The organism is Erwinia sp. 2186, assembly GCF_057812255.1.
In genome coordinates this window covers 2,582,083-2,697,425 of the sequence record NZ_CM173824.1, presented here as the reverse complement: position 1 = coordinate 2,697,425, position 115,343 = coordinate 2,582,083, and the positions used below count along the sequence as shown (strand labels likewise).

102 protein-coding genes and 1 pseudogene (2 of these 103 only partly in view) are annotated in these 115,343 nt (G+C 56.9%); 60 read left to right on the top strand and 43 right to left on the bottom strand.

Going from position 1 to position 115,343, the window contains the following annotated elements:
• On the bottom strand, window positions 1-241 hold the start of the coding sequence (locus tag ACXKZG_RS12425; protein ID WP_134824043.1) for a glycine betaine ABC transporter substrate-binding protein. It extends 686 nt beyond the left edge of the window; 241 of the gene's 927 nt are visible here — the first part of the coding sequence; its start codon is at window positions 239-241; the stop codon falls past the left edge of the window.
• A 21-nt stretch (window positions 242-262) separates the two neighbouring features.
• Window positions 263-979 (bottom strand): osmoprotectant ABC transporter permease OsmY, encoded by a 717-nt coding sequence (gene osmY, locus ACXKZG_RS12420; RefSeq protein WP_013202011.1) that lies wholly within the window; start codon window positions 977-979, stop codon window positions 263-265.
• Window positions 980-1,314: 335 nt separating this feature from the next.
• Here osmY and ACXKZG_RS12415 point away from each other — a divergent pair, with 335 nt between their 5' ends.
• Window positions 1,315-2,769, top strand: a complete 1,455-nt coding sequence (locus tag ACXKZG_RS12415) for an MDR family MFS transporter (protein ID WP_488874937.1) — start codon at window positions 1,315-1,317, stop codon at window positions 2,767-2,769.
• 96 nt (window positions 2,770-2,865) lie between these two features.
• Here ACXKZG_RS12415 and ACXKZG_RS12410 read toward each other — a convergent pair whose 3' ends face one another.
• Entirely contained in the window at window positions 2,866-3,162 is a 297-nt protein-coding gene (locus ACXKZG_RS12410; RefSeq protein WP_013202013.1) for a DUF1161 domain-containing protein, read from the bottom strand.
• A gap of 50 nt (window positions 3,163-3,212) precedes the next feature.
• Complete coding sequence (locus ACXKZG_RS12405) at window positions 3,213-3,563, bottom strand: DUF1283 family protein (protein ID WP_013202014.1); 351 nt, start codon at window positions 3,561-3,563, stop codon at window positions 3,213-3,215.
• A gap of 129 nt (window positions 3,564-3,692) precedes the next feature.
• On the opposite strand from ACXKZG_RS12405, the gene ACXKZG_RS12400 reads away from it, so the two are divergent.
• On the top strand, window positions 3,693-4,025 hold the full coding sequence (locus tag ACXKZG_RS12400; protein WP_013202015.1) for a YnfA family protein: 333 nt from the start codon (window positions 3,693-3,695) through the stop codon (window positions 4,023-4,025).
• Window positions 4,026-4,086: 61 nt separating this feature from the next.
• Here ACXKZG_RS12400 and ACXKZG_RS12395 read toward each other — a convergent pair whose 3' ends face one another.
• From ACXKZG_RS12395 to rstA, 6 genes are all read right to left on the bottom strand, one after another.
• Window positions 4,087-4,902 carry a trypsin-like serine peptidase gene (locus tag ACXKZG_RS12395; RefSeq protein ID WP_053143422.1) on the bottom strand — a complete coding sequence of 272 codons (816 nt, stop codon included), beginning with the start codon at window positions 4,900-4,902 and terminating at the stop codon, window positions 4,087-4,089.
• Between the two features lie 114 nt (window positions 4,903-5,016).
• Complete coding sequence (gene ydgU / locus ACXKZG_RS12390; protein ID WP_471721134.1) at window positions 5,017-5,097, bottom strand: small membrane protein YdgU; 81 nt, start codon at window positions 5,095-5,097, stop codon at window positions 5,017-5,019.
• 91 nt (window positions 5,098-5,188) lie between these two features.
• Window positions 5,189-5,713: an acid resistance repetitive basic protein Asr gene (asr, locus tag ACXKZG_RS12385; protein WP_134824045.1), complete on the bottom strand. Its 525-nt coding sequence runs from the start codon at window positions 5,711-5,713 to the stop codon at window positions 5,189-5,191.
• A 161-nt stretch (window positions 5,714-5,874) separates the two neighbouring features.
• Complete coding sequence (locus ACXKZG_RS12380; protein ID WP_134824046.1) at window positions 5,875-7,365, bottom strand: carboxypeptidase M32; 1,491 nt, start codon at window positions 7,363-7,365, stop codon at window positions 5,875-5,877.
• Between the two features lie 29 nt (window positions 7,366-7,394).
• Window positions 7,395-8,696 (bottom strand): two-component system sensor histidine kinase RstB, encoded by a 1,302-nt coding sequence (rstB, locus tag ACXKZG_RS12375; protein ID WP_053143416.1) that lies wholly within the window; start codon window positions 8,694-8,696, stop codon window positions 7,395-7,397.
• Entirely contained in the window at window positions 8,693-9,418 is a 726-nt protein-coding gene (gene rstA / locus ACXKZG_RS12370) for a two-component system response regulator RstA (protein ID WP_134824047.1), read from the bottom strand. Before rstA ends, rstB begins: the two co-directional genes overlap by 4 nt.
• 174 nt (window positions 9,419-9,592) lie before the next feature.
• Between rstA and ACXKZG_RS12365 the strand changes: the two genes are divergently transcribed.
• On the top strand, window positions 9,593-10,006 hold the full coding sequence (locus ACXKZG_RS12365; protein ID WP_013202021.1) for a hypothetical protein: 414 nt from the start codon (window positions 9,593-9,595) through the stop codon (window positions 10,004-10,006).
• Here ACXKZG_RS12365 and ACXKZG_RS12360 read toward each other — a convergent pair.
• On the bottom strand, window positions 10,003-11,394 hold the full coding sequence (locus ACXKZG_RS12360) for an amino acid permease (protein WP_013202022.1): 1,392 nt from the start codon (window positions 11,392-11,394) through the stop codon (window positions 10,003-10,005). The two genes, ACXKZG_RS12365 and ACXKZG_RS12360, sit on opposite strands and share 4 nt — an antisense overlap.
• Before the next feature lie 228 nt (window positions 11,395-11,622).
• A complete protein-coding gene (gene ydgH / locus ACXKZG_RS12355; protein ID WP_013202023.1) occupies window positions 11,623-12,573 on the bottom strand; it encodes a DUF1471 family protein YdgH in 951 nt (316 codons plus the stop codon).
• Between the two features lie 518 nt (window positions 12,574-13,091).
• On the opposite strand from ydgH, the gene pntA reads away from it, so the two are divergent.
• Together pntA and pntB are read left to right on the top strand one after the other, a co-directional pair.
• The gene (pntA, locus tag ACXKZG_RS12350; RefSeq protein ID WP_134824048.1) at window positions 13,092-14,621 is read left to right on the top strand and encodes a Re/Si-specific NAD(P)(+) transhydrogenase subunit alpha; all 1,530 of its coding nucleotides are present in this window, start codon (window positions 13,092-13,094) and stop codon (window positions 14,619-14,621) included.
• Window positions 14,622-14,631: 10 nt separating this feature from the next.
• The gene (gene pntB, locus ACXKZG_RS12345) at window positions 14,632-16,020 is read left to right on the top strand and encodes a Re/Si-specific NAD(P)(+) transhydrogenase subunit beta (protein WP_013202025.1); all 1,389 of its coding nucleotides are present in this window, start codon (window positions 14,632-14,634) and stop codon (window positions 16,018-16,020) included.
• A gap of 78 nt (window positions 16,021-16,098) precedes the next feature.
• Here pntB and uspE read toward each other — a convergent pair whose 3' ends face one another.
• Window positions 16,099-17,049, bottom strand: a complete 951-nt coding sequence (gene uspE / locus ACXKZG_RS12340) for a universal stress protein UspE (RefSeq protein ID WP_013202026.1) — start codon at window positions 17,047-17,049, stop codon at window positions 16,099-16,101.
• Between the two features lie 625 nt (window positions 17,050-17,674).
• Between uspE and ACXKZG_RS12335 the strand changes: the two genes are divergently transcribed.
• Complete coding sequence (locus ACXKZG_RS12335; protein WP_488874936.1) at window positions 17,675-18,658, top strand: glycosyltransferase; 984 nt, start codon at window positions 17,675-17,677, stop codon at window positions 18,656-18,658.
• 65 nt (window positions 18,659-18,723) lie between these two features.
• Here ACXKZG_RS12335 and fnr read toward each other — a convergent pair whose 3' ends face one another.
• From fnr to dalD, 4 genes are all read right to left on the bottom strand, one after another.
• Window positions 18,724-19,479, bottom strand: coding sequence for a fumarate/nitrate reduction transcriptional regulator Fnr (gene fnr / locus ACXKZG_RS12330; RefSeq protein WP_013202029.1), 756 nt, complete (start codon window positions 19,477-19,479; stop codon window positions 18,724-18,726).
• Between the two features lie 148 nt (window positions 19,480-19,627).
• Window positions 19,628-20,920, bottom strand: coding sequence for an MFS transporter (locus tag ACXKZG_RS12325; RefSeq protein ID WP_488874935.1), 1,293 nt, complete (start codon window positions 20,918-20,920; stop codon window positions 19,628-19,630).
• Window positions 20,921-20,973: 53 nt separating this feature from the next.
• Window positions 20,974-22,443, bottom strand: a complete 1,470-nt coding sequence (xylB, locus tag ACXKZG_RS12320) for a xylulokinase (RefSeq protein WP_488874934.1) — start codon at window positions 22,441-22,443, stop codon at window positions 20,974-20,976.
• Window positions 22,444-22,453: 10 nt separating this feature from the next.
• A complete protein-coding gene (dalD, locus tag ACXKZG_RS12315) occupies window positions 22,454-23,848 on the bottom strand; it encodes a D-arabinitol 4-dehydrogenase (RefSeq protein WP_471721133.1) in 1,395 nt (464 codons plus the stop codon).
• A gap of 170 nt (window positions 23,849-24,018) precedes the next feature.
• Between dalD and ACXKZG_RS12310 the strand changes: the two genes are divergently transcribed.
• Both ACXKZG_RS12310 and smrA read left to right on the top strand, forming a co-directional pair.
• The gene (locus ACXKZG_RS12310; protein ID WP_488874933.1) at window positions 24,019-24,972 is read left to right on the top strand and encodes a sugar-binding transcriptional regulator; all 954 of its coding nucleotides are present in this window, start codon (window positions 24,019-24,021) and stop codon (window positions 24,970-24,972) included.
• Between the two features lie 88 nt (window positions 24,973-25,060).
• Entirely contained in the window at window positions 25,061-25,633 is a 573-nt protein-coding gene (smrA, locus tag ACXKZG_RS12305; RefSeq protein WP_488874932.1) for a DNA endonuclease SmrA, read from the top strand.
• 12 nt (window positions 25,634-25,645) lie between these two features.
• Here smrA and ACXKZG_RS12300 read toward each other — a convergent pair whose 3' ends face one another.
• Window positions 25,646-26,569, bottom strand: coding sequence for a LysR substrate-binding domain-containing protein (locus ACXKZG_RS12300; RefSeq protein WP_488876266.1), 924 nt, complete (start codon window positions 26,567-26,569; stop codon window positions 25,646-25,648).
• 297 nt (window positions 26,570-26,866) lie between these two features.
• Between ACXKZG_RS12300 and ACXKZG_RS12295 the strand changes: the two genes are divergently transcribed.
• Window positions 26,867-28,186, top strand: coding sequence for an MFS transporter (locus ACXKZG_RS12295; RefSeq protein ID WP_134824053.1), 1,320 nt, complete (start codon window positions 26,867-26,869; stop codon window positions 28,184-28,186).
• 97 nt (window positions 28,187-28,283) lie between these two features.
• Window positions 28,284-29,639 (top strand): 2-oxoadipate dioxygenase/decarboxylase HglS, encoded by a 1,356-nt coding sequence (hglS, locus tag ACXKZG_RS12290; protein ID WP_488874931.1) that lies wholly within the window; start codon window positions 28,284-28,286, stop codon window positions 29,637-29,639.
• A 33-nt stretch (window positions 29,640-29,672) separates the two neighbouring features.
• On the opposite strand, the gene ACXKZG_RS12285 is transcribed toward hglS, so the two are convergent.
• On the bottom strand, window positions 29,673-30,107 hold the full coding sequence (locus ACXKZG_RS12285; RefSeq protein ID WP_105759087.1) for a DoxX family protein: 435 nt from the start codon (window positions 30,105-30,107) through the stop codon (window positions 29,673-29,675).
• A 190-nt stretch (window positions 30,108-30,297) separates the two neighbouring features.
• Here ACXKZG_RS12285 and ACXKZG_RS12280 point away from each other — a divergent pair, with 190 nt between their 5' ends.
• Together ACXKZG_RS12280 and ACXKZG_RS12275 are read left to right on the top strand one after the other, a co-directional pair.
• Entirely contained in the window at window positions 30,298-31,830 is a 1,533-nt protein-coding gene (locus ACXKZG_RS12280) for a carboxylesterase/lipase family protein (protein ID WP_488876265.1), read from the top strand.
• 219 nt (window positions 31,831-32,049) lie between these two features.
• Window positions 32,050-33,717: a methyl-accepting chemotaxis protein gene (locus ACXKZG_RS12275; RefSeq protein ID WP_488874930.1), complete on the top strand. Its 1,668-nt coding sequence runs from the start codon at window positions 32,050-32,052 to the stop codon at window positions 33,715-33,717.
• Window positions 33,718-33,735: 18 nt separating this feature from the next.
• Here ACXKZG_RS12275 and ACXKZG_RS12270 read toward each other — a convergent pair whose 3' ends face one another.
• The gene (locus tag ACXKZG_RS12270) at window positions 33,736-34,584 is read right to left on the bottom strand and encodes a LysR substrate-binding domain-containing protein (protein ID WP_488874929.1); all 849 of its coding nucleotides are present in this window, start codon (window positions 34,582-34,584) and stop codon (window positions 33,736-33,738) included.
• A 118-nt stretch (window positions 34,585-34,702) separates the two neighbouring features.
• Between ACXKZG_RS12270 and ACXKZG_RS12265 the strand changes: the two genes are divergently transcribed.
• Together ACXKZG_RS12265 and ACXKZG_RS12260 are read left to right on the top strand one after the other, a co-directional pair.
• Window positions 34,703-35,872, top strand: a complete 1,170-nt coding sequence (locus ACXKZG_RS12265) for a pyridoxal phosphate-dependent aminotransferase (RefSeq protein WP_488874928.1) — start codon at window positions 34,703-34,705, stop codon at window positions 35,870-35,872.
• Window positions 35,873-35,894: 22 nt separating this feature from the next.
• Window positions 35,895-36,674: a transporter substrate-binding domain-containing protein gene (locus tag ACXKZG_RS12260; protein WP_013202043.1), complete on the top strand. Its 780-nt coding sequence runs from the start codon at window positions 35,895-35,897 to the stop codon at window positions 36,672-36,674.
• Between the two features lie 69 nt (window positions 36,675-36,743).
• Here ACXKZG_RS12260 and pepT read toward each other — a convergent pair whose 3' ends face one another.
• Window positions 36,744-37,976 (bottom strand): peptidase T, encoded by a 1,233-nt coding sequence (pepT, locus tag ACXKZG_RS12255; RefSeq protein WP_488874927.1) that lies wholly within the window; start codon window positions 37,974-37,976, stop codon window positions 36,744-36,746.
• Between the two features lie 194 nt (window positions 37,977-38,170).
• Here pepT and ACXKZG_RS12250 point away from each other — a divergent pair, with 194 nt between their 5' ends.
• Both ACXKZG_RS12250 and ACXKZG_RS12245 read left to right on the top strand, forming a co-directional pair.
• Window positions 38,171-38,599 (top strand): OsmC family protein, encoded by a 429-nt coding sequence (locus ACXKZG_RS12250; protein WP_013202045.1) that lies wholly within the window; start codon window positions 38,171-38,173, stop codon window positions 38,597-38,599.
• A gap of 281 nt (window positions 38,600-38,880) precedes the next feature.
• Window positions 38,881-40,473: an ABC transporter substrate-binding protein gene (locus tag ACXKZG_RS12245; RefSeq protein ID WP_013202046.1), complete on the top strand. Its 1,593-nt coding sequence runs from the start codon at window positions 38,881-38,883 to the stop codon at window positions 40,471-40,473.
• 32 nt (window positions 40,474-40,505) lie between these two features.
• Here ACXKZG_RS12245 and ACXKZG_RS12240 read toward each other — a convergent pair whose 3' ends face one another.
• Both ACXKZG_RS12240 and ACXKZG_RS12235 read right to left on the bottom strand, forming a co-directional pair.
• Window positions 40,506-41,339 (bottom strand): helix-turn-helix transcriptional regulator, encoded by an 834-nt coding sequence (locus ACXKZG_RS12240; protein ID WP_013202047.1) that lies wholly within the window; start codon window positions 41,337-41,339, stop codon window positions 40,506-40,508.
• Window positions 41,340-41,920: 581 nt separating this feature from the next.
• Complete coding sequence (locus ACXKZG_RS12235) at window positions 41,921-42,844, bottom strand: LysR family transcriptional regulator (RefSeq protein WP_346598711.1); 924 nt, start codon at window positions 42,842-42,844, stop codon at window positions 41,921-41,923.
• Window positions 42,845-43,003: 159 nt separating this feature from the next.
• On the opposite strand from ACXKZG_RS12235, the gene ACXKZG_RS12230 reads away from it, so the two are divergent.
• On the top strand, window positions 43,004-44,434 hold the full coding sequence (locus tag ACXKZG_RS12230) for a M20 family metallopeptidase (RefSeq protein ID WP_488874926.1): 1,431 nt from the start codon (window positions 43,004-43,006) through the stop codon (window positions 44,432-44,434).
• Entirely contained in the window at window positions 44,431-45,717 is a 1,287-nt protein-coding gene (locus ACXKZG_RS12225) for an MFS transporter (protein ID WP_151037540.1), read from the top strand. Before ACXKZG_RS12230 ends, ACXKZG_RS12225 begins: the two co-directional genes overlap by 4 nt.
• 64 nt (window positions 45,718-45,781) lie before the next feature.
• Here ACXKZG_RS12225 and ACXKZG_RS12220 read toward each other — a convergent pair whose 3' ends face one another.
• Entirely contained in the window at window positions 45,782-46,825 is a 1,044-nt protein-coding gene (locus ACXKZG_RS12220) for an acyltransferase family protein (RefSeq protein ID WP_488874925.1), read from the bottom strand.
• Between the two features lie 583 nt (window positions 46,826-47,408).
• A complete protein-coding gene (gene aldA / locus ACXKZG_RS12215; protein ID WP_488874924.1) occupies window positions 47,409-48,848 on the bottom strand; it encodes an aldehyde dehydrogenase in 1,440 nt (479 codons plus the stop codon).
• A gap of 369 nt (window positions 48,849-49,217) precedes the next feature.
• Here aldA and rhaT point away from each other — a divergent pair, with 369 nt between their 5' ends.
• A complete protein-coding gene (rhaT, locus tag ACXKZG_RS12210) occupies window positions 49,218-50,252 on the top strand; it encodes an L-rhamnose/proton symporter RhaT (RefSeq protein ID WP_013202053.1) in 1,035 nt (344 codons plus the stop codon).
• A 90-nt stretch (window positions 50,253-50,342) separates the two neighbouring features.
• Here the strand turns inward: rhaT and rhaR are convergent, their stop codons facing one another.
• Window positions 50,343-51,161 (bottom strand): HTH-type transcriptional activator RhaR, encoded by an 819-nt coding sequence (gene rhaR / locus ACXKZG_RS12205; protein ID WP_488876264.1) that lies wholly within the window; start codon window positions 51,159-51,161, stop codon window positions 50,343-50,345.
• A gap of 59 nt (window positions 51,162-51,220) precedes the next feature.
• Window positions 51,221-52,048, bottom strand: a complete 828-nt coding sequence (rhaS, locus tag ACXKZG_RS12200) for an HTH-type transcriptional activator RhaS (protein WP_013202055.1) — start codon at window positions 52,046-52,048, stop codon at window positions 51,221-51,223.
• Window positions 52,049-52,347: 299 nt separating this feature from the next.
• On the opposite strand from rhaS, the gene rhaB reads away from it, so the two are divergent.
• From rhaB to rhaM, 4 genes are read left to right on the top strand one after another with little or no spacing between them, the layout of a single operon-like run.
• On the top strand, window positions 52,348-53,820 hold the full coding sequence (rhaB, locus tag ACXKZG_RS12195; RefSeq protein ID WP_134824063.1) for a rhamnulokinase: 1,473 nt from the start codon (window positions 52,348-52,350) through the stop codon (window positions 53,818-53,820).
• The gene (locus tag ACXKZG_RS12190) at window positions 53,817-55,073 is read left to right on the top strand and encodes an L-rhamnose isomerase (protein WP_488874923.1); all 1,257 of its coding nucleotides are present in this window, start codon (window positions 53,817-53,819) and stop codon (window positions 55,071-55,073) included. The genes rhaB and ACXKZG_RS12190 overlap by 4 nt, the downstream gene beginning before the upstream one ends.
• A gap of 9 nt (window positions 55,074-55,082) precedes the next feature.
• Entirely contained in the window at window positions 55,083-55,925 is an 843-nt protein-coding gene (gene rhaD / locus ACXKZG_RS12185; RefSeq protein WP_013202058.1) for a rhamnulose-1-phosphate aldolase, read from the top strand.
• Window positions 55,915-56,229, top strand: a complete 315-nt coding sequence (gene rhaM / locus ACXKZG_RS12180; protein WP_488874922.1) for an L-rhamnose mutarotase — start codon at window positions 55,915-55,917, stop codon at window positions 56,227-56,229. The genes rhaD and rhaM overlap by 11 nt, the downstream gene beginning before the upstream one ends.
• A 49-nt stretch (window positions 56,230-56,278) precedes the next feature.
• Here the strand turns inward: rhaM and ACXKZG_RS12175 are convergent, their stop codons facing one another.
• Window positions 56,279-57,466 (bottom strand): sugar transporter, encoded by a 1,188-nt coding sequence (locus ACXKZG_RS12175; RefSeq protein ID WP_013202060.1) that lies wholly within the window; start codon window positions 57,464-57,466, stop codon window positions 56,279-56,281.
• Between the two features lie 285 nt (window positions 57,467-57,751).
• Window positions 57,752-59,171, bottom strand: a pseudogene (locus ACXKZG_RS12170) (MFS transporter).
• Between the two features lie 117 nt (window positions 59,172-59,288).
• Between ACXKZG_RS12170 and ACXKZG_RS12165 the strand changes: the two are divergent.
• The 3 genes from ACXKZG_RS12165 (at window position 59,289) to ACXKZG_RS12155 (ending at window position 61,865) form a co-directional block, all read left to right on the top strand.
• On the top strand, window positions 59,289-60,146 hold the full coding sequence (locus ACXKZG_RS12165; RefSeq protein WP_013202062.1) for a helix-turn-helix transcriptional regulator: 858 nt from the start codon (window positions 59,289-59,291) through the stop codon (window positions 60,144-60,146).
• 151 nt (window positions 60,147-60,297) lie between these two features.
• Window positions 60,298-61,170, top strand: a complete 873-nt coding sequence (locus tag ACXKZG_RS12160) for an NAD(P)-dependent oxidoreductase (RefSeq protein WP_013202063.1) — start codon at window positions 60,298-60,300, stop codon at window positions 61,168-61,170.
• A gap of 212 nt (window positions 61,171-61,382) precedes the next feature.
• Complete coding sequence (locus tag ACXKZG_RS12155) at window positions 61,383-61,865, top strand: RrF2 family transcriptional regulator (protein ID WP_013202064.1); 483 nt, start codon at window positions 61,383-61,385, stop codon at window positions 61,863-61,865.
• A gap of 55 nt (window positions 61,866-61,920) precedes the next feature.
• Here ACXKZG_RS12155 and ACXKZG_RS12150 read toward each other — a convergent pair whose 3' ends face one another.
• Entirely contained in the window at window positions 61,921-62,844 is a 924-nt protein-coding gene (locus ACXKZG_RS12150; protein WP_013202065.1) for an AraC family transcriptional regulator, read from the bottom strand.
• Between the two features lie 100 nt (window positions 62,845-62,944).
• Here ACXKZG_RS12150 and ACXKZG_RS12145 point away from each other — a divergent pair, with 100 nt between their 5' ends.
• Entirely contained in the window at window positions 62,945-63,685 is a 741-nt protein-coding gene (locus ACXKZG_RS12145) for an SDR family oxidoreductase (RefSeq protein WP_488874921.1), read from the top strand.
• Window positions 63,686-63,795: 110 nt separating this feature from the next.
• Here the strand turns inward: ACXKZG_RS12145 and ACXKZG_RS12140 are convergent, their stop codons facing one another.
• Together ACXKZG_RS12140 and ACXKZG_RS12135 are read right to left on the bottom strand one after the other, a co-directional pair.
• Complete coding sequence (locus ACXKZG_RS12140; protein ID WP_105759066.1) at window positions 63,796-66,957, bottom strand: efflux RND transporter permease subunit; 3,162 nt, start codon at window positions 66,955-66,957, stop codon at window positions 63,796-63,798.
• Window positions 66,958-66,977: 20 nt separating this feature from the next.
• A complete protein-coding gene (locus ACXKZG_RS12135; protein WP_488874920.1) occupies window positions 66,978-68,141 on the bottom strand; it encodes an efflux RND transporter periplasmic adaptor subunit in 1,164 nt (387 codons plus the stop codon).
• 373 nt (window positions 68,142-68,514) lie between these two features.
• Between ACXKZG_RS12135 and ACXKZG_RS12130 the strand changes: the two genes are divergently transcribed.
• The 6 genes from ACXKZG_RS12130 to ACXKZG_RS12105 all read left to right on the top strand — a co-directional run bounded on the left by ACXKZG_RS12130 (window position 68,515) and on the right by ACXKZG_RS12105 (window position 72,954).
• Window positions 68,515-68,856 (top strand): helix-turn-helix domain-containing protein, encoded by a 342-nt coding sequence (locus tag ACXKZG_RS12130; RefSeq protein ID WP_013202069.1) that lies wholly within the window; start codon window positions 68,515-68,517, stop codon window positions 68,854-68,856.
• Between the two features lie 167 nt (window positions 68,857-69,023).
• The gene (locus ACXKZG_RS12125) at window positions 69,024-70,037 is read left to right on the top strand and encodes an AI-2E family transporter (protein ID WP_013202070.1); all 1,014 of its coding nucleotides are present in this window, start codon (window positions 69,024-69,026) and stop codon (window positions 70,035-70,037) included.
• Window positions 70,038-70,159: 122 nt separating this feature from the next.
• Entirely contained in the window at window positions 70,160-71,113 is a 954-nt protein-coding gene (locus ACXKZG_RS12120) for an AEC family transporter (RefSeq protein ID WP_338568619.1), read from the top strand.
• A gap of 142 nt (window positions 71,114-71,255) precedes the next feature.
• Window positions 71,256-72,176 (top strand): sugar ABC transporter substrate-binding protein, encoded by a 921-nt coding sequence (locus ACXKZG_RS12115; RefSeq protein ID WP_053143335.1) that lies wholly within the window; start codon window positions 71,256-71,258, stop codon window positions 72,174-72,176.
• A gap of 33 nt (window positions 72,177-72,209) precedes the next feature.
• The gene (locus tag ACXKZG_RS12110; protein ID WP_488874919.1) at window positions 72,210-72,683 is read left to right on the top strand and encodes a ribonuclease domain-containing protein; all 474 of its coding nucleotides are present in this window, start codon (window positions 72,210-72,212) and stop codon (window positions 72,681-72,683) included.
• Between the two features lies 1 nt (window position 72,684).
• Window positions 72,685-72,954, top strand: a complete 270-nt coding sequence (locus ACXKZG_RS12105; RefSeq protein ID WP_134824070.1) for a barstar family protein — start codon at window positions 72,685-72,687, stop codon at window positions 72,952-72,954.
• A 2-nt stretch (window positions 72,955-72,956) separates the two neighbouring features.
• Here the strand turns inward: ACXKZG_RS12105 and ACXKZG_RS12100 are convergent, their stop codons facing one another.
• Genes ACXKZG_RS12100 through ACXKZG_RS12065 form a run of 8 tightly spaced genes read right to left on the bottom strand, consistent with a single transcriptional unit; the run spans window position 72,957 to window position 82,149 of the window.
• Window positions 72,957-73,805, bottom strand: coding sequence for a VOC family protein (locus ACXKZG_RS12100; RefSeq protein ID WP_013202075.1), 849 nt, complete (start codon window positions 73,803-73,805; stop codon window positions 72,957-72,959).
• Between the two features lie 19 nt (window positions 73,806-73,824).
• Window positions 73,825-74,964, bottom strand: a complete 1,140-nt coding sequence (locus ACXKZG_RS12095) for an amidohydrolase (RefSeq protein ID WP_488874918.1) — start codon at window positions 74,962-74,964, stop codon at window positions 73,825-73,827.
• Between the two features lie 8 nt (window positions 74,965-74,972).
• Window positions 74,973-76,073, bottom strand: coding sequence for an alkylhydroperoxidase domain protein (locus ACXKZG_RS12090; RefSeq protein WP_488876263.1), 1,101 nt, complete (start codon window positions 76,071-76,073; stop codon window positions 74,973-74,975).
• Between the two features lie 12 nt (window positions 76,074-76,085).
• Window positions 76,086-77,087, bottom strand: coding sequence for a putative FMN-dependent luciferase-like monooxygenase (locus ACXKZG_RS12085; protein ID WP_013202078.1), 1,002 nt, complete (start codon window positions 77,085-77,087; stop codon window positions 76,086-76,088).
• Entirely contained in the window at window positions 77,084-78,709 is a 1,626-nt protein-coding gene (locus ACXKZG_RS12080; RefSeq protein ID WP_488874917.1) for a dipeptide ABC transporter ATP-binding protein, read from the bottom strand. Before ACXKZG_RS12080 ends, ACXKZG_RS12085 begins: the two co-directional genes overlap by 4 nt.
• Window positions 78,706-79,557: an ABC transporter permease gene (locus tag ACXKZG_RS12075; protein ID WP_471720246.1), complete on the bottom strand. Its 852-nt coding sequence runs from the start codon at window positions 79,555-79,557 to the stop codon at window positions 78,706-78,708. Before ACXKZG_RS12075 ends, ACXKZG_RS12080 begins: the two co-directional genes overlap by 4 nt.
• Window positions 79,554-80,498, bottom strand: a complete 945-nt coding sequence (locus ACXKZG_RS12070; RefSeq protein ID WP_013202081.1) for an ABC transporter permease — start codon at window positions 80,496-80,498, stop codon at window positions 79,554-79,556. The genes ACXKZG_RS12075 and ACXKZG_RS12070 overlap by 4 nt, the downstream gene beginning before the upstream one ends.
• Window positions 80,499-80,508: 10 nt before the next feature.
• Window positions 80,509-82,149, bottom strand: a complete 1,641-nt coding sequence (locus tag ACXKZG_RS12065) for a TIGR04028 family ABC transporter substrate-binding protein (RefSeq protein WP_488874916.1) — start codon at window positions 82,147-82,149, stop codon at window positions 80,509-80,511.
• Between the two features lie 827 nt (window positions 82,150-82,976).
• On the opposite strand from ACXKZG_RS12065, the gene ACXKZG_RS12060 reads away from it, so the two are divergent.
• From ACXKZG_RS12060 to ACXKZG_RS12045, 4 genes are all read left to right on the top strand, one after another.
• Window positions 82,977-84,002: a methionine ABC transporter ATP-binding protein gene (locus ACXKZG_RS12060; RefSeq protein ID WP_053143315.1), complete on the top strand. Its 1,026-nt coding sequence runs from the start codon at window positions 82,977-82,979 to the stop codon at window positions 84,000-84,002.
• Entirely contained in the window at window positions 83,995-84,663 is a 669-nt protein-coding gene (locus tag ACXKZG_RS12055; protein ID WP_013202086.1) for a methionine ABC transporter permease, read from the top strand. Before ACXKZG_RS12060 ends, ACXKZG_RS12055 begins: the two co-directional genes overlap by 8 nt.
• Window positions 84,664-84,680: 17 nt before the next feature.
• Complete coding sequence (locus tag ACXKZG_RS12050) at window positions 84,681-85,493, top strand: MetQ/NlpA family ABC transporter substrate-binding protein (RefSeq protein WP_013202087.1); 813 nt, start codon at window positions 84,681-84,683, stop codon at window positions 85,491-85,493.
• Between the two features lie 179 nt (window positions 85,494-85,672).
• Window positions 85,673-86,716 carry a PLP-dependent cysteine synthase family protein gene (locus ACXKZG_RS12045; protein ID WP_488876262.1) on the top strand — a complete coding sequence of 348 codons (1,044 nt, stop codon included), beginning with the start codon at window positions 85,673-85,675 and terminating at the stop codon, window positions 86,714-86,716.
• 63 nt (window positions 86,717-86,779) lie between these two features.
• Here ACXKZG_RS12045 and ACXKZG_RS12040 read toward each other — a convergent pair whose 3' ends face one another.
• Together ACXKZG_RS12040 and ACXKZG_RS12035 are read right to left on the bottom strand one after the other, a co-directional pair.
• Complete coding sequence (locus ACXKZG_RS12040) at window positions 86,780-87,727, bottom strand: sulfonate ABC transporter substrate-binding protein (protein WP_488874915.1); 948 nt, start codon at window positions 87,725-87,727, stop codon at window positions 86,780-86,782.
• A 94-nt stretch (window positions 87,728-87,821) separates the two neighbouring features.
• Window positions 87,822-89,708 (bottom strand): sigma-54-dependent Fis family transcriptional regulator, encoded by a 1,887-nt coding sequence (locus ACXKZG_RS12035; protein ID WP_488874914.1) that lies wholly within the window; start codon window positions 89,706-89,708, stop codon window positions 87,822-87,824.
• A gap of 274 nt (window positions 89,709-89,982) precedes the next feature.
• On the opposite strand from ACXKZG_RS12035, the gene ssuD reads away from it, so the two are divergent.
• From ssuD to ACXKZG_RS11960, 15 genes are all read left to right on the top strand, one after another.
• Window positions 89,983-91,149 carry an FMNH2-dependent alkanesulfonate monooxygenase gene (gene ssuD, locus ACXKZG_RS12030; protein WP_488874913.1) on the top strand — a complete coding sequence of 389 codons (1,167 nt, stop codon included), beginning with the start codon at window positions 89,983-89,985 and terminating at the stop codon, window positions 91,147-91,149.
• Between the two features lie 3 nt (window positions 91,150-91,152).
• Window positions 91,153-92,562: an FAD/NAD(P)-binding protein gene (locus ACXKZG_RS12025; RefSeq protein WP_471720242.1), complete on the top strand. Its 1,410-nt coding sequence runs from the start codon at window positions 91,153-91,155 to the stop codon at window positions 92,560-92,562.
• An 86-nt stretch (window positions 92,563-92,648) separates the two neighbouring features.
• The gene (locus tag ACXKZG_RS12020) at window positions 92,649-94,061 is read left to right on the top strand and encodes an LLM class flavin-dependent oxidoreductase (RefSeq protein ID WP_013202093.1); all 1,413 of its coding nucleotides are present in this window, start codon (window positions 92,649-92,651) and stop codon (window positions 94,059-94,061) included.
• On the top strand, window positions 94,054-95,070 hold the full coding sequence (locus ACXKZG_RS12015; RefSeq protein ID WP_013202094.1) for a methionine ABC transporter ATP-binding protein: 1,017 nt from the start codon (window positions 94,054-94,056) through the stop codon (window positions 95,068-95,070). The genes ACXKZG_RS12020 and ACXKZG_RS12015 overlap by 8 nt, the downstream gene beginning before the upstream one ends.
• On the top strand, window positions 95,067-95,762 hold the full coding sequence (locus ACXKZG_RS12010) for a methionine ABC transporter permease (RefSeq protein WP_013202095.1): 696 nt from the start codon (window positions 95,067-95,069) through the stop codon (window positions 95,760-95,762). Before ACXKZG_RS12015 ends, ACXKZG_RS12010 begins: the two co-directional genes overlap by 4 nt.
• Before the next feature lie 2 nt (window positions 95,763-95,764).
• Complete coding sequence (locus ACXKZG_RS12005; protein WP_346567820.1) at window positions 95,765-96,640, top strand: MetQ/NlpA family ABC transporter substrate-binding protein; 876 nt, start codon at window positions 95,765-95,767, stop codon at window positions 96,638-96,640.
• A gap of 187 nt (window positions 96,641-96,827) precedes the next feature.
• Entirely contained in the window at window positions 96,828-98,291 is a 1,464-nt protein-coding gene (locus ACXKZG_RS12000; protein ID WP_488874912.1) for an MFS transporter, read from the top strand.
• Entirely contained in the window at window positions 98,284-99,495 is a 1,212-nt protein-coding gene (locus ACXKZG_RS11995) for an acyl-CoA dehydrogenase family protein (RefSeq protein WP_346567818.1), read from the top strand. Before ACXKZG_RS12000 ends, ACXKZG_RS11995 begins: the two co-directional genes overlap by 8 nt.
• A gap of 43 nt (window positions 99,496-99,538) precedes the next feature.
• Complete coding sequence (locus ACXKZG_RS11990) at window positions 99,539-100,873, top strand: LLM class flavin-dependent oxidoreductase (RefSeq protein WP_488876261.1); 1,335 nt, start codon at window positions 99,539-99,541, stop codon at window positions 100,871-100,873.
• Between the two features lie 186 nt (window positions 100,874-101,059).
• Window positions 101,060-101,998 carry a sugar ABC transporter substrate-binding protein gene (locus ACXKZG_RS11985; protein WP_488874911.1) on the top strand — a complete coding sequence of 313 codons (939 nt, stop codon included), beginning with the start codon at window positions 101,060-101,062 and terminating at the stop codon, window positions 101,996-101,998.
• On the top strand, window positions 101,988-103,514 hold the full coding sequence (locus ACXKZG_RS11980; RefSeq protein WP_488874910.1) for a sugar ABC transporter ATP-binding protein: 1,527 nt from the start codon (window positions 101,988-101,990) through the stop codon (window positions 103,512-103,514). The genes ACXKZG_RS11985 and ACXKZG_RS11980 overlap by 11 nt, the downstream gene beginning before the upstream one ends.
• Window positions 103,511-104,542, top strand: a complete 1,032-nt coding sequence (locus ACXKZG_RS11975) for an ABC transporter permease (protein WP_488874909.1) — start codon at window positions 103,511-103,513, stop codon at window positions 104,540-104,542. The genes ACXKZG_RS11980 and ACXKZG_RS11975 overlap by 4 nt, the downstream gene beginning before the upstream one ends.
• Window positions 104,535-105,518, top strand: a complete 984-nt coding sequence (locus tag ACXKZG_RS11970) for an ABC transporter permease (protein WP_488874908.1) — start codon at window positions 104,535-104,537, stop codon at window positions 105,516-105,518. The genes ACXKZG_RS11975 and ACXKZG_RS11970 overlap by 8 nt, the downstream gene beginning before the upstream one ends.
• A gap of 13 nt (window positions 105,519-105,531) precedes the next feature.
• Entirely contained in the window at window positions 105,532-106,929 is a 1,398-nt protein-coding gene (locus ACXKZG_RS11965; protein WP_488876260.1) for an LLM class flavin-dependent oxidoreductase, read from the top strand.
• A gap of 72 nt (window positions 106,930-107,001) precedes the next feature.
• On the top strand, window positions 107,002-107,388 hold the full coding sequence (locus ACXKZG_RS11960) for a YgiW/YdeI family stress tolerance OB fold protein (protein WP_488874907.1): 387 nt from the start codon (window positions 107,002-107,004) through the stop codon (window positions 107,386-107,388).
• Between the two features lie 162 nt (window positions 107,389-107,550).
• Here ACXKZG_RS11960 and ACXKZG_RS11955 read toward each other — a convergent pair whose 3' ends face one another.
• Window positions 107,551-107,754 (bottom strand): hypothetical protein, encoded by a 204-nt coding sequence (locus tag ACXKZG_RS11955; protein ID WP_488874906.1) that lies wholly within the window; start codon window positions 107,752-107,754, stop codon window positions 107,551-107,553.
• On the opposite strand from ACXKZG_RS11955, the gene ACXKZG_RS11950 reads away from it, so the two are divergent.
• The 8 genes from ACXKZG_RS11950 to ACXKZG_RS11915 all read left to right on the top strand — a co-directional run.
• Window positions 107,748-108,752 (top strand): MsnO8 family LLM class oxidoreductase, encoded by a 1,005-nt coding sequence (locus ACXKZG_RS11950; RefSeq protein WP_013202106.1) that lies wholly within the window; start codon window positions 107,748-107,750, stop codon window positions 108,750-108,752. The genes ACXKZG_RS11955 and ACXKZG_RS11950 overlap by 7 nt on opposite strands.
• 21 nt (window positions 108,753-108,773) lie before the next feature.
• Entirely contained in the window at window positions 108,774-109,934 is a 1,161-nt protein-coding gene (locus ACXKZG_RS11945; RefSeq protein ID WP_346567807.1) for an amidohydrolase, read from the top strand.
• Window positions 109,935-110,011: 77 nt separating this feature from the next.
• The gene (locus ACXKZG_RS11940; RefSeq protein WP_013202108.1) at window positions 110,012-111,322 is read left to right on the top strand and encodes an LLM class flavin-dependent oxidoreductase; all 1,311 of its coding nucleotides are present in this window, start codon (window positions 110,012-110,014) and stop codon (window positions 111,320-111,322) included.
• Between the two features lie 14 nt (window positions 111,323-111,336).
• Window positions 111,337-112,278, top strand: a complete 942-nt coding sequence (locus tag ACXKZG_RS11935) for an ABC transporter substrate-binding protein (protein WP_013202109.1) — start codon at window positions 111,337-111,339, stop codon at window positions 112,276-112,278.
• A gap of 10 nt (window positions 112,279-112,288) precedes the next feature.
• Window positions 112,289-112,801 carry a GNAT family N-acetyltransferase gene (locus ACXKZG_RS11930; RefSeq protein ID WP_105759032.1) on the top strand — a complete coding sequence of 171 codons (513 nt, stop codon included), beginning with the start codon at window positions 112,289-112,291 and terminating at the stop codon, window positions 112,799-112,801.
• A 9-nt stretch (window positions 112,802-112,810) separates the two neighbouring features.
• Window positions 112,811-113,731, top strand: coding sequence for an amino acid ABC transporter permease (locus tag ACXKZG_RS11925; protein WP_241199513.1), 921 nt, complete (start codon window positions 112,811-112,813; stop codon window positions 113,729-113,731).
• Complete coding sequence (locus ACXKZG_RS11920; RefSeq protein ID WP_013202112.1) at window positions 113,715-114,509, top strand: amino acid ABC transporter ATP-binding protein; 795 nt, start codon at window positions 113,715-113,717, stop codon at window positions 114,507-114,509. The genes ACXKZG_RS11925 and ACXKZG_RS11920 overlap by 17 nt, the downstream gene beginning before the upstream one ends.
• Window positions 114,510-114,518: 9 nt before the next feature.
• Window positions 114,519-115,343 carry the 5' portion of an ABC transporter substrate-binding protein gene (locus ACXKZG_RS11915; RefSeq protein ID WP_488874905.1) on the top strand. Its footprint extends 111 nt past the window's final position, so the window shows 825 of its 936 coding nt (coding positions 1-825); its start codon is at window positions 114,519-114,521; its stop codon lies beyond the right edge, outside the window.

Below are 115,343 nucleotides of genomic sequence, written 5' to 3'. Positions count from 1 at the left end.
GCTTATTGATCATCGCATTGCGGCCGATGGTGGTGGCGATATTGGTTTTCGCTTCAATCTGGAAACCTTTCTTGCGCAGATACTGGGTGGTCAACGCGGAAAGGATATGCTGCTCGGTGAAGCTTTTCGTCGCCATCACAATCGGTTCAGCGGCGGCCACGGTGGCACTCATGGCCAGCGTGGCGCTCAGCGCCAGTGCGGTATGACGAACCCAGCGGGTTAACGAAGAGGCCTTAGCCATGTATTGCTCCTTATTATTCTTCTAAACGGCCGTATGCGGGCTGACCAGACGGCCAAGGCCTGCCAGCAACATATCGAGGATCAGCGCAAACAGCGCGGTCGCAGCGGCACCCAGGATCAGCGTCGGGAAGTCGTTAAGGTAGATGCCGGGGAAGATCAGCTCGCCATAGCTACTGGCACCAATCAGAAACGCCAGCGGCGCGGTTCCGACGTTAATTGCGGTAGCCACACGGATGCCGGACAGCATCACCGGCCAGGCATTGGGCAATTCTACCTTACGCAGGCGCTGACCTTTGGTCATGCCAATGCCGTTGGCCGCTTCAATCAGCGAGGCCGGCACCGAACACAGGCCCGAATAGGTATTTCGCACAATGGGCAGCAAAGACGCGAGGAACAGGGCGATAATCGCCGGACGATCGCCAATGCCAATCACCACCATCGCCAGCGCCAGAACGGCGAGGGGCGGTAAAGTGTTACCCACATTGAAGATCTGCATGACATACTCGGCCCACTTTCGGGCGGCGGGGCGGCTGAGGATAATCCCACTGGGGATGCCGACCAGCAAGGCGAACAGCATTGACCAGAACACCAGCATCATATGCTGCTGGCCAAGGTACACCAGGTCTACCTGGCGGGCTTTGATGCTTTCAACGCCCAGGCCGTATACCAGCAAGCCAATGACTACGGCAAGAAACAGAACGGCCAGTGCAGCACGCCGGAGAAGCGTTTGGTTTTGCATGAATTCCTTTCTCCCTGATATTCCGGAATGAAGCGTGCCCCGGAAACGGTTATAAATGTGACGTTAAACGCTTTTATTGGATAAAGGGTTTGAAAGCGCCTTAAAACCTATAGCAGGCTAGTCACGGCTGTGCCAAGTTTTAGGCCGAAAATCAGTAGGATAGTTTTCGACCATACTGATGCAGAAGCCTTACCAGCACTGGCTTGAGTTCAATGAAAATATTTTATCGTCAAATTGGTGACACCGTAACAAATAGCCGTTTATAAGAAAGCACGTTTCGGAAACTCTGTCCTTAAAACCAGGCCAGAATAGAAGGAGTTTATCAAGGGAACCCTATGTCTGAATCAGCACAACACCAGGTCACGCATCGCCACTGGATACTGGTCGCCGCCATGCTGGCGATGTTTATGGCGGCCATTGAAGTGACTATTGTTGCTACCGCCATGCCAACGATCATTGCCGAACTCGGCGGCTTTTCGCTGTTTGGTTGGGTTTTTTCTATCTACCTGCTGACTCAGGCAGTGAGCGTGCCAATCTACGGACGTCTGGCGGACCTCTGGGGCCGGAAACGGGTGTTCTTTATTGGCACTTCACTGTTTTTGATCGGCTCAATACTCTGTGGATTTGCCAGCAATATGGCGTGGCTGATCCTGTTCCGCGCATTTCAGGGGCTGGGCGCAGGGGCGATTATGCCGCTGACCTCAACCATCATCGCCGATGTTTACCCGCCTAAAGAGCGGGCCAGCATTCAAGGGTGGCTTTCCAGCGTATGGGGAATTGCGGCCATTACCGGACCGCTGACCGGCGCGTGGATCGTTCAGCACTTTAACTGGGCGCTGATATTTTGGGTAAACGTGCCGATTGGCATTATCTCGATGCTGATGCTGGCCAAATGGTTTCCTGAATCCAGCAAAGAACAGACGCAAAAGCTCAATCTGGCCGGCAGCGGCTGGTTAATGCTCACCGTGACAGCGCTGTTAACGGCGTTGTTACAGGCCGAGAGCCTCGGTTACTGGTCGGTGGCGCTGTTGGTCATCGCTCTGTTGTCGGGCTATGCGTTAGTCAGGCAAGAGCGGGGCGCTGATGAGCCGTTGTTCCCGATGGCTATCTGGCGCAGCCGCACGCTGGTCGCCGGCAATGCCGGAAATCTGGTGATTGGCGCGGCGATGATGGGGATCAGTGCCTTTCTGCCCACCTGGATTCAGGGGGTAAACGGCGGCACGCCGCTGCAGGCTGGCAGTGCGTTAGCGATGATGTCGATCGGCTGGCCGCTCGCCAGCACCCTCAGTGGCAGATTGATGCAGCGAACCTCATACCGGTTTACCGCGCAGTTGGGTTCGGTGTTGTTAATCGTAGGCACGGCGATGCTACTGACGCTACACAGCAACAGTTCGGTCTTTCACGCCGGGATATCAGCTTTTGTGATCGGCACCGGCATGGGGATGACCAGCACCACCTTCCTGATTGCGGTACAAAACACTGCGGAGTTTCATATTCGCGGCATCTGCACCGCATCGATTATGTTTAGCCGCATGTTGGGTTCAGCGCTGGGCACGGCGGTATTGGGCGCGGTACTTAACTATAACCTGCTGATCCGCCTGCCGGATTACAACGATCCGGTACAACAAATCATGTCGCATTCACAGCGTGAAGCGTTGCATCATGGCACGCTGCACCAGATGGTGAGTGAGATTGCCTTGTCGTTGCATTGGGTTTTTGCGGTGTCGGTGGGCATTGCGATGGCGAGTCTGGTGATCGCGCGATTTATCCCGGCGACAAAACCGCATTAGGTGGCACGGGCATGGCAGAATTGTTGAAGAGTTGAAGAGTTGAAGAGTTGAAGAGTTAAAGAGTTAAAGGGGGCGAAGCGTTTCGCCCCCAACGCGTCAGGAAGCGGGTGCATCCTGTGAAGTGCCGGTGCTGGCTGGCACCGCGTCATTATCGGCGCCGTTGCGCTTATAGACAATTTTCTGCGTATCGTTTTCACAGTGACCGACAACCTGGCCGCCGGCCTGGTCTGCCTGATCGTTTGGCACGATATCCAGCGAGAAATCGCCCGCCGCTACGCCATTATTGATAATCTTCTGATTAATATCCGCTTTTACCGTTTCACAGGAAGCCTGTGCGGCCAGAGGTGCAACAACCATCAGTGCGGCTAACATCCACTTAGTGTGTTTCATCATGTCATCCCTATTTTTGCGTGTGCTATCAATACTGTGCTAACTATAGCAGCTCAGGGCGCAATGATCTGACGACCAGAGCGGCGATCCAGGCAGCGCTGAGTATTCGGCTCCCAGTAGGCATTCACGTTCAGACTTTGATCGCAGGCATCACGGGTATCAGCAGCCCGATCGTACTTGTCGAAATTCTTCTCAACGCGCGAGTTTACTTTGTTACGTAAACGATGAGTTTCATCCCATTGCTCTTTTTCCTGACGAGCCTGCTCATTGCTCAGGGCATTATTGCCATCCTGAATAATCAACCTGTCAGTTTGCGCCTGTGCGCTGTGCTGGATGCTGAACAAAGTGCCAAAAAGCACCAGCGGCAGAGCAGCCTTGCTCAGATGTTTTTGCCATTGTTTCATCGTCATTTCCTTGGTTTTGCTGTTGATCCCAACGCCTGTCGGCAAGCGTATGCTTAAGATAGTATATCATCAGGCTGAAAAGGCTCACCAGTCAGCCGCGTCTTCGTTTAGGTTTCAGAGAGTGAATGAATGCTGTTTTTTAAGACAACCTTGCTGTTTTTTCTCACCGCGCTGGCAGAAATTATAGGCTGTTTCCTGCCGTACCTGTGGCTTAAAAAGGGCGGTTCTGTGTTGCTGCTGCTGCCGGCAGCGGCCAGTCTTGCCGCCTTTGTCTGGCTGTTAACTCTGCATCCTGCGGCGAGCGGACGCGTTTATGCCGCTTACGGCGGCGTCTATGTGGTGACCGCGTTACTGTGGTTGCGTTTTGTCGATGGTGTAAAGCTGAGCCAGTACGACTGGCTGGGTGCCATCATCGCCTTTAGCGGCATGCTGATCATTGTTGCAGGATGGGGAAGGAGTTAACGGGGTAAGGGCAAGCGGGGTAGATTCAGGAGCGAATCAGAACCTCACTTGCCCGTCTGACTTATTCCTGAGCTAATGCTTCCAGGTTATCGCGGAAAGCGGTCACGGCAATCGCCCGGTTATCGGCCTGATAACGGTCTTTCGCCGCGGGTGCTGAGCTTTGCACCGCAATCAATTGCCACGCATCATTCACCTTCAGTAATAGCGGGGAACCGCTGTCGCCAGGCAAGGTATCACACTGGTGTGAAAGCACGCCTTTTTGCGCCCAGCCGGTCACCAGACAATCGCTATGAGAATACAACGTTTCCAGATGATCCAGCGGATAGCCTGCCTGGGTCACTTTGCGATCCTGGGTTTTTAACGCATCGGTTAAATCGCTGCGGCTGCCGTCAAATAACGGGATTGGCGTAATACCGGAAGGCGGATTGCGCAAAATAATCAGACCGTAATCATAAGGGGCCGCAGAAGAAGGGACAATCCAGCCGTCACCGTCTGCTTTTAATTTATGGCCGAGTTCGGGATCGACACGGGTTTCGATATCGTGAATATCATAACGCCAGCGACCTTTGGTATTGGAAATAAAGCGCAGAGCAATGGCTTTATCGACTTTACCCGGCGGGGCCAGCAGGCAATGGCCGGCGGTCAGAACCAGGTGCGCAGAGATCAGGGTAGCGCTACAGAGATTGCCGCTTGCCGTTTCCAGTTGGCCGATGGCTTCCCAAGGTTGGCTGGCGGTATCAGCGACAGGTTTGCGATCGTCTTTCCCAAAGAACAGGGTTTTGACGTCAGCGGCACTTGGGCTTTCATCGTCATCATCTGCGTGGGCATAAAACGAAAAGGCTAAACATCCGATTAAAAAAACAGCTGTCAGTCGCATGTCTCTCTCTGAGTGGAGAATTAGTGGGGGGAGTTAACCACGGCGTGATAATAACTATAGTCGTATAGTCAAAAAAAAGGGAGTTTAATTTGGAATATCAGCACGCTACGAAAGTTACAGGTAAAAACTGGCGGCGATAACACCACAAAGGATCATAAAGCCCAGGATAATTTCGAATAAATAGCGACGCACCATCATCCGATACTCCAGGAAAGAAACACCCGGAATAATCCGGGTGTTTGATTGAAAGGCTGTTGAGGGGGGAGTCTGGCTCCCGCTTCATGAATTACGCTTTAGGAGCAGCGGCTTTCTTAGCAACTTTCTTGTGGTGTACTTTTTTCGCTGCCTGAGCTTTCTGAGCTACTGGCTTAGCGGCTTTCTTGTGGTGCACTTTTTTAGCAGCCTGCGCTTTCTGAGCGACTGGCTTAGCGGCTTTCTTGTGGTGCACTTTTTTAGCAGCCTGCGCTTTCTGAGCAACTGGCTTAGTGGCTTTCTTGTGATGTACTTTTTTCGCTGCCTGCGCTTTCTGAGCTACTGGCTTAGCGGCTTTCTTGTGGTGCACTTTCTTAGCAGCCTGCGCTTTCTGAGCTACTGGCTTCTTAGCGGTTTTCTTGTGGTGCACTTTCTTGGCAGCCTGCGCTTTCTGCACAGTTGCTTTGTGTTTTTTGTGATGCTTAGCGGTAGTCGCTTTAGCCGGAGCAGCAGTCGTTGCAGCAGAAGTGGTTGCTGGAGCGGCGGTGGTTTCAGCAGCGAAAGCAACTGAAGACATACCCATTGCAGCGGCTACAACCAGAGCAAATAATTTTTTCATTGAAAAACCCTCAAAAGTTTAGTTCATGTGTCAGCCCACTGCGGGGCCGGTGAAGTAACTATATGAGAAGGGGGAAAGGCTTTCAGTGAGTGATTGGTATCGGCGTGTAACGGATTGTACGAAGTGAGGAAGGCAGGCGTGTAGCCTGCCTTGCAGGGGGATCAGAAGCCGTTTAAATAACGATTTTCCAGATGTTGACGGAAGTATTGCGGGTTAAGATCTTCCCCGGTGGCGTTCTCAATCAGCTGTTTGGTACTGAAACGGCTGCCGTGCTGCCAGATATTTTGCTGTAACCAGTCAAATACCGGCTGCAGGTTGCCTTCGCGCAGCAGTTCATTAACGTCAGGCAGCGCTTTCTTCACGCCCTGGAACAGCTGAGCGGCGTACATGGCACCCAGGGTATAGGTTGGGAAATAACCAAAGGCACCATCGGTCCAGTGAATATCCTGCATACAGCCGTCACGGTAGTTGCCGGTGGTATCCAGACCCAGCAGTGACTGCATTTTTTCCTGCCAGAGATCCGGGATATCGTCGACATCAATCTCGCCTTCGATTAACGCACGTTCAATCTCATAACGCAGAATGATGTGTGCCGGGTAGCTGACTTCATCGGCATCAACGCGGATCAGGCCTGGCTTCACCCGCTGATTCAGCGCGATAAAATTGCCTTCTTCCAGCTCCGGACGATCGCCAATCAGCAGCTTAACCTGGGGCAGCAGCAGGCTGAGGAAATCCGCGCTGCGTCCGAGCTGTTTTTCAAAGAACAGGCTTTGCGATTCGTGGATCGCGGTGGAGCGGGCATGAGCAACCGGCTGGCCTGCCCACTGCTTTGGCAGGTTCTGCTCGTAGCGCGCATGACCGGTTTCGTGGATCACGCCCATCATCGCGCTGATAAATTCGTTCTCGTTATAGCGGGTGGTGATGCGCACGTCATCAGGAACGCCGCCGCAGAACGGATGCGCGCTGACATCCAGTCGGCCCGCATTGAAATCAAAGCCCAGCTGCTTCATCACCGCCAGACCCAGCTGTTTCTGCGATTCGACCGCAAACGGGCCAACCGGCACATCCACCACTTCCTGAGCCTGCTTATCAACAATGCGCTGCAGTAACGATGGCAGCCACTCTTTGATCTCGCCAAAGGTCTTATCCAGTTTGGCACTGGTCATGCCCGGCTCGTAAATATCCAGCAGCGCATCGTAGCGCGAACAACCGTTAGCCTGGGCGCGGATTTCGGCTTCCTCGCGGCTCAGCTTCACCACTTCCTTCAGGTTCTCTGCAAACCTTTGCCAGTCGTTAGCCGGACGCTGCTGACGCCAGGCGTGCTCACAACGGGAACCGGCAATCGATTTGGCTTCCACCAGCGAGGCGGGAAGCAGGGCAGCCTGCTGCCATGCGCGGCGCATCTCGAACAGGTTGGCGCGCTCAACATCATTCAGTGAAGCCTGTTCAGCTTCATCCAGCCAGTGGCCAACCTCTTTTGCGGTCAGGATTTCGTGCTGCAGCACGCTCAGTTCCGCCAGGGCAGCACCGCGCGCGCTGCTGCCACCTGGCGGCATCATGGTCATCATATCCCAGCCAGCAATGGCGGAGAGGTGGCCGAATCGCGACAGGCGCGTGAAGGTCCGGGTTAAATTAGCGTAGGCAGATGACATGGCGCTCCCTTGAATGATTTATGGCGCTGTCAGGCAGCGCGAGGTGACGATAAGGGTAAATTAACTGGCCAGCAAAAGCGAACGCTGGCGCCGCCGAGCGGGCTGGCATCGATCAGCACATAGCCGTCAAATGCCTGGGCAATGGAGTGGACAATCGCCAGGCCCAGGCCACAGCCGCCAGTCGCGCGGTCACGGCTGGGATCGAGACGCACGAAGGGCTCGAACACGCGCTCGCGCTCTTCCAGCGGAATGCCCGGACCATCGTCTTCGACCTGCAGGCAGGCAGTATCACCGTCAAACCACAGGCCGACCCGCAGCCGCTGGTCAGCATAACGCAGCGCGTTGTTGACCAGGTTGTCCAGCACCCGCTCCATCAGGCGAGTATCCGCCACGCCCAGGTTTTGACGCTGCGGCATATCCAGTTCGATAGTGAAGTCAGGCTGAACCGAGCGGATATCATCCAGCCGTTCCCGCAGCCATTCGGCTAAATCCAGTGACTGCAAATTCAGATCAACCTTAGGGCGATCCAGCCGGGCGTAGGTCAGCAGTTCTTCAATCAGCGCTTCAAGCTGACCAATGTCCCGGTTCAGCGCCGCCGCTTCGGCATCGGTGAGGTTATCGCTCATTTCCAGCCGGTAACGCAGGCGAACCAGCGGGGTGCGTAATTCATGGGCAATGCCGTCAATCAGCTGTTTTTTACTGGCCACCAGCGTATTGATGTTGTCGGCCATCTGATTAAACGCCACCCCGAGGCGCAGCAGGCTGGAGGCGCTGTCGAAATGGATGCGCTCGTTCAGATGGCCCTGGCCAAAGCGCTGGGCGGCCGTTTCCAGCCTGAGCATGTCTTTCCAGTGCGGTCGCATCCAGATAAACACCGGCAGCGCCAGCGAGATGCCAATAAAGGCTAATAGCGCGATATCCAGAATGCGCATCTCATGCAGGAAGAACAGATAGGGAATAGGCCCAACCGCCAGCACATAGTGACTGCGGGGAATATGCTGCAGGAAGGTGTACTGATCGTCCAGCGCCACAATCTCACCCGCGCGCAAGCGGCGCAGGGTAGGAGGATCCAGCTGATAGCTGCTCATCGGTTCTATATGCAGCTTGAAAGATAAATTCAGCTCCAGATTATCGATGGTTTTATTCCAGTCGCGTGGCGGAATTTCACGCAGTTCGCTGCGCATCAGATAGAGCGAGCTTTTCATCAGGTCGTCCATCGACTGACGACCGGCCCGCTCGGCGGTGAATTTATACACCAGGCCGACCAGCATCGCCATGACCAGAAAGCAGACGAACAGCAGCAGGTAAAACTGAATAAACAGCTTCTTCATTTAGCGTCCCAAGCGTGTGGCGCAAAAAGGTAGCCCTTATTACGAATGGTCTTGATGCGATAGGGTTCGGTGGCGCTGTCCAGCAACTTTTTACGCAGGCGGGAGATCGCCACGTCAATGCTGCGATCCATGCCATCATAGCTGACGCCACGCAGCGTTTTCAGCAGGGCATCGCGGTTAAGGATCGACCCGGCATGCGTCGCCAGCTCCCACAGCAGATCAAAGTCCGCAGTTGAAAGGGCGACCACGTCATTATTCAGCGAAACCTGGCGGTTGACCGGATCGATAGCCAGCGTGCCGAAGCGCAATGCATTCTGACCGGCAACTTTGGGCGCGATATCATCACTCTGGCTGCTGCCAGCCTGACGCAAATGCAGGCGTAACCGCGCAAGCAATACCGCGGGTGGGGTGGTTTTCAGAATGTAATCATTGGCCCCCATCTCGAGAGAGAGAATGTGATTCATGTCGCTGTCGAGAGACGTCAGCAGCACGATCGGCCCCGACCAGTCCTGGCCAGCACGCAGGTCCCGACACAAGGTCATGCCGTCTTTGCCAGGCAGCATAATATCCAGCATCACCAGGTCTGGCATGGCTGCCGCGATGGTCGCTTCGGCCCGATCGCCACGGCTTTCAACAATCACTTCAATATCATGGCGACTCAGGTACGCGGCGATCAGTTCGCCAACATCCTGGTCATCTTCGACAAACACGATTTTGTTCATAGGGCTGTTTTTCTGAAATGGAAAGGCAAGATTACCCTTTGTTAAACTTAACTACTATTACCCGCTGCTAAATAACGTCAGATGTATAGTATAAGCACCCTATACTATGCCATTATATCCGCCGGGTTGCCGTGGCGGCTCAGGGGAATAATCTTGAGAGAAAGGAGAACGAGAGTGTCTGATAATAAGCTGGCATCTGCCGGGTGCAGTGATTATATCTGCCTCAATTATATCGATTTTCTCGCCGCATCCTGCAAAAAGCGTTGGAGCTTTATGGATGCGATCTATGGGGTTATCCCGATTTTCGGTGTGGTGACCCGAAACTCCCGCGACCTGCCTGAAATCCCTTCTGAAAGACTCAAAGCGCTGGCGTTACAAATCATTTCGACCCAGGTCAGCGATGAGATAAACATCGCCCGATTGATTACCCTCGCTGAACAACAACACATTGAGCAGTTTGATATTCTTCTGCCTTATCCGCTTTCGGATCGTCAGCTTGACCTCGTCCATCAGGAGTACGTCAAGCCGCTGACCCTGCAGCAGAAAGATGACCGCTTAACGGTCAACCTTCCGGCCTTTTCGCACTAGCGAACCAGCATCCACATCGCAGGTGCCGACGCCACCACCAGCAATGCCATCGCCCCTTTTTCCAGCACGTTAAGCTGCGCTGTGCCGCGTCCACCCCGGCGGGCAAACAGGAACAGCAGCACGCCTGGCGCATACAGCACTACCGAAAGCAGCAGATGCAGTGGGCCTGAGGCATACAGCAGCCAGAGGCCATACGCACTGGCGCCGCTGGCGATAGCCATGATGCCCGGTCGGTTTAGCTGACGCGCCACCTTAAACAGATACGCACCCACCAGGAAATACGGCACCAGGATCATTTCTGAGGCAATGGTCAGCAGCGTGTTGTAATCCGACCCCGTCAGCCAGATCAACACCAGGCACACCTGCACACTGATATTGGTTAGCCACAGCGACGCGGAAGGCGCGCCGCGACGGTTCTGCTTTGCCAGCGATCGCGGGAAGGCGCCATGCTCTGCGGCCATCAGCGGCACTTCGGCGGCCATAATCGTCCAGCTGAGATACGCACCGCACACCGACACAATTAAGCCCACGGCGATGATCACATCTCCCCAGGATCCGACCAGACGGGTCATTAATCCGGCCATCGATGGATTGCGCATGCCAGCCAGTTCCGCTCTTGGCACCAGGCCTAAAGAGAGCAGGGTGACCAGCAGATAAACAATCAGTGCCGCCATTACCGCCAGTAAGGTCGCGCGGCCCACATCCTTCTTATTACGCGCGCGGGCAGACACCACCACCGCGCCTTCCACGCCGATAAACACCCACAGGGTTATCAGCATGGTGTCTTTCACCTGCTGCCAGACCGGCGTGTGCAGCGCCAGGCCGGTAAAGTCAAAATGGAAGCGGTCATAGTTAAATGCCACGGCGGCAAGCACCACAAACAGCCCTAACGGCACCAGCTTACCCAACGTGGCCACCAGATTGATGCTGGCGGCGGTTTGCACGCCACGGAGCACCAGCCAGTGCACCATCCACAGCAGCACGGAAGCGCCGAGTACCGCCTGCCAGGTGTTACCATCACCGAACACCACGTGTCCCGGCGAATCGGTAAAGAAGCTGAGCGCGGAAAAGACAATCACCAGATAGGAAACGTTGGCGATCACCGCACAAAGCCAGTAGCCCCAGGCGGAACAAAACCCGACCAGCTCACCAAAACCTGCACGGGCATAGGTAAAAATGCCGCCATCCAGTTCGGGCTTCAGGCGCGTCAGTAACAGCAACGCCAGTGACAGCAAAATAATGCCCGCGCCGGTGATGGCCCAGCCGATCAACAGCGCTGCCGGGCTGGCAACTGCCGCCATATTTTGCGGCAGGCTGAATACGCCCGCGCCAAGCATCGAGCTGAGAACCAACGCGGTCAGCGCGGTAAGACCTAATTTTTTGTCCAAAAAAGCATCCCGATAGCAGAATAAAACACCAGTTCAGTGATAATCCGTCGCGTTTAATGCGTGTAAACAGCATGGGCCGTGAAGGGATCAACTGAAGAAGGCGGGGATTCTACGGAGTGAGGGCAGGAGATGCAATGCGAACAGGCTGGTTTGTGACTGGTTATGCACAATCAGGGTAGGAAGTATGCAAAAGAGAGAAGACGGCCCGGGAGCCGTCTTCTGACGAGATTACTTGAACAGGTCAGCAGAGACCGTCAGGTTACCGCCGCTCTGGTTAGACCATTGACGCGTGATGTGATAGTACTTCGCGCCTTTCTTAATCGCCGCCTGACCAACAGCATCAGAAATTTCGGTTGGGGTACCGAAGTGGCCGGTAAAGGTCACGCTGTCGAACGGCTGCATCTGTGCCGCAGTGATAGCGCTCACTTCCTGCACGCTCTTGCCGTCCGGTGTTTTGACCGTGTAGCGTTGACCGGTAGAGGATTGCGTTTCGAAGAAACGTCCCACATCCGCGCTTGGCGTTTGCGAGGACGCAACACCTGGGATTTGTACCTTCGCCGCTTCCGCACCACCCGCCGCCAGCGCCGCTTTACCGGCTTGAGAATCAGCAGGGATCAGGTCTGGAGACTGAACTTTACGCTCTGGCGCATTGGCTTTGTAGACATAGGCGGTGATGTACTGGTTGCCGCCGCTGTTGGCATCAATCTGACGAACAATAAAGAAGGACGCAGCGCCTTTCTCTTTTGCCGCTTTAGTGATGGCATCGTTGACGTCAGGCTGACTGCGGTAGAAACCACTGATCGAAACCGTATCGTAAGGTTCTAATTTATAGGCTTCAGCTTTATTCAGTTCACGAACGCCGTTGATCACGCGGTCGTTGGAAGGTGCCGCTGCAGGCGCATCATTGTGATACACGTCTGCCACAACACGCCAGTTCCCGCCATTGCCGTTGGTATCATTAATACTTTGAATGTAATAAGAAGCGGCGCCCAACTCATCGGCACGTTTTGACACGGCAGCGCTGGCGTCGTTAATCGCATTAAAACGGCCAGAAATCGCAATACGATCAAAGGGTTTCAGCGCGGCCGCTTTTTCTGGTGACAGTTCCTGTGCCGCAAAAGCGGATAATGATGTGAGTGACAACAGGGCTGACGCCAGAATGGTGTTCTTCAGCTTCATAAAAATAATCCTTCGCCTTACGCAAAAAATGAGTACGAAAACGTGCTGGACTCTTGATGTGTAACAGATTAGCAGCCGATTATTGCATGTAATAATGCCTGCTGTCTCAGCCATTTTGAGCGATTGGTTGTCTGCGCTGAGCACACCCACGGTGAGGATATTAAATAATTGTTAAATTGCGCGCTTAGCCGTCCGCTTACCACCTAAGCTGGTTATTGATATCACTTATATCGTTAATTCATTGTTAAATAATATGTTTTTCCCACGCTGGCAGGCCCGTCAGGATGTTTTTTGCTAGCAGATTATGCGTGTTTGTCGAGTAAATACAGTATCAAAGTGATGCCTTTGCCGCTTTCCTCTGAATTTTTATATGAAAAGTCGCGAAGTGTCGTGCCGTGGCTGGATCGCAGCACATATTTTCAGTAGGTTATAAACAGTTTGAAACAGATCCTGCACCGGTCGTTTGGGCCGTTGCAGCAGGACCAACCATCATTTCACCTCTGATGAAAGGGATTATTATGCTAATTGGAATAACCAAAGAGCGGTTGCCCAACGAAGCGCGAGTCGCTGCAACACCGAAAACGGTAGAGCAGCTTTTAGCACTCGGCTTCACCGTGGCGATTGAGCACGATGCCGGGAAGCTGGCCAGTTTTGATGATGCTGCCTATGCGGCCGCCGGCGCCACCCTGGTCGACACCGCTACCGTCTGGCAGTCAGACATTATTCTTAAGGTCAATGCACCGGATGATGCCGAGATTGCCTTGACCCGCGAGGGCAGCACGCTGGTGAGCTTTATCTGGCCAGCCCAGAATCCTGAACTGTTGGAGAAACTGGCAGCGCGCAACGTGACCGTGATGTCGATGGACGCCGTGCCGCGCATTTCACGCGCTCAGTCGCTGGATGCATTGAGTTCGATGGCCAACATCGCCGGCTACCGCGCGATTGTTGAGGCCGCCCATGAGTTTGGCCGCTTCTTCACCGGTCAAATCACCGCCGCAGGCAAAGTACCGCCGGCAAAAGTGATGGTGATCGGTGCGGGTGTGGCGGGTCTGGCAGCGATTGGTGCCGCTGGCAGCCTTGGCGCGATTGTCCGTGCTTTTGATACCCGCCCGGAAGTGAAAGAGCAGGTGCAGAGCATGGGCGCCGAGTTCCTTGAGCTGGACTTTGAAGAGGAAGCGGGCAGTGGCGACGGCTACGCAAAAGTGATGTCAGAAGCCTTTATTAAGGCGGAGATGGCGTTATTTGCGGCACAAGCCGAAGAGGTCGACATTATTGTCACTACCGCGCTGATCCCAGGGCGCCCGGCACCGAAGCTGATCACCGCTGAGATGGTGGCTTCGATGAAGCCGGGCAGCGTGATTGTCGATTTAGCGGCGCAAACCGGCGGTAACTGCGAACTGACCGTCGCCGATCAAGTGACCACCACCGCAAACGGCGTGAAAATCATCGGTTATACCGATCTGCCAAGCCGTTTACCGACGCAGTCCTCACAGCTGTACGGCACTAATCTGGTTAACCTGCTGAAGCTGCTGTGCAAAGAGAAAAACGGCGAAATCAGCGTAGATTTCGAGGATGTGGTGATCCGCGGCGTCACGGTTATCCGTGAAGGTGAAGTGACCTGGCCAGCACCGCCGATTCAGGTGTCTGCTGCCCCGAAAGCGGCTCCAGCGGCGAAAGCTGTCGAGAAAGTTGAGAAGGCGCCGGTTTCTCCGTTGCGTAAATATGTGCTGTTCGCGCTGGCGATCGTGCTGTTTGGCTGGTTCGCCAATGTCGCACCTGCGGCGTTCCTGTCGCACTTTACCGTTTTTGCACTCTCTTGTGTGGTCGGCTATTACGTGGTCTGGAACGTCAGCCATGCCCTGCACACGCCGCTGATGTCGGTGACCAATGCCATTTCAGGCATCATCGTGGTCGGTGCCGTCCTGCAAATCGGTCATGGCGGTTGGGTCAGCTTCCTGTCCTTTGTTGCGGTGCTGATTGCCAGTATTAATATTTTCGGTGGTTTCACCGTCACTCAGCGCATGCTGAAAATGTTTCGTAAGAACTAAGGGGTAATCAATGTCTGAAGGATTAGTGACTGCAGCATACATTGTTGCCGCAATTCTTTTTATCTGCAGCCTGGCTGGGCTGGCGAAACATGAGACGGCTAAACAGGGCAATCTGTTCGGTATCAGCGGTATGGCGATTGCGCTGCTGGCGACCTTGCTTGGTCCGGACAGCGGCAACGTTGGCTGGGTCCTGTTAGCGATGGTCATCGGTGGCACCATCGGTATCCGTCTGGCGAAGAAGGTCGAAATGACTGAAATGCCAGAGCTGGTTGCCGTGCTGCACAGCTTTGTCGGTATGGCCGCAGTGTTAGTGGGCTTTAACAGCTACCTCGATCATGGCCCGGGCCTTGATTTGGTGCTGGAAAATATCCATCTGACCGAAGTGTTTATCGGCATCTTTATTGGTGCGGTGACCTTCACCGGTTCTCTGGTGGCCTTTGGCAAACTGCGCGGCAAAATTTCATCCCGTCCGTTGATGCTGCCGCATCGTCATAAGCTGAATCTGCTGGCGCTGGTGGTTTCACTCTGCCTGCTGATTGCCTTTGTCCGCACCGACAGCACCGGAGTACAGGTGTTTGCTCTGCTGATTATGACGGTGATTGCGCTGGCTTTCGGCTGGCATCTGGTGGCCTCAATCGGCGGCGCGGATATGCCGGTGGTGGTGTCAATGCTCAACTCCTATTCAGGTTGGGCAGCGGCGGCAGCGGGCTTTATGCTCAGCAACGATCTGCTGATCGTCACCGGTGCGCTGGTGGGCTCCAGCGGGGCGATCCTCTCGTACATTATGTGTAAGGCGATGAACCGCTCGTTTGTCAGCGTGATTGCCGGTGGGTTTGGCACCGACAGCAGCTCAACCGGTGAAACCGATGAAGTGGGTGAACACCGTGAGATTGATGCGCAAGGCACGGCAGACATGCTGAAAAACTCCACCTCGGTGATCATTACCCCAGGCTACGGCATGGCGGTCGCGCAGGCGCAATATCCGGTGGCGGAAATTACTGAAAAGCTGCGCGCCCGGGGCATCAAGGTTCGTTTTGGTATCCATCCGGTCGCGGGTCGTCTGCCTGGGCACATGAACGTGCTGCTGGCTGAAGCGCGTGTTCCGTACGACATCGTGCTGGAAATGGATGAAATCAACGACGATTTCAGCAGCACCGATACCGTGCTGGTGATTGGTGCCAACGACACGGTAAACCCGGCTGCGCAGGAAGATCCACGCAGTCCAATCGCGGGTATGCCGGTGTTAGAGGTGTGGAAAGCGCAAAACGTGGTGGTATTTAAGCGTTCAATGAATACCGGCTATGCGGGGGTGCAGAACCCACTGTTCTTTAAGGAAAACACGCAGATGCTGTTCGGTGATGCGAAAGCCACCGTCGATGCCATTCTGAAAGCCCTGTAAAAATGCCCCGTCAGCGGGGGCTTCAGGTGTAAAAAAAGGCCGGGATTTCCCGGCCTTTTTTTTGTTCAGAGACTGATATTAATCGTCTTCATCATCATCAAGTTCAATCGGCGAGGTAAAACCGTCGGGCTTAATCGCCAGCAAATCGCAGCGCAGATGATCAATAACCTGTTCCGCGGTATTGCCGAGGAACGCCGCAGATATCCCGGTTCGGCCAATCGTGCCTAATACCACCACACCCGCATCCAGATGTTCCGCTAAATTCGGGATAACCTCTTCCGGCAGGCCTTTATCGACGTGGGTAAACTTCTCATCAATGCTGAATTTTTGCCGCAGCGCTTTCATCGCCAGCAGATGCTGACCGCGGATCGCATCGTTATAAACGCTCGGGTCAAAGTCCGGCAGTTCAATGGCGATATTTATGGGGGTAATCGGGTAAGCACCCACCAGATGGACTTCGGTATGGTTGACTAAATCAGCCAGTTCCAGCGTCTCTTTCACCAGCTTGGTATTGAGTGGGTCATGATGCGGTTCTTCACTGGCAAGGTTAACGGCCACCACGGCGCGGCCACCTTCAGGCCACGGCTGATCCTTCACCATCCAAACCGGACACGGGCATTTACGCAGCAGATGCCAGTCGGTAGGGGTAAAGACCACGGCCTGCAGGCGATCGTGCTGGTGAGCCATCTTCAGCACCAGGTCATAACGTCCATTCAACACTTCCTGAATGATCGCCTCGTAAGGGCGGTTATGCCAGATCACCTTGATCTCAATGTGGACGCCCGCATCCAGATAAGACTGGGCCTGTTCGCGGATCCATTCGGTGCGCTGACTGACCACGCCTTTCCGCATGGTGGTGCGTTCATCAGGCGACAACAGGGTGGTCATTTCGTATGAGAAATCATAAATCGGCAGGAAAGCCGTGATCCGGCCACCGAGGCGCTGGTTCAGGTACACGGCACGGCGTAGCGCAGGCTGATCGTCCTGCTGCGGATCGACCGCCACGAGAATGTTTTGATACTTGGTCATAACGGGTTCTCCAGACACTGATCGTGATAGGTTAAAGATAGCCCAATAGCGGCCCGTGCAGAAGGAAAAAGTTATAGGCGGATCAATATTATAACAAATAATAAGCAGGCTATTCACACCTCGCCATCCGGCTAACAACAGCAGAAAAAAGGCTTAGCAAAACCGCGTTGCCAACCCGGCGCCGGTAACCCAACGCTATCAGCGGTAGCTGGCGTGTGCAAAGCAAGACGCGGTCATTTTTCAGAAATCAGAAAAAGGGGTGATTCAAAGCCGTTGGTGTTAAAAACATCCTGCCATCAAGCCGTTGAAATTAATCTTTTAACTTCATCATTTCGCACTTTAGGAATCTCTAACCCTGAACTTTATAACCGAAGCGTGAACCAATGAATGACCGGAACAATAATCTGCGGCCTGGTTAGTAACGGCAGTCATTATAAGTCATGAATGAATAATCTGATTAAAATTGATGTTTTGGGGTTGAATGTGGTGTTAGCGAAAAAAGAGTGTGAACGATGTGATAAGGACAGGAATTTATTCGACAGAGTCACCTCTACGGATAAAGCGCTGTGTGAAGAGTGTTTACATACTGAAGTGATTGAACTGAGAAACCGGCAATGCCAACAGAATGCTGGGGCTGACAACAATGTTAAATAAGAGTGGTTTACCCATGACGGATAATATTGATGTGAGCATCATTATTCCGGTGTTTAATGCAGCGGATAGCATTGGTGATTTGATAGACGAAATTTGCCGTGAAACACGGGTTAATTTTGAACTGATCGTCATTAATGACGGTTCCAGCGACAACACCCATGACATTATCGCCGCCAACGCCGATCCACGGGTGGTATTGATAGACCAGGTGAACAAGGGCGTTTACGCGGCAAGAAATGCCGGATTAGCCGCTCACCGCGGTAAATGGTTGATGTTCCTGGATGCGGATGATCGTGTCGGGGAAGGGTTTATCTATAACCGCTTAATGCTGGCGGAAGAGAACCACGTTGATGTACTGGTGATGAATGCCTGGCGCTATGGCTTCGGCCATGAACATAAGGTTGCGATCCACCAGAAGCAATCCTGCAATAAAGTGATTAGCGGATTCAGCTGGATGCAAAGCTGCGTTGATAACGATGAGTGGCCCCATTACCTTTGGCTACAGCTGGTCAGGTCGGACTACGTCAACAGGCATCGAATGACCTTCCATGAAGGTAAAAGCCACAAGGACATTCTGTGGACGGTAGAATTAGCCATCAATAACGGCAACTTTTATATTTCGGATGAGAAAGACTATACCTATCTGCACAATGCTCAGTCGATTACCAATCGCGGGGATTATTTTGATCTCAGAGCAACCAGCTATATCGATGTGATTAAAAAATTAATCAACTATTCCCGTAAGCCAGGATATGAGTCGGTCAGGCTTTGTTTATTGCGGCATGCCCTGGTTGAGACGCGACATTTTCTTGGACTGTACCGCAACCGGGTACGGGATAAGGATAAAATTAAGCGCAACTTTAAGGGGAATATTTCGCTTTCCAGACTGGGTAAGGGAATTAACAGTCCGAGTGATTTCTTCTTTTATATAAAGCTGGTGCTAAAGCTAAGATAAACAGCACTGAAAAGGCGGGAAGGGGAGAAAACGCCGGGTTAGCAGGCCAACCCGGCGGAGTTAAATCAGGCGATGGCGCGGCTTTGTCCGGCCAGCTGCGACAGCACATCATGATCTTCAATGGTGATGTATTTGCCTTTTACCGCCAGCATTCCGCTTTTCTGGAAGCGACCCAGCAAACGGCTGATGGTTTCAACGGTTAAGCCGAGATAATTACCAATGTCGCCACGGGTCATGGTCAGGCGAAACTCGCGTGGAGAGAAGCCGCGTTCGGCAAAGCGACGAGACAGGCCGTAGATAAAGGCCGCCAGGCGCTCTTCGGCATTTTTCTTGGAGAGCAGCAGGATCATTTCCTGATCGCCCTTAATCTCACCGCTCATCAGGCGCATCATCTGCTGACGCAGGCTTGGCATTTTGCCTGACAGGTCATCCAGCGTTTCAAACGGAATTTCACACACCATGGCCGTTTCCAGCGCCTGGGAGAAACTCGGATGCTGGCCACCATTGATGGCATCGAAGCCCACCAGGTCACCCGCAAGGTGGAATCCGGTAATCTGTTCGTCACCCTGTTCGGTGATGGTATAGCTCTTAATGGTTCCGGAACGAATAGCGTACAGCGATTTCAGCTCGTCCCCAGCTTTGAACAGCGTCTGGCCTTTCTGAATCGGCTTTTTGCGTTCGATAATATTATCCAGCTGATCGAGCTCATGCTCGTTCAACGTGAAGGGAATACAGAGCTGGCTGATGCTGCAATCCTGACAGTGAATAGCACAACCGCCAGACTGGATACGTCTGTTGATAACACGCTTTTCCGGGATCATAGAGATACGCTCGATTGATTATTGACTGGGGTCAATTTTAACATTTTTTAGTCACAGAAGGGAACTGATCCGAGCAGTTTTAGCCATATAAAAAGAAGGGATGCTGTTTAAATTTGCATCCCGTTGAATATATTGATTTTAATCAAACCTAAGGCTTATCCACTGCGGTAATGCTGCCCGAATAGTGCTTTGTTTTACTCTTTTCGTTCACGCGAGCAGGTTGTTCTACTTTTATGATTAGCGTCAAGATCCCCGCAAACAGGTACAAACCGGTATAGGTCCAGACAACCCCGACGATATCAAAGAAGGGCAAAACCAGCGAGGCGATCGCCGGAGCTAAAAAGTTACTCAACCCGGCAGACAGGTTATAAATCGAAATGGCCGCACCTTTATGTTTCGGTTCCAGCACCGGGAATACCGCGGTCATCGGTACAAACGCGGCAACCGTAATCCCTAACATCACTGCCGGGATCATCGCCACCCAGTAATTGTGGCCAAAGGTGACCGGCAGATAGTAAAACGCCAGGCTGGACAGGGCGCAACCCAGGCAACCGAACCAGCGAACCTGACGGATCCAGCCGATATATTCTCCCAGCACGCCCCACATAATATTGGTGAAGATGGTGATAAAGAAGAACACCGCCCAAATCTGCAGCCACTCCGACATGCTAAAGCCCAACCGGCCGACAAATAGCATCGGCATGATCACCGCAAAACCGAACAGCGACAGGGTATTGATAATGCGGATCAGGCATGCGAGGAAGATATTGCGGTTGGTGAACAGAATCGTCACCGCTCGGGAGAGCTCGGTGAACTTCTCCCGGGTGGTCAGATTGGTCTTTTCACTTTCGCCACCCACTTTGCGCAGCAGCACCATCGCCATGACGCCGCCGACCACCACCCAGGCAATTGCGAACCACAGCGTGCCGGTTTCGCCTATCCATGGAATGGTGAAGCTCGGCAGATAGCTGCCAATACAGCCAATGCCCACCGAGTACATCGCCCAGAACCAGCCCATCGCCGATGAAAGCTGATGTTTAGGAACGTTTTGCACCACCAGCATCACAAACGAGTAGATAAACAGCGGATACGCCAGCCCACGGATGCCGTAGAACAGCAACATCAGCGGATAGTTACGCATGCCCAGTCCGAGGGTCATAAACAGGATATGCATCACCACCCAAAGGATGAAGCCAATGCGCATTGCGCGCTGTGGGGTGATAATTTCTGCCACCACACCCGAGCTCCAGGCCGCCAGCGCCGCCGCCGCACCGTAAATCGTGAACACCAGAGCGGACTCTGCCGGGCTGAATCCGAGGTCGGTGATGTGTTTTGACAGGAAGGCCATTTCGAAGCCGTCGCCACTCATAAACACCGCAATGGCGATATAACCCCAAATCAAAGACAAGGGGAGGCCGAACCAGTTTTTTGCTGATTGCATGATGATTCCTCTAAGGCGTGCAGGGCCCGGACGGACTTGGCGTCCGGGATGATTTAGAAACCGAGTGCGCGAGCCTCGCGCTGTTGTTGATAGAGCAAGCGGAAATAAGCCAGCCGCTTTTGCAGCCGTTGATGGCGGCCAGCCTCAGGCAGATAGCGGGTTAATTCGGCAGGCTTGCGGCAGACCACGGCTTCGTCACCGCCATCAGCCAGCCAGCCTAATCGCGCGGCGCCCAGCGCACCGCCAGCTTCACCGCCCTGATGGGTAACAATCGGGATATTCAGCGCGTCAGCCAGCAGTTGCGCCCACCACGGACTGCGGGCGCCGCCGCCGATCAGTGAACAGCTGTTGATGCGGGTGCCCGCCTCCTCCAGCACCTGCAGGCCGTCAGCCATGCCAAAGGTCACGCCTTCCAGCACGGCATAGGCCAGTGAGGATCGCTGGGTGGCGTGCGTCAGCCCATGAAACGATCCTGTCGCCTGCGGGTCGTTGTGCGGCGTGCGTTCGCCCGATAAATAAGGCAGAAACACCGGCGCGTTGCGCTGTTCAGCAGCACTTAAGGTCGCCACTTCCGCTAACAGCGTGGTTTCTGACGCTCCCAGCAGATCGCACAGCCAGCGCAGCGCACTGGCAGCCGTCAGCATCACGCTCATCTGGTGCCAGCGCTCAGGTAACGCATGGCAAAATGCATGGACCGCAGACGCCGGATTAGGGCGGAAGCGATCGTTAACCGCGAACAGCACGCCGGATGTACCCAGAGAGATAAACGCATCGCCCGCATTGACGGCGCCAATGCCCACCGCGCTGGCCGCATTGTCACCGCCGCCGCCGGCGATGATCACCTCATCACGCAATCCCCACTGGCGGGCCAGTTCCGGTTTGAGTTTTCCCGCAGGTTCAGATCCTTCAACCAGGCGCGGCATATGATCGCGGGTCAGGCCACAGGCAGCCAGCAGGCTGTCGGACCAGTCTCTCTTCGCCACATCCAGCCAGAGGGTGCCCGCCGCATCCGACATATCACTCAGTTTCTCACCGCTCATTTTCCAGCGCAGATAGTCTTTTGGCAGCAGGACGCTGGCCGTCTGGGCGAAAATTGCCGGTTCATGGCGCGCCACCCATAACAGCTTGGGCGCGGTAAAACCGGGCATCGCCAGATTGCCGGAAATCGCCGACAAATCGGTGGCTACGGCCATCAGCGCCTGACATTCTGCGACACTGCGGGTGTCGTTCCATAAAATGCACGGACGCAGCACCCGATTATCACCGTCAAGCAGCACGGCGCCATGCATCTGGCCGGAGAGTCCTATCGCACGGACGCTGGCCCAACGTTCGCCGACTTTTGAACGCAGGCTGCTGACCGCCTGTTGCAGCGCCTGCCACCATTCAGCCGGATCCTGTTCAGACCAGTGTGGATGAGGGCGCTGCACCGTGAGTTTCGCGCCTGAAGTGGCGATAATCTCACCATGCCGATCGATCACCAGCGCCTTGATTTCCGACGTTCCCGCATCAATTCCGAGATACATAACCGGCTCCTTATTCGCTTACCGGCTGCGGATGTCTGGCCCAGCTTTGCAGGCTGGCGACCGAACGCTCCAGTAACGCGGCAAACTCTGCGCGCTGTGACAACGGCCCAAACAGGGTGGCATCGGCGGCATAGCGCGCCAGCGCATCCTTATGGCTGAACATCTCATGGCGTGCCGCTGCATCAAGAGCACCGTCCTGATAGTCATAAGGCAGATCCTGTTGATGCCAGCGTTGCAGGAACAGGAAGAACAGCGCCGGGAGCAGCGAGGTCGCGCGCGGCGTTTCGCCCCGTTGGTAGGTTTCCATCAGGGTGGGGGTAATAAAACCAGGGATCTTCGAGAGACCATCGGCGGCCACGCGCTGGTTAGTGTCGCGAATATACGGATTCGCAAAGCGGGCCAGCACCACGTCGCGATAGTTCTCAAGATCTAACGGGCTTGGCAACAACGACGGGATCACGTCCTGAGTGACATACTCCCAGGCCATCTCTTTAATTTCCTGGGTCTGAGTACTCTGGTGAATAAAGTCCTGCCCGACCAGCGTCCCGGCCCAGGCAATGCAGCTGTGGCTGGCGTTCAGGATGCGGATTTTGGCTTCTTCCCATGGCAGCACGGAGTCGACCATCTCCACATTGACCTTTTCCAGCGCCGGTCGTCCGGCGGCAAAGTCATCCTCAATTACCCACTGGATAAAGGCTTCCGCCATTACCGGCGCGTTATCGGCAAAACCGGTGGCGTCCAGCACGCGCGGCGCGATATCGGCAGTCGGACGCGGCGTGATACGGTCGACCATGGTATTGGGCGAGGTGGTATTTTCCGTAACCCATGCCAGTAAAGCCGGCTCGTTGCGCAGTTTAAGGAAGGTGAGGAAACCCTGGCGGAAACGTTCGCCGTTATGCCGCAGGTTGTCGCAGTTAAGCAACGTCAGCGGATTGCCGTGCGCGGCCATGCGGGCCAGCAGTACGCGGGTCAGGGCACCATAAATCGTCCGTGCCTCTCCCCGCAGATCGGCTTTGATATCCGCATGCTCAGGGTCTAACTGGTGATCGTTATCCAGAAAATAACCGCTCTCGGTCACGGTAAAGGCAATCACTTTAGTACGCGGGTCGGCGCCTTGCTTGATCAGCCCTTTAAGCTCCGCGTCCCACGGCACCAGGGTTTTAATTGAGGTGATTTTCTCATACTGACGTTCCCCTTCCGGGGTGACGGTTTCCAGCGTGTACTCGCCATTTTGCGCGGCCAGCGTGTTAAACAGCGGTACCGCATCATCGCGAATATTGCTGAGCGCAATCTCCCAGCGGCAGTCACCCTGAGCCATCAGGCGATGCAGATACCAGGCCTGATGGGCACGGTGAAAGGATCCTGCACCAATGTGCAGCCAAATCGACGGGGTCGCAGTGGTCATCATTCTCTCCTGATTTTGGGCTTTTGCTCTCAAAGGGGGCTTTTGCCTGATGCGTTATAGCCTGCGGATTCTGCGCTCGACTGTCTGCGGGATAGATCACAAAATTTGCTTTTGCCCGATGGTCGGGCAATTATTCAGAGTAAGCTGGAAAAAAATCGCGGAGCAACGGAATGAGTAAGCACAATAAGAAACTGGATCAGGCTGCCAGAGCCGCCTGGATGTATTACGTCGCTGGCGAAACCCAGCACGACATTGCCGACAAGCTCGGCGTATCACGGCAGGTGGCCCAGCGTCTGGTGGCGCTGGCGGTAGAGGAGGGCCTGGTGAGCGTCAGCATTACCCATCCGGTGGCTGACTGTATGACGCTGGCCGAACAGTTGAAAACCCGGTTCAATCTGCAGGTCTGTCAGGTGGTACCGTCGGCGGGAGTGGATGGCGAAGGCTTGCAGCAGATGATCGCGGTTGCCGGCGCGGAAGTGATGGCACAAACGCTGAAGCTGGAAGACGCGCAGACCATTGCTGTCGGCTCGGGCCGCACCTTGCGGGCAACCATTGATGAGCTGCCCGAGTTTGACCGGCCGCAGCACAGTTGCGTGTCACTGATTGGCGCAATTGCCAGTGATGGTTCCTGTACCCGCTATGACGTACCGCTGTGGATGGCGGAGAAAACCCAGGGCCGCTATTTTATTCTGCCTGCGCCGCTGTATGCCGACAGCGTAGAAGACCGCGATCTGTGGTGTAACCACCGCATCTATCGCACCGTCACCGAAAAAGCGGCCAGTGCCGATATCATGTTCGTTGGCATCGGGCAGGTTGCCGCAGGCTGCCCGCTGAATGCCGACGGCTTTATTACCGACAGCCAGGTGAGTACGCTGGAATCGCTTAAGGTGGCGGCAGAAATGCTTGGGCACTTTATCGGTGAGGATGGCCAGCGGGTGCCAAGCGAGTTAGATCGGCGGCTGACCAGCGTGGAACTCACCGCGCAGACGCAACGTAAAGTGATCGCCTTTGCGGGCGGTGAGGACAAGCATAAAGCGATCGCCGCCGCATTACGGGGACGCTGGGTGACCGGGCTGATCACCGATGAGGCCAGCGCCCGTTACGCGCTTTCGCGGCAAGATTAAGGGGATAGCTTCCGGCGAGACTTTTGCTAAACTTGCTGGGTGGAGCCCTTCTCCACCTCCGTTTTTTTGACCTCCGGGGGACCGCAAGATGAATCTTGACGAGCAGGATCTGTTTAAAGATGCGATGGCAATGGACGACGTTAAGCCGCTAAAGGATTGCGCCAATGTTCACTGGTTGAAATCCCCCTCAACCAAATCACCCCGCAACACCCTGGAAGACCTGCAGCTGGATAATCCTCTGACCAGCGGTTTTCTCACCATTATTCCGCGCGAAACGCCGTTAGAATTCAAGGCCGAAGGTATTCAGCAGGGCGTTCTGGATAAGCTGCGCCACGGAAAATATCCCGCCAACGCCACGCTGAATCTGCTGCGGCAGCCGGTGGAAACCTGCCGACAGACGCTTTACAGCTTTATGCTGCTGGCCGAGCAGGAGAACTACCGCAATCTGCTGATTGTGCACGGTAAAGGGCGGGAAGATGGTTCACATGCCAACATCGTGCGCAGCTATCTGGATCGCTGGTTGCAGCAGTTCGATCTGGTACAGGCTTACTGCTGCGCGTTGCCGCAACATGGCGGCAGCGGGGCCTGTTATGTGGGATTGAAGAAAACCGAGCAGGCCCGGCAGGAAAACCGCGAACGCCACGCCAAACGCAGTCGTTAAGCCTTAAGCTGGCTACCCTGAATGGGATTTACGCACGGTAGCCAGCAGCACTTCTGCGCTAAGGCTTAACGGTGCGCCGGTACAGGTAATGATGCCCACCGATTCACCAGGCCCGTGCGACGCAATCGGCAACGCGGCCAGCGACTGATGCAGCAAATCCTCTTTGATCGCGCCCGACGGCACAAACCAGACGTAGTTGTAACGCAAGGCAAGCTGCCGGGCGAGGGACGTCGCCGACGTTTCCACCAGCGTGGACGGTAAGCGGCAGCCCTGTTCTTTGATCATCTCATCCGCCAGACGCCGGGGTGCCGTGCCTTCCGGCGAAATCACCACCGGCCAGGACAAGGCTTTGGACAGCGTGACGTTGTCACTCAATAGCGGATGATCGGGCCGCACCACCAGCCGTAAATTTTCCATAAACAGAAGTTCATAGGTCAGCCCGGTCATCATTTCCGGATCGGCCATGCGACCGATGCCGACATCAAATTCTCCGGCTCTCAAACCGGCAATCAGCACGTTATTGTGCAAGGTAGCCACCTGAACAATCGCCTGAGGTTGCAGCTGGTGGAAGCGATCCAGTATCGACGGCAGCATCCCCAGCGCCACGGTGGTCAACACGCCCACGCGCAGCACCGCCGGCTGATCAATCTCTGCCGGGCTGAAGGATTGTCCGGCGTGATTGAGCGCATCGAGGATCCTCAACGCATGGGTCAGGAACTGCTCGCCCATAGTGGTTAACTGCGCGCCCAGCCGCCCGCGATCGAATAACCGTGCACCGGCCAGCTCCTCAAGTTCGTTAAGGGTTTTGGACAGCGCAGGCTGGCTCAGCGACAGCGTTTCGGCGGCACGACCGAGCGTCCCTTGCTGAGCAACGGCGACAAAAGTGTGCAGATGGCGCAAGCGAATGCGCTGATTAAACAGGTAATTTTTATCCATAACCCAGCGTAAGTAGCAGGCCAGCCAACTGGCAAGGCGCATAAGAGAGATTTGTTAACCTTATTGCAAAATTTAGTTAACATTTACGGCTTTTGCACAGTTTTCCATCACTTTTAACCGCGTTCATAGCGGCTAAGTATCAAAGCGCATTATCAAACCGGCCTTTATTCACCGCTGTCGTAACGGTTGTTCCTTAATAAGACAGGTCAACACGCAGACAATCCGTTATCATAGCCGACAATTTTTTTCAGGAAACGTCGCCAGCCCCTGACTGCTGCTGGCCCATGGAGCGCTAACGTGGAGAGTACCGCTGCGATTGATGTGCGTGCCTTAATTAATCAAGGCAGCATCAGCCGTTACCAGCAAAGGATTATTGCCCTGTGCTTCGCCGTGGTGGCAATGGACGGCATGGACATTGCCCTGATGGGGTTTATTGCACCGGCGCTGAAAAGTGACTGGGGCGTCAGCACTCATCAGCTTGGGGCGGTGATCAGTGCCGCACTGATTGGCCTGGCGCTGGGGGCGATGCTGGCAGGTCCGCTGGCCGACCGGTTTGGCCGTCGGGTGGTGATCATCAGCAGCGTGTTCTTCTTCGGCTTATGGACGCTGATGACCGCGCTGTCGCACAACGTCGATCAAATGATGCTGTTCCGCTTCCTCACCGGGCTGGGGATGGGCGCGGCAATGCCCAATGTCGGCACGCTGGTGGCGGAATACTCTCCTGAACGTAAACGCGCCTTCATTATCACCGTGGTGTTCTGCGGCTTCACCTTTGGTGCGGCGGGCGGCGGATTTGCGGCGTCGTGGTTGATCCCCACCTTCGGCTGGCATGCGGTGCTGGTGGTGGGCGGAATTTTACCGTTACTGATGGTGCCGATCCTGCTGAAGGGATTGCCGGAATCGGTGCGGTTTCTGATCGCCAGACAGGCGCCCGCTGAACGCATCCGCCAGATCGTCGCGAAAATGGCACCGGACCAGGCGCTGAACGGGCGTCAGTTCGCCATGGCGGAAAAACCGCAGTGCCACGGCGCGGCGCGGCTGGTGTTGAGCCGTCCTTACCTGCTGGGCAGCACGCTGCTGTGGGGCGCCTATTTTATGGGGCTGTTCCTGGTGTATCTGATCGGCAGCTGGTTGCCTTCGCTGGTGAAAGACATGGGGATGACGGTCACGCAAGCGGCGCTGGTCACCGCGATGTATCAGGCAGGCGGCACGGTGGGTTCGCTGTTTGCGGGCTGGATGATGGACCGCTTCAATGCCAACCTGGCGCTGGCAGCGATCTATTTTACCGGTGCCATCGCCACGGTGGCGATTGGCTTTGCCCCAGCCCACACGCTGGTGCTCAGCCTGGTGGCCTTCTGCAGTGGTTTTTGCCTGAATGGCGCCAATACCGGAATGAACGCGCTGTCTGCCAGCTATTATCCCACTCACGCCCGTGCCACCGGCTCCAGCTGGATGCATGGCGTCGGGCGGATTGGCGCGATCCTCAGCGCGTTTGCCGGCGCGCAAATGCTGTCGATGGGCTGGAACATCACCGAAGTGTTTAGTAGCCTGGCGATCCCGGCGGTGCTGACCTCATTACTGCTGCTGGCGAAATACCGTTACGGCTACCGTCGCTAACCCGCAATCCCGGGGCCGATCACAAATTACCAATAATTTTTTCCGGCTCCTGCGCTTTCCAGTAATCTGACTGCATCACTGCAATAAGGGTCAGAAAATGGAAAGTAGATGGGTGTCTGCCGATAGCCTTCGCGCCGGGTTTGCCAGTGCGATGTCGGCGATGTATCAGCAGGAGGTGCCGCAATATGGCACGCTGTTGAAACTGGTCTCACAGGTTAATGCCGAGGTGCTGGCGCAGAATCCGGCCCTGAAACAGCAGCTTGAGCGGGACAATGAGCTGTCGCGGTTAAGCGTTGAACGCCACGGCGCAATCCGGGTGGGCACCGCGGCTGAACTGGCTATGTTGCGGCAGGTGTTTGCCATTATGGGCATGTATGCGGTCGGCTATTATGACCTTTCTCAGGCCGGGGTGCCGGTTCACTCCACGGCGTTTCGTCCGCTGGACGATGACGCGCTGAATGCCAATCCTTTCCGTCTGTTTACCTCGTTACTCCGCCTGGAACTGATCGACGATCCTTCCCTGCAGCAGCAGGCGGCAGAAATTCTGGCCGCGCGCGATATCTTCACGCCGCGCTGCCGTGAACTGGTCAGGCTGCATCAGCAGCAGGGCGGATTGACCGAGCAGCAGGCGGAAGAGTTTATTCCGCAAGTGCTGGAAACTTTCCGCTGGCATCAGCAAACCACCGTTGACCAGGGCACCTATCAGGCCTTACTCGACCAGCACCGTCTGATCGCCGATGTGGTCTGTTTCCCCGGCTGCCATATCAACCACCTGACGCCCCGCACGCTGGATATCGATCGCGTGCAGGCGCTGATGCCAGACGCGGGCATCACGCCGAAAGCGATCATCGAAGGGCCGCCGCGTCGCGAGGTGCCGATCCTGCTGCGGCAGACCAGTTTTAAAGCGCTGGATGAGGCGGTGCGTTTTCGCAACGCGCAGCAGGGCACGCACACCGCCAGGTTTGGCGAGATTGAACAGCGGGGCATTGCGCTCACTGCCAAAGGCCGCGAGCTGTACGATCGCCTGCTGCATGAGAGTGAAACGGGCACTGACAACCGCGTTCACCAGCAGAAGCTGGGCGACATTTTCCAGGCCTTCCCGGATGATGCCAAAACCTTACGCGTGCAACAGCTGGCCTGGTTTACCTTCCGCCTGAGCGAAAAGGGCCGCGCGCATCCTGAGCAGATTGCCGCGCAGCAAAATATCGAGACTTTACTGGATGCGGGGCTAATCAGCGCCACGCCAATGATCTATGAGGATTTCCTGCCGGTCAGTGCCGCCGGGATCTTCCAGTCCAATTTAGGCAGCGAAACCAAAGCACGGAGTCAGGGCCACAGCAGCAAAGCGGAGTTTGAAAAAGCGTTAGGCGCGGCGGTGCAGGATGAAATTGCACTCTATGCCCAGCGGCAAAAAGCCAGTCTGGCGAGGTGTGGTGTGACGCAGATGCGCTAAAAAAACCGGGGCATGAGCGCATGCCCCGGTTTTTTACTGTAAACGTGGATTTTTTATTAGCGCATATTTACCCGCGCCGAGGAACATAATCGCCAGCGCACCAAACAGGTAAAGCGCCTCGCCTTCCAGCGCCCAGGCCCCTACGTTGGTACGGTCCCAAATCGCGCCGGTTTTGACCAGCAGCGTGGCCACCACCAGATTCACCGCAATCACAAATGCGGCCGGACGGGTCATCAGACCGATAATAATCATAATCGGGGCAACAATTTCCCCAATATACGCGCCGTATGCCACGAAGCCGGGTATGCCATGCGGTTTCAACATATTGGCAATCCAACCGACGCCATGGATTACCTTAAATTCGCCATGAAACAGCAGCAAAATGCCAAAGGTCAGGCGCAGCACCAGCTTGCCGAAATCAGGACGATCGGTCAGGCGGGAAAATCCATTATTCAGGGCCGAAAACATGGTCAAATCCTTTCAGATAAGGGGAGAGGAAAACATAATCAAAAATGAACAGCGATGAAACTCAAATCCTCTGAATCTCTCTTTCAATCGATTTGCTGTCCGCTCAGCATAATCTGCAAATGGCCGCAAAGATTGGACTTTCGTCTCACGGCTGCAAATAATGATTAGCAGGCTATTTCAGGATGAGATGATGAGACACGATCGTTTGTTAAGGACCAGTACCGCGGAAGGACGGCTTCGCGGAAGTCTAGAAGACGGTGTTTTTGTCTTCAGGGGCGTTCCCTATGCGTCACCACCCGTGGGTGCGTTACGCTGGCAGCCGCCTAAACCCGTCAAACCGTGGCAAGGTGAGCGTGATGCCACCGCCTGGGGAAATGCCAGCTGGCAGAACCGGGAATATTGTCTGGCGGTAGGCGGAGGCGATCCGGGTAACTTTAGCGAAGACTGTTTGTATCTCAACGTCTGGACTCCCGATCTGGAACCGGCTCGTCCACTGCCGGTGATGGTGTGGATCCATGGCGGCGGTTATGCCATGGGCGCGGGCGGTCTGGCACCTTATAACGGATTGCCGCTGGCTTCGCGCGGGGTGGTGATCGTCACCATCAACTATCGACTGGGCCATATGGGCTTTTTTGCCCACCCGGCGTTAGACAAAGAGTATCCGGCGGGTGAGGTGGTGAATAACTTTGCCTTGCTCGATCAGATTGCCGCGCTGCAATGGGTACAGCGCAATATCGCCAGCTTTGGTGGCGACAGCAGCAACGTCACCCTTTTTGGCGAATCTTCCGGGGCGCGAAGCGTTCTGTCCCTGTTTGCTTCGCCGTTGGCCGCCGGGCTTTTCCACAAAGGCATTGCCCAGAGCGCCTATACGCTGCCGGATGTTCCCCGCCAAAAAGCCCTCAACACCGGCGTCAGGCTGGCCAGCCATTTCGGGCTGGAACAGGCAACGGCCGGGCAGCTGAGGGAATTACCTGCTGACGCCTTCTGGCAGCTGGACAGCTCGCTGGCTAACGGGCCGGTGGCCATCGCCGGCGACTGTGTGTTACCGGAACCGATGCTCAGCGTCTTCACCGCCGCGAAACAGCTAAAACTGCCGCTGATGATCGGCAGTAACAGCGATGAAGCCAGCGTACTCAGCTACTTTGGCGTTGACCCGGCAAAAGTGATTGCCGGAGTACGCCAGACGCAGCGAATCGGGCTGCGGCTGAAAATGATCCGCATGATGTACGACGGCGTGTATGACGACAGTGAGCTGGGCCGACAGGTGGCCCGCGATATGACCTTCACCACCATGGGCTATATTGCCGCGCTGGCGCAGCACCGCAACGGCATGCCGGCATGGCGGTACTATTTCGATTATGTCTCTGAAAACGCGCGCGATCTGTATGTGAACGGCACCTGGCACGGTAACGAAATCCCCTACACGCTGGATACGCTGGACGCCTTCGGTGACGAGATAAGCGATCGACCGTTTACCGACAACGATCGGGCATTCGCCAAAAAGGTCAGCGACTACTGGCTGAGTTTTGCCCGGGATGCCAGCGCCTTCTCGCATCAAATCGAGGGCGAGATCAACTGGCCGGCCTGGCGTCCGTGGGAAGACAAGGTGATGCGCTTTGGCGTCAAGGGGCAGGCGGTGCTGAAGCTGGAAAAGCGCTTTATGCGCCGACGGACCCAGTTGTTCCGTCTGTTGATGAAAGGGATGGTGCGGTTAAACGACTAGTTGCGTAACATAATTATTTCCCCGCTAAATCGAATGTTCTGGCGGTTTTGACCTTAAATGACTTTGGCAGCAAGGACTTAACTGAATTGGAGGTCAGTCTAAGTTTTTGAATCGCCAGCGGATATCCCCTCAGTTTTTCTCACTCCGTGCCGATAATAGCGGATAAGCGCCCGATCTTTCAGGCGATGTAATCCGCATTAATACCGTTACGGAGTAGTTATGAACCTGTTAAAAAACTTTACCATCCGCAGCGTGATGCTCTGGATCCTCGGGCTGTTCTGCCTGATGTGGTCTGCCGTCGGCATGTACAGCGTCTATTCCCTCAATGCGCTGGGCCACGGTAATGAGGTCGATCGTGAACTGGTCAATCAGATGACCACCCTGAGCAAAGGCAACGATCAGTATTTCCGCTTTATCACCCGCCTGACGCGTGCCGTGGAGTCCCGCCAGTCTGGCAGCGCCTCTGCTGCGGCGGATATGGCGTCGGTGCAAAAGGCGCTCGATAACATGTCTGCGTTGCTGGCCGATTTTAAAGCCCAGTCACCGGGGCCGATGGATGCGGGCTATTCCGCAGCGGTGATCGGCAGCTGGCAAAAGCTGCTGGATAACGGCGTGCTGCCACAGATGCAGCTGGCACAGCAGGGCAATATGGATGCGTTTCGGCGCCAGGCGACCGGCGTCACGCCAGCCCTGAGCCGCGAGTTCGGAGCCACCGTCGACAAATTCAATCTGGCGGCGGGTCAGAAGCTGGATACCACCCGCGTTACCGTTGACCATCTGACCGATGTCACCAAAATTGTCATTGTGCTGTCGGTGATCGTCGGCCTGTTTATCTTACTGTTTACTGACCGCTACCTGGTCAAAATGCTGGTGCGTCCGCTCGACGGCATGCGTGAGCATTTCCGCCTGATTGCCGATGGCGATCTGAGCCATCCGCTGGAAGATATCGGTCGTAACTGCGTCGGAAAACTGGTGCCTCTGCTGCGCGCCATGCAGGACAGCCTGCGTGAAGCGGTGAGCGCCATCCGCAGCGGTACGGACAATATCTATCGCGGCGCGGCTGAAATCTCTTCCGGCAACAACGATCTCTCTTCACGCACTGAAGAGCAGGCTGCGGCGCTGGAACAAACGGCGGCGAGTATGGAACAGCTGACGGCCACGGTGAAATTTAACGCCGACAACGCCCGTCAGGCCAGCGACCTGGCGCAGAATGCCTCGGTCACCGCCAGCAAAGGCGGCAAGCTGGTGAATGATGTGGTCACCACCATGCAGGGCATCGCGGGCAGTTCGAAGAAGATTGCCGAGATCACCAGCGTGATCAACAGCATCGCCTTCCAGACCAATATTCTTGCGCTGAACGCGGCAGTTGAAGCCGCGCGGGCCGGTGAGCAGGGCCGTGGCTTTGCGGTGGTCGCCAGCGAAGTGCGTAACCTGGCGCAGCGCAGCGCCGGTGCAGCGAAAGAGATTGAAATGCTGATTGCTGACTCGGTTTCCCGCGTGGAAAAAGGATCGCTGTTGGTCGGTGAGGCCGGCAGCACCATGGACGCGATCCTCAGCGGCGTGGTCGAAGTGACTGAAATCATGAAGCAGATCGCCTCGGCTTCTGAAGAACAGAGTAAAGGGATTTCGCAGGTCGGTACGGCGATCACCGAAATGGACAGCGTGACCCAGCAGAACGCCTCGCTGGTGGAGCAGGTGTCGGCGGCGGCCAGTCAGCTGGAACGCCAGACGGAAGAGCTGACCCTGTCAGTATCGAAATTCCGCCTGTCGCCCGTGTCTGCCGCCGTGCCCGCACCGGCTGCCTATGTTAAGCCCGCCGGCGGTATGACGCGCGCGCTGACGGCTAAACCGGCGGCTGCGTCGGCAGATGAGTGGGTATCGTTCTAAGGGTTTTGCCCGCGGAGATCACCGCTGGCATAACCACGCCACCAATGCAGCCAGCTGCGGTGGCGCTTCTTCCGGCGGGCGCTGGATCAGACTGTAGACCGCGCCCGTTTTCACCGTCTCACTGAACGGGGCGATCAGCCTCTTCATCGCCAGATCCGCTGCGATCAGGGTCACATCGGCCACCGTCACGCCAAATCCCTGAATCGCGGCGCTGATCGCCAAATCCATGGTATCGAAATGCTGGTTGCGCTTCAGCAACACCGCTGACGGCTGCTGGCTTAACCACAGCTGCCAGTCACGCCCGTCGGCGGTGGGATGCAAAAAAGTGAAGCCTGAGAGATCGCTGACTGCCATCGGTTTTTCAGGCTGCAGGCTGGCGGCGATAACCGGCGTCAGCTCCTCATCAAACAACCGGCAACTGCCGGCCGGCTGGCTCCCGTAGAGGATCGCCACGTCATGATTATCCAGCTGGGTGCTGTGGTCGACGGTGCTGGTTAGCGAGACGTGGAGTTCGGGTTGCGCCTGCTCCAGCGCCACCAGTTTAGGCACCAGCCAGCGCATGGCACAGGTCGGTGCCTTCAGCCGGATCACGCCATGGGTTTTGCTGGCCTGTTCGGCCGCCTGCATCATGTGTTCGAAGGGGGTTTTCATTGCGGGAAGCAGGCTGGCGCCCTGAGCGGTGAGGGTCAGGCCACGGGCGTGGCGATCAAACAGCGCAAACCCCAGCCAGTTCTCAAGCGAAGCAATTTTGCGGCTAACGGCGCCCTGGGTGATGCACAGTTCCCCGGCAGCGCGGGTCAGATTCAGGTGCCTGGCAGTGACAATGAAGGCATGAATTGCATTGAGCGGGAGCGTGCACCGTGACATTGTTTGCCTCTGAGCTATGTTTAAAAGTCATAGCTATTATGACAACAATTCGCTTGTCGGCTCAAGTGTGCTCACGTTGAATAGAGACATTGCGCATTCCACCTCCAACGGAGACAGCATGACCATCAAATCCTCTGTACAGCAGCGTTCAAAATTACCGGATGTTGGCACCACCATTTTCGCCGTGATCGGCCAACTTTCTGCCCAGCATAACGCCATTAACCTGTCCCAGGGCGCACCCAACTTCCCGTGCGACGAGGCCTTGATCAACGGCGTCACCAAAGCCATGGAGCAGGGGCATAATCAGTATGCGCCGATGACCGGGCTGGGAGCGCTGAAAGAGGTGTTAGCCAGCAAGGTGCAGACGCTGTATGGCCAGAAGTATGACGCGGCCAGCGAAGTGCTGATCACCGGCAGCGCCAGCCAGGGGATTTATGCGGCAATCGGTGGTCTGGTGCACAGTGGCGACGAAGTGATCTTCTTCGAGCCGGCATTTGACAGCTATGCGCCGGTGGTTCGCTTGCAGGGCGGCGTGCCGGTCGGTCTGAAGCTGCAGGTGCCGGATTTCGCCATCAACTGGGATCAAGTGCGCGCCTCAATTACGCCGCGCACGCGGATGATTATCATCAACACCCCGCACAACCCGAGTGCTCAGGTGCTGTCGCGGGCCGATCTTGATCAGCTGGCGGCCATCACCCGCAACACCAATATCGTGGTGCTGTCCGATGAAGTCTATGAACATATTCTGTTTGATGGTCGCCAACATCAGGGCATGGCAACGCATCCGGAGCTGGCTCAACGCAGCGTGATCGTCTCATCGTTTGGCAAGACCTTCCACGTCACCGGCTGGCGTGTTGGCTATTGCCTGGCCCCGGCGGAGCTGATGGAAGAGATGGTCAAGGTTCACCAGTTTATGATGTATTCCGCCGACACCCCGATGCAGGTTGCCTTTGCGGATTACCTGCGCGAACCGGCTAACTATCTCGGACTGGGGGAGTTTTATCAGCGTAAGCGCGACATGCTGGGGGAATTGATGAAAGCGTCGCCATTTACGCTGCTGCCGTCAGCCGGTTCGTTTTTTATGTTGGCCAGCTATGCAGATTTCAGTGACGAATCTGACAGCGAAATGGTAAAACGTTTGATTGTTGATCACGGTGTAGCAACTATCCCACTTTCGGCGTTCTACACGGATGGTACTGACAATAAATTGATCCGTCTCTCTTTCGCAAAAGACGAAGCCACACTGAAGGCGGGCGCTCAGGCGCTGTGCCAGGTGAAGCCTCGCTAATAAATCTCCTGAGGGGAAGTTGATGAAGAAACTGAATGCACTGTTTGTGGCTGTAGGCCTGCTGTCTTCCATGTCTGCACTGGCGCAGGAAACGCTGCGTTACGGTCTGGAATCGCAGTATCCGCCATTCGAAAGCCGCAACGCCTCCGGTGAGCTGGAAGGGTTCGATATCGAGCTGGGCAAAGCGATTTGCCAGGCGGGCAATTTTAAATGTAGCTGGGTAGAAAGCAGCTTTGATGCTCTGATCCCGGCACTGGCGGCGAAGAAATTCGACGCCATTAACTCGGCGATGAACATCACCGAAGCGCGCATGAAAAGCATTGGCTTCACCAAACCGATTTACCGTATTCCAAGCCAGCTTATTGGCAAAAGCGGCTCAGGCCTGCAACCGACCGTTGACTCTCTAAAAGGGAAAAACATCGGCGTGTTGCAGGGCTCGGTGCAGGAAACCTTCGCCAAGAAGCATTGGGAACCGCAGGGCGTGACGGTCACCTCTTATCAGGATCAGAACCAGGTTTACAACGACATGGTTGCTGGCCGTCTTGATGGCACGCTGGTGATGTCCGCAGCGGGTCAGTCTGGCTTCCTGGAAAAGCCGCAGGGTAAAGGTTTTGCCTTTGCGGGTGGCGCAGTAGAAGACACGCAGATCCTCGGCGTGGGTATCGGTTTTGGCCTGCGTAAAGACGATGCCAAACGTAAGCAGGAACTGGATGCGGCTATCACCAAAGTTCAGGCTGATGGCACCGTGACCAAGCTGGCGGCGAAATTCTTCCCAGGCATTGATGTTGCGGTTAAAGAATAACGCGCGGGCGTGAAGTCGCGCTGAGAGGCAGAGTGAGAAGGGGCGAAGAAATTCGCCCCTTTTTTGTTTTTATTTCGCCGCCAGCAGGCAGAGCTGCTCTGCGACCAGGTAGGACTTCACAAATGAAGGCACCGGCAGGAACTCAAACTTCGAATGGAAGTTATGCGCACCGGTAAAGAAGTTTGGCGTCAGCAGCCCTTTAGCGGAAAGCGCCGCGCCGTCTGTGCCCCCGCGCATAGGTGTCACTTTCGGGGCGATATCCAGTGCTTCCAGGGCGGCAAAGATCAAATCAATGGCGCGACGATCTTCGCCGATCGCATTGCTGATATTGCTGTAGGTGTCGGTAATGGTAAATTCAACGCTACCGGTCGGGTACTGCTGGCGGATTTTCTCGGCCACATCGGCAATTTTCTGTTTACGCTGCTCAAATGAGGCCAGGTCAAAGTCACGAATTGAGGCCTTCAGCCGCGCCTCGTTGGCGTTGGCGGTCATATCGTTAAACCAGACATAGCCTTCGCGGCCTTCGGTATGTTCAGGGGTTTCAAAACGGTCGAACTCACCGACAAAATCCATTGCCATCAGCAGCGGATTGACCAGCACGCCCTTGCCGGACATCGGGTGTGCGGTCACGCCGGTCAGCCGGATTTCAGCCGCCGCCGCGTTAAAGTTTTCATACACCACTTCACCCAGCTCACAGCAGTCGATGGTGTAGGCAAAATCGACATCGAAGCGCGATTTCAGATCGAGGGCTTTCGCCCCACGCAGGCCGATTTCTTCATCAGGCACAAACGCCACCACGATATCGCCGTGCGGCGTGTCGTGAGTCAGATTTTCCATCAGCGTCATCACCACGGTGACCGCCGCTTTATTATCCGCACCCAGCACGCTGGTGCCGTCACTGAAGATTACGTCCTGGCCATGATAGGCATTGATTTCCGGGTGTTCCGCAGTGCGTAACCAGATATCTTCCTGCTGATTCAGGCACAGGTCTTTCCCTTCAAAGCGCAATGTCTGCGGATGGATATGTGGAGACAGGCCAACGTCGACGGTATCAATATGGGTGATAAAGCCGATGCGGGGTGCAGCAGGGCGGTTACCCGGTTTAACGGCGGTGACGGTGGCGAATTCATCAATCACCACATCCTGTAATCCCAGCTCACGCAGTTCTTCGGCCAGCATTTTCGCCATATTGTGTTGTTCAGGCGTGCTGGGCAGAACCTTAGCCGAGGCATCACTCTGGCTGGTGACGGCAAGGTAACGGTAAAAACGGGTGCTGAGCTGGCTGGCCAGTTGCTGATTCATCCTGTCTTCCTGTGTCTGTGTGGGGGTAAAGCGGATTTGTTATAACTATCAGAGAGTCAGGCTCAGGTCAAAGCCGGTGCGGAGAAATGACGGGACGGGCTGGTCAGTAAATAGCCAGTTGAAAGGCTTCTCCGGGCGAAGCGCTGAGAAGCCACTATACTGAATGTTCATGATAAACAAACAGGAGGACAGTCATGACCATTCATAAGAAAGGGCAGGCGCACTGGGAAGGCGATATTAAGCAGGGTAAAGGCACGATCAGCACCGAAAGCGGCGCGCTGAAAGAGCAGCCATATGGCTTTAATACCCGTTTTGAAGGCAAACCAGGCACCAACCCGGAAGAACTGATTGGCGCGGCCCATTCGGCTTGTTTCTCAATGGCGCTGTCGCTGATGTTAGGCAATGCAGGCTTCACCCCGGAAAGCATCGATACCGTAGCCGATGTGTCACTGGATAAGTCGGGTGATGGTTTTAAAATCACCAAAATTGCCCTGCAAAGCCAGGTCAAACTGCCGGGCATTGATAGCAGCAAATTCGATGAAATTATCAACCAGGCGAAAGCCGGTTGTCCGGTCTCTCAGGTGTTAAACGCTGAGATTACCCTCGAGTACAAGCTGAACTGATCCTTCAGTCTTCTTGACGCTCTGTGTTCCCTGCCGTCCGGTGGGGAACAGTCATTTTACCTCCGTCCTACCCTCACTTCTCATTGACTTCTCGTCAGACGCCACTCACTTTTCAGGCGGATATTTTACCGCTCCCGCGCGTAAATAATTTTCAATCATTTGAAATATAACCCAATCTTATGGTCAAAAATGCGTCTTTTTACTGGCTCCCTCAGGCGATAGCGATTAGATTGTTAACTGTTCAGGACAGACAATAAAAGCACTTTAAAGTGAGGATGGAGATGAGAAAATCAGTATTAAGGACGGCCGTTGCCGCGTTGGCATTGGTTGTGGCTTCTGGGGCCGCGGCGAAAACGCTGGTGTTCTGTTCGGAAGGATCGCCGGAAAACTTTAACCCGCAGTTATACACCTCAGGGACCAGCGTTGATGCCAGCGCCGTGCCGGTATACAACCGGCTGGTGGATTTTAAAGTGGGCACCACAGAACTGATCCCGAGTCTGGCAGAGAGCTGGGATATCAGCCCCGACGGCAAAACCTACACCTTCCATCTGCGAAAAGGCGTGAAGTTCCAGAGCAATAAAGCCTTCAAACCGACCCGCGACTTCAACGCAGATGACGTGATTTTCTCGTTTATGCGGCAGAAAGATCCCAAAAACCCGTACCACAATGTCTCTAACGGCACCTACGCCAACTTTGAAAGCCTGGAGTTTGGCTCGCTGATCCAGAATATTGAAAAAGTTGACGACAACACCGTGCGCTTTACGCTGGCCCATGCAGAAGCGCCGTTCCTCGCCGATCTCGGCTGGTACTTTGCCTCGATTCTCTCGGCTGAATACGCTGACGCGATGTTAAAAGCGGGCACGCCAGAGAAGGTCGATCAGGTGCCGATCGGGACCGGACCTTTTGAGCTGGTGCAGTATCAGAAAGATTCGCGCATCCTGTTCAAGTCCTTCCCGGAATACTGGCAGGGTAAAGCCAAGCTGGATCGGCTGGTATTCGCCATCACGCCGGATGCGTCGGTGCGTTTAGCCAAGCTGGAGAAGAACGAGTGTCAGGTGATGCCGTTCCCGAATCCCGCCGATTTGCCGCGCATGAAAGAGAATAAGGATTTGGTGCTGATGCAGAAGCCCGGCCTGAACACCGGTTTCCTCGCATTCAACACGCAAAAGCCGCCGATGGATAACGTTAAGGTCCGTCAGGCGCTGACCATGGCCATCAATAAGCCGGCGATCATTCAGGCGGTCTTCCAGGGAACCGGCACCGCAGCGAAGAATCTGTTGCCGCCGGGCGTGTGGAGTGCCGATCAGGATCTGAAGGATTACGACTACGATCCTGAGAAAGCCAAAACCCTGTTAAAAGAAGCCGGCATCAAGCCGGGCACCACTATCGAGCTGTGGGCAATGCCGGTTCAGCGTCCGTATAACCCGAACGCGCGCCGCATGGCGGAGATGATCCAGGCCGACTGGGCGAAAGTGGGCGTCAATGCCAAAATCGTCAGCTTTGAATGGGGTGAATACCTGAAGCGGGTGAAGGATGGCGATCATCAGGCCGCGCTGATGGGCTGGACCACCGCAACCGGCGATCCGGATAACTTCTTCGGTCCGTTGTTCAGCTGCACCTCGGCCAACGGCGGCTCGAACTCCTCGAAATGGTGTTACAAGCCGTTCGACACGCTGATCACCGAAGCCCGTAGCGAGCAGGATCATAATAAACGCATCCAGCTTTACCGCCAGGCGCAGCAAATCATGCACGATCAGGCCCCTGCGGTGATGATTGCCCATTCGACCATCTTTGAACCGGTACGCAAAGAGGTGACCGGCTATGAGATCGATCCGTTTGGCAAACATATCTTCTATCAGGTTGATATGAAGTAATGCCGGTGGCCCTCGTTGACGGGGGCCGTCGTTTATCCCCTTTGCTGTTGACGCCAGTGAGCGATCAGCGTGGCAGTTTTTTCCCGATCGATCGGCCGGGAAGGGGTATAAATCACCAGGCCCAGATCGGCGCGGCCATCAACGGCAAACGAAGAGTATTCGAAATTGCACTCGCCCACTAACGGTAGGCGCGTATGTTTGATGCCCTCGCCGTACTGCTGAACATCATAATTTTGCCAGATGGTGTTGAATTCGCTGCTGCTCTGGCAAAGCTCATCAATCAATGGCTGCACGGAATCCATGGCACCGGCGCGCATCACTTCCGATCGGAAAGCCGCGACGGCAAACGTGGCATCCTGCAGCCAATTCACCATATGCTCTTTCACGCGAGGATCGCCAAACAGGATCCGCAGAATATTCCGCTGTTCGGGCGCCATTTTGCTGTAGTCCTTCAGCACCGCACGCGCGGCTTCGTTCCAGGCAATGATGTCCCAGGTCGGGGTTTTCACCATCGCCGGGCTGTATTCCAGCGAATCCAGCACCCGCTGAAGTTGCGGAGAGATGGGTTCCCAGGCCTGATAATGCACCTGCGGCGCACGCTGCTGCGCCAGGAAAAACAGGTGTTCGCGTTCCACCGGCGTCAGTCCTAGCGCTTCAGCAATACGGTTGAGCACTTCAGCCGAAGGCGAGCCGCCGCGGCCTTGTTCCAGCCAGGTATACCAGGTGGCGCTGACGTTGGCGCGGTTGGCCACTTCCTCCCGCCGCAATCCCGGCGTGCGGCGGCGGATAGGAGAAATACCGAAATCTGCCGGATTCAGCTTCGCACGCCGATCTTTCAGGTAACTGCCCAGTAATTTGCTGTCCACGTTATGGCTTCCTCAAGAATGACTTACAGGGGTAAGTTGTTTGGTTGCTCTGTTTATTGCTGTAGCAAGTCGTCTGGATGCTTCGGTGACCTCGTCAGGGCGCAAAGTCGTTGTTAACCTTTCCCTCAGTGCTGGCTGAGTTTGCCGCTGTTACAAAGCAAGTCGTATGGATGCTCTGGTGGCAAGTTCAGGGAGAGAAGGTTGAACGTAAAGTCGCCGTGCACCCATCCCTGGGGGCTCAGCGGCGACATCCCTGTCGCCGATGCTTTGCTTATCAACCTTCTCTCCCTTCCCCAAGGCTTCATTGTTGCCTGTTTCAATGGGGTCACACAAATCAAAACCCGCTCCCCTAATGTATTTGACCTGTGTATCCACCAGGCCACCCAACGACACTAAGTTATGGGGTGGCGGCATAGAGCCCGGTAGCCGAGTGTCTGCGGTAGGGATGCCGCAGCCAAGCCCCCAGGGATGGGTTCACGGCGTCTCGGATACCGGGCTCTATGCTGACGCCAAACCCCCGAGCCGATGTTGACCTAAAGCCTTTGACCTTAATGCCTTTAAACTTAAAACCCCGAACCCACTCAGAAACCATATTCGCTGCGAAAAAATTCATTCTGCTGCTGCAACTGCTCACTGACAAAGGTGAGAAACAGATTCAGCGCTGCGGATCGCTGGCGGCCGTTAACCGTTTGGACCTGAAGCGTGCGCTGGGTGAGCTGATCGATGCCGATAGACCGTAATGCCAGACCGTGCTCTTTGGCCTGATACAGCACGGTAAACTGGCTGCAAATGGTGATCGCCTGCGGGTTTTGCTGCAGGAAAAAATAGAGCGTACTGAAATTATTGCAGGTGATCGCCGGCTCGATAAATGTACCGCTCATCTGGCAGGAGAGCTCAAACAGCTGGCGAACCGTGGTGCCCTGATCGGGTAACGCCACGGGGAAGGCCTGCAAATCCTTTAGGGTAAACGCCTTTTTCGCCAGCGGATGGCACTGTTGCATCACGATCAATACCGGCGCAGGGAAAGAGGCCACGACATCGACGCCTCTTTCCGGCTGCAGGCTGAACTGAAAAGCAACATCGCACTCTCCCCGGCGCAGGATCTCCGCCACTTCCAGCGCGCTGCCCACGGTCAGATTAAAACTGACCGACGGATTCAGATGACGAAACTGCGAACAGAGCGCGGGCAGCAGGCTGAACGCCATGCCGTCAGTGCAGGCAATACGCAGCGCGGTTCTTCTCACCGCTTTCAGCCCTTTGATTTCCGCCATCGCATGTTCCATATCCATCAGGCTCCGGCGCACATGATTTTCAAAAATCTTCCCGGCATCGTTCAGCACCATGCCGCGCGCATGTCTGTCGAACAGCGGTGCGCCGATTTCCGCTTCAAGCTTCTGGATCTGGCGACTGATGGCCGAAACCGCGACAAACAATTGTTGGCTGGCGGCACTCAATGAGCCGCAGTTGGCGACGGCCAGAAAATAGCGAATTTCAGAACTGTGCATTGCTTTGCCTTCTGCTGGTGCATGCTGCTTAACTGTGCAATCTTGCCTTGCTTTAAAAGCAACGCGTGTTTGATATTTTGATGATTGTGGCAAACCCCGATTTTAGCTTAGATGGATGCAGAACATAACAACAAACAAGCAAACACAACGGGCGGACCTATGACGGGTGAACAGGCAGTGGCGCAGGCCACAGCGTATTTTGATAGCGGCGAATTTAAACAGGTACTGGCACGACGCGTTGCCTTGCGTACTGAAAGCCAGCGCAACGATCGTGATGAAGAACTGCAGCGCTACCTTGATGAAGAGATTGCCCCGGCGATGCAGGCGCTTGGGTTTACGCTGACCCAGCTTGAAAATCCCAGCGCACACGCACGCCCTTTTTTAGTGGCCAGCAGAATCGAAGATGCAGCCTTACCTACGCTGCTGTGTTACGGACATGGCGATGTGGTATTTGGCGATGATGAAAACTGGCGCGAGGGGCTGGATCCCTGGCAACTGACCGAAGAGGGCGACCGCTGGTACGGCCGTGGGAGTGCCGATAATAAAGGACAGCACACGGTAAACATCGCGGCGCTTGAGCAAATCTTCCGCGCGCGCGGCGGCAAGCTGGGCTTTAACTGCACGTTCCTGTTTGAAATGGGTGAAGAGATCAGCTCACCTGGCCTGGCGCAAATCTGTGCCGAAAACCCAGAATTGCTGAAGGCCGATATCTTTATTGCTTCTGATGGTCCACGGCTGAATGCGCAGCGCCCAACGCTGTTCCTCGGATCGCGTGGCGCGGTAAACGTCCGACTCAGTATCCATGCGCGCGACCGCGATTATCATTCGGGTAACTGGGGCGGTTTACTGACCAATCCCGGAACTCAACTGGCTAACGCGCTGGCCTGCGTGGTCAATCAACATGGTCAGCTTCAGGTTGCAGCGCTCAAACCGCCGGCGATCTCCGCTGCCGTGCGGGAAATCCTCAGTGATATTGATGTTCTGGACAGCACCGATGGCCCGCAGATTGAGGTTAACTGGGGCGAAGCCGGTTTGACGCCAACCGAACGCTTATACGGCTGGAATACCCTCGAAGTGCTCTCACTCCTGACCGGTAATCCAGAAAGGCCAATGAATGCCATTCCCGGCAAAGCTACGGCGGTGTGCCAGCTGCGTTTTGTGGTCGGCACCGACTGGGAAAATATCGCTCAGCATCTGCGTCAGCATCTCGACAGTCATGGCTTCAGCCAGGTTGAGGTAGAAGTACTGCGAGGATCGCCTGCAACCCGGCTTGACCCACGCGATCCGCTGGTGGACTGGGCGCTTCAGGCGATGTCCTCAATTAGCGGGAAAAAACCGGCGCTGTTACCCAACCTCGGCGGCTCGCTGCCAAATGATGTCTTCGCTAAAATCCTCGGCTTGCCGACGTTATGGGTGCCGCATTCCTATCCCTCCTGCGGTCAGCATGCCGTTGATGAACATATGCTGAAATCCATTGCCCGCGAAGGGCTGCAAATGATGACCCAGCTGTTGTGGGAGCTGGGCGAGAAGGGCGCGGATCTGCTGGCCAGCCATCAACAGTATCAGCAACAGCAGGAGAAGACGGTATGAGCAGCGTCGTTCACCCGCAGTCTGACACGTTAAGCACCACGCCGAACCTGTATAAAACCCTGTTTGCCACCTGCGTGGGCAATGCTCTCGAATGGTTTGATATCGCGGTATACGGCTTTTTCGCCAGCTATATCGCCCATGCGTTTTTCCCCACTCAGGATCCCGCCGTTTCTTTATTGCTGACCTTTGGCAGCTTTGGCGTGTCCTTCCTGATCCGGCCATTGGGTGCGATCGTACTGGGCGCTTATGCTGACCGCGTCGGACGAAAAAAGGCACTGATGATGTCGATCACCCTGATGATGGTCGGCGGGCTGATCATTGTGCTGATGCCGGCGTACGGCACCATCGGCCTGATCGCGCCAATCATGATCCTGCTGGCGCGACTGATTCAGGGGTTCTCTGCAGGTGGCGAGTTTGGCAGTTCCACCGCCTTCCTGGTTGAACACTTTCCCCATCGCCGCGCATTTATCGCCAGCTGGCAGTTCGCAACCCAGGGCGCGAGTACCTTACTGGCGTCGGCGTTCGGACTGGGATTAACCCAGTGGCTAAGCGAAGCGCAAATCCAGGACTGGGGATGGCGCATTCCTTTTGCTTTCGGATTGTTGATTGGCCCGGTCGGCCTCTATATTCGTCGGCATGTGCATGAACCCGCCAGCTTTGTCGCGCAGGAGAAAACCCATTCTCCGCTGAAATTGCTGGCCGGGCAGCAGAAGAATCTGATGCTGTTGGCCATCGGACTGATGGTGATCTCGACCGGCATTAACTACATGCTGAATTATGTCCCCACCTATGCCACCAAAAGCCTGCACCTCTCAGGGACGGCGGCATTCAGCGCCACCCTGTTAGCCGGGGTTATTCTGACGGTGGTCACGCCATTGATGGGGCTTTGGGCGGAGAAAATAGGGCGCACACCGCTGATGTGGGGATCGCTTATCTTGCTGATCCTGACGATTTACCCGGCCTTCCTGCTGGTGGTGAACCGTCCTACGGCGGGAATGCTGCTGATGCTGGTGGGATGGATGGCGTTGCTGAAATCGGTCTATTTCTCGACGGTGCCGTCAATGATGGCCGATCTGTTCCCGATGACCACCAGGGCCAGCGGGATGGCGATCAGCTACAACATCGCCGTGACGGTGTTTGGTGGCTTTGCGCCCTTAATCTGTACCCTGTTGATTACCGCTACCGGAACAAGTTTAGCGCCAAGCTATTATCTAATGGCACTGGCATTGCTCAGCGGATGGGCGTTGTATAAAACCCAGTCGCTAAAACGCGTAACGGCATAACGAAAAAATGCACCTCTATTGTCCGCAGGCAACGGACAATTGGAGGTGCACTTTCAAGGAACGTTTACCCCGCTTTTACCTGCAGGATCACTGAGGCACGCCGTTCAATCATCCAGTAAACCAGGTAACCGAAGCCGACTGAGCCAACCAATAACAGCGCCATTGCAAGGTACAGAATAGTCTGGCTGCTGCCCGCAGGAATAATCAACTGGATCATTTCCACCAGTGCCCCCATCAAAAGGCGATGGCAGACATAGATTGAATAGGAAGCCAGACCGACGGCCGTTAATACGCGACCCGCAGAAGACGTTTTACTGATGCGGAAACTGAAAAACGTCAGAATAAAGAAACTCAGGGTCAGCACCACCAGTTGCAGGAAACCCTGGGAAAGCGTTGTCCCAACGATAACCAGGAAGGCCACCATCAGCAGCGAATATCCGCTGTGAAACCAGGGTATCGTTAATCTCGGCTGTATGGCAAAACAAAAAACACCGCTGAGAAAATAAAGCATTACTGGATTGGTATAGAACTGGAACCAGGGGTTATCGCTCGGAACCAGTAAACTGGCGGCGGCCAACACAATCACGCTGAGGAAAATCAAGGTCAGGCCAGAACGGCGTGCCAGCAATAAGCCAGTAGAAAAAATCAGATAAAACAACATCTCGTAGCAGAATATCCAGCCTGAGGAGAGCACCGGCGTCAACGAACCGAGCTCTTTAATGTAGACCGAAGGAATAAAAAGCAGTGACAGGATATTATCCACAGGTTCTACGGTTGTAGATGGAAACCACGAGGGTTGCATCACCCAAAATACAATAGTGACCAGCGTGAATAAATAATAAACCGGCAATATTTTTACCAGTCTTCCTTTAATAAACGGAATAACCTTTCCTTCGCCAAAGTCATTCCAGTGCAGGCTTGAAATAAGATAGCCACTGCTCATAAAAAAAAGGAAAACGCCTAACTGACCGATTGAAGAACCATAACCTGCCAAACCTGAAAATTTCACGTCACTTAATTTACCGGCAAAACTTTCTGCATTGCAGAGTACGATCAATAAACAGGCTGCGGCGTGCAGCCAGGTAATAGAGAGTAAATTATTTTTCATGTAAATGACCCCGGTGCTGTGTAGGAAACCCCTCACCGCAGAACGGTGAGGGGCAGGGAGCATATCCATTTTTAGAATTGAAGATTGATGGATTTTATCATTGGGCCTTTATTGGCCTCTTTGTAATGAGATTGCTGTGTGTGTCTTTCTTTCAACACATAAGCTCAAACGCGCTCTGTGTGAGGTGATACATTAACCTGATTTAATCATTTATTTCCATATGTAAAATACAACTTTAATTAGTTTAGGAATTTCCTGTACCTGTTGCTTTAATTAATTTTGGATAAAGTGTGCAAGTAATAAATGGCGCTAATAATTGTTTTTTGTTTAACCGTCAGCAAGGTGCTGAATTCAGGCAACACAGTGCTAATACTGGGAATTTAACGGCGACAAATGATTAGCAACTTCTGCCAAAATGCCGGGGAACACAACCGGTCATCATGAATAGTTAAGGACCCTTAACTATGGGACTATTCCTGGAGCCCGGTATAAGGGGGCTGAATGAATGCGGCATGGACTGATATGACCGGAAGCAGCCGGTAAAACCCCGCCGGCTGCTTCATTACTGGAAACACAATGTGAATTAATGATACTGCAGATAGGCCACGTGAGTTTGTAAGTACTCCTCCAGACCGTGGCGGCCGTCGGCGCCGCCGATACCTGATTTTCGCCAGCCGGCATGGAACCCCTGCATCGCCTCAAAATTCTCGCGGTTCACATAGGTCTCGCCAAGCTTCAGCTGTTTGAGTGCCTGCATTGTGGTGTTCAAATCACGGGTGAAAATCGAGGAGGTCAGGCCATACTCGCTGTCATTGGCCATTTCAATCGCCTCTTCAAGGGTGTTAAAGGGAATAACCGGCAGCACCGGGCCGAAAGTTTCTTCCTGAATAATCGCCATTTTTTGAGACACGTTGGTCAAAAGCGTCGGCTCGAAGAAATAGCCGCGCTGGCCACTGCGTTTCCCGCCGGTGACAATTGTCGCGCCTTGTTCAACCGCCAGCGCGACCTTTTGTTCAACCCGCGTCAGGGCATCGGCGGAGATCAACGGGCCCATATCGATGTCGCTGCGTTCTGCCGGATTGCCGCTGGTCACCTGGCCGAAAGCGGTCGCCAGACGCCCGACAACCTCGTCATAAACCTCCCTTTGCACATAGAGCCGCTCAGCACAGTTACAAACCTGCCCGGTATTGATCATTCTGGAGCTGACAATGGCTTTTACCGCCAAATCCAGGTCTGCATCATTCATCACTATTGCAGGCGCTTTTCCGCCCAACTCAAGAGAAACTTTAGTGATATTCGGCGCCGCTGCCTGCAAAGTGGCAATACCAGCGTTGACGCTACCCGTCAGGCTGACCATACCGACCTTGGGATTGGCGGCCAGCGCCTGGCCGACTTCCGGACCATAACCGGTTACCAGGTTAAAGACGCCCGCAGGCAGACCCACCTGGTCGACAATGTCGGCAAACAGCATGGCGTTATTCGGCGTCAGTTCGCTGGGCTTAATCACGATGGTGTTACCGGTGATTAAGGCCGGGGCCGCTTTACGCGCGATCAGGAAGAAGGGGAAGTTCCACGGCAAAATGCCGGTGGTAACGCCAATCGCTTTTTTAAATACCATGATGGTTTCATTCACCCGATCGCTTTGTACGATCTCGCCTTCATAACGGCGGGCCCACTCAGCCATATAGTCGAGGTAATCTGCGGTAAACAGCACTTCCGTTTGCGCCAGTTGCTGGGTTTTACCGCCCTCGGCAACAATGGTGGCGGTGATTTCTGCTTCCCGGCTACGGATACCGGCAGAAATTTTGCGCAGCCAGTTGCCCCGTTCCACGGCAGGAAGGGCTTCCCAGGCGGGCTGTGCCGCTTCTGCGGCATCTATCGCCCGGTCGGCATCTTCACGGTTGCCTTCCGGCACCTGAGAGAGCAATGCTTCCGTCGCGGGGTTAATCACATCAATCCAGCGTCCGCTGCGGTTTTCTACAAACTGGCCATTGATATAAAGGCGATGTTGGCGTGCGGTCATGGCAGATTCTCCGTAAACACTATTTTATGGTGAGGTTAATGAAATGTTGCGTTATAAAATACTGCCGCAGGAAAAGCGCGATGACCTTTCCCTGACTGCCATTCAGTCGTAAGGAGTGGCAGAATCTAAAAGAACCGCAGGGCCTGACGGTGAAAAAGCAATTTACGCTTAAAAATGAGGGGATTATCAGGTGGGAAGGGGATTTTCATGGAATGGCATCAGAAACAGGATTTGTGATCGCGGTCAGCAGGAGGCGCTGAATTTTGCCAGGTTTCTGCCACAGCGGGCAGTCAGCCTAAGGTGCCCGCGGTTCGATCCTTCGTAGACTGCGGATACCGGGCACCTCACCCTCCTACGAAGGAAATAATAATGAATCAAGCAATCCTTTCAGGCATCCTGTGGCATCTGGTGGGCGCGGCCAGCGCCGCCTGCTTCTATGCTCCGTTCAAAAAAGTCCGTCATTGGTCATGGGAAACCATGTGGTCAGTTGGCGGTATCGCATCGTGGATCGTTTTACCCTGGGCGGTCAGTGCCGTATTGCTGCCAAACTTCTGGGGGTACTACAGCAGCTTTTCTCTCTCTCAGCTGTTGCCTGTCTTTCTCTTTGGCGCCATGTGGGGCGTAGGGAATATTAACTACGGTTTGACCATGCGCTATCTGGGCATGTCGATGGGGATTGGTATTGCCATCGGTATCACTCTGGTGGTCGGCACGCTGATGACGCCGTTACTGCAGGGCCGCTTCGTCGAACTGTTCAGCTCCGCAGGGGGCAGGCTAACGCTGCTGGGCGTCCTGGTTGCGCTGATTGGTGTGGCCATCGTTTCACGCGCGGGCTTATTAAAAGAGCGGGCGATGGGCATCACGGCGGAAGAGTTCAACCTGAAAAAGGGGCTGGTGCTGGCGGTGATCTGCGGCATCTTCTCCGCCGGCATGTCCTTCGCGATGAACGCCGCCAAGCCGATGCATGATGCGGCGGCGGCCCTGGGTATCGACCCGCTGTATACCGCATTGCCGAGCTATGTGGTGATTATGGGCGGCGGTGCGCTGGTCAATCTCGGCTTCTGCTTTATTCGTCTGGCAACAAAATCCGATCTTTCGGTCAGAAAAGATTTCTCGGTGGCCAAATCCATGCTGATCAGCAACGTGCTGCTCTCCGTGCTGGGCGGCACCATGTGGTATCTGCAGTTCTTCTTCTATGCCTGGGGCCATGCCCGCATTCCTGCGGAATATGACTTTATCAGCTGGATGCTGCATATGAGCTTCTACGTTCTGTGTGGTGGTCTGGTCGGGCTGGTATTAAAGGAGTGGAAAAATGTAGGGCGTCGTCCGGTCAGCGTACTTTGCGGTGGCTGCGCGGTGATTATCCTCGCAGCGAATATCGTCGGAATGGGCATGATGTCCTGAGGCAAGCCTGAGTGGGCAGGATGCCCGAGGTTGTTACCGTCACCACAGGGACGTGGTGCCGGCCGTTCCTTCCTTCCTTCCTTCCTTCCTTTATCCTTCGTGTCGGGCAAAATGCGTTTTACGTTGATTGCCATGTTCAAACTGTTGCCTGAAGGCGCTGGGCGTTAAGCCCGTTTCGCGGGTAAACACCACCGAAAAATAATTACTGTCATCAAAGCCGCATCGGGCGGCCACTTCACCGATCAGACAGTCGCTGCTGCGCAGCAACACTTTCGCCCGGCACAGTTGCAGCTGGCGAATGTAATGGCCAGGCGTCATTCCGGTTTGCTGGCGGAACAAGTGCTTCAATGCACGTTCTGACAGCTGATGCTGTTGGCAAAATGCGCTGAGGTCAAAGTTACTGGCAATCTGTCCCTGAATGGCGGACATCAACAGGTCTAACTGCTCACCTTCCGGTAATTGCCAGGCGCTGTCCGCGGCATATCGGTGACGTTGTAACGTCAACACCAGCTGCAGGAATAAGGTTTCGGTTAGCTGCCTGGAGAGCTGGTCGCTTTTCCGGCTCTCCTGCTTCAGCTGCTGAATGACTCCACGGGCCAGCGCCATCCCTCGGGTGGTCAGCCGCCAGGCGGAACCATCATTTTCCGGCAGGAAGTTTTTCCAATCCAGTCCCAGCGTGAAGCGTTCCGGGCAGTAGATAATGTTGTCCAGCACCAGGTCGTTAACCGATTGGAAGCTGTGACAGTCATCGGGGCGCAGGTAGAACAAATCCCCGCAGGTGATTAGCCAGGGTTTTTCATTCATCACATGCAGGCCGTTGCCCCGCCAGACGATCACTAACTCACTGAATTCATGGATATGTGGCGGGAAGCTGGGCTGTGGCGCGCGGTCAGCAACCGCCACAGGCATCAGCTCAGAAGGGAAATAGTCGGCTTTCGCCAGGCGAAGGGTTGGCGTCAAGGTTCACCTCACAGATCATTTTGTCTGATGGTACGCGGAGAGGTGCCAAACTCGCGCTTAAACAATGTAGAAAAGTGATTGCTGTCACCAAATCCACACTGATAAGCAATATCGGTAATGCGCATTTCACTGTGCCGCAGCAAATGACGCGCCTGCAACAGACGTAGTTGATTCAGATAACGTTGCGGTGTGCTGCCAGTTTGTTGTTTTAACTGGCGATGCAGGGTGCGTAGCGACAGTGAGAAGCGGGTTGCCAGCGCTTCCCAGTCAATTTCTTCACTGAAATGCTCGGCCAGCCAGTTAAGCAATCCGCGCATCCGGCCATCCTGATCGTCTCCTGGCAATTCGCTGCACCCACGGCGCAACAGCACCAGCAGCTGCATAAAGCGCATCTCCTGTTCCGCCTGATTTTCCCAGTCGGCGCGATCGGGCGACTTGCCCAAATCATCAATCAGCGCTTTCGCCTGTGCCAGCACCTTGTTGCCAATGCGCCAGTGGGACGGGTAGTTGCCTTCGCATTCCTGCGGCAGAAGATGCTGAAAGCCGGTGACAAAGCGGAAGGCTTCCGGCCCGCGGTAGAGCACATTGGTGAGGATCAGCTTGTCGGTATTTTCGTACAGATGGCGATCGTGATTGCGCACAAAGCAGACGCAGCCACCGCATAAAGGACGCGGCTCGCCATTAAAGATATGGATGCCCGCACCTTGCTCGACAATCACAATCTCATGGAAATCATCGTGATGGTGCTCGGGAAACGCACCCTGAGGGGCACGCGGTTCTATGGCTATCGGCAGTCCGCCGCTCGGGAAAAAATCCACGCTGTGTAATACGGTCATGATCTTTCCTCTTTAGCAGTCATCGGGCAAGTCTACTGCCCGACGCGGGGCGCTGACCTTGAATTTTCGACAGCAATTAGCCGCAAACGAGCTGTATTTCTAAGAATGGTGCAAGGGAATAACAGATTTGCGCGGCGTGTCACATCGACACCCTAAGCAGTTGAAAAACAAAACTGTGAGCTGATTCACGTTCACCTTTGCCAGATTGCCAGCGGCCGACAGCGGCTGGCAGTTACGGGAAGGTGTCAGATCGTCAGGCTTTTAGACTGTGGCTATCGAACAGAAAGGAAGCCAATGCTATGACCTTGCGAAATTGTGTTGCCATCGACCTGGGTGCCTCCAGCGGCCGCGTGATGCTGGCCCGTTTTGATGCCCAAACGGGTGAGCTTCAGCTGGAAGAAGTGGCCCGTTGTGTTAACCGTCTGGTCACCGTGGATGAGCAGCAGTGCTGGGATGTGGATGCGCTGGAAACCTTTATCACCCGCGCACTGAACACGTTGGTCGAACAGGGCATCGTGCCGGACAGCATCGGGATCGATACCTGGGGCGTGGACTACGTTCTGCTGGACCAGGATGGCGAAAGGGTCGGTTTGCCGGTGGCCTACCGCGATGGCCGTACGCAGGGCGTGATGCAGCAAGCCTGTCAGGCGTTATCCCGTGAGGCGATCTATCAACATACCGGCATCCAGTTCCTGCCTTTTAACACCCTGTATCAGCTACGCGCGCTGACCGCCTCCAAGCCTGAATGGCTGGATCGGGTTAAGCATGCGCTGATGATCCCGGACTACCTTCATTATCGTTTAACTGGCCAGCTGAACTGGGAATACACCAACGCCACCACCACCCAGCTGTTGAACATTGATAGCGGAGAGTGGGACGAGACGTTATTGGCGTGGACCGGTGCAAAGGCCAGCTGGTTTGGCACGCCTTCGCAGCCGGGGACGCCACTGGGTAACTGGACCAGCGCCGATGGCCAGCAGGTGCCGGTGATTGCGGTCGCCACCCACGATACCGCCAGCGCCGTGCTGGCAGCACCCGTCGCCGGAACCAATGCCGCGTGGATGAGCTCCGGCACCTGGTCGCTGATGGGCTTTGAAAGCCTCGAACCCTTTACCGGTGACGCCGCGCTGGCACTGAATATCACCAACGAAGGCGGCGCGGAAGGCCGCTATCGGGTGCTGAAAAATATTATGGGCCTGTGGTTGCTTCAGCGTGTTTGCAGCGAACTGGCTATCGAGGATTTATGTGCGTTGATCGATGAAGCAGAACGCCAGCCAGCCTGCCGGTCGCTGATCAACCCCAACGACGATCGCTTTATCAACCCAACGAATATGGTGCGGGAAATTCAGGATGCCTGCGTTGAACAGGGTATGCCTGCGCCAACGGACGCACCGGCACTTGCCCGCTGTATTTTCGACAGCCTGGCGCTGTTTTATCGCCAGGTCCTTCATGAACTTGAGGCGTTGCGGGGCCATGCTTTTAGCTGGCTGCATATTGTCGGCGGAGGCTGTCAGAACCCGTTACTCAACCAACTTTGCGCGGATGCCTGCGGTATCCCGGTGATCGCCGGGCCAGTTGAAGCCTCCACGCTCGGCAACATCGGCAGCCAGCTGATTGCCAGTGGTGATATTCAGGACGTCACGCATCTGCGCCAGCTGATCAAACAAAACTTCTCTCTTAAAACGTTTACCCCTCACGCCAGTGACGTCTATCGCCGCAGTTGGCCGCGTTTCCAGTCACTGACACACAAGGCAAAGGAGCTATGTATATGACCCGAGCAATCGAACAGGCGTTTGAGCTGGCGAAACAGCGTTTCGCTGAAATTGGCATTGACGTCAACGCTGCGATGGCCCAGCTGGATAAGCTACCCGTTTCCATGCACTGCTGGCAGGGCGACGATGTCAAAGGTTTTGAAAATCCGCAGGGCGCGCTAACGGGCGGTATCCAGGCCACCGGGAATTATCCGGGCAAAGCCACCACGGCTAACGAACTGCGTGCCGACCTCGATCAGGCGATGGCGTTGATCCCAGGACCGAAGCGTCTGAATCTGCACGCTATTTATCTGGATGCCGAAAGCCCGGTCGATCGTATCGACATCAAGCCCGCGCATTTCAGCAAGTGGGTTGAATGGGCGAAGAAAAATAAGCTCGGTCTGGACTTTAACCCCACCTGTTTCTCGCATCCGCTCAGTGAGGATGGTTTTACTCTGGCGCACCCTAATCCGGAAATCCGCCAGTTCTGGATTGAACACTGCAAGGCCAGCCGGAAAATTTCCGCCTCCTTTGGCGAACAGCTGGGAACGCCGTCAATTATGAATATCTGGGTTCCGGACGGCATGAAGGATCAAACCATCGATCGTTTTGGCCCGCGCGAACGACTGATGAACTCGCTGGATGAGATTATCAGCGAGAAGCTCGACCCTGCACATCATTACGATGCGGTGGAAAGCAAGCTGTTCGGCATCGGTGCGGAAAGCTACACCGTGGGCTCCAATGAATTCTGCCTTGGCTATGCCAGCAGCCGTCAGACGGCGCTGACCCTGGATGCCGGTCACTTCCATCCTACCGAGCAGGTCTCTGACAAAATCTCCACCGCCATGCTGTACGTTCCGCGTCTGTTGCTGCATGTGAGCCGCCCGGTGCGTTGGGATAGCGACCATGTGGTGGCGCTGGATGATGAAACTCAGGCCATTGCCAATGAAATCGTCCGCCAGAAGCTGTTCGACAAAGTGCATATCGGCCTGGACTTCTTTGATGCCTCCATCAACCGTATTGCGGCCTGGGTCATCGGTACCCGCAACGCGAAAAAGGCGCTGCTGCGTGCGCTGCTTGAGCCGGTAGACACCCTGAAAACGCTCGAGCTGGAAGGGGACTACACCACGCGTATGGCGCTGTATGAAGAGCAAAAATCTCTGCCGTGGCAGGCCGTGTGGGAAGCCTACTGCCTGCGTCACGATGTGCCGGCCGGTGCCGGTTGGTTAGGCGATGTTCGCCACTATGAACAACACGTTCTCAGCAAACGTTAAGGATCTAACATGCAAAATATTCTCAATGCCTGGTTTGTGCGGGACATGGTCAAAGCCACCAGCGATATGTGGCTGAAAGGATGGGATGAGCGCAACGGCGGTAACGTCAGCCTGCGTTTACTGGACGAAGAAGTCAGGCCTTTTGCGCAGGACTTCGATCGCGAGCCACGTACCGTTGAGCTGACGCAACCGGCTCCGGGACTGGCAAACTGCTGGTTCCTGGTGACCGGATCGGGCAAGTTCTTCCGCAATGTGCAGCTGGATCCTGCCGACAGCTTGGTGCTGCTTCGGGTCAGCGAAGATGGCCGCGCGTACAGCATTTATTGGGGGCTGACCAACGGCGGCCTTCCGACGTCTGAACTGGCATCACATTTCCAGTCGCACAGCGTGCGCATCAAGGCCACCAACGGTGCCGACCGCGTGATCATGCACTGTCACGCCACCCACTTTATGTCGCTAAGTTATGTGGTTGAGCTGGATTCTGCCCGTTTCACCCGCCTGTTATGGGAAGGCAGTACCGAGTGTCTGGTGGTCTTCCCCGATGGCGTGGGCATCGTGCCGTGGATGGTGCCTGGCACTGACGGCATCGGCGAAAAAACCGCTGAACAGATGGCCTCCCACAGCCTGGTGATGTGGCCATTCCACGGCATCTTTGGCGCAGGACCGACGCTTGACGAGACCTTTGGTCTGATTGATACCGCGGAGAAATCGTCAGAAGTGGTGGTGAAAGTGCTGTCGATGGGCGGTATGAAGCAGAGTATCACCACCGCAGAGCTGATTGCGCTGGGCGAACGCTTTAACGTTAAGCCGTGGCAGGCTGCACTGGAGGCGCGTCATCCTCATGTTGCGTAAAGCGTTCGTGATGCAGGTTCATCCGGATAAGCATCAGGAGTATCAGCAGCGGCACAACCCGATCTGGCCTGAACTGGCGAAAACCCTCAAGGAGCATGGCGCGCATCATTACAGCATCTTTCTTGATGCGCAGCGCAACCTGCTGTTTGGCGTGGTGGAGATAGAATCAGAAGCGCGCTGGAATGCGGTGGCAGAAACCGACGTATGCCTGCGCTGGTGGCAATCGATGTGTGAACTGATGCCGTCTAACGCGGATAACAGCCCGGTGAGTACTGAGCTCAAGTCGGTGTTTTATCTGGACTGAGAAAAACAAAAAACCACCTGAAAGGTGGTTTTTTTTAAGCTCATATCCGCTAGCCGTTAATGCGTAACTGCGGATAACGCCGCATGCTCCACGCACACCAGGCCAGCGCTAGCAGGCCAATCGTACCGCCAGCGTAACCAATATTCTGCATATCCAGATGCAGGCTAACCTGATTACCCAGCAACGCGCCGCCGCCAATCCCGATATTATAAATCCCCGAGAGTAACGACATGGCGACGTCAGTCGCATCCGGTGCCAGCGCCAGCACGCGAACCTGCACCGCCAGCCCGATAATCATTATTCCCATGCCCCAGAAAATACACAGCGTGGAAATCGCCAACGTATGGGTGGCCGAAACATACAGCGTCAGCATGCAAAGGGTAATTAGCGCTATGGCACCCAGTAAAAATGCCGCCGGAAATTTATTGCCGAGGGTACTGAACAGAATGCTACCGACAATTCCGGCTGCACCAAATATCAACAGCAGGAAGGTAGTAAAGTTGGCACCCATCGCCGCCACACTTTGAATAAACGGCTCGATATAGCTGTAGGCGGTATAATGCGCGGTCACGACGATGGCAATCAGTAAATAAAGCGAAACCAGAGCAGGGCGCTTAAATAACATCGGCACGCTTTTCAGTGAGCCAGTGTGCTCACTTGGCAGCTTCGGCAATAATTTCGCCAGGCACAGCATGGTCACCAGCGCGACGAATCCAATCACCCCGAAAGTAATACGCCAGCCGAGGTACTGTCCAATCATGCGACCAATCGGCAGGCCCAATACCATCGCCAGCGCGGTGCCGGTTGCCAGCATACTTAATGCCTGAGTCTTTTTGCCCGCCGGCGCAACGCGGATCGCCAGAGACGCGGTAATCGACCAGAAAATGGCATGAGACAGGGCAATGCCGATACGCGACAGTACCAGGATATTGAAACTCCAGGCAAAGGTCGAGAGCACGTGGCTGGCGATAAACAGCGTAAAAATGGCAATCAGCAGGAAGCGACGCTCAACATTTCTTGTCAGCAACATCATCGGCAGTGACAGCAGGGCAACGACCCAGGCATAAATGGTCAGCATCAACCCAACCTGTGCCGTGTTCATATTGTAGCTGGCCGCAATGTCAGACAGCAGACCGACCGGTGCAAACTCGGTGGTATTAAAGATAAATGCGGCAATGGCTAACATGAAGACACGTAGCCACGCTGTTTTGCGTGAAACAGGATTAGTAGATTGCATTGGAGTTAACGACTTGTTGATAGAAAGTTAATTCCACATCGGGCGGAATCTAAGAAATTAAGCGCGTATTGTGTTTTATTTATCCGCCAGATGACACCGAAAAAGTGCCCTTTTTTGTAAAACAGTATAATTGTCGGACTCTTCGCCAATAAAAAGGCCGCAACGGCCTTCATGTGTCTTAATAATGCCTTAGCCGAGGTAAAAAAACGGCTGGCTGTCGGCGGGAAACACCCTGTCCGACCGATTCAGCCAGCTGCCGGGGACCTGCTTAGCGTCTTACCGCCCTTAACCAGGCTGGACCAGTAAACTCCGGCGTGTCGCTACCGCTCGGATCACCAATACCAGCATCACAATCCATTCAGCGGCCAGCGTCAGCAATACCGCCTGCTGATAACTGCCATGCTGTTGTAATACCTGACTGTAAACGGTGCCTAACAGCATCGGTCCCAGGCCAAACGCGGCCTGCTGCACGGTAGACAGCATCGCACTTCCCGCACCGGCATGATCTTTCGGCACATCAGACAGGCCAATACGATAGAAGCAGCTGACGATAAACGACTGGCCAAAACCAATTAAGGCGGTTGCCGGGATCAGCGCATAAATGCCAACGTCAGGCCAGCCGGTTTTAAAGGTGGCCATCAATGCCAGCAATCCCGCCATTTGAATCCCACAGCCGGTCAGCAGCATGGCGATGCGGCTTAACTTCTCAGCGATGCGGGTGGTGCACAGCGAGCCAATAAAATAGGCCACGCCCAACGCAATAAAGGCGTTCCCCGACTGGAAAGGCGTCATACCCAGGCCGGACTGCAGGGTAAGCGCCACGGCAAACATAAAACCGCTCCAGCAGGAGAAGAACAGCACCGCAATGGACAGGCCGAAGCGCACACCGTTCAGACGCATCAGGCTGGGTGGCAACAGCGGATGCCCCTGTTGCTGTTCCAGCGTCACTTCCACCCGCCATAAACGGTGCAGCAAGACCGGGAAAGCGGCCAGCAGCAGGATGCAAGGCCAGGACCAGTGCAGCAACGGCCCCAGCGCCAGCGCTAACAGCAGGCAGCCAATGGCGCTGGCGAGGAGAACCGTGCCGGCCAAATCGATGGAGACCTTCTGCGATTTTTTGGTTTCAGGGATGCTTTTCGCGGCAAACAGCACGATCAGGACACAGAGCGGGATGTTGATCAGGAACACGCTGCGCCAGCCATAGCCACCAAGGTTGGCGGCAATCAGGAAACCGCCCAGTACCTGACCGATAATAAAGGCCAGCCCGCCGATGCCGCCGTACAGGCCAATTGCGCGAGCATGGGCGCGCCCGGTGCAGGCAGACGTGCAGCGTAGCGAGGATCTGCGGTACCACCATCGCCGCGCCAATACCCTGTAATGCACGGGCAACCAGCAACAGCCAGACGGAATCCGCCAGGCCACACAGCAGCGAAGCGATGCCGAACACCACCACGCCCAGCGTAAACACCCGGCGGCGGCCATAGTTGTCTCCCATTCGGCCGCCCATTGCCAGGCTAACGGCAAAGGCAATGCCATACACCGCAACGATCAGCTCCAGCTGGATCGGCGAAGCGTGCAGGGTGGTGGACATGGCATCCAGCGCCACGTTAACGATGGAGAAATCGATCATCGGCAGCAGTTGCCCCGCCAGTAAGACCAGCAGGCCGCTGCGGCCCAGCGTTGGAGAATCGGAGGCGTTGTTCATCAGGTAAAAACCTTGTCAGCAATCAGAATGAGGCATAGCATCAGCGATCTGTGAAACGGGTACCAGTTTTTGATTATCATGGTATAAATGCTACCCGTATGCCCTGGAGAGCCCGACATGCCTGAGATTACCGTTATTCCTGCTGCGGAAAATAACCGTCAGTTATTGGGGGCCTTTCTGCGCCGCCGTCGGGAAAGCCTGGATCCTAACCGATTGGGGCTTCCGCGCATGCGAAACCGCCGTACGCCGGGCCTGCGGCGGGAAGAAGTCGCGCAGATGGCCGACGTCGGCGTCACCTGGTATACCTGGCTGGAACAGGGAAGGGAGATCAAAGCCTCCAATAAAACGCTGACGGCGATTGCTTCGGCGTTACAGTGTAACGAAGCGGAAACTCAACATCTTTTTTCGCTGGCCGGTCATCAGTATCCGGTGCAGGCCGCGGCACGGGTCTGCGCGAAAGTGTCGGCGCATGGGCAAATCACCCTCGATGCGCTGCATCCGTTACCCGCCGTTATTCAGTCGGCGCGCTTTGATATTATTGGCTACAACCAGGCGTGGCAGAAGTTGGTCAATCTGGATTTACAGGCCATTCCTCCGGAAGACCGAAACTGCATTTTGCTGGCATTTACCAGTCAGGCCTGGCGGGACTCCATGCTGGACTGGGAAACGGTGATGCCGAATATGGTGGCAAGATTCCGCGCGCAAATGGGCGATAACCTTGAAGATCCGCACTGGAAATCGATGGTCGATCGTCTGCTGGCCTGCTCGGACGAGTTCCGCAATATCTGGGAACGATATGAAATCCGCGCGATTGAAAATCAGGTTAAACGCTTCTTCCATCCTAAAGTGGGTGCCTTAACCCTGCGGCAAAATAACTGGTTCTCCGCACCACGAAACGGTGAGCGTCTGCTGGTTTATATCCCGGAAGATGAAAACAGCGCGGCGGCGTTAAGCCAGATCACCGCTGACAGCTAGCGGATAATTGCCGCGCTAATTCACACCCTCTTACCAATTCAGGGCGCATTATTCCCCTCTCAGGTTAAGCAATCCCCCGCGCATTGCGCTACCCTGGTCAGTGAAGGCGGCAGCAATGTCGCTCCCGTTTCTCAGCATAAGGAATTCAGTAATGACTCAACGTCCCACTGTTGCAGTATTGGGATTAGGCGCGATGGGCCACGCCTTCGCCGCTAATTTAGTGAAAAATGGCTTTACCACCTCTGGCTGGAACCGTACCAAAGCCCGCGGCGAAGATCTGCAGGGCGCAGGACTGAAGCTGGCGGACAGCCCAGAACAGGCGGTAGAACAGGCCGATGTGGTGATCGCCATGCTGGCCGATGCACAAACCACGGAATCGGTGCTGGCTCAGGCGCAAGGCTCGATGAAAAACGGCGCGATTGTGGTGCAAATGGGCACCATTGGCGTTGAATCGACCGAAAAACTGATTGCCACCTTCCAGCAGCAGCGCCCTGATGTGGTGTTTCTCGACGCGCCAGTTTCCGGCACCAAAACCCCGGCCGAAAATGCCCAAATTGTGGTGCTTGCCAGCGGCGATCGTCAACGTGCTGCCGCGGTTGAGCCGGTTTTTGCCGCCATTTCAAAAGGCACCAAATGGCTGGGCGAAGCGGGTGCCGCTTCAAAAATGAAGCTGGTGGTGAATGCCTGGCTGATCTCGATGGTGCAGGGCCTGTCAGAAAGTACCCAGATGGCGAAAGAGTTTGGCTTCACGCCGGATGACCTGTGGTCGGTGCTGGACGGTGGTCCGCTGGCGGTACCTTATGTAAAAGGTAAGCTGGAGATGATGAAAGAGGGAACTTATGACCCACAAATGCATCTTACATGGGCACTAAAAGACGTTAACCTGGCATTAGCGGCGGCCAAAAACAGTGAACTGCCTGGCCTCAACCTGATCTCGGATGTCTGGCAGGATGCAGTGGACGCGGGCTATGGAGAGAAAGATTTGTCGGTGGTTTATCGCTATCTTAGTGAGAAGTCCGGCTAAAAAAGCGAGCCGGTCGACGATCGGCTCAGTCATAATCCCCTAAATATCATAATGATAAGGGGAATAGCAGTAATCGCTTAGGCAGAACCTTCTAAAGTGCAACAGTATTTGTTATATTAAACAGGTATTGTTTTTACTAGTTGACTGATTTTTAATGCTTTTTAAGACCGCCGCAAAAACGGTGATGCACAGCTAAAAGCAAGGATCTGAACATGCTTGATATTCGTTTTCCTACAGCCTTACAAATGGTGCTCTGTGTGGCCCAGGCGGAGCGGGAAGGTAAACGCAGCACCAGCAAAATTCTGGCGATGGGCCTTGAGGCCAATCCCAGTTTTGTCCGCAAGATGATGGTGCCGCTGACTCGCGATGGCATTATTGTTTCCACACTAGGCCGGGCCGGGACCATTCGTCTTGGCCGACCGGCAGACGAGATCACCTTATGTGATATCTATACGTCTGTGCTGGAAGACAAGCCGTTACTGGCAGGGCGCCCTGAAGTGCCTGCCCGCTGTCTGGTCAGTGCCAACACCTGTTGGTTCTTCAAGGAACTGGCGCGAGAAGCTGAACAGGCTTCGCTGGACGTGCTGGCTAAGCGCACGGTCGCAGATGCGTTAAGAGAAATTTTTGAGCGCGACAGGCGTGATCCGGAAGGCAGCTGCGAGGCAACACGCGCCCGCGAAGAAGCTGAAAGCTAGCCCTCCCGTAAAAAGAAACCGGACATCGTGATGATGCCCGGTTTTTTTATGTCTGTTACCAGGCCGACGCTTCCTCAGGCGGCGTGGGTTCTTCGCCGGAATAGCGCGTCGGTGGGATCCCGACATGGCGGGTGAAGGCGACGCTAAACGCGCTGGCCGAGTTATAGCCCACGCGTTCCGCCACGTCGGCAATCCCTCCCTGTTTACGCAACAGCAGATTTTTGGCCATCGCCATCCGCCATCCCAGTAAATAAGCCATCGGCGCCACGCCTACCGCCTGACGGAAACGTTCAAAAAACGTCGAACGGGACAGGGCGGCTTCCTTTGCCAGCTGCGCAACCGTCCAGGGAAAGGTCGGCTGCTCATGCATTTTGGTAATGGCGCTGGCCAGGCGTTCATCGGCCATTCCCCGCAACAGGCCCGGCGAGGCAGCGGCTTCGGAAGTGGATCGCAACGCTTCGATCAGCATCACTTCCAGCAGCCGCGCCAGAACCACCTCCCTTGCCGGACGCTGGGCGCGGCATTCATCGCCGACCAGTTGCAGCAGCGTCGCCAGCCTTTTTTCGCCACGGATATGCACCAATTCGGGAAGCAGGGAAACCAACAGGCTGGCATCGGGCGAACCAAAAACGCAATGGCCGACCAGCGTCTGCACCTCGGGCGGACCATTCTGCGCGCCTAAGCGGAAGTGACCGGGCTGCAACGCCACCGGCAGGCAAAAATCGTCAGCTGCGATGCGTTGCTGGCTGGTCATGATGAAGCCCTCAGCCGCGGGGATCAGCACAAAGTCGTCCTGCTGTAATAGCAGCGGCGCTTTGCCATCCATTGTCAGCCAGCACGCGCCCTTAAGAATCACGCAGTAGAAGGGGTCACCCGAGACGGAACGCCGTATCCCCCAGGTTCCCGCCGCACTGACCACTTTTGAGAACGGCGTACCCGGTTGTAAAAGGGTAACGACTTCGGCAAGCGGATCGATCATGGCTGGACTCCTGCTAATGAAATCTGGACGTTTGAGTGTAGCAAGTCCGGAACGATGCGCCTATTGTTTCTGCTCTGTTCACAACACCACGGAAACTCTGATGAAAACGATTCTGATTACCGGCTGTTCATCCGGCTTTGGTCTTGATATCGCACGCTATTTCTTGCAACGGGACTGGAAGGTCATCGCCACCTTACGCACGCCGAAAGAGGGAATTTTCCCCGCTTCCGACAATCTTACCGTGCTGCCGCTGGACGTGACCGACACGGACAGTATCCAGCAAGCCATTGCGGCCGCCGGACCGATTGATGTGCTGGTGAATAATGCCGGCATCGGGCTGTTTGGCATTTTTGAGAACCTGTCGCTGGATACCGCGCGGGAGATTTTTGAAACCAACACCTTTGGCACCATGGCGATGATCCAGGCGGTGCTGCCGCAGTTCAGAGAAAAGCAGGCGGGGGTAATCGTGAATGTGACCTCAAGCGTGACGCTGAAAGCGCTGCCGATGCTGCCTGTCTACACCGCCAGCAAGGCGGCGGTGAATGCCTTTACGGAATCACTGGCGCTGGAACTGGCTCCCTTCAATATTCGTCTGAGTCTGGTGCTTCCAGGCAAGTCGCCGGAAACGCGCTTCGGAGAAAACGCCCGTTCGCGGCTGGGTGAATTCCCGCCGGCCTACGCAGGCTTTGCACAACAGGTTTTTGAACAGCTGACCGCACCATCCGACGACGTCACCACCTCGCAGGATGTGGCCGAAGCGGTGTGGCGTGCGGTGAACCATCCGTCCAGCCCGACGCGGATTGCGGCGGGAAAGGATGCGGTTCCGCTGTTAAAGGCGTAATGCCAGGCGCATAAAAAAAGCCGGACAGCGTAATGTTGTCCGGCTTTTTGCGTTGAGGCGCTTGGCGTCTCGGATCAACCGGGGCAAACGTCCACCCCGGAATTTAAGGTTTAGCCTTCAAAGGCCGGTGACGGTTCTGCTGCGGGTTCTTCCTTTTTCACCAGCTTGCGCAGGGCAACATAGAACACCGGCGTCAGGAACAGGCCGAACAGCGTGACGCCCAACATGCCGGCAAACACGGTGATGCCGGTAACGGTACGCACTTCGGCACCGGCACCGTGGCCCAGCATCAGCGGGATGGTCCCGGCGATAAAGGCAATTGAGGTCATCACGATCGGGCGAAGACGCAGGCGACAGGCTTCCAGCGCGGCCTGAACGATAGTCCGTCCCTGCATTTCCAGTTCACGGGCAAACTCGACGATCAGGATGGCGTTTTTACAGGCCAGCCCCATCAACACCACTAATCCCACCTGCACGAAGACGTTGTTATCCCCGCCGGTCAGCCAGACGCCAAACAGCGCGGACAGCATGGTCATCGGCACAATCAGGATCACCGCCAGCGGCAGCGTCCAGCTTTCGTACAGCGCAGCCAGCACCAGGAAGGCCAGCAGCACCGCCACCGGGAAGACGATGATCGCCGCATTGCCCTGCGTGGACTGCTGATAGCTCAGGTCGGTCCATTCAATGTTCATACCGTTTGGCAGGATCTGGTCGGCAATATGCTGTACCGCCTGCATCGCTTCGGCAGAAGAGAGCACGCGCGGATCGGCATCGCCAATCAAGTCCGCCGCCGGGAAGCCGTTATAGCGGATCACCGGATCGGGCCCATAGGTGGTGCCGATATGCACCATGCTGCCGATCGGCACCATTTCGCCATTCGCATTGCGGGTGCGCAGGTTGGCAATATCCTCAATGCTGTCACGGAACTGACCATCGGCCTGCGCATACACTTTCCAGGTACGACCAAACCGGTTGAAGTCGTTAACGTAAGACGATCCGAGATAGGTTTGCAGCGTGCCAAACAGATCGGTCAACGCCACGCCCTGCGCCTTGGCCTTATCACGGTCAACCTGTGCATCCAGCTGTGGCACGTTGGCCTGATAAGTGGAGATCGGGAAGTGCAGGCCAGGCGTTTGCATAATGGTGCCGGCCATGGCATTGGCAGCCTCCTGCAATGCGCCATAGCCTAATCCCGCGCGATCCTGAATATACAGCGAATAACCGGCACCCTGGCCGAGACCGAGGATGGGCGGTGGCATAATCGAGAAGGTGAAGCCTTCCTGAATCTGCGACAGCTTGGCGTTGATTTCGGCGTTAATCTCAGACGCGGAGCGCGTGCGTTGATTCAGCGGTTTCAGCGCAAAAAACACCGTGCCGGTATTCGGCGTGTTGGTGAACTGCAGCGCGTTCAGGCCAGGGAAGGCGACCGCATCGGCAACACCGTCGGTGTGCAGCGCAATATCGCTCATCTGGCGGATCACTTTATCGGTCCGTTCCAGCGAGGATCCTTCCGGCATCTTCACGCCGCCAATCAGGTACAGCTTGTCCTGAGTCGGGATAAAGCCCGCCGGCACCGCTTTAAACATCACGCCGGCACCAATCAGCAACAGAATATAGACGCCGAACACCGATCCACGGCGCTTCAGGATGCGGGAAACACCGCCCTGGTAGCGCGCAGAGTTACGGTTAAAGAAGCGGTTAAACGGACGGAACAGCCAGCCGAACAGCGCATCGATAATCCGGGTAGGGCGATCCTTCTTCGCATCATGCGGTTTCAGCAACAGCGCCGCCAGCGCCGGAGAGAGCGTCAGGGAGTTGATGGCTGAGATCACCGTGGAAATGGCGATGGTCACCGCAAACTGCTTGTAAAACTGTCCGGTCACGCCTGACAGGAAGGCCATCGGCACAAACACCGCACAGAGCACCAGCGCAATGGCGATAATCGGACCCGACACTTCGCGCATCGCCTGATGCGCTGCCGCCCGCGGTTCCAGACCTTCTTCGATATTTCGCTCGACGTTCTCCACCACCACAATGGCATCATCGACCACGATCCCTATCGCCAGCACCAGCCCAAACAGGCTGAGGGTGTTAAGCGAGAAGCCCAACAGGTACAGGATTGAGAAGGTCCCGACCACCGACACCGGCACCGCCAGCAACGGAATGATCGAGGCGCGCCAGGTCTGCAGGAACAGGATCACCACCAGCACCACCAGCAGAATCGCTTCCAGCAAGGTATGCAGCACGGAACTGATGGAATCACGTACGAAAATAGTCGGATCGTAAGGGGCTTTCCACTCGACGCCATCCGGGAAACGGGTCGCCAGCTCGGCCATTTTCGCCCGAACCGCATTCGACAGATCGATGGCGTTGGCGCCCGGTGCCTGGAAAATACCAATCCCTACCGCGTCTTTATTATTCAACTGCGAGCGTAAGGCATAGCTGCCCGAGCCCATTTCAATGCGGGCCACGTCGCGCAGGCGAACAATCTGCCCGTCTTCGCCGCTTTTCAGAATGATATTGCCGAACTCTTCTTCGTTCTGCAGGCGTCCCTGCGCATTGATCGACAGCAGGAAATCGCTTTTATTGGGCATCGGCTCTGCGCCAAGCTGCCCGGCAGACACCTGCACGTTCTGCTCCTGGATCGCCGACACCACATCGCCTGCGGTCATACCGCGCGCGGCAACCTTGGTCGGATCCAGCCAGATACGCATGGCATATTCACCGGCACCGAAAATCTGCACCTGGCCGACACCCGGCAGACGCGCCAGCTCATCTTTCACCTTCAGCTGCGCGTAGTTGCGGAGATACAGCGAATCGTAGCGACCGGACGGTGAATCCAGATGAACCACCAGCGTCATGGTCGGCGACTGCTTCTGCGTGGTGACACCCTGACGGCGCACATCCTCCGGCAGACGCGCTTCGGCTTGCGCCACGCGGTTTTGCACCTGAACCTGCGCCTGATCCGGATCGGTCCCCGGACGGAAGGTGACGGTGGTCACCAGCACGCCATCGGAACCGGCAATCGATTTCATGTACATCATGTTTTCGACGCCGTTAATCGCTTCTTCCAGCGGCGTCGCCACGGTTTCAGCAATCACTTTTGGGTTGGCGCCTGGGTATTCCGCACGCACCTGCACGCTGGGCGGTACCACATCAGGGTATTCACTGATCGGCAGCAGCGGAATGGCAATCAGCCCGGAGACGAAGATCAGAATCGACAGCACGGCCGCGAATATCGGTCGGTCGATGAAAAATCTGGAAAAATCCATAACAGTTCCCGCAGCTTAAATTAAAGGGAGGCTGGCGCCATAGGCACCGTTTTGGCATTTACCGCCATCCCAGGCATAAATACTTTCTGCACGCCGTCGACAATCACCCGATCGCCGGACGTCAGGCCGCGCTGCACAATGCGCAGGCCGTCAGCCATCTGGCCAGGCTGGATATCACGACGCTGGGCTTTATTCTGCGCATCGATCACCCAGACAAACTTACGGTCCTGATCGGTCAGCACCGCTTTGTCATTGACTAACAGGGCAGGGAAGTCGGCGCGGCCCGGCAGCTGCACGCGGGCGAACAGCCCTGGCGTATACAGACGCTGGTCGTTATCCAGCAGTGCGCGCATACGGATGGTGCCGGTGCTGGCAGTCAGTTGGTTATCGGTAAAGTCGACTTTGCCGGTGTGCGGATAGCCATCCTCACCGACCAGGCCGATTTTTACCGGCAGCGCGTGATGCGCCGCAGCGGCACTTTCTCCTTCGCGGCTGATGCGCTGATAACGCAGGAAGGTGGCTTCATCGACGTCGAAATAGACATACACGGTGTTGAGCGACACCAGCGTGGTCAGCACGCTGGTGCTGTCGCCGGCGGTCACCAGGTTACCGGAGGTGATCATCGCGCGGCTGGCGCGGCCATCAATTGGCGCGGTGACTTTGGTAAAATCGAGATTCAGGCGCGCCATATCTACTGCGGCCTGCGCCGCCAGCACGTTCGCCTGCGCCTGCGTTGAGGCTGAACGCCGTTGTTCCCACACCTCACGTGAAATCGCCTGGGTGCCAATCAGCTTCTCGGTCCTGCCAGATTCGCTGCGGGCCAGCTGCGCCTGAGTGATGGCACTGGCGAGATCGGCCTGAGCGTGTTCCAGCTCAGCGCGATAGGTACGGTCATCAATGGTAAACAGCACGTCGCCTTTTTTAACTTCCTGGCCTTCGGTGTAGTTCACTTTATCGATATACCCGGTCACGCGCGGGCGCAGCTGGACGCTCTGCACCGCTTCAATGCGGCCATTGAAGTTATCCCACTGGCTGACGGTTTGTTGCTGAACCTCAGCGACACTGACCTGCGGGGCAGGCGGTGCGCTCTGTTCAGCCCCTTTGGAGTCGCAGCCCACCAGCCAGATTGCTGTGAGAAGCGACAGTGCACTGAGGCGCAGGTGCGATGAGGTGAAAGATTTCATGGTTATTAATCCCTTGCAGATGCTGACGACGTGAAAAAAGGAGCACGGCATAATGCATAAAATGTATTTATGAAAAATACACTAAACGCAGGAATTGTAGGGAGAGGGTAAATTAAGTGCAAGTGTTATTGTTGCTTTTAGCATTTTCTTGTCAACACCCGTATCAAAATGTGAACGGCAAGAAAACAGGGGGGAAGAGTGAGCGATAAAGAGGAGAGTGCCAGCGAATCGCATTTAATGCAACAATTAAACTTGCATTAAGCGGTCGGCTGCTTTAACTTGTGGATATGCATTCATTACAGTTACCTTTTACCCTTCTGCGGGGGAGAGGTCAAGCCAGGCTAAAACAAAAAGCATTAAAAGGGGAAGCGCAATGAGCCATGATGATTTTATTACCGATCTCGTAAAGTGGATCGACACCCACATCGAAGGGAAAATGGATCTGGATACCGTTGCCGATCGGGCCGGGTATTCGAAATGGCACCTGCAACGGATGTTCAAGCAGCATACCGGCTACGCACTGGGCGAATACATCCGCGCACGTCGTCTGAAAAAATCTGCTGAGCGCCTGGCAACGGGTGGTGAGCCGATTCTGGATGTGGCGATTTCGTTTGGATTTGATTCCCAGCAGTCGTTCAACCGCAGCTTCAAACGTCAGTTTGGCCAGTCTCCGGGCGCATGGCGTCGCCAGGTTCAGGTCAGCGCCTGTTCATAAACTGCGCATCTCTTCAATAGCGGGCGTCTCAGCCCGCTGTGATTTCTGCAATAAGTCCCGTCCATACCTCAGACTCGTCTTGTTTATTCCGCCCGATAGCCGCAACGCATTGTATACTGTCTGAATCACGCTGATTTTTATTACTATTCAGACAGGAATTGTCATTGATGTGGAAACAGAACAAACAGGGTTGGTGCGAGGCGGCCAGTTATCTACTGATTTTCGCCGCGCTCTTTATGATTTTCCCGTTACGCCTGCTGCCCTGTTTTCTGGCCGGATTTATCGTTTATGAAACCATCCTGGCGCTGACGCCGTGGGTTGAGCGGCTGGTCAAAGGGCCGATTGCCCGCTGGATCATCATATTCTTCCTTACCGTCATCATTGTGTTAGGGCTGGTGGTTGGCGTCAGCAAGCTGATCGGCTTCTTATTGAATGATTTCCAGAACCCGGCAGCGTTCCATGCGGCGGCCAGCAAACTGCTGGAAGACGCCCAGCGTACGCTTTCTCCGGTGGTTTCCCGCTATTTACCGGCCGATATTGATGAGCTGCAACATCAGGTGGTCACCTGGCTGCGCGAGCATCTGGTGGTGGTCCAGACCTTTGGTCGAACCGCGGCCCACACCTTTGCCACCATGCTGATTGGCATGTTGCTGGGGGCTATCATCTCCCTGCGCATCAGCAATGTGGATACGCAGGATGCACCGCTGCGCCATGCGCTGCTCGAGCGTCTGACCGTACTGGCCGACTCGTTCCACAACGTGGTTTTCGCGCAGATCAAGGTCTCGCTGGTGAACACAGTGCTGACCTGTGGCTTCCTGTTCGGCGTGCTGCCGCTGTTCGACCTGCACTTCCCGTTTGGCAAAACGGTGGTGGTACTGACCTTTGTCGCCGGGCTGCTGCCGATTATTGGCAACCTGATCTCCAACACGGTGATTGTGCTGATTGGCCTGTCGATTTCCCTTGAGGCGGCGGTGATCTCGCTGGTGTTCCTGATGTTGGTGCATAAGCTGGAATACTTTATCAACGCGCGGATTTTTGGTTCGCGGATCAATGCCAAAACCTGGGAAATCCTGCTGGCGATGCTGGTGTTTGAATCCGCCTTTGGTCTGGCCGGGGTGGTCGCGGCACCGGTCTATTACGCCTACCTGAAAAGCGAGCTGCGCATTGCCCGGCTGATTTAATCCTTGTCTCGGGCCTGATATCAGGCCCGCACTGCCTTTTTCCCACCGTCGCGACTATCAAGGCTTTACGCCACATCACATCGATCTTATGGTAGGAAAAACGACTGACAGTTGAGCCCGCCATGCCCGCGCTTTTGCACACGTTGCTGCACCAAATCCTGCTTTCCATGCCGTTATTTATCCTTATTGCCTTAGGCTGGATGCTGGTTCGCTGGCGAAAATGGCCCGACAGTATTACCGAAGCGCTAAACCGCGTGGTGTTTAAAATTGCGCTTCCGGCGATGTTATTCCGGCTGATGAGCGATTTCGGTCAAAGCCCGCCGGTCGATGCCCGCTTACTGATCGCTTTTTTTGGCAGCTGCCTGATCGTTTTTGTTCTCGGCAGAGTGATGGCCAGCCGGCTGTTTAAGCTGGATGGCATTTCCGGGTCGGTATTTGCGCTGGGCGGCATCTTCTCCAATAACGTGATGCTCGGCTTGCCGATTGCCACGGTGATGCTGGGCGAAAAGGCGATCCCGTCGGTGGCGCTGGTGCTGGTGTTTAACGGCCTGATTTTATGGACGCTGGCCACCGTGTCCGTCGAGTGGGTCAAACACGGCGCGCTTAATCTGAAAGGGTTTGGCAAAACGGCGGTCAGCGTGCTGAAAAATCCGCTGATTATCGCCATTCTTTCCGGCACCTTGTTCAGCCTGACCGGCATCCCGCTGCCGCAGATGATCGATAAACCGGTGAGCATGCTGGGCACCATCGCCGTGCCGCTGGCGCTGGTGGCGTTAGGGATGAGTCTGGCCGCCTATAAAGTGAAGGACGGCCTGAAAGAGAGTTATGCGATTTGCCTGCTTAAGCTGATTGTCCAGCCGCTGGTGATTTGGGGCCTGGCGGTGCTACTGGGCCTGCCGCCGCTGGAAAGCAAAGTGGTGGTGCTGTTAGGATCGATGTCGGTCGGCATCAACGTCTATTTAATGTCGCAACAATTCAATGCCTTAACCGGACCGGCCGCCACCAGCATGCTGCTATCGACGGTTTTCTCCGCAGTGACCACGCCGCTGCTGCTAATGCTAATGGACCTTGCCTGACGATGAAGTGTGAGCCAGCTGGCGGAACTGACGCGAGACGCTTGCGGTAAGTACGTTTATTTCATTATCTTCTTTTATCGGTAATTTTGTTTCGTTTATAAGCACGGCGAAACGGACCGATCCTTACCTCCGGAGAAGAAGAATGAAAACCTACAAAGCCCTGCTGCTCGTCGCCTCACTGAGCTGTTCAACCAGCGTGTTGGCGGAAACCATCGGCGTTTCAATGGCCTATTTCGACCAGAACTTCCTGACCATCATCCGCCAGTCGATTGATAAAGAGGCCAAAGCCCGTGGCATCACCGTGCAGTTTGAAGATGCGCGCGGCGACGTCGGCCGGCAGACCGATCAGGTGCAAAGTTTTATCAGCGCCGGCGTTGATGCCATCATCGTCGATCCGGTCAACTCGGCCGGCACTCCGGCGATGACCAAACTGGTGACCGCCGCCAAAATTCCGCTGGTTTACGTCAACCGCACGCCTGGCGATATCAAACTGCCGAGCGGCGTGGTGTTTGTTGGTTCTGATGAGAAGCAATCCGGCACCCTGCAGATGGAAGAGCTGGCGCGTCTGGCAAACTATCAGGGCAAAGTGGGCATCATGATCGGCAACCTGACCGATGCGGGTGCCATTCAGCGCACCAAAGACGTGGAGCAGGTGGTCGCCAAGTACCCGAAAATGAGCGTGGTACAGAAGCAAACCGCCAACTATTCCCGCAATGAGGGGATGGATCTGATGCTCAACTGGATGACTAACGGTGAAGAGATCGACATCGTGGCCGCCAACAATGATGAAATGGCGATTGGCGCGATTATGGGCCTGCAACAGGCCGGCAAGAAAGACAGCAAAATCCTGATTGGCGGCATTGATGCCACGCCGGATGGGCTGAAAGCCATGTCCTCGGGCAAAATGCAGGTGACCGTTTTCCAGGATGCAATTGGCCAGGGCAAAGCGGCGGTGGATGTGGCGCAGAAGATGATTAAAGGCGAAAAGCTCGACCCGTATTACTGGATCCCGTTTGAGCTGGTCACCCCGGCCACGTTACAAAAATACGTTGATAAGGAATAGACGCTAAATCTGCCGTCGCGGTAAACTCCGGCGATGAATAAAAAACTGATTATTGCGGCGATCCTCGCCATTGTGGCCACCGCCGCCGGCTTACGCCACCCGTCCAAACCGCCTGCCGATCCTCAGCAGGCGGCGCACACCTCAACCGCCTCCGCCATCAACAGCAGCAGCGATATCAGCACGCTCACGCAACAGCAGCGGGTGGCCGACTATCTGCACCAGCATCAGCGCCTTCCTGCCTATTACCTGACCAAGGGTGAAGCCAGAAAACAGGGCTGGGAACCGTCGCGGGGCAATCTGTGCCAGAGCCTGCCAGGCCGGGCAATCGGTGGCGATCGCTTCTCCAACCGGGAAAAAGTGCTGCCGGAAAAGCAGGGGCGACACTGGTTTGAAGCGGACGTGAATTATGACTGCGGCCGCCGGGGAAGCGACCGCATGCTGTACTCCAGCGACGGGTTGATTTACGTGACCAAAGACCATTACCGCAACGTTGAACAGGTTTACTGAGATGAACACGGTCAGCTTCGACTTTGAGTATATCGCCGACGTAACAGACTTTTACCGTCAGTTCTGCCACAAGTTCGCCATTGACATGGCCTTCGGCAACAATCTGGATGCATTATGGGATGCGCTAACCGGCATGATCGCACTGCCGGCGCGCGTAACGCTACGTCATCTGACCGCGCATGCCGATCCTCAGCAGTTTGACGGCGTCATTGCCGTGCTGCGGGAAGCGGAAGAGGCTTCCGGGGGAAAATTCAGCCTGCGCATTCGCTAACGCTATTGATGGAAGCGCAGGGCGACATCAAAGCCCTGCTGCGGCAAGACCACAATCGCGTCCTCCGCCTCGCTAAACTGCAGATCGCCCTGATGCAGTGCCGCTCTGACCTTCGCCAGATCCTCAGTCTGAAAACTTAACGCCGCCATGCGTGCCGAGCCATCATAATTATCCGGCAGCGCGTGGAAGCGCGACCTGACGTAATCTTCCGTCGCAAAGCGCACGCTGGTCACGCCGGCGGTCAGCAAAAAGGCGCCTTCCTGACAGGCTCTCAGGCTGTTGGTGCCAAACAGGCGGCTGTACAGCGAGGCAACCGAGGCCGGATCTCTGGCCACAATCACAAACTCGCTGATGTTTTTCACGCCGTTCGGGTGCTGTTGCCACGCGGGCTGCCACACCGCTTCCGGGGTTAAATGCTGACAGAAAAAGCTGCGGCCATCGGCGATCAGCGACGGACGAACCCGGACGGTGCGGAACTTCGCTTCGGTCACCGTGCCGTCCGGCAGGGTCACCGGACGGTGGAAAGAGGCGGGCTCATCGCCGTCTAAATCCTGACGTAACAGATGCTTATAATCCTGATCGGCATCCTCCGTTTTCCACACCAGGCCACTGAGGCCCGGAGACGCCTGCCAGAGATCGGCGCGGCTGCTCTTTTTACCTTTCTCATAGCCGAGCAGCTCAAGGTAATTTTCACCAAAAATTGCCAGATGATTACTGGAGCCAAGAGAATGATGACCCCGCTCGGTCAGCTGAAAACCTAACCTGCGGTACAGCGCGCTGGCAGCATCTAACTGGTCGGCGACGTTAATCACCACATGATCAAGAACCGCCTTAGGGGTAGGGACAGGCATAATGGTGCTCCTTTTATTATTATTTCGCCGCCACCCGCGCTAAGGCGCGAGGAACCAGCTGGGTAAAATAGCGGACGGAGGAATCAATGATCGCTTCGTCAGGATCAAAGCCTGGATGATGCAGGCCAAACTCACTTGCGCTGCCGATGCTGACAAACACCCCCGGCACATGGTGCAGATAGAAGGCAAAGTCCTCGCCGCCCATCTGTGGCGTCGCGGCGGCTTCCGCCTTAAAGCCGGCCTCGCTGGCCAGATCGAGCGCAAACTCCGCCCATTCCGGCGTATTCACCAGCGCAGGCGGACCTTCAATCCACTCCAGCTCGGCTTTGGCGCCAAAGCCGCCGGAAATGCCCTTAATCAACGCCGTGATCTTTTCAGGTATTGCCGCGCGGATAGCCGCATTGTGCGTGCGCACCGTGCCTTCCAGCTCGACGCTTTGTGGCAGCACGTTCCAGGTGTTGCCGGCGGTGAAGCGCGTTACGCTGACCACCACCGACTCCAGCGAGCTGAACGTCCGGCTCGGCAAGGTTTGCAGTGCGGTGACAATCTGGCTGGCAATCACGATTGAATCAATGCCTTCGTGTGGCCGTGCGGCGTGCGCGCCTTTGCCCTCAAGGCGGATCACAAAACGGTCGACGTTGGCATAGAACGGACCGGCGCGGGTTTTAAAGCTGTTCAGCGGCAGATCGGGCGCGTTATGCATACCAAAAATTGCCTGAACGCCGTCCAGCACGCCAGCATCGATCAGCTGTTGCGCGCCGTTAAAGGTCTCTTCAGCCGGCTGAAACAGGATGCGCACCCGGCCCGTCAGTTCGGCTTCCTGCTGCTTAAGCTGATGCGCCACGCCGAGCATCACCGAGGTATGGATATCATGTCCGCAGGCGTGCATCACGCCGGCATGGGTCGACGTCCAGGGATGATCCACCGCTTCATCAATCGGCAGCGCATCAATATCGGCCCGGAGGGCAATCAGCGGTTCGCCCTGGCCGATTTCAGCCACCACGCCGGTTTTCAAATCGTACGGCAGCAGGCGGATGTTGCCTTGCTTCAGCCACGCGGTAATCCGTTCCGTGGTGGCGAATTCCTGATTCGACAGCTCCGGATATTGATGCAACTCACGGCGCCATTGCACCAGTTGGCTGGAGGGTAACGAAGTCATACGGCTCCTTATACGTCAGAAGGGATAAAGGGTTCGCCCAGCGTCAGCATCAGACGGTTGGCCCAGGCGAAAAAGGCGCTGGACTGGATCACATCCAGCAGCGCCAGGGTATCCAGACCCTGCTGCTGCAACGCGACAATCTGTCCCAGCGTGGCCTGTTGCGGCGTCACGGACAGGGCAGCGGAGAAATCGATAATGGCCGCCCAGCGTGCGGACTGGCCTTCGGACAGCTTGCTGCCGGGGGCGACGCCAATCAGTTTTTCGACCGAATCGAAATCTTTCGACAGCTGGCTGGCTTTGCGGGCGTGTACCGAGGCACAGAAGATGCAGCCGTTAACCTTACTGACCACCGCAGCCGCCAGTTCGCGGTCGGCGCGTGGCAGGCCGCCGGAGGTGAAGAAAATGCCTTTATCCGTCAGCGTGCGCTGTTCCAGCACCGGTAAATTCCGCGCCAGCAGGCGGAAATAATCGGAGTCGCTATGACCAAACTTCGCCAGCACCTGTTTCTCTTCATCCGTGAATTCCGTCAGCGGTTTGGCGGCCAGCCAGGGTTCCCAGCCGAGGTCCTGCTGGGTGAAGGCGGTCAGCGCGGTTTTGCCACTGGCGGTGGTGGCCGCCTGATGCCAGACACCTGCCACCACCGCCAGTGCGGTGGCGGTTGAGGCGTGGCCCTGCAACAGCTGTAAGCCGGCCAGCAGGCGACTCTGGAAGTTAATAAAGGCCACTAACTGTGACAGTGTCACGATGCCGCGCGCGGTCCAGCCCGCCGCCTGTAAGGCCTGCAGATGTTCAGGCGTGGCGCTGACCGGCTCGAAGGTCAGACGGTGCGCCCAGGCTAACGCCAGCTCATGACGGGGGCTGTTATCCAGTGCGCCAGCCTGCGGCTGGTAATGCGCCTGTAAAGTGGGCTGCGCATTCCATTCCGCCACCCGTGCCGCCAGGGCGAAACGTTCAGCCAGCGGGAAATCGGCATCCTGCTGGCTAAAGATCACCTCATAGCTGCCTTGCGCGTGGCGGGTTGCCGCTTCCCGCGTGTTGCGGGCCTGGGCAAGCTCAGAATCCGGCGCGATATCCGCCAGCGAAGCCAGTAAATCCGTTGCAGTGGTCATCATCATCTCCGGTTAAGGTTTCAGGGTTCTTAGCAGTGGCGCAATGTGCTCAGCAATCAGCTCAACAGAGCGCAACGTGTCGGCGTGCGGCGGTTCAACCGAATGAACCTGGAAAGAGATATCGGTGACGCGGGGCAGCACGCTGTCCTGCAACAGCGATGCGGTGACCCGTTCCACGTTGCCGACATGGGCGTCAACCTGGCGTAAATAGTCGTCAAAACTGTCGCCGCGCAGCGGCTGACCGGAGGCCACAAACTGGGTGACCTGGGCACGAATACCCGGCTCTGCCAGCTTGCGGGCGTAGTGATCGGAGTCGGCAACAAAGGCGGTGCGGGACGCGAGGATCCTCGGCTCAACGCCGGCCGGAAGGGCGTCGAGATAGGCATCGATCATCGGGTTTTGCAGCGCATCCAGCGGCAGATTGGGCTGGTCAGCCGGGCGAGGCTGGGTGCGTGACAGCATCAGTCCATGCCCACTTTTCGCCGCGCGTACTGCGCCTTCCACCGAGAAGGTGGCAATCCACACGCGGTCCGCCAGCTGCGGCGCCGGGGGATACAGGTGATTATCGGGATGGCTGAGCGAGTCGCCACGCCAGGCACTGAGCAGCGTGTGCAGATGTTCTCCAAACACCGCACCGCGTTGTTCGAAGGTCAGGCCAAACGGCAGGAACGAGGTTGGTGTACCGCCGGAACCCAGTCCAATCTCCAGTCGACCTTCGGCCAGCAAATCCAGCACTGCGGCATCTTCCGCCACGCGCAGGGCATTTTCCATCGGCAGCGTGATAATCGCCGTACCCAGACGGATGCGCTGGGTATGGGCCGCAACATGCGCCAGAAACAGCAGCGGCGAAGGCAAACCGCCTTCGTTTTCATGGAAATGGTGCTGGGCTATCCAGGCACTGTCGAATCCCAGCCGCTCAGCGTGCTGGATCTGCTCGGTGGCCAGGCGGTAGCGCGCGCTGGCCGGGACCTTATCCAGCAGGCGGGTGAAAAAGCCGATACGTTTAGCGGTCATGAAAACTCCTTAACCGGCGGGGAATAAACAGGGATCGCGGCCAGCAGCTCGCGGGTATAAGCGTGTTGTGGCGCGTTAAAAATCGTGACAACGTCACCAGATTCCACCACTTCACCGGCCTTCAGCACGGTCAGGGTGTCGGCAATCTGCTGCACGGTAGCCAAATCGTGGGTAATAAACAGGTAGGTCAGGCCCTGTTCTGCCTGCAACTGTTGCAGCAGGGCGAGGATCTGCGCCTGCACCGTGACGTCCAGCGCCGAGGTGGCTTCATCCAGCACCAGAATCGACGGTTGCAGGATCAGCGCCCGGGCCAGCGCCACGCGCTGGCGTTGGCCGCCGGACAGTTCCCGCGCGCTGCGCGACAGGATATCGAGCGGCAGCGCCACCTTCTGCGTCACCGCTTCCACCCGCTGGCGGCGTTCGTCGCGGCTGAGCCGGTCAAAATTCAGCAGCGGCTCTTCAATAATGCGAAACAGCGTTTGCCGCGGATCGAGTGACGCGAACGGGTTTTGGTAAACAAACTGGATGCGGCGTCGCAGCTGGCGTAATGATTCGCCCTGCAGGCCGTTGACCACGATACCGTCGAGGGTTATGCGGCCAGCGTCCGACGACTCAAATCCCAGCAGGATCCTCGCCAGCGTGGTTTTGCCCGAACCCGACTCGCCGACGATAGCGTGGGTGGTGCCACGGGCCACGGCAAAACTGACCTCGTTCAGCGCCTGTAACCGTTGGCTTTTCCCCAGCGCGAAACCCTTGCTGATGCGCGAGGCCTGAATCGCCGGAGTCGAGAATGAACGCGGGCTGGCGGAATTATCAGGTTGGCGCGGACGCGGCAGGGCATCGGCAAGCAACTGGCGGGTATAAGCCTGTTTTGGCGCGCCGATCACCTGCGAGGTCGCGCCCTGTTCCTGAATCTCACCATTGCGGAACACAATAATGCGGTCGGCGCGCTCGGCGGCCAGCGCCAGGTCATGGGTGACAAACAGCACGGCGGTGCCGGACTCACGGCGTAAATGATCCAGCAGGTCGAGAATGCGCTTCTGTACGGTGACATCCAGCGCGCTGGTCGGCTCGTCGGCAATAATAATGTCCGGCTTCAGCGCCAGGGCGATGGCAATCAGCACGCGCTGTTTCATGCCGCCTGACAGCTGATGAGGATACTGGTTAACGCGCTGCTCAGGATGGCTGAGCCCGACGCGGGTCAGCAGCTCGATCGCCTGCTGTTTGCGTCCGGCGCGGTCAGAGACGCGATGCAGACGTAAAATCTCCTCCACCTGATCGCCAATGGTTTTCACCGGATTAAGCGAGTTGCCCGGATCCTGCGGCACCAGGCTGATACGCGCGCCGCGAATGCTGTCCAGCCGTCGCGACGACCACTGGCTGATATCTTCGCCGTTCAACAGGATACGACCCCCGTCGCGACGGCCATTTTCTGCCAGCAGGCCAATAATCGCCTGCGCGGTGGTGGTTTTACCTGAGCCGGATTCGCCGACCAGCGCCACCATTTCCCCTTTGTTAAGCTGGAAACTGACCTGATGCACCACCTCTTTCCAGGCTGCGCCAGTGCGATAGCTCAGGCTCAGTTGCTCAACGTTGAGCAGTAACTCGGGTTGCGAACTCATTTCCGGCCTCCTGAAAGTTGCTGGCTGATGCGGTTGGCCGCCAGCACCACGAACACCACCACCAGACCGGGGAAGGTGGTCAGCCACCAGGCGGTGGCCAGATAGTTGCGGCCTTCGGCGATCAGCAATCCCCATTCCGGGGCTGGCGGCGGGGTGCCGTAGCCGAGGAAACTCAGGGTAGAAAGGGCGAGGATCGCCTGACCAAACTGTAGCGCACCATAGGCAATGACCGGGGCCAGCGCGTTGGGTAAAATATGGCGCCACAGCACCGACAGAAAGCGTCCGCCGCTGCCAAACGCCGCCTCGACGTAATCACTGTGGCGAATGCGCACCACTTCACCGCGCGCCAGGCGGGCAAAGCTGGCGATGGAGGCGATCCCCACCGCCGTCGCTGCGTTGAGGGTGCCAAAGCCCAGCAGGATCAGCACGCTTAACGACAGCAGCAGCGAGGGAATCGACAGCAGCACGTCAACCGCACGCATCGCTACCGACTCGGTTTTACCGCCTACCGCACCGGCCAGCACGCCCAGCGCGGTGCCAAAAATCCCGCCCATGGCCACCGCCAGCAGCGCGGCGGACAACGAGTGCGACGCGCCATAGACAATGCGGGCGAAAACGTCACGACCCAGCTGATCGGTTCCCAGCCAGTGTCCGGCCTGCGGGGCCAGACGCTGCGCGCCGGCAATCCCTTCAACCGCGCTGTAAGGCGTCAGTAAAGTGGGAAACAGCGCGGCGATGGCCGCCAGCAGCATCACTAACCACGCCAGCCACAGACCGGGCTGAACGTTCCAGGCCTGACGGGTGGGCGTGGGCTTTTGCCGCGCGGTGGCAAAATCAACAAGGCTCATACGGCACCTCTGGTCACGGTTTGCAGACGGGGATCGAACAGCGGCATTAACAGATCGACCAGCATATTAATCAGCACAAAGCCCAGTGCCGAAATCATCACCACCGCCTGTAATACCGCGACATCCTGATTATTCACCGCCTGTTGCGTTAACTGGCCGAGGCCACCTAAACCAAACACCGTTTCGGTGATCAGCGCACCGGCGATCAGCTCGCCCAGCAGCAGTCCGGCGACGGTCAGCACCGGCAGCATGGCGTTACGCAGTACGTGCCGCCACAACACCCAGCTTTCGCTGGCGCCTTTGGCGCGAACCACCGCCACAAACGGCCGGGTTGCCACCTCGTCGATGCTGCGTAGCAGGATTTGCGCCAGCGGGGCGGAAATCGGGATTGCCACGGTGATCACCGGCAGAATCAGGCCCTGTAGCGGGGAAGGGTTGATCACCGGTATCCAGCGCAACTGGAAAGAGAACAGCTGAATTAACGCGATACCCAGCCAGAAGGTCGGGATGGAGATAAACAGCACCGGCACCGATTGCAGCAGGTTTCGCAAGCCCCGCAGCGCCGGAATGCGCGACAACGCGGCCAGCACAAATGCCAGCACCACCGCCAGCACAAAACCGCAGCCGGCCAGGCGCAGCGTCTCTGGCAGATTACTCTGCAACTGTTCGCTGACCGGCACGCCGGCCTGCACCGAATAGCCAAAATCGCCTTGCAGCATCGCGCCGAGGGTATGCAGATACTGCTGCCACAACGGACTGTCTGCGCCATAGGCCTGCCGCATCTCGGCGATCTGTTGCGGGCTCAGCCCCAAATCCGGGTTCTGAAACTTAATCAGGATCGCATCGCCGGGCAGTACCTGCAGCAGCACAAAGGAGAGCGTAAACGCTGCCCACAGCACCAGCACCCCATGCCCAACCCGATACAGCAGATAATGGCGCATTCAGATCTCCTTAATGCTTTTCAAGCCAGGCGCTGTACAGCGCAGGACGGCCGACCGCTTCGAACTTCACGCCCTTAAGCCATGGCGCGCCGGCAAACACCTGCGGCTCTTCGAAAATCGGGATCACGTAAGCCTGCTCCAGCAGGTAGCGTTGCACATCGCCGGTCAGCTGCAGACGTTTGGCGGGGTCGATCTCGGCAGAGATATTCACCAGCAGCTGATTCAGCTTGTCATCCCGGAAGCTTTTCACCTTGTCACTCGATCCGCCTTTTTGCAGCAGCGCATCGCGGTTGGCCGGATAGAAGCTACTTTTGATCACGTCCGGATCGGCACGGCCCACTTCGGTGACGTTCAACGGCGTTTTCAGCGGGTCAAGGCTGTCCAGCGTTTTGCTGCCTGCATCACCCGCCTTCACTTTCAGTTCCACACCGACCTGACGCCACTGCTGAGCAATCAGCTGCAGCACCTCTTTGTTCTGTGGCTGCGGCAGGGACTCGTAAACGGTCAGTGATAGCGACTTGCCGTCTTTCTCGCGGATGCCGTTGGCGCCCGGTTTCCAGCCCGCTTCATCCAGCAAGCTTTTGGCTTTCGCCTGATCGAAGGTCAGCTTGTCGGCAAGGTTGACGTAGCCTGCGGCGGTGGTAGCAATCACCGAAGTGGCCTGCGGATAGTTAGGGGAGAACAGCGTTTCCACCACCTGCTTCGAGTTGGTGGCAGTCAGCAGGGCCTGACGCACGCGCAGATCGCTGACCAGCGGGTTATCAGGACGGAAGCTCAGGCTGTCGTTGACGCCACGGGTGGGTGCGGCATAAATCGGGAAGTTTTGCTCTTTAGCCTGCTTCTCGTCGTAGGCCTGCACCTGGCGGATAAAATCCGCCTGACCGGCCAGCAACGCGCCGATGCGCACGCTATCCTCAGGCGTCACAATAATCTTGATGCCGTCGAGGTTCGCCGGGCCTTGCTGAGAGATGTTTGCCGGTCCCCACTGGTAATCCTTACGGGCGACCAGATCGACCTCACGATCCAGCTTCTCATCGCTGACCACAAACGGGCCGGAGCCGATGATATGGCGGGCATCGCCCAGCTGATCGAAGCTGCGCGCCAGGGTGCTGAGTGACACCAGTCCTGAACCGATGGTGGCGGTGCCTTGCAGGAAGCCGGGGGACGATTTTTTGAAATAGAACTTCACGGTCAGCGGATCGACCACTTCGCTATGATCATAATTGTTAATCACTTCTGAAACCGGCAGGCGCAGGGCTTTATTACCCAATCCGTAGGTGTCGAAGTTCTTGGCGACCGCATTGGCATCCAGCGGCGTGCCGTCGGAGAAGGTCACGCCGGGATGGAGTTTGAAGGTGTATTCGGTTTTATCGGCGTTAGTTGTCCAGCTCTGGGCAATCCAGGGTTCAACCTTGAGGGTTTCCGGATTTTGCCAGGTCAACTTGTCGGTAATCTGATTCAGGATGCCGCCGTTAGGGTAAAAACCGCCCGCCGGGGGATACAGGTTGGTGTGCGCCTGCTGCTCCAGATAAATCAGCGTGCCGCCTTTAACCGGCGAATCCGCCGCAACGGCGTTTCCACCAAACAGGGCAAGGGCAATGCTTAAAGCCAGCGGACGAGCCAGCGCCTCAGGGCGGAAAGTGTGTGGCATAGTGGGATCCTTTAACGTCAATATTTTCAGGGAAGTGACGTTAAATATCAGGCTTTAGCAGGAGCGGGGTGAACCAAGGAAATCATCTAAGGTTAATCGGCAGGCGAATATAGGCGGGATTGACGGTACGGCAGTCTTATTGTGGGCTGAAGCTGCACAAAGACTGCTTCAGCCCGAATATACTGAGTGGAAATCGTCTGTATGTTTCGGTGGCAGGGTCAGGGAGAGAGGGGTGAACGCAAAGACGCCGTAAACCCATCCCTGGGGGCTCAGCGGCGACATCCCTGTCGCCGATGCTTTGCTTTTCCCCCCTCTCTCCCTTCCCTCAGGCTTCAGTGTTGACTGCTCGATTGTGGGCGCACAGGTCAAAACCCGCTGAGTTCACCTATGTATCCACCAAACCCCATTTGGTTTTGACCTGTGCGTCCACCGTCCCCCCCAACGACGCTAAGGTTATTGAGTGGCGGCATAGTGCGCATTAGCCGGGTGTATGCCGCAGGGATGCGGCATCCAAGCCTCCAGGGATGGATTCACGGCGCCCCGGATAATGCGCACTATGCTGCCGCCGTACCACCCGAGCGGGTTTGACCTGAATAATGCGCCCTATGCTGACGCCATACCACCCGAGCGGGTTTGACCTGAATAACGCGCACTATCCAGACGCCGTAACGACATATTCACTTTAGCTATAAGACATTCCCTTTAAGTCCTTTCCAGTCATATCGGCTCTGCCTACTATCCCGTGTCATAAGCTTTATCAATAATGCAGCAAAAACAATCAGTTCATTTAATAAGCGATTCAATCGCCGCAGACAGACAGGCAACAGATGATAGTTTTACGCAACGTATTCAAGACCTTCAAAGGCACGGCGGGTCCGATCAGGGCCGTCGACGATGTCAGCCTTCAGGTTGAACAGGGGCAGATCTACGGCATTATCGGCTACAGCGGCGCGGGAAAAAGTACGCTGATCCGTCTGCTTAACGGGCTGGAAAAACCCACGTCGGGCAGCGTGACCATTGCCGGGCAGGATATTGCCCAGGCAAAAGGCGAAGCTTTGCGCGCGGCACGGCTGAAAATCAGCATGGTGTTTCAGCACTTTAATTTGCTGTGGTCGCGCACCGTCAGCGAAAACATCGCTTTTTCGCTGCAAATTGCCGGCGCGCCGAAAGCGGCGATCCAGGCGCGGGTCAAAGAGCTGATTGAGCTGGTGGGGCTGACCGGCAAAGAGTCGACCTATCCGGCCAACCTCAGCGGCGGGCAGAAGCAGCGTGTCGGCATTGCCCGCGCGCTGGCAAACAATCCCGAAGTGCTGCTGTGTGACGAAGCCACTTCGGCGCTCGATCCGCAAACCACCGATGCCATCCTCGATCTGCTGCTGGATATCAACCGCAAGCTGAAGCTGACCATCGTGCTGATCACCCACGAGATGCACGTGGTGCGCAAAATCTGCCATCGCGTGGCGGTGATGGAAGACGGTCGCATCGTCGAAGAGGGCGAGGTGCTGTCGGTCTTTACCCATCCGCAACAGCCGATCACCCGCCAGTTCGTGAAGCAAACCAGCGAGTACAGCCGCGCAGACACGCCGTTCAATGCTGAACTGGTGGATGAGACGGGCGGCAGCGTGCTGAAGCTGACCTTTATCGGTCAGAGCACCCGCCAGCCGATTGTCGGCGAACTGACGCTGAAATACGCGCTGCCGTTCAACATCCTGCACGGCAAGATGACGCAAACCAGCAACGGCACTTTTGGCGAACTGTGGTTACAGGTCAACGCCACCCGCAGCCAGTTGGAGAACATTCTGCAGGACCTGCACGCGCATGGCATTACAACCGAGGTGGTCGCCAATGATTGAGTCCCTCTTTCCGCACCTGAAACTGGACCAGCTGTGGTCTGCGACCGGTGAAACCCTGTACATGACCGCGATTTCCGGCGTGGCGACCTTTGTGCTGGGAATTGTACTCGGGCTGGCGCTGTTCCTGACCGCGCGCGGCGGCCTGTTCCAGAACCGGGCGATCTATGCGCTGATCTCGGTGCTGGTCAACGTCTTCCGCTCGATCCCGTTCATCATTCTGATTGTGCTGCTGATCCCGTTCACCAAAAAGCTGATCGGCACCATTTTGGGCGCGGATGCGGCCCTGCCGGCGCTGATTGTCGGGGCGGCGCCGTTCTACGCGCGGCTGGTGGAAATCGGCCTGCGCGAAGTCGATAAAGGGGTGATTGAAGCCTCGCGTTCGATGGGCGCGCGCATCAGTACCTTGATTTTCCGCGTGCTGCTGGCGGAATCCTCGCCAGCCCTGGTGTCGGGCATCACCGTTACGCTGATTGCGCTGGTCAGTTACAGCGCGATGGCCGGGGTGATTGGCGCAGGTGGCCTCGGCAATCTGGCGTATCTGGAAGGTTTTCAACGTAACCACGGCGATGTGACGCTGGTGGCGACGGCAATGATTCTGGTGATTGTTTTTATCATCCAGTTCGTAGGTGATCTCGTGACCACACGGCTCGATAAACGTTAACTTTTAGGGGATTTACTGTGAAAAAAACACTGACACTGCTGGCTGCTGCCACTCTGGCTGCGATGAGTCTGAGCGCATGGGCTGATACGCTGACCGTTGGCGCGTCCAACGTGCCGCATGCTGAAATTCTGGAGCAGGCCAAGCCGATCCTGGCGAAGCAGGGCATCGATCTGGAAATCAAACCTTTCCAGGACTACATCCTGCCAAATACCGCGCTGGCCAGCCGTGATATCGACGCTAACTACTTCCAGCACGTGCCGTATCTGAACAGCGTGCTGAAAGACCATGCCGACGACAAGACCTATGATTTTGTCAGCGCTGGCGCAATCCATATCGAGCCCATTGGCATTTACTCGAAGAAATACAAATCGCTGAAGGATCTGCCACAGAACGGCAAAGTGATCATGCGTGATGCGGTGGCGGAAGAGGGCCGTATCCTGTCAATCTTTGAGAAGGCAGGCGTGATTAAGCTGAAGCCTGGCGTCAGCAAAGTGGACGCGCGCATCAGCGACGTGGTTGAGAACCCAAAACACCTGCAGTTTATTGCTAACGTCGAAGGCGCGCTGTTGCCGCAGATGTACAACAATGACGAGGGTGATGCGGTGGTGATTAACGCCAACTACGCCATTGATGCCGGCCTTAATCCGGTAAAAGATCCAATTGCCGTTGAAAGCGGTGAAAATAACCCGTACGCCAATATCATCACCGTGCACCGTGGCGATGAAAACAAGCCGGATATTAAAGCGCTGGTCACCGTGCTGCATTCGAAACAAATTCAGGACTGGATCCGCACCAAATATAAAGGTGCCGTTATTCCGGTGAATAACTGATTCCAGGGATTTGTGTTTATGCGAAGGCCGGGAAACCGGCCTTTTTCACATCGAGGCGTTATGCTTCGCGGACTTAGTTATTTCTCTGGAATCCTTTGCGCTATTTCTTAATTTACCTTTCAGACGATAAGCGGAATATTTGCCAGTAGATTGCTTAACCCGCCTGACTGGAGCGCATGATGACAATACATAATGGCATTACCGAACTGGTAGGTCAGACCCCGCTATTACGCCTCACCCGCTTTTCCCAACAGCATCAACTGACTGCCGATCTGGTCGCCAAGCTGGAATATTTCAACCCCAATCACAGCATCAAGGATCGCACCGCGCTGGCGATGATCGAAGCGGCGGAGCGCAGCGGCAAGCTCAGGCCGGGCATGACGCTGGTCGACACCACCAGCGGCAATACCGGCATTGGCCTGGCCTCAATCGCCGCGGCCAAAGGCTATAAGTTTCGTGTTTACCTGCATGACAAACTCAGCGCCGAACGTTTTGCCATCCTCAACGCCTTTGGCGCGGAAATCATCCCGTTTAGCGCGGTGCCCGGCTTCGACAAGGTGATCGAAGCGAGTGACGGCGACTTTGTGGCTGCCGCCCGCTGGCTGGCCGATAACGTGATCCTGAAAGAGCCGAATATCTGCTTCACCTGCCAGTTGGAAAACCCGGCCAATCCGCAGGCCCATTTCCACAATACCGGGCCGGAAATCTGGCAACAGGCCGGAGGGCAGGTTGACGTGCTGATCGCGTCCGTCGGCACCGGCGGCACGCTGTCAGGGGCGGGACGCTATCTTAAGCAGCTTAACCCGCAGATCGCACTGATTGCCGTCGAGCCCGGCCACTTCAGCATCCCGGACAAGGATAGCCCGGACACCCGCGAGATCACCGGCGTGCATGCCTTCAGCGAGGTGCCCCCGGAGCGGGTGCCACTGACGCTGGATCGCGGCCTGTGCGATGAAGCGATCGCGGTGGAGAGCTGGCAGGCGGTGCAGACGGCGAGGGAAGTCGCCTTGTCGGATGGCATCCTGGTGGGTGAGTCCTCAGGTGCGGTGCTGTATGCCGCGCGCGAGGTTGCCCGGCGGCCGGAATATGCCGGCAAGCGGATTGTGGCGATCCTCGCGGACAGCGGCCTGACCTACCTCTCCACCGGCCTGTTCGATCCCACGCTCAGCGTTGAACAGCTGCAGGCGGCCGCGCTGAATCGCCAGGCGGAAGCGATCGCCTGAGTCACCCCAGCCCATAAAAAAGGGCAATCAGTTGATTGCCCTTTTTGCCTTCAAAATGCAGCGTTATTTCTTATCCAGCGACCAGGTTGCGCTGGCAACGTTAACCTTCACCGGCAGCAGGCCAATCTGGGTGAACTTATCTGCCAGCGCCTGCTGTTCCTTAAACACTTCCGGCGTCATTCGCTCTGCGCCAAACGGCATTCTGGCAATCGCCCGCTGCCAGATCGACTGCGGCAAACCGGTCGACGTTGACAGTATTTTGGCTGCCTCTTCCGGGTTTTTGTTGGCCCAGTCGCTCAGCGTGCCGAGCTGATCGACCACCTGTTTGGCGGTCTGCGGATAGGTATCGGCAAACTTACGGCTGGAGAGATAGAAGGTGTAATGCGGCACCAGCCCTTCGGCATTTTTGATCAACCGGGCTTTGGCATTGGTTTCCACTTCCGCGTAGTAGGGATCCCAAATCACCCAGGCATCGACCGCGCCACGCTGGAAGGCGGCACGCGCATCGGCAGGCGGCAGATAAATGGCCTTCACGTCCTTGTAGCTTAATCCGGCATTTTCCAGCGCGCTGACCAGCAGATAGTTAACGTCGGAGCCTTTATTCAGCGCCACGCGTTTGCCTTTCAAGTCGGCCACGGTTTTGATGTCTGAGTTTTCCGGCACCACAATCGCTTCGGTTTTTGGGTTAGCGGGCGAGTGCGCCAGATACACCAGGTCGGCCTGCGCCGCCTGGGCGAAGGTCGGTGGCGCATCGCCGGTGGCGGCCAGATCGATACTGCCGACGTTCAGCCCTTCCAGCATCTGCGGGCCGGCCGGGAATTCGACCCACTTCACCGCGATGCCCTGTTTTTTAAACTCGGCGTCAAGCGTGCCGCGGTACTTCAGCAGCGCAAAAATATTGGCTTTCTGGAAACCGATAGTGACCTGTTTAGGGGCAGTTTCTGCCATAACGTTAAACGCCGAGGCGCTGAGTGCGGCGGCAATCAGGCCGCTCAATACGATTTTTTTCATCTTTAATCCCGGTGTAATAGGTAATGTTTCAGCAACATAGCAAACCGCATGAAAACGGCTTAACGAGTAAAATTGCTTTGCTTAGCTGAAAAAATCATGGCCAGACCGCCTCTCGCACCTTGATCGCACGGGAAAGCAGGCCCAGCGCGTAAAAGCGATCCGCAATCGCCTGCTGCTGACGAATAATGGTCAAATCCATGCGCCGGGGCTGATGGCTGCGGCGCGCCAGCGCATGGCCGAGGGACTCGGTGGACAGCCCGAGCTCAGCGGAGAGCAGCGCGGCGGCCTCATCGCGGTGTGCCTCGATATACTGTCCGGTGTGTTCCAGGGCCGACATCAGCGTGTCCAGCAAATCGGCGGAATGCCCGACAAAATCGCGATGTGCCAGATAGAACTGATGGTTGTTCACCCGGCCAACGCCGTTGGCGATCACCCGCAGCTGCTCGCCGTGTTCGGCATCGCTCAGCAGCGGGTCCCACATCATCCAGGCATCGACCGCATGATGATCGCTGGGGGTCAGCGGATATTTCGGCGGGGCATAGACCACGCGCACGTCGTCCAGCGTCAGGCCCGCCTCATCGAGAATTTGCAGCAACAGGTAATGGACGTTGGAGCCTTTATTCACCGCGATGCGCTTACCGCGTAAATCGGCCGGCGTCTGCACCGGGCTGTCGTGCGCCACCAGCAGCGCCACGCTTTGCGGCGCGGCGGGTTCCCAGGCGACATACAGCAGCGGACTGTTGCTGGCCTGGGCGAACAGCGGCGGCACCTCGCCGGTGGTGCCAAAATCGATCTCACCGTTGGTCAGCGCGTGCAGCAACTGCGGACCGGCGGGGAACTCGCTCCACAGCACGCTGACGCCACGATCGGCAAACTGCGTTTCCAGCGTCTGCCGCACTTTCAAAATCCCCAGATTGCCAAACTTCTGGTAACCAATCCGCAGTTCGCGCTCGCTGCTGCCCGATTCGTTCGGGGTTTTGCCTGTCGCGCCGGCCACACTGCGGCGGGCTTTAATCAGGCCCAGATGGCCAAGATGGGTGCGTAGCGTATTGCGGCTGATGCCCAACAGGGTGGCAGTTTGCAGCTGGTTGCCCTGGCTCAGTTCAAAGGCATTGCGGACCAGCGAATCCAGCACCCGCTGATAAAGCGGGCTGTCATTTTCCACCAGCTGCTGGCGTAAGAACGCATCCAGCGAATCGTCATCATGGGGCAGCGAGGTCAGATTGGCGGCGCTGAGCCGCAGCTGCTGCGGCGTAATCAGCGGCTCTCTGCTCAACAGCACCGCATTGTGCAGGGTGTTTTCCAGCTCGCGGATATTGCCCGGCCAGGCATAATCCATCAGCGTGCCCAGCGCTTCCTCACTGAGGCGCAGCTGCGGACGGCCCAGCCGCCGGGCATACAGCGTTAAAAAGTGATCGGCCAGCAGCGGAATATCTTCCCGCCGCTGACGTAACGGCGGCAGCGCCACCGCCGCGACATTTAGCCGGTAATAGAGGTCTTCACGGAAACGACGTTCACGAATGGCATGCGCCAGATCCACATGGGTGGCCGCCACCACCCGAACGTTGACCTTTACCGGGCGACGCGATCCCACCCGCGTCACTTCGCGCTCCTGCAACACCCGCAGCAGCTTCACCTGCAACGGCAGGCTAAGCTCGCCGATTTCATCCAGCAGCAGCGTGCCGCCTTCCGCCGCTTCAAACCAGCCCTGATGACGATCTGCCGCGCCGGTAAAGGCGCCTTTCTCATGACCGAACAGTTCGGATTCGGCGAGGCTTTCGGTCAGCGCACCGCAGTTAACCGCCAGGAACGGCCGGTCGCGTCGCGGGCTGTGATGATGCAGATAGCGCGCCACCACCTCTTTGCCGGTGCCGGTTTCCCCGACGATCAGCACCGTGGCGTCGGTCGGCGCCAGGCGGTCCAGAACGCTCTGGAAGGCAATAGAAGCAGGATCAATTAACACCGGGCCGTGGGTTTGCATCGGGGATCCCTCACATTAAGCGGAACGGAAACCATACCTTCAGACGCGGGCGATAACGAGGGGGTGACCGGCCGGTTTGCTGCAAATGCAGCAGACGGTCATCAGTGGCTGTTGCATTTGCAGCAAAAAGGGACGGGGATCTTAAAATCTAACCCATTGAAAAATAATAACAATGGCAGGATTAAATTGTGGCATGGTTCCTGCTATGGTCTTTATAACCAAACGAGAATAATCAATACAATAAATTCAGATATCGTTATATAGGAAACGGATAATGAGCGACGCAGCGCAGGACAATCTCAACGTATTTTGGTTTTTACCGACCCACGGCGATGGCCGTTATCTCGGCACCACCGAAGGCGGAAGAGCCGTCGATCTGCCGTACCTGCAGCAGGTGGCGCTCGCCGCCGACAATCTGGGGTATTACGGCGTACTGATCCCCACCGGCAAAAGCTGCGAGGATTCCTGGTTAGTGGCCTCCGCGCTGGCGCCGATCACCAAACGGCTGCGCTATCTGGTCGCGGTGCGTCCCGGCTTACAGCCGCCGAGCCTGGCCGCGCGGATGGCCGCCACGCTGGATCGCCTGTCGGAAGGGCGTCTGCTGATCAACGTGGTGACCGGCGGCGATCCGGTAGAAAACAAGGGCGACGGCATCTTCCTCAGCCACGCCGAACGATACCAGGTCACCCGTGAGTTCCTCGAAGTCTATTCGCGCCTGTTAAAGGGCGAGAAGGTCGATTATCACGGCGAGCATATCCGCGTGGAAGGGGCTGAAGTGCTGTTCCCACCGGTGCAGGAAAACGGTCCGCCGCTGTTCTTTGGCGGTTCCTCAGAAGAAGCGCTGGAGGTGGCCGCTAACCAGATCGACACCTATCTGACCTGGGGCGAACCGGTTGAGCAAGTGGCGGAGAAAATCGCCGTGGTGCGTCAGCGCGCTGAAGAGCGGGGCCGCACGCTGGATTACGGCATTCGTCTGCACGTGATTGTGCGGGAAACCGAAGAAGAAGCCTGGGCCGCCGCCGACAAGCTGATTGCCCACCTTGATGATGACACCATCGCCGCCGCGCAGAAGATCTTCTCGCGGATGGATTCCACCGGACAGGCCCGCATGAGCGCGCTGCACGGCGGCTCGAAAGACGGGTTGCGCATCGCGCCTAACCTGTGGGCCGGCGTTGGCCTGGTGCGTGGCGGAGCGGGCACGGCGCTGGTAGGCAGTCCGCAGCAGGTGGCGGATCGTATTCGTGAATATCAGGCACTGGGCATCAAAAACTTTATCTTCTCGGGCTATCCTCATCTGGAAGAAGCGCACCGCTTTGCGGAACTGGTGATGCCGTTGCTGCCGCTGGCCAGCAATGCCGAGAAGCGCCAGCGTACCATCAATACCGGACCCTTTGGCGAAACCATCGGTGGCGATCGCCGTCCGTGCAAACAGGGAAACTGAGTCATGAGCGATCGGCAGATTGTCATTATCGGCGGCGGCTTTACCGGCACGGCGCTGGCTGTCCACCTGGCGCGGTTGGGTCACGCCGGACTGGAGGTGACAATTATTGAACCGCGCGCCCAGCTGGCTCAGGGGGTGGCCTATGGCACCATCGATCCGGCGCACAGGATTAACGTGCCGGCGGCCAGAATGCAGCTTTCAGCGGCGGAAGAAGGCGACTTTGACCGTTGGTATCGCGCCTCGGCCGCCTTTCAGATCGATGCCAAAGCCTTGTGGCAGGACGGCAAGGTCTATCCGCAGCGCGGCCAGTTTGGCGCTTACGTCGCAGGCAAGCTGGCCGAGGCGCTGAAAACCTCGGCGGTGCGGGTGAGCCATATTCAGGATCGGGCGATAGCGCTGCAAAACGGCGAGGTGCTGACGGCGTCCGGCAGAAAATACCGCGCGGATGACGTGGTGCTGGCGGTCAGCCATCCGCCGCCTGCGGTGCCGGCAAAACTTCAGCAGGCGCTGGGCGGGCATCCGGGCCTGATCGCCAATCCGTGGCAGAGCGATGCGCTAAGTCAGGTGGCGAAAGACGATCGGGTGGCCATTATCGGATCCGGCTTAACCATGTCGGACGTGGTTGCCTCGCTGCACCGTCAGGGACATCGCGGCAGCATCGTCGCCTTCTCCCGCCGGGGTCAGCTGCCGCGTCCGAATATCACCGGTGACTTTGCGCCGCGACCACTGGATTACCAGCAACCGCAGGCCGCGACGGCGCTTGGCTGGTTGCGCCGTATCCGCCAGGAAGTTCGTCTGGCCGCCGCCGAACAGCAGCCGTGGCAGCTGGTGCTGGACGATATTCGCCTCAACGGTCAACGCCTGTGGCAACAGCTGTCGCTCAGCCAGCAGCGCAGTTTTCTGCGCCATCTGCGGCCGTGGTGGGATGTTCATCGCTACCGCATTGCGCCGCAGGTCAGCGCGGTGCTGACGCGACTGCTGCACAGCGGGCACCTTCAGGTGCTGGCCGCCAGCCTGCAACAGGTGGCGGTCGATAATGACACGGTGATCCTGACCCTGAAGCGACGCGGCCAGGCACAGGCCGACAGCGTGCAGGTCGACCGGCTGATCGTCACCACCGGCCCGGCCCACGGCGCGCTGTTAAGCAGTAATCCGCTGCTACAGCAGTTGGCGACGGAAGGGCTGATTAAGGCCGATCCGCTGGCGCTGGGGATCGCTGTCGATGCCCATTCCCGCACCCTGAACCGCCACGACCAAAGCAATCCCCATCTTTACGTCGTCGGGCCCGCCGCGCGCGGCCGCTTCGGTGAATTAATGGGCTTACCGCAGGTTGCCGAACACGCCGAATCCCTGGCGCAGCAGCTGCTGGGGATCGTTTCCCCGTCCGACGGCGAGCGATGTCCCCCGTCCTGATCCGCTGATTTTTCCTGAAAAATATCCTTTTACTGATTGCCGGAACGGAAGGGCGAGCCCTTGCCGTGCCTGCTATGGAGTCTGCTATGTCATCGCAACGTGAAATTCGCCTGAACGCTTTTGATATGAACTGTGTCGGTCACCAGTCTCCCGGCCTGTGGGCGCACCCGCGCGACCGCTCGTGGGAATATAAGGATCTGGCTTACTGGACCGATTTGGCCCGCCTGCTGGAAAGAGGCAAATTCGACGGGCTGTTTATTGCCGACGTGCTGGGGGTGTATGACGTGCTGGACGGCAACAACCATGCCGCGATCCGCAACGCGACCCAGGTACCGGTTAACGATCCGCTGGCGCTGATCACCCCAATGGCGTTAGTCACCGAACACCTTGGTTTTGGCCTGACCGCCTCGCTCTCCTTCGAGCATCCTTATCCGTTTGCCCGCCGCATTTCCACGCTGGATCACCTGACCAAAGGTCGCATCGGCTGGAACATCGTCACCTCGTATCTGGAGAGCGGGGCAAAGAATATCGGTCATCAGAGCCAGACCGATCACGATGCGCGTTATGACTATGCCGACGAATATCTGCAGGTGGTGTACAAGCTGCTGGAAGGCAGCTGGGAAGACGATGCGGTGGTACGCGACCGCGTGCGCGGCATCTTCAGCGATCCGACAAAAATCCACCCGATTAACCATCAGGGCACCTTCTTCCAGGTGCCGGGCATTCACCTGTGCGAACCGTCGCCGCAGCGCACGCCGGTGCTGTATCAGGCCGGAGCCTCCAGCCGGGGCAAGCAGTTTGCTGCTGAGCATGCCGAGTGCGTGTTTGTTGCCGCGCCATCAAAAGTGCTGCTGAAGAAAACCGTGGCGGATATTCGCCGTCGCGCGGCGGAGGCCGGCCGCGATCCGCGCAGTATCCTGATTTTTAACCTGCAAACGGTGATCGTCGGCGAAACCGACCAGGCAGCGCAGGCGAAGTGGGAAGAGTACAAAAAATACGTCAGCTATGAGGGCGCGCTGGCGCTGATCTCCGGCTGGACCGGGATCGATTTTGGCCAGTATCAGCCGGACCAGGTACTTAAACACCTGCACACCAACGCCATCCAGTCGGCGGTGGAAACCTTCTCCACCGCCGATCCGGATCGTCAGTGGACGGTGCAGGCGCTGGCCGACTGGGTGGGGATTGGTGGTTTTGGCCCGCTGCTGGTGGGCAGTGCAGAAACCGTCGCCGACGAGCTGCAAAGCTGGGTGGAAGAGACCGATGTCGATGGCTTTAACCTCGCCTACGCCGTCACTCACGAAACCTTCACCGATGTGGTGGAGTTGCTGATCCCGGAGCTGCAAAAACGCGGCGTCTACAAGAAGGACTATCAGCCGGGCACCCTGCGCGAAAAACTGTTTGGCCAGGGCGACCGTCTTGCAGCGCCGCATCCTGGCGTGGGCTATCGCCGCGTGTCGGGCGACGTGCCGCAGCCGGAGAGTGAGGTGCTCAATGATTGAAATCTCTGAGCTGAAAAAACACTATCCCGCGCCGGGCCGGAAAACGGTGGAGGTGTTGAAAGGCATCTCGCTGACCGTGCCGCCGGCGTCGATCACCGCCGTGGTCGGCCCGAGCGGCGCGGGAAAATCCACGCTAGCGAAGTGCATCAGCCTGCTGGAAAAACCCTCGTCGGGCAGCATCCGGGTCAATGGCGAGGATCTGTCGCAGCTGTCGGGTGACGCGCTGCGCGCCAAACGCCGGGCCATTGGCACCGTGTTTCAGTCGTCAGCGCTGTTGCAGCGTAAAACCGCCTGGGAAAACATCGCGCTGCCGCTGGAGTGGCTCGGCGTGGTGCCCGGTGAAATCAAACGCCACGTCGGGCAGCTGCTGGACAGCGTCGGCCTGAGCGATAAAGCCAACGCCTTTCCGGCGCAGCTGTCCGGCGGCCAGCGCCAGCGTGTCGGGATTGCCCGCGCGCTGGCGCTGAAACCGTCGGTGCTGCTGGCCGATGAAGCCACCTCGGGGCTGGATCCGCAGGCCACCAGTTCAATCCTCGCATTGCTGAAACAGCTGCGCGATCGCTTTGGTCTGTCGATTATTTTGATCACCCATGAAATGGACGTGGTGCGCAGGGCGGCGGATGCGGTGGCCGAAATCAGCGACGGACGGCTGGTGCAACAGGGCACCCTGAGCGATCTGCTCTCCAGCCCGCAGTCGAGCCTGGGACAACGGCTGTTTCCGCTACAGCCGCTGGAGGCGTCGGGGGATATTCTGCTGCAGCTGACCTATGGCGATCGCCCCCTAGCCACCGACTGGATCAGCCAGCTTAGCCAGCAATATCAGCTGCACATCGATCTGCTGGCGGCACACGTTGAGCAGGTGGGCGAGCGGCTGGCAGGGCGGATGCGCATCGCCGTGCGCTTTGGCGCGCAGCGGCCCCGCCATCAGGTGCTGATCCAGCAGCTTTATCAACTGGGTATCAATGCCGAAATTCTCGATCTCCAGCCCGCATTGCAGGAGGCCGGATGAAACCCGCAGACGTCATGAGTCATGACACCCCGTGGCGCGATATCCACACCCTGATGCTGCCGGCCTACGGCGAAACCTGGCTGATGGTCGGCATCGTGATGCTGTTTGTGGTCACCTTCGGCGGCCTGTTGGGCATCGTGCTGTTTAACACCTCAAAGCGCGGATTGTTTCCGCATGTGGCAATGAACCGTAGCCTGAGCTGGATAGTGAACATGGGACGCTCACTGCCGTTTCTGGTGCTGATGGCGGCGATCATTCCGTTCACCTTCTGGCTGACGGGTACCACCATCGGCATCCCTGCGGCGGTGATCCCAATGATTGTTGCCGGTACGCCGTTCTTTGCCCGGCTGGTGGAAACGGCGCTGCGCGAGCTGCCGGCTGACGTCACCGCCGTGGGGCTGGTCTCCGGCGGGTCGACCTGGCAAATCATCCGCCGGGCGCAGGTCAGCGAAGCCTTGCCCGCCATCGTTGCGGCTATCGTGCTTAACCTGATCTCGATGATTGAGTACTCGGCGATTGCCGGCACCATCGGCGCAGGCGGTATCGGTTATCTGGCGGTGGTCTACGGCTATCAGCGCTTCGACAACCACATCATGATCGCCACCATTCTGGTGCTTATTGCCACCATTCAACTGATTCAGTTTACTGGCGACCGCCTGGTTGCCGCACTTCAACCTTCTCAGGGATCCTGACCATGTCGCAGCACCAGTTTGAAATCAGAAAAAAGAAAAAATGGCCGGGCATTGTCGCCGTGGTGGTGGTGATTGTCGTGGCGGGCGTGGCCTGGCATCTGCTGACGAAAAAGAGTGACGCCGTCACCTTTACCGACACGCTGAAAGTCCACTTTGAACCGGCGATGGCCGGCGAGGAGCGCATTATCCAGTATGTCGGTCAGCATATCGCACCGGATTACGGCATCAAGCTGGAAGCGGTGGGCTTGCAGGATCCGGTGCAGGCAGACCGCACGGTGGCCGACGGCCAGTATGCCGCCACCGTCTATCAGCATCAGTGGTGGTTAAAGCAGGTGGTCGACGCCAACAAGTTTGCTTTAACCCCGGCGCTGCCGATTTTCCAGTGGGCGTTTGGCATCTACTCCGATCGCTATAGCTCGATTAAGGATTTACCGGAAGGCGCGGAAATTGTGGTGCCCAATGACGGTGCCAATCAGGGCCAGGCGCTGTGGTTGTTGCAACGCATCGGCCTGATTGGTCTGGATCCGGCGGTGGAGCCGCGAATGGCGCAGCTTAAGGACATCAAAACCAACCCGCATAATTTCAAGTTCAAGGAGCTGGACCTGTTAACCATGCCGCGCGCATTGAACTCGGTGGATGCGGCGATTGGCTACGTGTCCCAGTTTGACGCCGGCAAAGTCCCGCGTGAGAAAGGGATCCTTTTCCCGCCCGCGCCGAAAACCTTTGCCTCGCAGCTGGTGATTGGCACGCCGTATCTGGACGACGAGAACATCGTCAAGCTGAAGAAGGCGTTTGCCGACCCACGCTTGCAGCAGTGGCTGAAAGAGACCAATGACCCGTTAGTGAAAGGTGTGCTGGTGCCTGTTTCGGCAGAATAATCGCGCGCGTTTTAACCCTGAATCACCGGATAGGCCTTTGGCTTATCCGGTTTTTCTGCTTGTCAAAAAAACGTGAATATCTTATTGATTTTTATGGTTTTATAATGATTATTTGTTGTTTGTCCCCGCCGCAAGATCCTTCTATAAACAGCTCATCACCCGCGAATAATAAAATGATGAGGCCAGTATGAGCACGATTAATCTTGAGGGCGAACGGATACTCCCGCCGCCGCATTCAACACCGATAAGCTCTGTCAGTGACGTGGCAAACGTCATTAACAGCTGCAGCAGTAAAAACAGCTACGCCCGCTGGATCGTGTTTCTGGCACTGGGCGGCGTCTTCCTCGATGCCTACGATCTGACCACGCTGTCCTACGGGATTGATGACGTGGTGAAAGAGTTCGGGCTGACGCCAACCCTGACCGGGCTGGTGACCTCGTCGATCATGATCGGCACCATCGTCGGCAACCTGGTCGGCGGCTGGCTGACCGATAAGTACGGCCGCTACTCGGTATTTATGGCCGACATGCTGTTCTTTGTGGTGTCGGCGATTGCCGCTGGCCTGGCACCGAACGTCTGGGTGCTGATCGGCGCGCGTTTCCTGATGGGCGTCGGCGTCGGGATTGATTTGCCGGTGGCGATGGCCTACCTGGCGGAATTCTCTAAATTCACCGGCAAGGGCAATAAAGCCTCGCGGCTGGCAGCCTGGTGCCCGATGTGGTACGCCGCGTCCTCGGCCTGTTTCTTTATCATTTTTGCCCTCTATTTCCTGCTGCCGAAAGAGCATCTGGACTGGCTGTGGCGCGCATCGCTGCTGTTTGGCGCGGTGCCTGCGCTGCTGATCATCGCCGTGCGCAGCAAGTTTATGAATGAATCGCCGCTGTGGGCGGCCAATCAGGGCGATCTGAGTGGTGCGGTGCGCATCCTGCGCGATTCCTACGGCATCGTTGCCCACGAAGCTGAGCCAGAAAAGCCGGCGGTAGAGAAAAAAGCGCCGCCAAAGGTCAGCTTCCGCGTGCTGTTCCAGAAACCCTATCTGGAGCGCACCGTGGTGACCGCGGTGATGAACGTCTGTATCTCGTTTGAATACACCGCGATTGCCTTCTTCCTGCCGTCGATTCTGGCGCAGTTCCTGGGCGCCGGCGTGTTTGAAACCATCTCCGCCTCGCTCGGCCTTAACGCGCTGTTTGCCTTTACCGGCGGCCTGTTGGGCATGCGCCTGGCGTGGAAATTCCCGTCACGGCATGTGGCGATCGCCGGCTTTGCGCTGCAGTTTATCGCGCTGATTTCGCTGGCGCTGGTCGGCCATCCTGAAGCGACCGCCGGGGTGGTGTTTGCCATGCTGATGCTGGGTCTGTGGCTGTTCGCCGAAGGCTTTGGCCCTGGCGCGCAGATGATGATCTATCCGGCGCTCTCTTATCCTACCCATATTCGCGCCACCGGCGTCGGCTTTGGCCGCTCGCTTTCGGGCATTGGCAGCGCGCTGGCGCTGTTTATCCTGCCGATCCTGCAGGCGGCGTACGGCACCAATATGTTCTGGATTGTCTCGCTGGCCGCCATTATCCCGATTTTCTTCCTGCTGATTATTCGCTTCGAACCGACCCGTCAGGACATTGACACCGAACACGAAACTGGAGAACACCATGTCTGAAGCCACTTACCCGGATTACGAAATTCTGGCCGCCCGATTCCGCCCGATCTTCAACCAGATTGCCGAAGGCGCGGTCGCGCGTGAACATCAGCGGACGCTGGCCGATGAGCCGATCCGCTGGCTGAAGCAGGCCGGATTCGGCACCCTGCGCATCCCGGTGGATCAGGGCGGACTGGGTGCCAGCCTGCCGCAGCTGTTCCAGCTGCTGATCGAACTGGCCGAAGCCGACTCCAATCTGCCGCAGGCGCTGCGCGCCCATTTTGCCTTCGTCGAAGATCGCCTGAATCAGCCCGACAGTGAAGGGCGTCGCCAGTGGTTCAGCCGTTTTGCCGACGGTGAACTGGTCGGCAGCGGCTGGAGTGAAATCGGCAACCTTAAGCTGGGCGAAATCAAAACCCGGGTGTCGCCGGGCGAAAACGGCTGGCGGTTGAACGGCGACAAGTTTTACAGCACCGGCACGCTGTACGCCGACTGGATCGATGTCTTTGCGAAGCGCACCGACAACGACCGCGATGTGATTGCGCTGGTCAGTACCCATCAACCGGCGGTCCAGCGCGACGATGACTGGGATGGCTTTGGTCAGCGCCTGACCGGCAGCGGCACCACGCGCTTTAACGAGGCGGAGGTGGAGCAGGCGCACGTCTATGACTTCAGCGAACGCTTCCGCTATCAGACCGCGTTTTACCAGCACGTGTTGCTGGCGACGCTGGCTGGCATTGGCCGCGCCGTCAGCCGCGATGCTGCGCAGGGCGTGGCGGCGCGTAAGCGTATTTACAGCCACGGCAACGCGCCGCTGGTGAAGCAGGATGTTCAGGTGCTGCAGGTGGTCGGACAGATCGACAGCTGGGCATGGGCGGTGGAATCCGCCGTACAGCGTGCCGGCCATTCGCTGCAACGGGCGTTTGACGTCGAGCATCAGGGCGGCAGCGAAGAGGCGATCCAGCAGGCTAACGTGCAGGCGGAGCTGGAAGCTGCCAAAGCGCAGGTGATTGCCACCGAGCTGATCCCGCGTGCCGCCACCGAACTGTTTAACGCGCTGGGCGCATCGGACACCCGCGTCAGCAAGGCGCTGGATCGTCACTGGCGTAACGCGCGCACCGTGGCGTCACACAACCCGGTGATTTACAAAATCCGCAACGTCGGTGACTGGGCGGTTAATGGCCGCGAACCGACGTTTATCTGGCAGATTGGCAATGGGGAATAGGGCTGTGGACGCGCCGAAAAAAATCCTGTTAAACGCCTTCAATATGAACTGCGTTGGGCACATTCATCACGGCATGTGGACGCATCCTCAGGATCGTTCCACGGAATTTAACAGCCTGAGTTACTGGCTGGACCTGGCGAAGATCCTCGAGAAAGGGCTGTTTGACGGGCTGTTTATCGCCGACATTCTCGGCGTGTACGACGTCTATCAGCAGGGGATCGCCCTGACCGCCAGCGAATCTATCCAGCTGCCGGTCAACGATCCGCTGATGCTGGTGTCGGCAATGGCCAGCGTCACCGAACATCTTGGCTTTGGTCTGACCGCCAACCTGAGTTACGAAGCGCCGTATCCGTTTGCCCGCCGCTTTTCGACGCTCGATCACCTGACCGCCGGGCGGGTGGGCTGGAATATCGTCACCGGTTATCTCGACAGCGCAGCCCGCGCCATGGGGCAGACGCAGCTGTTGGGGCATGACCGTCGCTACGATCAGGCCGATGAGTTTCTCGACGTCAGCTATCAGCTCTGGGAAGGCAGCTGGGAAGAGGATGCGGTGCTGGCCGACCGTCAACAGCGGCGCTATGCCGATGCCAGCAAAATTCATCCTGTGCGTCATCACGGGGAATTTTATCAGGTGGAGGGTTATCACCTTTCCCAGCCGTCTCCGCAACGCACGCCGCTGCTGTTCCAGGCGGGAAGTTCCGCACGGGGCATCCAGTTCGCCGCGCGCCATGCGGAGTGCACCTTTGTTAATGGCAGCACGCCACAGGCAATGCGCGCGCAGGTGGACAGGCTGCGGCAGGCGGCGAAAGAGGCCGGCAGGTTGCCCGAGGATCTGAAAATCTTTATGGGCATTTCGGTGATAGTCGCTCCCACCGAACGCGAGGCGCAGGAGAAGCATCAGGAATACCTGCGTTATGCCAGCCCGGAAGCGGGCATCGCCCACTTCTCCAGCTCGACCGGCATCGATCTGGCGGCGTTCGGCCTTGATGAGCCGATTCAGAGCGGTGCCACCCGGGCGATCGAGTCGGTCAGCAAAGCCTACAGCGGCTGGACCAAACGTCAGCTGCTGGAGCAGCATGCGTTGGGGGGACGCTACGCGCTGATTGTCGGCGATCCGCAACAGGTCGCGACCGCGCTGATCGACTGGATCGACCAGGCCGGGATCGACGGCTTTAACCTTACGCGCATCGTTAATCCGCAAAGCTATATCGACTTTATTGAATTAGTGGTGCCGGAACTGCAACAGCGCGGGCGGTATAAGACCGCTTATCAGCCCGGATCGCTGCGGAAAAAACTGTTTAATAGCGACAGGCTTGCCGAACGCCATCCGGCCGCAGCCTGGCGTAAAGGAGGGCGGAATTACCGTAATAATCAGTAATCCGTTCTATTGCTAAAACTCGCTCAGGCTTAGCTGAAATTGATCTGAATGGATTAATTTCAGCATGCTAAGTTGAACTCTTATTAATTTCACCAGGTACAGATGATGATTAGCCAAAATATAAAAAACAGTGCGGTTATTAAGTCAGGTTTGCGTGCGTCAGGTTTAGCCTTATTTACCCTTTCGGTGTTATTTTCCTTATCTGCTCAGGCGGCACCGAATGGTGAGGTGCCGTCGTTGCAGGGGAAACGCATCGGGATCACCGTGGCCGGGACCGATCACTACTGGGACCTGAAAGCCTATCAGGGTCAGGTGGATGAGGTGAAACGCCTTGGCGGCACACCAATCGCGCTGGATGGCGGCAGGAAGGAGGCGCAGCAAATCGGCCAGATCCAGACGCTGATTGCGCAAAAGCCGGACGCGATTATCGAAACGCTCGGCACCGCCTCGGTACTGGAACCCTGGCTGAAAAAAATTCGCGCTGCCGGGATCCCCTTATTTACCGTCGATACCGCCAGTCCCTCCAGTATTAACGTCACCACCTCGGATAACTTTTATATTGGCGAGCAGCTGGCGCTGAAAATGGTTAACGATCTGCATGGTGAGGGTAATATTCTGGTATTTAACGGTTTCTATGGCGTGCCGGTGGTAGCCATGCGTTATGACCAGCTCAAAGCCGTTTTGAAATGGTATCCAAAAATTAAAATTATTCAGCCGGAGCTGCGTGATGTGATCCCCAATACGGTGCAGGATGCCTATGCGCAAATTAGCCAGCTGTTAAATAAATACCCGAAAGGCACGGTGCAGGCGATCTGGGCGGCGTGGGATGTGCCGCAAATTGGGGCCACCCAGGCGGTGGATGCCGCCGGGCGCAGCGAGATCAAAACCTACGCCGTTGACGGCAGCCCGGACGTGGTGTCGCTGGTGAAGGATCCGAAATCCAGCGCCGCGTCGGTCGTGGCGCAACAACCGTACCTGATTGGCCAGACTGCGGTGCAGAACGTCGCACGCTATCTGGCGGGCGATCGTTCTCTGCCGCCAGCCACCTACGTACCGGCGCTGGTGGTGACCAAAGAGAATGCCGCTGAGGTGCAGAAAACGCTGGGACAGAGCGATGCAAAATAGCGCTCCGCTGCTGGCGATGAGCAACATCAGTAAAGCTTTTGCCGGTATCCCGGCGCTGCGTCAGGTGTCGCTGACGCTGGCAGCCGGGGAAATCCATGGCCTGATCGGCCATAACGGTGCGGGCAAATCGACGCTGATCAAAATTCTCGCCGGGCTGCAGCAGGCGGATGACGGGCAGATTGTGCTGGAAGGGCGGGAAACCGCGCTTCCTTCGCCGCAGGCGGCAAAGGCGCTGGGGATTGAAATTGTCCATCAGGAGCGGCTGCTGGCCCCGAGCCTGACGGTGGCGGAAGCGCTGTTACTGGGTGAGGAGCCGCGCTATCGCGGCCTGCCGTTGATCAACCGACGGCTGATGCGCCGCACGGCGGCACAGGCGATAGCGGATCTGTTTGGCATCGCCATTCCTCCTGATCGCCTGATTGCCGATTTAAGCGTGGCGGAGCAGCAGCTGGTGCAGATTACCCGTGCCATGCGCCAGTCGCCGCGCATTCTGGTGTTTGACGAGCCGACCGCCGCGTTAGGGCAACATGAAGTGGCGGCGTTGTTTCGCGCCATTCGCCGCTTGCAGCAACAGGGTCTGGCGATCCTCTATGTCTCGCATTATCTCGATGAAATTACCGCGCTTTGCCAGCAGGTAACCGTGCTGCGCGATGGCCGTAACGTTGCCCATCATCAGGTCAGTCAGATCACCGCCAGCCAGCTGATTGGCGATATGCTCGGCGGCGAACAAAAAGCGCTGACCCGCCGGGATGCGCAACCGCAAACGCATCCGCTGTTGCGGGTTGACAATCTGGCGGCCGCCGGGCGCTTCGAACAGGTCAGCTTTACCGCGTATCGCGGTGAAATCCTTGGTATCACCGGCCTGCTGGGCTCCGGCGGCAAGGCGCTGGTGCGCGCGCTGTTTGGGCTGGAACATGGCCTGAGCGGTGCGCTGACGCTGGATGGCGAGGCCTGGCTGCCGCATTCGCCGCATCAGGCGGTGAAGCATGGCGTGGCCTTTGTGCCGGAAGATCGCCGGGCCAACGGCATCGCGCCGGATCTGAGCGTCAGGGAAAATATCGCGCTGACCAGCCTGTCGGCCTTAACGCAAAAACTGCTGATCGATGGCGGTAAAGAACGCCGCCTGGTGGCGGACAATATTCGCGATCTGGGGATCCGCACGCCCGGCGATCGGGCTGCGGTGCGCCTGCTGTCCGGCGGCAACCAGCAAAAGGTGGTGCTGGCAAAATGGCTGAATACCGGGGCGAAAGTCTATCTGCTGGATGAGCCGACGGTGGGGGTGGATATCGGTGCGAAAGCGGAGATCTACCGCGCGCTGCACCAGCTGGCGGCCAGAGGGGCGCTGGTGATCCTGTTCTCAACCGATTTACTGGAGTTGCAGTCGCTCAGCGATCGCATCCTGGTGATGGCGCGCGGCAAAGTGGTGAAAACCCTGCAGGGCGCGGACACCGATGACCATGAAATCCTCGCCTGGGCCGCTGGCGCACAGTCGGCAGAGACGGGAGCGTTAACATGACCGAACTTTCTTCTGCTGCGTCAGCAACGGCAGTTAGCGTACGCACTGCCTCCGCGCGCGATCGTAAAGGGCCGCTGCTGCAAGTGGGCGCGTTTCTGCTGATTATTGCGGTGCTGGCGGTGTTTGCCTTCCTGTCACCCATTTTCCTCACCTTCGGCAATCTGGGCAACGTCCTGCAGCAAACTGCGGTCACCGGCACGCTGGCCTTTGGCCTGACGCTTGTGCTGAGCGGTGGCGGCAGCCATTCGCTGACCGGCGGCATCGATCTGTCGGTGGCGGCCAATATGGGCCTCAGCGCGGCGGTTTTTGCCACTCAGCTTAGCCAGGGCGCGTCGCTTGAAACCGCCTTGCTGTTGGCATTACTTACCGGCGGCGCGGTCGGGCTGGTCAACGCCATCGCGGTGGTGTGGCTGAAGATTCTGCCGCTGTTAGCCACCCTGACCACCATGAATATCGCCCTCGGGCTGGAGATGGTGGTGACGCAGAATTCAACGGTGCCGGTGAGCGGCCCGCTGTTCGATGCGCTGATTGGCGCAGGGCCGTTATCGCTGCCGTGGCTGGCCTGGGCCTTTGCCATCGTGGCAGGGCTGTTCGCGGTTCTGACCCATCTTTCTCCGTTCGGCCTGCGGCTGCAGGCGGTGGGCAGTCATCCGCTGGCCGCACGGGCCAACGGGCTCTCCGTCACGCGCTACCTTGCCGCCAGCTACGTGCTTTGCGGGCTGGCAGCCGGTCTGGCGGCATTCGGTTCGGTCACGGTGCTCAGCGGCAGTTCGCCGGGTGCCAACGATAACCTGCTGATGGTGATCGCCGCCGTATTGCTTGGCGTGGTCTTCTCGCGGCGGCTGGTGCCCACCATCCTCGGCACGCTGGTCAGCGTGGTGTTCCTCGGGCTGATCGCCAATGGTTTCCAGCTGATCAACGTCTCCAGCTACTGGATTAACGGCGTGGAAGGCGTGCTGATCCTGCTGGTTGTCTCATTGACCGCCTTCCTGCGTCAACGCCATCAAAGGAGTAAGGTCCTTGTCTGATATCACTCTGTCGCCGGTGCTGACCCGGCTGCGTGGCAACCTGCTGCGGGTCAGCGTGTTGATCTGTTTTGCTGCGCTGCTGATCTTCTTTAGCTGCTTCGCGCCAGGATTCTTCAGCCTCAATAATCTGCAAAGCGTGCTGCTGAATAATGTCGCGCCGCTGGCGATTGCCGCGCTGGCGATGACCGTGGTGGCCTCGATGGGGGCCATTGACCTGTCTATCGGTACCGCCATCGATTTTGCCTGCCTGGTGCTGGTGACGCTGATGCTGCATCAGGTCGGCCTGCCGCTGGCGCTGGGCGCGGCGTTACTGGCGGCGCTGTGCGTCGGGCTGTTCAACGCCTTTCTGGTGGCGGTGCTGGGCGTGGAGCCGTTTCTGGCCACGCTCGGCACGCTGTTTATCGGCCAGAGCGTGCAACAGCTCTCGTCAGGCGGCGGCCAGCCGGTCTATTTACTCAGCCAGGTGCTGCCGCCAGGCTTCTCCGCCATCAGCCACGGTTCGCTGGCGGGGATCCCGCTGCCGCTGTGGTACGTGCTGGTGATTGCCGTGGTGCTGCATATCCTGCTGCAACGCACCCGCTTTGGTCGCGCGCTGACCTTTACCGGCGTGCAGATCAGCGTCGCCCGCTACTCGGGCATCGCCGTTGGCCGCACGCTGGCGGTGGGATTTGTGCTCAGCGCGGTGGTGGCGGGCGTGGTGGGGCTGATACTGGCCGCCAACGTCAAGGCCTGGGTGCCGATGTCGGGCAATGCCTACCTGCTGAACGCCATCGGCGCGGCCTTTATCGGCAGCACCTTTTCGGCTCAACGGCGGCCTAACGTCGCGGGGACCTTGCTGGGCGTGGTGTTGCTGAGCTTTGTCGCCAACGGGCTGCTGCTGATTGGCTGGAACTTTTACTGGCAGCAGGTCGCCACCGGCGTGCTGATTTTTCTGGTGCTGGCCGCCGGTGCGCTGAAAGGCCGGCAACGTGCCTAAATAAGGAACAATGATGACTGACAAGACGCCGCAACCCTTTCTCCTGTTCGGCTTTATGATGAACGTGGTCGGGCATATTTCCGCCGGATTATGGCGCCATCCCGAGGACAGCGCCGACCGCTACAAGGATATCCGCTACTGGGTGGAGATCGCCCGCTTGCTGGATGATGCGGGCTTTGACGCGCTGTTCCTCGCCGATGCGTTGGGGCAGCTGGATGTCTACCAGGGCAACGCTGACAGCGCCTTGCGACTGGCGGCGCAGATGCCGGTGAACGATCCGCTGCTGCTGGTTTCGGCGATGGCGGCCGCCACCCGCGATCTGAGTTTTGGGGTGACGGTGTCGACCACCTATGAACACCCCTATCTGCTGGCACGAAAATTCACCACCCTCGATCACCTGACCAACGGCCGGATTGGCTGGAATATCGTCACTTCAATGCTGGATTCAGCGGCTCGCAACCTCGGACTGACCCGGCAAATTTCCCATGACGAACGCTACGATCGCGCGGAAGAGTTTCTGCAGGTCACCGGCAAGTTATGGGAAGGGTCCTGGGAAGACGACGCGGTGCGGAATAACAAACGGCAGGGGGTGTATACCGACCCGCGCAAGGTGCATCCGATCGCGCACCAGGGCCGCTATTATCAGGTGCCGGATGCGCACCTCAGCGAGCCCAGTCCACAACGCACGCCGGTGCTGCTGCAAGCGGGCACCTCATCGCGCGGCAGCCACTTTGCCGCGAAACATGCCGAAGTCATTTTTATGGCCGGGCTGACCGCCGAGGCGATCCGCAACGATATTGCGCTTATTCGCACGCTGGCGGCGGAGTACGGGCGCGATCCCGCCTCGCTGCGCTTTATTGCGGCGGTCACCGTGGTCACCGGGGAAAACGATGCGCAGGCCCAGGCGCGCTATGAGGATTTCCAGCACTACATCAGTGAAGAGGCGGCGCTGGCGCTGTTCTCCGCCTGGACCGGCGTTGACTGGTCGGCGTTCGATTTGGATCGCCCGCTGGAGTATATCGAAACCGATGCCTGCCGTTCGGCGCTGGCCAGCCTGACCCGGATTGACGCAGGCCGACAGTGGACGCTGCGGGAAGCAGCAGGTTATATCGCCATTGGTGGCCTGCATCCGACGCTGGTTGGCGGCGCGGCCACTGTCGCCGATCGGCTTGAGCAGTTTGCGGCTGAATCCGGCGTCGATGGTTTTAATATCGGTTATGCCATCAGTCCCGGCAGCTTTGAAGATTTCGTCCACTATGTGGTGCCTGAACTCGCGGCGCGCGGCAGGATCGCCGCCAGACCGGCCACGCCCTTAACGCTGCGTGAGCGGTTACAGGGCGAAGGGCAATCAAGGCTGCCGGACGATCATCCCATCAGCCAGTACCGTCATAACCGCTCTGAACCCGGCTAACCCTGCTTTCCTGTGCCAGGCTTACAAGCGATGCATAGCATAAGACATCGCCTGAGACCTTAAGGAGAACCAATGAAAAAGATGCTGGCACTGGCCGCATTACTGGCTTTTAGCAGCCACACGATGGCCGCAGAGGGCGGATATAAAACCGGCGAAGCGCCACCGCAACAGAAAGATGCGGGTAAAAAAGGCACCGAAGATACCGCCGAAAGCACGGTCGCCTCACTGGCGGATCAACGGTTAAATGCCTGGGTGACGCTGGAAGGTTTTTTGATCAAGAAAACCGGGGCGGAAACCTTCGATTTCCGCGATGACAGCGGCACCATCCGCGTCACCGTGCCGCAAAGCGCCTGGAAAGGTAAAGAGTACAGCGCCAAAGATCTGGTCCGCCTGAGCGGCTATGTGAAAGGTCAGGGCAAATCCCGCCATGTCCAGGCGCAACAGATCAAAGCGCCGTAAGTTCACTATTTCACAGCTCCTGCCGGACAGGGGCTTTTTTCCGTTTCCTCACGCCGCTTGAAAACCATAATTAGCCTGAAGCTCGAACCATCCCCTTTTATTACCCGTGTGCCATTTAACTGGCCATGAAAACCCCACCCCAAATACAGCAAACCGCATTGCTTAATCTGTTTCAGGCAAAGCTTTGCCGAAAATAAAATAACCGAATTTTGCCGTATTAATTACGTCAACTTCAATCTGCTTGCGAGGTAAATGGCGTATTGCCATTTTATCACTACATATTTCACTTTTTGTTGTTTTACCTGTTCGCATTGCCACGCCACACTCAGTGGCAATTAGACGTGAAAAGGAATGGGTGAATGGCATATCGACTGAGTCTGTTAGATAAATCACCGGTTGCACCGGGTGAAACGCCGGGCGCAGCCCTGCAGCGCACGCTGCAACTGGCTCAGCAGGCGGAAGCCTGGGGCTTTCATCGTTTCTGGCTGGCTGAACACCATAATACCCGTCATCTGGCTGGGCCTTCGCCAGAAGTATTAATTGCGTGGATTATCGCCCAGACCCGACATATTCGCGTCGGCTCTGGCGGCGTGATGTTGCAGCATTACAGCCCGTATAAAGTTGCCGAGAATTTTAATTTACTCGCCTCACTGGCGCCCGGTCGAATTGATCTTGGCGTCGGTAAAGCGCCCGGTGGATTACCCCTTTCGACCCATGCATTACAGCAAGGCGTTCATGCTGACGAAAAGGGCAGCTTTGCCGAACAGTTGAGCTTACTGGATAACTGGTTGCAAACCCCATCGCCGGGTGATGAAGCCGATGAGGAAACGCTGAATGCCACGCCGCTGCCGTTAAAACCGGTGTCCCGCTTTTTGTTGGGGGCCAGTGAAGAGAGTGCGCGGCTGGCGGCTGAGCTGAACTGGCAGTTTGTCTTCGCGGCGCATATCAACGGCGACAGAAAGCAGCTGGAAAACGCGTTAAACACCTATGCACGCTTAAGCCAGGGACAGAAAGCGCTGGTGGCGGTGCAGGTGGTGGCGGCGGACTCGCCGGCGCAGGCCGAGCTGCTGGTCTCCGGCATGAAGCAGTTCCACGTGCAGGTCAAAAACGGTCCCGGCGTTAATGTTGCCAGCCTTGAACAGGCGGAACGCTATATACGACAGGGCGGCTTTACCGATTACCTGATCGAACCGCGCACGCCATCGCTGCTGAAAGGCACCGCCGCGCAGGTTCATGCGCAGTTTGAAGCGCTCCATCAGAACTTTGGCATTGATGAATTCATCATCGATACACCGATCGTCGATGCCGCAGCGCGACGAAACTCGCTGGAACTGCTGGCGACCCATCATCTGATCGCGGCCTGAAACGTGCAGCGGAGGTTTACCTTGAAGCCAAATGAAGCACAGCTGATTGAATGGCGTCGCGAATTGCACACCTGGCCGGAGCTGTCCGGCAAAGAGTTTGCCACCACCCGACGCCTGCGTGAATGGTTGCAGAATGCCGGCATCAGGCTGCTGGAAACGGCGCTGGAAACCGGCGTTGTGGCGGAAATCGGTGAGGGTGAACCGCTGATTGCGCTGCGTGCGGACATCGATGCGTTACCGATTTTTGAAACCAGCGGCGTGCGTTTTCACTCGCGGGAAGCGGGCGTGATGCATGCCTGCGGTCATGACCTGCACAGCGCGGTGATGCTCGGTGCCGCGCTGGAGCTGAAGGCCAATGAAGCGCAGCTGAAAGGCCGGGTACGCATCCTGTTTCAACCGGCGGAAGAGATCGCCGTCGGGGCAAAGCAACTGATCGCCGCCGGACTGCTCGACGGCGTGCAGGCGATTTTCGGCATGCATAACGAGCCGGGCCTGCCGGTCGGCACCTTTGCCACGCGCAGCGGCGCGTTTTATGCCAACGCCGACAAATTTATTATTCGGGTGACCGGCAAAGGCGCGCACGCCGCCCATCCCGAACAGGGGGTTGATGCGATTGTCGTCGCCAGCCAGATTATTCAGGGGCTGCAAGGGCTGACCAGCCGCAGCTTCAATACCCTCGACAGCCTGGTGCTGAGCATTACCCGCATTGACGGCGGAAAAACCTGGAACGTGCTGCCAGCGGGCGTCGAATTTGGTGGCACCGCACGGACCCACGATCTGCAGGTGCGCGCAGAGCTGGAAGCCCGCGTGCGCCAGCTGGTGGAAAGCTACGCGCTGGCCAGCGGCGCAGAAGCCACCCTGAGCTGGCATGCCGGCCCGCCGGTGCTGGTGAACGATGCGGACTGGGCGCAGTTCAGCGCGCAAGTCGCTGAGCAGGCCGGTTACCGGGTGCTGAATGCCGATCTGCATCTGGGGGGCGAAGACTTTGCCTTCTATCTGCAACAGGTGCCAGGCGCTTTTGTCAGCATCGGCAGCGCCAGCGAATATGGCCTGCATCACGGCAGCTTCAATCCTGACGAGGCGTCTATCGCCCCGGCCTCACACTATTTCGCGCTACTGGCGCAGAAGGCGTTGCAACAGCTTAACGCCCGATGTTGTACGCCCCTGACCGAAACGCACTAAATCCCCGATTAACGCCTGAGCGGGAGGATCACCGTCCTCCCGTCCGGCACCGCTATCGCTAAAAAAGAGAGAACATCATGACCCGTAGACAGCTTCGACTGGGCACTATTCTGCACGGCGCATCTGGCAATATGTCCGCATGGCGCCATCCGGCGGCGCAGGCAGATGCCAGCATCAACATTGATTACGCCAAAAAAATCGCCCGTAAAGCCGAGCAGGGCAAGCTGGACTTCCTGTTTGTCGCCGACGGTCTGTTTATCAACGAAAAGTCGATCCCGCACTTCCTCAATCGCTTTGAGCCGCTAACGCTGTTGTCCGCACTGGCGGGCGCCACCGAGCATCTGGGGCTGGTGGGAACGGTTTCCACCTCTTACAGCGAACCCTTTACCGTCGCCCGACAGTTTGCCAGCCTCGATCACCTGAGCGGCGGTCGCGCCGGCTGGAACGTGGTCACTTCGCCGCTGGAAGGCTCGGCAAAGAACTTCTCGCGCCAGCAGCACCCGGAACACGCGCTGCGCTACCGCATTGCGGATGAATATCTGCAGGTGGTGAAAGGGCTGTGGGATTCCTGGGAAGAGGGCGCGTTTGTGCGCAACAAGGAGAGCGGTCAGTTCTTCGATCCGCAGAAACTGCACACGCCAAATCACCACGGCGATTTCTTCCAGGTGCAGGGCCCGCTGAACATTGAGCGCACGCCGCAGGGCCGTCCGGTGATCTTCCAGGCCGGCGCGTCTGAAGATGGTCGCAAGCTGGCCGCCCGCCATGCTGATGCCATCTTTACCCATCAACCGACCCGTGAAGAGGCGCAGGCTTTTTACCGCGATGTGAAAAATCAGGTGGTGCAGAACGGCCGTCAGGCGGATGAGCTGCATATTTTCCAGGGCGTCAGCGTGATTGTCGGTAACGATGCGCAGGATGTTGAGGATCAGTATCAGGCCACCGCCGCGCTGGTGTCGATCAAAGATGCGCTGAACTATCTGGGGCGTTTCTTCGACCATCATGACTTCTCGCAATACCCGCTGGATGAGCCGTTCCCGGAGCTGGGCGAGATTGGCCAGAACAGCTTCCGCAGCACCACCGATGAGATCAAACAGAAAGCCCGTCAGCACGGCCACACCCTGCGTCAGGCCGCGCTGGAATCGGCCACGCCGCGTCCGCTGTTCCACGGCACGCCGGAACAGGTCGCCGACGGTTTGCAACTGTGGTTCGACAGCGAAGCGGCCGATGGCTTCATCATCAATGGCGGGACGCCGGATACCTTTGAGCGCTTTGTCGATCGCGTGGTGCCGATCCTGCAGGCAAGAGGCCTGTCACGTAGCGAGTATCCCGGCAAAACCCTGCGCGACAGCTTTGCCCTGAAAAATCCCCTTAATCAGTTCGCTAAATAATAAGAGCCTGAACAATGCAGAAAACTCATACCTTTATCGCCTTACTGTTACTGGCCGCCAGCGGCAGTAGCCTTGCAGATACCACCAATGTGGCGGTTAACGGTCAGCGCGTCAGTCTTGAAGCCAATAAAACCCCGGTCAATACCGAAAAAAATCCGCAGGCGGTCTCGGCATTACCCGCTGGATTCCGCCCGGCGGTTCCCGGCTCCTTTACCGTGGCGGTGGCAGCGCTGAATTCGCCGCCGCTGACGGTGTTTTCCGATGACAACAAAACCCTGCTCGGCAGCGAAGTGGATATCGCCCGTCTGGTGGCCGACAGCCTCGGCCTGAAGCTCAACGTGGTGCCGACTTCCTGGGAAGACTGGCCGCTGGGCGTGGCTTCCGGCAAATATGATGCGGCGATCACCAATATTACCGTCACCAAAGAGCGCAAAGAGAAGTTTGATTTCGCCACCTACCGTAAAGACTCGCTGGGCTTCTACGTCAAAACCAGCAGCCCGATTAAATCGCTGAGCAAAGCGGAAGACATCGCTGGCCTGCGCATCATCGTCGGTTCCGGCACCAACCAGGAAGCGATTCTGCTGGCCTGGGATAAAGAGAACCAGGCGAAAGGGCTGAAGCCGTTTACCCCGGTCTATTCCAAAGATGATGCCGCCCAGACGCTGGCGCTGCAGTCCGGCCGCGCGGATGCCTATTTTGGCCCGAACGTGATTGGTGCCTGGAAAGCGGCGCTGACCGGTAAAACCCGACTGGTCGGCAGCGTCGATGGTGGCTGGCCAAAGGCGGCGCATATCGCGGTGACGCTGAAAAAAGGCAGCGGCCTGGTCGATCCGGTGAATATCGCCCTGAATGGCGTGATGAAGAACGGCGACTACCAAAAGGTGCTGAATCGCTGGGGAGAAGGGGTTGAAGCCATCGACCATTCCGAAATCAACCCACCTGGATTAGGCGACTAAGGAGCCCGCAATGAGCCACAGACAATTCCGCGATGTCTCGCCGGAGGCGCCCGAACTGCAACCGATCCTCACCGGGTTGTTTGGCGAGTATGCCGCGCGCTACGGCGATTACTTTAGCAGTCTGAAAGAGGTGGAGCTGACCGAATGGTATCTGCCGCCGCAGGGGCTGTTTATCGTGCTGGAGAGTGATGGCGAGATCATCGCAATGGGCGCGTATAAGCCGTATGACGCGCAGACGGCTGAGCTGAAGCGCATCTGGACGCGCAGCGATCTGCGTCGTCAGGGGCTGGCGCTGATTGTGGTCAAAGAGCTGGAGCGCCGGGCGATCCTCGCCGGCTACAGCCGCTTTTTCCTCACCACCGGATTCCGTCAGCCCGAAGCCGTGCGCCTGTACAGCGGCCATGGCTACGTGCCGCAGTTCGATCTGAGTGGCGACCTGGAGCGTTACAGCCAGCCGCCGCATGATGGTCGCCTGCGTTTTATTAAAGTGGTCGATGCTGACCGCATCGCCCAGGCCAGTTAAGGAGTGAGCATGGACAAGCAGCTGGAAGTGGTACCGGCCCGGTACCCAGGGCGCATTATCGGGGCGGTGGTCGCCCTGTTTATTCTTGCCGGTGTGGTGCAGTCGGTGGCCTTCAACCCGCGTTGGGAATGGGGCGTGTTTGCCCGCTGGTTCTTCGATCCGGTGATCCTGCACGGGCTGGGGCAAACGCTACTGCTGACCCTGTTAGGCACGGTGTTCAGCCTGGCGTTCGGCGGACTGCTGGCGCTGGCCAGGCTCTCATCCTCCTGGTTGCTGAGCAGCCTGGCCTGGGGCTATATCTGGCTGTTCCGTTCGCTGCCGCTGATTGTGGTGCTGATCATTCTGTATAACTTCTCGTACCTGTACGAAACCCTGTCGGTTGGCGTACCCTTTACCAGCTTGTCGTGGGGCCATTTCCAGACCATTAACGTGCTCGGTCAGTTCCCGGCCGCGATTATTGGCCTGACGCTGGTGCAGGCGGCGTACAGCGCCGAAATCATTCGCGGCGGTTTCCTCGGGGTGGATTTTGGTCAGCACGAAGCGGCTTCAGCGCTCGGCTTATCGGCTTTCCGCCGTACCTTCCGCATCATTTTACCGCAGGCGTTACGCGCCATTATTCCGACCGCCTTTAATGAAATCATCAGCCTGGCAAAGGGCACCGCGATGGTATACGTGCTGGCGATGCCGGAACTGTTCTACACCATTCAGATGATTTATAACCGCAATCAGGAAGTGATCCCGCTGTTGATGGTGGGTGCGGCCTGGTATCTGATTATCACCACCGTGCTGTCCGTGATCCAACATAATGTGGAAAGCTGGCTGGCACGCAGCGTCACCCGCGAACCTAAACCTTCACGCTGGCGTCAATGGCGTACCCGCGTCACGCCTGTTACCCCGTCAGAGGAGATCGTTCATGTCAGAAGCCATTGATTACCGCAACGTCAATGCCACCGGCGCCATCAGCATTACCGGCGTCAGCAAAAGCTTTGGCCAGCATAAAGCGTTGAACGACGTCTCGCTGGAGCTGGAACCCGGTTCGGTTACGGTGATCCTCGGCCCGTCGGGCTCCGGGAAATCCACCTTGCTACGCTCGATTAACCATCTGGAGCGGGTCGACGAGGGCTTTATTCGCATCGATGGCGACTACATTGGCTATCAGCAGCGGGGAGACAAGCTGTATGAACTGAAGGAGAAGGCGATCCTGCGGCAGCGCATCAACGTCGGCTACGTGTTTCAGAACTTCAATCTGTTTCCCCATCTGAGCGTGCTGGAGAACCTGATTGAAGCGCCGATCGCCCATCGTCAGCTGTCAAAACGCGATGCGATTATTCGCGCCGGTGAGCTGCTGGATATTGTTGGCCTGCGTCACAAGGCCGATGCCTGGCCGCGTCATCTTTCCGGCGGTCAGCAGCAGCGCGTCGCCATTGCGCGAGCGCTGATGCTGAATCCGCGGGTGATGCTGTTTGACGAGCCGACCTCCGCGCTGGATCCGGAGCTGGTCAGCGAAGTGCTGGACGTGATCAAGAAGCTGGCACGGTCCGGCACCACGCTGGTGATCGTCACCCATGAGATCGGCTTCGCCCGCGAAGTGGCGGACCATGTGGTGTTTATGGACGAGGGCAAAATCATCGAGCAGGGCAGCAGCACCCAGGTGTTGAACAATGCCCGTCATGAACGAACGCGGCGTTTCCTCGCCCGTGTGCTGTAAGGAAGGGACATGATGATCAAAGCAAACCCATTATGGAAATACAGTCTGCTTGCCGCTTCGCTTGCCAGCGTGGTCTGGCTCAGCAGCGTACCCGCCACCGCGGCAGAAAAACTGGACGTGCTGAAGAACGAAACGCCAATTAATGCGCCGGCGAACCCGGACGCGATCGGCAAGATCCCGGCGGGATTTCATTTTATCGAACCGGGATATCTGACGGTGGCGACCTCAGCCACCAATTCGCCGCCGCTGGCGTTGCTGGCGTCGGACAATAAAACCCGCATTGGCAGCGACCCGGATATCGCCCGCTTATTAGCCGACAGTCTGGGCTTAAAGCTGCGACTGGTGCCGGCTTCGTGGGAGGACTGGCCGTTAGGGATAGCGGCCGGGCGTTATGATGTGGCGATGTTTAATATTGCGGTCACCGAAGAGCGCAAAAAGAAGTTCGATTTTGCCACCTATCGCTCGGATAACCATGCGTTTTCGGTGAAGGCCAACAGCCCGATCGCCGCCATTAATTCGCCGAAGGATGTCGCCGGTAAGCGGATTATCGTTGCCTCTGGCACCAATCAGGAACGCATCCTGTTGAGTTGGGACCAGCAGAACCGGGAAAAAGGGCTGGCGCCGGTTGAGCCGATTTATCTGACCGATGATGCCTCGGCGACGCTGTCGCTGCTATCCGGCCGCGCGGATGCGATGTTTGGTCCACACTCTATCGCCGCCTGGAAAGTGGCATCTCGTGGGCAAACCAAACTGGTGGGCAACGGCCCATTCCGCGCCTGGGTGGCCGTCACCACCAAAAAGGGCAACGGCCTGGCCCCGGCATTACAAACCGCG

Excerpts from the sequence above, each read along its gene's own strand:
- osmY (WP_013202011.1), bottom strand. The coding sequence starts at position 979 with ATGCAAAACCAAACGCTTCTCCGGCGTGCTGCACTGGCCGTTCTGTTT.
- ACXKZG_RS12415 (WP_488874937.1), top strand. The coding sequence starts at position 1,315 with ATGTCTGAATCAGCACAACACCAGGTCACGCATCGCCACTGGATACTG.
- ACXKZG_RS12410 (WP_013202013.1), bottom strand. The coding sequence starts at position 3,162 with ATGATGAAACACACTAAGTGGATGTTAGCCGCACTGATGGTTGTTGCA.
- ACXKZG_RS12405 (WP_013202014.1), bottom strand. The coding sequence starts at position 3,563 with ATGAAACAATGGCAAAAACATCTGAGCAAGGCTGCTCTGCCGCTGGTG.
- ACXKZG_RS12400 (WP_013202015.1), top strand. The coding sequence starts at position 3,693 with ATGCTGTTTTTTAAGACAACCTTGCTGTTTTTTCTCACCGCGCTGGCA.
- ACXKZG_RS12395 (WP_053143422.1), bottom strand. The coding sequence starts at position 4,902 with ATGCGACTGACAGCTGTTTTTTTAATCGGATGTTTAGCCTTTTCGTTT.
- ydgU (WP_471721134.1), bottom strand. The coding sequence starts at position 5,097 with ATGGTGCGTCGCTATTTATTCGAAATTATCCTGGGCTTTATGATCCTT.
- asr (WP_134824045.1), bottom strand. The coding sequence starts at position 5,713 with ATGAAAAAATTATTTGCTCTGGTTGTAGCCGCTGCAATGGGTATGTCT.
- ACXKZG_RS12380 (WP_134824046.1), bottom strand. The coding sequence starts at position 7,365 with ATGTCATCTGCCTACGCTAATTTAACCCGGACCTTCACGCGCCTGTCG.
- rstB (WP_053143416.1), bottom strand. The coding sequence starts at position 8,696 with ATGAAGAAGCTGTTTATTCAGTTTTACCTGCTGCTGTTCGTCTGCTTT.
- rstA (WP_134824047.1), bottom strand. The coding sequence starts at position 9,418 with ATGAACAAAATCGTGTTTGTCGAAGATGACCAGGATGTTGGCGAACTG.
- ydgH (WP_013202023.1), bottom strand. The coding sequence starts at position 12,573 with ATGAAGCTGAAGAACACCATTCTGGCGTCAGCCCTGTTGTCACTCACA.
- pntA (WP_134824048.1), top strand. The coding sequence starts at position 13,092 with ATGCTAATTGGAATAACCAAAGAGCGGTTGCCCAACGAAGCGCGAGTC.
- pntB (WP_013202025.1), top strand. The coding sequence starts at position 14,632 with ATGTCTGAAGGATTAGTGACTGCAGCATACATTGTTGCCGCAATTCTT.
- uspE (WP_013202026.1), bottom strand. The coding sequence starts at position 17,049 with ATGACCAAGTATCAAAACATTCTCGTGGCGGTCGATCCGCAGCAGGAC.
- ACXKZG_RS12335 (WP_488874936.1), top strand. The coding sequence starts at position 17,675 with ATGCTGGGGCTGACAACAATGTTAAATAAGAGTGGTTTACCCATGACG.
- fnr (WP_013202029.1), bottom strand. The coding sequence starts at position 19,479 with ATGATCCCGGAAAAGCGTGTTATCAACAGACGTATCCAGTCTGGCGGT.
- ACXKZG_RS12325 (WP_488874935.1), bottom strand. The coding sequence starts at position 20,920 with ATGCAATCAGCAAAAAACTGGTTCGGCCTCCCCTTGTCTTTGATTTGG.
- xylB (WP_488874934.1), bottom strand. The coding sequence starts at position 22,443 with ATGTATCTCGGAATTGATGCGGGAACGTCGGAAATCAAGGCGCTGGTG.
- dalD (WP_471721133.1), bottom strand. The coding sequence starts at position 23,848 with ATGACCACTGCGACCCCGTCGATTTGGCTGCACATTGGTGCAGGATCC.
- ACXKZG_RS12310 (WP_488874933.1), top strand. The coding sequence starts at position 24,019 with ATGAGTAAGCACAATAAGAAACTGGATCAGGCTGCCAGAGCCGCCTGG.
- smrA (WP_488874932.1), top strand. The coding sequence starts at position 25,061 with ATGAATCTTGACGAGCAGGATCTGTTTAAAGATGCGATGGCAATGGAC.
- ACXKZG_RS12300 (WP_488876266.1), bottom strand. The coding sequence starts at position 26,569 with ATGGATAAAAATTACCTGTTTAATCAGCGCATTCGCTTGCGCCATCTG.
- hglS (WP_488874931.1), top strand. The coding sequence starts at position 28,284 with ATGGAAAGTAGATGGGTGTCTGCCGATAGCCTTCGCGCCGGGTTTGCC.
- ACXKZG_RS12285 (WP_105759087.1), bottom strand. The coding sequence starts at position 30,107 with ATGTTTTCGGCCCTGAATAATGGATTTTCCCGCCTGACCGATCGTCCT.
- ACXKZG_RS12280 (WP_488876265.1), top strand. The coding sequence starts at position 30,298 with ATGAGACACGATCGTTTGTTAAGGACCAGTACCGCGGAAGGACGGCTT.
- ACXKZG_RS12275 (WP_488874930.1), top strand. The coding sequence starts at position 32,050 with ATGAACCTGTTAAAAAACTTTACCATCCGCAGCGTGATGCTCTGGATC.
- ACXKZG_RS12270 (WP_488874929.1), bottom strand. The coding sequence starts at position 34,584 with ATGTCACGGTGCACGCTCCCGCTCAATGCAATTCATGCCTTCATTGTC.
- ACXKZG_RS12265 (WP_488874928.1), top strand. The coding sequence starts at position 34,703 with ATGACCATCAAATCCTCTGTACAGCAGCGTTCAAAATTACCGGATGTT.
- ACXKZG_RS12260 (WP_013202043.1), top strand. The coding sequence starts at position 35,895 with ATGAAGAAACTGAATGCACTGTTTGTGGCTGTAGGCCTGCTGTCTTCC.
- pepT (WP_488874927.1), bottom strand. The coding sequence starts at position 37,976 with ATGAATCAGCAACTGGCCAGCCAGCTCAGCACCCGTTTTTACCGTTAC.
- ACXKZG_RS12250 (WP_013202045.1), top strand. The coding sequence starts at position 38,171 with ATGACCATTCATAAGAAAGGGCAGGCGCACTGGGAAGGCGATATTAAG.
- ACXKZG_RS12245 (WP_013202046.1), top strand. The coding sequence starts at position 38,881 with ATGAGAAAATCAGTATTAAGGACGGCCGTTGCCGCGTTGGCATTGGTT.
- ACXKZG_RS12235 (WP_346598711.1), bottom strand. The coding sequence starts at position 42,844 with ATGCACAGTTCTGAAATTCGCTATTTTCTGGCCGTCGCCAACTGCGGC.
- ACXKZG_RS12230 (WP_488874926.1), top strand. The coding sequence starts at position 43,004 with ATGACGGGTGAACAGGCAGTGGCGCAGGCCACAGCGTATTTTGATAGC.
- ACXKZG_RS12225 (WP_151037540.1), top strand. The coding sequence starts at position 44,431 with ATGAGCAGCGTCGTTCACCCGCAGTCTGACACGTTAAGCACCACGCCG.
- ACXKZG_RS12220 (WP_488874925.1), bottom strand. The coding sequence starts at position 46,825 with ATGAAAAATAATTTACTCTCTATTACCTGGCTGCACGCCGCAGCCTGT.
- aldA (WP_488874924.1), bottom strand. The coding sequence starts at position 48,848 with ATGACCGCACGCCAACATCGCCTTTATATCAATGGCCAGTTTGTAGAA.
- rhaT (WP_013202053.1), top strand. The coding sequence starts at position 49,218 with ATGAATCAAGCAATCCTTTCAGGCATCCTGTGGCATCTGGTGGGCGCG.
- rhaR (WP_488876264.1), bottom strand. The coding sequence starts at position 51,161 with ATGCCTGTGGCGGTTGCTGACCGCGCGCCACAGCCCAGCTTCCCGCCA.
- rhaS (WP_013202055.1), bottom strand. The coding sequence starts at position 52,048 with ATGACCGTATTACACAGCGTGGATTTTTTCCCGAGCGGCGGACTGCCG.
- rhaB (WP_134824063.1), top strand. The coding sequence starts at position 52,348 with ATGACCTTGCGAAATTGTGTTGCCATCGACCTGGGTGCCTCCAGCGGC.
- ACXKZG_RS12190 (WP_488874923.1), top strand. The coding sequence starts at position 53,817 with ATGACCCGAGCAATCGAACAGGCGTTTGAGCTGGCGAAACAGCGTTTC.
- rhaD (WP_013202058.1), top strand. The coding sequence starts at position 55,083 with ATGCAAAATATTCTCAATGCCTGGTTTGTGCGGGACATGGTCAAAGCC.
- rhaM (WP_488874922.1), top strand. The coding sequence starts at position 55,915 with ATGTTGCGTAAAGCGTTCGTGATGCAGGTTCATCCGGATAAGCATCAG.
- ACXKZG_RS12175 (WP_013202060.1), bottom strand. The coding sequence starts at position 57,466 with ATGCAATCTACTAATCCTGTTTCACGCAAAACAGCGTGGCTACGTGTC.
- ACXKZG_RS12165 (WP_013202062.1), top strand. The coding sequence starts at position 59,289 with ATGCCTGAGATTACCGTTATTCCTGCTGCGGAAAATAACCGTCAGTTA.
- ACXKZG_RS12160 (WP_013202063.1), top strand. The coding sequence starts at position 60,298 with ATGACTCAACGTCCCACTGTTGCAGTATTGGGATTAGGCGCGATGGGC.
- ACXKZG_RS12155 (WP_013202064.1), top strand. The coding sequence starts at position 61,383 with ATGCTTGATATTCGTTTTCCTACAGCCTTACAAATGGTGCTCTGTGTG.
- ACXKZG_RS12150 (WP_013202065.1), bottom strand. The coding sequence starts at position 62,844 with ATGATCGATCCGCTTGCCGAAGTCGTTACCCTTTTACAACCGGGTACG.
- ACXKZG_RS12145 (WP_488874921.1), top strand. The coding sequence starts at position 62,945 with ATGAAAACGATTCTGATTACCGGCTGTTCATCCGGCTTTGGTCTTGAT.
- ACXKZG_RS12140 (WP_105759066.1), bottom strand. The coding sequence starts at position 66,957 with ATGGATTTTTCCAGATTTTTCATCGACCGACCGATATTCGCGGCCGTG.
- ACXKZG_RS12135 (WP_488874920.1), bottom strand. The coding sequence starts at position 68,141 with ATGAAATCTTTCACCTCATCGCACCTGCGCCTCAGTGCACTGTCGCTT.
- ACXKZG_RS12130 (WP_013202069.1), top strand. The coding sequence starts at position 68,515 with ATGAGCCATGATGATTTTATTACCGATCTCGTAAAGTGGATCGACACC.
- ACXKZG_RS12125 (WP_013202070.1), top strand. The coding sequence starts at position 69,024 with ATGTGGAAACAGAACAAACAGGGTTGGTGCGAGGCGGCCAGTTATCTA.
- ACXKZG_RS12120 (WP_338568619.1), top strand. The coding sequence starts at position 70,160 with ATGCCCGCGCTTTTGCACACGTTGCTGCACCAAATCCTGCTTTCCATG.
- ACXKZG_RS12115 (WP_053143335.1), top strand. The coding sequence starts at position 71,256 with ATGAAAACCTACAAAGCCCTGCTGCTCGTCGCCTCACTGAGCTGTTCA.
- ACXKZG_RS12110 (WP_488874919.1), top strand. The coding sequence starts at position 72,210 with ATGAATAAAAAACTGATTATTGCGGCGATCCTCGCCATTGTGGCCACC.
- ACXKZG_RS12105 (WP_134824070.1), top strand. The coding sequence starts at position 72,685 with ATGAACACGGTCAGCTTCGACTTTGAGTATATCGCCGACGTAACAGAC.
- ACXKZG_RS12100 (WP_013202075.1), bottom strand. The coding sequence starts at position 73,805 with ATGCCTGTCCCTACCCCTAAGGCGGTTCTTGATCATGTGGTGATTAAC.
- ACXKZG_RS12095 (WP_488874918.1), bottom strand. The coding sequence starts at position 74,964 with ATGACTTCGTTACCCTCCAGCCAACTGGTGCAATGGCGCCGTGAGTTG.
- ACXKZG_RS12090 (WP_488876263.1), bottom strand. The coding sequence starts at position 76,073 with ATGACCACTGCAACGGATTTACTGGCTTCGCTGGCGGATATCGCGCCG.
- ACXKZG_RS12085 (WP_013202078.1), bottom strand. The coding sequence starts at position 77,087 with ATGACCGCTAAACGTATCGGCTTTTTCACCCGCCTGCTGGATAAGGTC.
- ACXKZG_RS12080 (WP_488874917.1), bottom strand. The coding sequence starts at position 78,709 with ATGAGTTCGCAACCCGAGTTACTGCTCAACGTTGAGCAACTGAGCCTG.
- ACXKZG_RS12075 (WP_471720246.1), bottom strand. The coding sequence starts at position 79,557 with ATGAGCCTTGTTGATTTTGCCACCGCGCGGCAAAAGCCCACGCCCACC.
- ACXKZG_RS12070 (WP_013202081.1), bottom strand. The coding sequence starts at position 80,498 with ATGCGCCATTATCTGCTGTATCGGGTTGGGCATGGGGTGCTGGTGCTG.
- ACXKZG_RS12065 (WP_488874916.1), bottom strand. The coding sequence starts at position 82,149 with ATGCCACACACTTTCCGCCCTGAGGCGCTGGCTCGTCCGCTGGCTTTA.
- ACXKZG_RS12060 (WP_053143315.1), top strand. The coding sequence starts at position 82,977 with ATGATAGTTTTACGCAACGTATTCAAGACCTTCAAAGGCACGGCGGGT.
- ACXKZG_RS12055 (WP_013202086.1), top strand. The coding sequence starts at position 83,995 with ATGATTGAGTCCCTCTTTCCGCACCTGAAACTGGACCAGCTGTGGTCT.
- ACXKZG_RS12045 (WP_488876262.1), top strand. The coding sequence starts at position 85,673 with ATGACAATACATAATGGCATTACCGAACTGGTAGGTCAGACCCCGCTA.
- ACXKZG_RS12040 (WP_488874915.1), bottom strand. The coding sequence starts at position 87,727 with ATGAAAAAAATCGTATTGAGCGGCCTGATTGCCGCCGCACTCAGCGCC.
- ACXKZG_RS12035 (WP_488874914.1), bottom strand. The coding sequence starts at position 89,708 with ATGCAAACCCACGGCCCGGTGTTAATTGATCCTGCTTCTATTGCCTTC.
- ssuD (WP_488874913.1), top strand. The coding sequence starts at position 89,983 with ATGAGCGACGCAGCGCAGGACAATCTCAACGTATTTTGGTTTTTACCG.
- ACXKZG_RS12025 (WP_471720242.1), top strand. The coding sequence starts at position 91,153 with ATGAGCGATCGGCAGATTGTCATTATCGGCGGCGGCTTTACCGGCACG.
- ACXKZG_RS12020 (WP_013202093.1), top strand. The coding sequence starts at position 92,649 with ATGTCATCGCAACGTGAAATTCGCCTGAACGCTTTTGATATGAACTGT.
- ACXKZG_RS12015 (WP_013202094.1), top strand. The coding sequence starts at position 94,054 with ATGATTGAAATCTCTGAGCTGAAAAAACACTATCCCGCGCCGGGCCGG.
- ACXKZG_RS12010 (WP_013202095.1), top strand. The coding sequence starts at position 95,067 with ATGAAACCCGCAGACGTCATGAGTCATGACACCCCGTGGCGCGATATC.
- ACXKZG_RS12005 (WP_346567820.1), top strand. The coding sequence starts at position 95,765 with ATGTCGCAGCACCAGTTTGAAATCAGAAAAAAGAAAAAATGGCCGGGC.
- ACXKZG_RS12000 (WP_488874912.1), top strand. The coding sequence starts at position 96,828 with ATGAGCACGATTAATCTTGAGGGCGAACGGATACTCCCGCCGCCGCAT.
- ACXKZG_RS11995 (WP_346567818.1), top strand. The coding sequence starts at position 98,284 with ATGTCTGAAGCCACTTACCCGGATTACGAAATTCTGGCCGCCCGATTC.
- ACXKZG_RS11990 (WP_488876261.1), top strand. The coding sequence starts at position 99,539 with ATGAACTGCGTTGGGCACATTCATCACGGCATGTGGACGCATCCTCAG.
- ACXKZG_RS11980 (WP_488874910.1), top strand. The coding sequence starts at position 101,988 with ATGCAAAATAGCGCTCCGCTGCTGGCGATGAGCAACATCAGTAAAGCT.
- ACXKZG_RS11975 (WP_488874909.1), top strand. The coding sequence starts at position 103,511 with ATGACCGAACTTTCTTCTGCTGCGTCAGCAACGGCAGTTAGCGTACGC.
- ACXKZG_RS11965 (WP_488876260.1), top strand. The coding sequence starts at position 105,532 with ATGACTGACAAGACGCCGCAACCCTTTCTCCTGTTCGGCTTTATGATG.
- ACXKZG_RS11960 (WP_488874907.1), top strand. The coding sequence starts at position 107,002 with ATGAAAAAGATGCTGGCACTGGCCGCATTACTGGCTTTTAGCAGCCAC.
- ACXKZG_RS11950 (WP_013202106.1), top strand. The coding sequence starts at position 107,748 with ATGGCATATCGACTGAGTCTGTTAGATAAATCACCGGTTGCACCGGGT.
- ACXKZG_RS11955 (WP_488874906.1), bottom strand. The coding sequence starts at position 107,754 with ATGCCATTCACCCATTCCTTTTCACGTCTAATTGCCACTGAGTGTGGC.
- ACXKZG_RS11940 (WP_013202108.1), top strand. The coding sequence starts at position 110,012 with ATGACCCGTAGACAGCTTCGACTGGGCACTATTCTGCACGGCGCATCT.
- ACXKZG_RS11935 (WP_013202109.1), top strand. The coding sequence starts at position 111,337 with ATGCAGAAAACTCATACCTTTATCGCCTTACTGTTACTGGCCGCCAGC.
- ACXKZG_RS11930 (WP_105759032.1), top strand. The coding sequence starts at position 112,289 with ATGAGCCACAGACAATTCCGCGATGTCTCGCCGGAGGCGCCCGAACTG.
- ACXKZG_RS11925 (WP_241199513.1), top strand. The coding sequence starts at position 112,811 with ATGGACAAGCAGCTGGAAGTGGTACCGGCCCGGTACCCAGGGCGCATT.
- ACXKZG_RS11920 (WP_013202112.1), top strand. The coding sequence starts at position 113,715 with ATGTCAGAAGCCATTGATTACCGCAACGTCAATGCCACCGGCGCCATC.